Origin of the sequence: Streptomyces sp. VNUA24 (assembly GCF_029167005.1) — a bacterium.
In the GTDB taxonomy this organism is placed as follows: domain Bacteria; phylum Actinomycetota; class Actinomycetes; order Streptomycetales; family Streptomycetaceae; genus Streptomyces; species Streptomyces scabiei.
The window spans coordinates 1,208,882-1,324,224 of sequence record NZ_CP119143.1 but is presented as its reverse complement, the minus strand read 5'-3'; the positions used below and the strand labels follow the sequence as shown (position 1 = coordinate 1,324,224).

The window sequence follows — 115,343 nt, the reverse complement described above, 5'->3', positions numbered from 1 at the left end:
CTTCACCGGCGGCATGACCGCGACCGAGCACCTGCTGAAACTCGGCCACCGACGGATCGCGATGATCGAGGGCCGGCACGACGCCGTCTGCAACACCGCCCGTCTGCACGGCTACCAGGCCGCGCTCACCGGCGCCGGCATCACCCCCGATCCCCGGCTCATCAAGCAGGGCGACTTCCGCTTCGAACCCGCGCACCGGGCCGCTCTGGAACTCTTCGCCCTCGACGACCCGCCGACCGCGGTCTTCGCCGGCAACGACCAGTCGGCGTTCGGCGTCATCGAGGCCGCCCGCCGGCACGGCTTGCGGGTGCCCGAGGACCTCAGCGTCGTCGGTTTCGACGACACCGGCGCGGCCAGCACCTCGGCCCCGCCCCTGACCACCGTCCGTCAGCCCTTCGTCGAGATCGGCCGCGCCGCGCTGCGCACCCTGCTCCGGCTCACCGCGGGAGAGCCCCTGGACAGCCACCGGGTGGAGCTGGCCACCCAGCTCGTCGTCCGCTCCTCCACCGCCCCGCCGCCCCCCTCTTCCTAGACAGCCGCCCCTGCGGCCACCGCCCACACCACCCCGAGGACATGCCATGACCACGCCTTGGGCCGATCCGGCCTGCCCCCGTGACGACAGGGTCGAGGCCCTGCTCGCCCAGATGACCCTGGAAGAGAAACTCGCCCAGCTCGGCAGCGCCTGGCCGGGTGTGGAACACGTCAGCGGCAACGTGGCCCCCATGCAGGACGTCTTCGCCCGCCACACCGAGTTCGAGCAGGCCAGCAAGGACGGACTGGGGCATCTCACCCGCCCGTTCGGCACCAAGCCGGTCGACCCGTCGACGGGGGCATCCCAACTGGCCGCTATTCAGCGTGAGTTGATGGACGCCACCCGGCTGGGCATCCCCGCCATCGCCCACGAGGAGTGCCTGACCGGGTTCACCGCGCACCACGCGACGGTCTTCCCCACCGCCCTCGCCTGGGCCGCCGCCTTCCACCCCGCACTCGTCGAACGCATGGCGGGCGCCATCGGCACGAGCATGCGCCGGGTCGGCGTCCACCAGGGGCTCTCACCGGTCCTGGACGTCGTCCGCGACTACCGCTGGGGCCGGGTCGAGGAGACCCTCGGCGAGGACCCGTACCTCGTCGCGGCCAACGGCACCGCCTATGTGCGCGGCCTGGAGAGCGCCGGGATCATCGCCACCCTCAAGCACTTCGCCGGCTACTCCGCCTCCAAGGGCGCCCGCAACCACGCACCCGTCTCCATGGGCCCGCGGGAACTCGCCGACGTGATCCTGCCCCCGTTCGAAGCGGCCCTGCGGGACGGCGGCGCCCGCTCGGTCATGAACTCCTACGCCGACGTGGACGGCGTACCGGCGGGCGCGGACGCCGGACTGCTCACCCGGCTCCTGCGCGACGAGTGGGGCTTCAAGGGGACGGTCGTCTCCGACTACTGGTCGGTCGCCTTCCTCCGCACGATGCACCGCATCGGCGAGACGTACGGCGAGGCCGGCGCCCGCGCCCTCGAAGCCGGCATCGACGTCGAACTCCCCGACACCCTCTGCTACGGCGAACCCCTCGCCGAACTCGTCCGCGAAGGCACCGTCCCGGAGGACCTGGTCGACCGCGCCGTGCGCCGCGTACTGCGTCAGAAGGTCGAACTGGGCCTCCTGGACGCCGACTTCGTCCCGGATGCCACCACCTCCACCTCCACCGAACCGGTCGACCTCGACCCACCCGAGCACCGGGCACTGGCCCGCGCGCTGGCCGAGCAGAGCGTCGTCCTGCTCGACAACCGCGCCGGCATCCTCCCCCTGGCCGCCGACACGGCCTCCCTCGCCCTCGTCGGCCCCTGCGCCGACGACCCGAACGCCTTCTTCGGCTGCTACTCCTTCCCCAACCACGTCCTGCCTCACCACCCCGGCCACGACAACGGCATCGAGGCCCGCTCCCTGCTGGACGCCCTGACCGCGGAGCTTCCCGAGACCCTGATCGCCTACGAACAGGGCTGCCCCGTCAAGGACACCGACCGCGACGGCATCGACGCGGCCGTGGCGGCCGCCCGGAACGCGGACGTCTGCGTGGCCGTCGTCGGCGACCGGGCGGGCCTCTTCGGCCTCGGCACCTCCGGCGAGGGCTGCGACGCCGAGAACCTCTCCCTGCCCGGCGTCCAGGGCGAGCTGGTCGAGGCACTGCTCGCCACCGGCACCCCTGTCGTCCTGCTCGTCGTCTCCGGACGCCCTTACGCCCTCGGCGCGTACACCGACCGGGCGGCCGCGGTCGTCCAGGCGTTCTTCCCCGGCGAGGAGGGCGGCCCCGCCCTGGCCGGCATCCTCGCCGGACGCGTCGTGCCGTCGGGCAAGCTGCCCGTCCAGGTCCCGCGCACCCCGGGCGGCCAGCCCGGCACCTACCTGCACGCGCCGCTGGGCGGCAACACCCAGGGGGTCAGCAACCTCGACCCCACACCCGCCTACCCGTTCGGCCACGGACTCTCGTACACGACCTTCACGTACGACGCTCTCGCCCTGAGCGCCGACACCGTCCCCACCGACGGAGAGGTCGACATCAGCTGCCTCGTCCGCAACACCGGCGACCGCCCCGGCACGGAGGTCGTCCAGCTCTACACCGCCGACCCGATCGCGCAACTGCCACGCCCGGTCACCCAGTTGACGGGATTCACCCGGGTCCGTCTCGACCCCGGCGAGCAGCGCAGGGTCACCTTCCGCCTCCACACCGACCGTCTCGCGTACACCGGCCCCGACCTGCACCGCATCGTCGAACCCGGCGACATCACCGTCATGCTCGGCGCCTCCAGCACCGACATCCGCCTCACCGGCACCCTCCGTCTCACCGGCCCGGTCCGCAGGGCAGGCCACGAACGGGTCCTGCACACGCCGGCCCACACCGACTGACCGGCGCCGCGCGGGGCCTCGGCGCCACCCCGCTCATGGCCGCCGCAAGTCGGCGGCGGCCCCGCGCAGCAGGCGGATCCGAGGAGAGCTGGAGCGACGGTTCGCGGGCGCAGGCACGCCCGCCTGCGGACCGCGTGCTCACTGAGATCGACCGGCTGTGCCCCCGAACCCCGAGGACGTAAGGGGCCACGGTCTCAAGTCCCTTAGGTTCCTGCTGGGTGCGCCCCTGTCGGACGGCCTCGCACGACGCAGGGCCGTCCGCACCGGTGGCGGGGCCGGATGGGCCCTGCGGCGCGGACGATGCCGCTCAAGGATCGGAAACGCGCCGACCCTGCATCGGCCCTACGGTCTCGGCAGGGTGCACCCGGTGGCGTTCAGGTCCAGCTGGTTGCCGGTCGTGAAGCAGGCCGGGATCTGGTAGGTCTGCTGGCCGTAGTTGATGCCCTTGTGAACGGCGACATTGCCCCTGGGGTCCACCTCGCAGGGGTTGTTCAACGTGCAGGAGGCGCCGTTCTCGTTGCCGGTGTTGTGGACGGCGACGACCTCACCGGTGGACTGGTCGATCACCGGCGAGCCGGAGGTTCCGCCGACGGTCTGGCAGGCGGAGGTGTAGCGGACCGAGTCCTTCCAGGCGGGCGTCGAAGTTGTCGTCGGAGACCAGGACGACGGTGCGACGGCCTTCGGGGAGGCGAGGGCCGAGGGTGATGCCTTCGATGTCGTCGACCCGGTGCAGTCCGGGCACGTCGGACAGGTCCGTCACCAGTGTCTTGCGGACCGGCCGGACGGGCCGCGCGGACGGGTCGGTGAGGGAGTCGCGACTGAGGATGTCGGTGGCGCCGCAGGTCGACCAGGTAGATCCGGGCCTTCCAGGTGTTGTCGGCGAAGAGGGATGCGCGCTCCAGGACCAGGAAGTGGTCGTGGCCGAGGGCCACGAGGTCGCTGATGCCATTGGTGTCGGCGCTGCCTGCCGGGGTGGCGGCGAACAGCGGCTACAGGGGGTAGGCGTACTGGGACCGTGGCTGTCCGGTGCGTGTGTCGTGGACGGTGATGCGGGTGAGCGCGCCGTGCTCGGGGGTGGGGTCGTCGCCGTCCTGGTAGAGGGGGTCCTCCAATGCGGAGACGATCCGCCGTCCGTCCGGGGTGAAGGTGACTCCTTCCAGGGTCTGGTTCTTGCGTGGCCCGAACTCCTGCGAGGTCGTGTGCAGTTGAGGAGGCACCGGGAGCTGTCCGGTGTAGGCACCGGTGGTGGTGGCGCGGCGGATCCAGGGGTCGCCCAGGAGAGTCGGGCCGTCTGACGCGACGATGCGTTCGCCCTCACTCGTCCAGACCAGGCTCCCCTCGGCAGGGGCTCTGCTCGGGCACCACGAGCACCGATCAGGACGTCACGATCAGTCGGTGTGTCAGGCGGACTCTTCCGTTCGGCTCCGGCGGGTGCTGTGCTCTGACTGCGTAGGTCGGCCGGGCAGGACGTCAAGGTTTTGGTGACGAGAGGTCGGCTTCCTTATCCGATGCCTTGCCTCTCCGGACTTTGCGCACTCGGATCGCCGGCACGGCAGTAAGGTGAAACGGTGGCCCCCTTACCGGAAGAGACGCCGCCGCTGTTCGGCGAAGACGACCGCGACACGGCAGTACAGCGCCTGCAGGAGGCGTACGCCGAAGGTCTCATCTCGCACGGGGAGTTGGACGAGCGCCTCCACCAGGTGCTGACCGCCGAGGCGCACAGCGAGGTCGTGTCGGCCCTGGCCTCACTCCCGGAGGGGAACCCGGGAACCACCTCAACGATCGCTGCTGCCGGCGGGCGGATCCAGCGACGAGGCGTATGGCGGGTTCCTCGTTTCCTCAGGGTCGAGTCCGCCTACGGAAGAGTGCGCCTGAACCTGGCCCGGGCGATCATCGAGCATCCGGTCGTCGACATTGAGCTGCAGCTTGGAACCGGTGGGGCCAGAATCACAGTGCCTCGCGACGCGGTGGTCGACGCCGAGGGCTTGCGCAACGGATGGAAAGACGTGCGGTACAAAGCCTCGCGGCGTTCCCACCCCGGCGGACCGAAGATTCGAATCTCCGGGACTATGGGATTCGGACGATTGAAGATCCGTCACGCCCGACGCTGAGGTTCCACCGGCACCAGGATCACATGACCAGCGCTTTGTCAGCGCCGACAGCCGGTCCGATGTAGCAGCATGAGCTCGCGGGTAGGTCAGGCAACGGTTCCGAGAGCCGAGAGTCACGGTGCGGGAAGCATCGGCTACCTCTCGGTGAGCCGCTGACAGGCCACACCGACGGGGAGGAGGCGGTGGCGACAGCGGTGGTGGACGGTCGGCCCGTCGCCGTCACCGGCAGCAACGACAGGACAGGACGTGGACCGTAAGGCCATCGGTCACGGCGAGGAGGGTGTGTGCCTCGCGAGCGGGGCCGAGGTGCTGTGGAATTCCTGGGTGTCCTGGCCATAACGGATGAGCCACGTGATGAGGTCATGGAGCTTGGTTGGCCGAGTCCCCCGGTGGCGAGGACATCACCCTGATCCTCAACCTCCTCTACGGCACCAAGCGGATGATCCACCTGGAGTCCGTCCTCATCTCGCTGTTCGGAGCCCTGCTGAGCATCGGCATCCAGGGATACCAGGATGATCGTCCCCTGGGGCGGCATCGCCGTGGCTCTCGTCGGCGCCGTACTCGCCGGCGTGGTGGCAGGACTGGGGTCCGCCCGCCGGGCGGCCCCGCTGAACGTCCTCACCGCCCTCACGGCGGACAGATGTGCCCGCGGTACGAGGAGCGGCACTGAGGCGGCGGTTGACGTGCGAGCCTGCGTGCCGCGAGGAGTGCGGGTGCGCGAGACCGCCGACGGTGATGCCGGCGGCGGTCGACACGGCACTCGCCACTCTGCGGGCGACGTCAGGCCGGGGCACCGAGCGGGGGGTGCTCCAGTACGCGGGGCCTGTACTCGACCAGCTGGGTGCGGCCGTCGAAGGTGCGGTGGTCGATCATCTCGAGGGCGACGTCCGGATAGCCGTCGTAGATACGTTCCTCGCCCGTGGCCCCGGTGATCACCGGGAACATCACGACCCGGAAGCGGTCGACGAGTCCGGCTCGCAGCAGGGACCGGCACAGGCTGAGGCTCCCGATCGTGCTGAGGAGCCCTGAGCCGTGCGACTTCATGGCGCGGACCGCCTCGACGGCGTCGTCACGGACGAGCCTGGAGTTGGCCCACGTCAGCGGCTCCTCGAGCGAGGAGGAGAACACCACCTTGGACGCTCGCGTGAGCTCGTCGACGGACGCCTCTTCCTCGGGCCTGAACTCGTCTTGGCCAGCGGGGACCTGACCCGCGGCGAAGCCTGACATCAGGCGGTAGGTGTTCGCTCCCATCAGGTACGTGGCCTCGGGCTGCTCGCCGAGCCATGCGAGGTACTCAGGGCCCTCTAGGCCCCAGAAGCCGGGCCACCCCTCTCCCGACGCGTAGCCGTCGAGGGAGGTGATGAAGTCGACGAGAAGCTCCGACATGGCGGTGTCCTTTCCTGGGGTGTCATGAGCTTGGACCGGCGGGGAGCCACAAACTCATCGGCCGCGCTGTGGAGCAACGGAATAGCCCACGACGATCACCGCCCCGGCGGCGAATCGTGACCGCGAACGTGGGGGAAGTCGCCGCAGCCGATCACGGCCGTCGGCCCGTCCCCGGAGTGCGAACTGCCGGGGACGGGATCACCGATGACACCGGCGTCCCGCTCCCTTGCCGGCGGAAGTCACCAAGCCTGTGCAGCACGTCCGGCGCGGGCGGTGCTCGCACGGGTCAGTGCCGGGCGAACTGCACCTGCGTCGGTTGGAGGACATTCGGCAGCACCGCGAGTCCGCCGACGGTCAGCTGCTCCCCGTAGATGTCGGTGATTCTGATCGACTTGCCACAGCCGGTGCCGTCGGCGGAGACGAAGTAGTTGAAGCTGGTGCGGGGCAGCTGCCGCCAGCCGCCCCCGGTGCCGACCTCCAGCCGCGCGACCGGGTTGCGATGACCGATCGCCTGGATGCCGCACCAGTAGACGCTGGAGCCGGTCTTGTACCGGATGGACATCGTGCCGACGGAGCTGGGGCTCACCAGGCTCCAGGTGACGGGGAGCCTGCCGACCTTGAGGTCGGCGAGTTTGGCGAAGGCCTGCTGACTGAGGTCGATCTGCCCGGGTGCGCAGGGCAGAGGACATTCGTTGGTGATCCGTACCGTGATCGACTTACCGTTGGCCGCGCGGACGAGAACGTACGCGCCGCAGGCCCGGGAGGTCTCGTAGTCGGTGGTGTTCATCGCCGCGATCATCATGTCCGGGCTCGGACCGAACAGACAGGCCCCGTCCCCGACACCGGCCTCGTAGGCGGTGGCGACGCCCTGATACGAGGTGTCGGGCCGGATCCGCCCTGCCGACGGGGGCGTGGTGGACGTGCGTGAGGTCTTCGGGGCGCCCTTGGACGAGTCCTTCGCCGCCTTGGGGGGTTTCTTGGTCTTGGGGCTGGTGGAGTCGCTAGGACTCGGGCTCGACGACGGGCTCGGCGTCGAGCTGGGAGATGCCGTGCCGGAGGTGCGGGCGGCTTTCGGTTGCGTGGTGACGAGGGGCGTGGCCGCGGCCGGCCCGGCATCGACCTTGTGGCCGGGGAGCAGCGCCGTGACCAGGTAGGCGAGAACGCTCGCGGCGGTCAGCGCCACCGTGGAGCCCAGGACGAGTCTGCGTCTGCGCCTGCGCTGCCGCGCGAGTTGCCTCGTTGTCATGATGACCTGTCCGTTCAGGATGGTGCCGATGGTGCACTCGTCAGTGCCCGCCCACGGCGAAAACGTTGCCGCCGACTTTGCGTGGCCCAGGGACGCCTGTCAGGTGCAGGACGGGCCTCCGGGCCTGAAGGCTGGGAGGCTCCCAAACTCGGCCGAGCAATTCCGGGGCAAGCAGCCGGCGTTTCTCAGGCCGACTCGCGGACGACCAGCGCGGTACGGAGGATGACGTGACGGTAGGCCACCGACGGCTCCTCCATGTCCTCCAGGAGCAGCCTGATCATGGCCCGGCCCATCTCCTCCAGCGGTTGACGCACCGGGGTGAGCTGCGGCTTCGTGCGCCGGGCCAGGGGGAAGTCGTCGAAGCCGATCACGGCGACGTCGTGTGGCACGCGCCGTCCCGCCGCGCGCAAGGCTTGCAGAGCCCCCGCGGCCGTGGTGTCCGACGCGGCGAGAACACCGTCGATGTCCGGGTGGCGTTCGAGCAGTTCGGTCATGGCGCGGCGTCCGCTGTCCTGCGAGAAATCACCTTCGGCCACCAGGGACTTCACGCTGTCGAGGCCGGCCAGTGCCAGAGCGTCCTGATAGCCGCGCAGTCGGCACCGGGCGGCGTCCATGTCCAGTGGCCCGGTGATGGTGGCGATGGTCCTGCGGCCGCGCGACACGAGGTGGGAGACGGCGCTGCGGGCACCGCCCAGGTTGTCCGCGTCGACGTGACTGACGTACTCGTCGCCCGAGCGGCGACCCAGCATCACGGTCGGCAACCGCGCCTCGGCGAGCATGTCCGGCAGCCGGTCCCCGGCGCGCACGGACAGCAGCAGAACTCCGTCGACGCGGCTGCCGCGGGCGTACTCCAAGAAGTGCTTCCGGTCCGTGTCCGAGCGGACCAGGGTCAGCATCAGCTGCATCCCGATGTCCGCCAGCGCGTCTCCCAGGGAGCGGACGACTTCTGAGAAGAAAGGCTCCGCGAACACTCTCCAGTCGGGTTCGGTCAGGACGAGAGCGACGGCATTGCTTCGCTGGCCGGCCAGCGAGCGGGCCGCGAGGTTGGGGACGTACCCAAGTTCCTCGATGGCTTGCTGTACGGCTCGGCGCGTCGATGCCTTCACGCCTGCCGCGTTGTTGATGACGCGGGATGCCGTGCCCCGCCCCACCCCGGCGTGCGCGGCCACCTCTTCCAGCCTCGGCGAGCCGGGGCGTCGCGTGCCCATGACCACCTCCCCCATGAAGTAGCCGATCCTACGGGCCGAAAGAACCGGGGCACACGCCCTGCGCGGGGAACCCGTGCAGTGTCGGCCAAGGGGATGTGGGGTGCGGGTTGTTGCGGAATGGATGCTTTGCGCTTTATTGCCGGATTCGGCGACAAGCTCCGGGAGGAGGGTGGTGGGGCCCTCCCTGTTCGGCATAGGCGGCGGTCGGGCGAGCCCCCGACGGAAACAGCCTCCTTCGGGCTACGCGATGGTGCAGGACGTCCCGTTGAGGCTGAAGGAGGCCCACTTGGTGAAGTTGCCGCTGCAACCGGAGAATGGTTCTCCGCGCGGTTCCACCATTTGATGCAGAACGCCTACCCGCCGCTGTCATGATCCGCTGACGCGACGACCCCCCCGGGGCCTCAGTCGATTCACGACTCAGGCCCCGGCGAGTCGAGTTGCTCCCGAGCGGGCATGCGGCGCTGCCGTCGCGTTCCCCGACTCCTGTGCCGGTCACCGGACAGCGTACGGTCGCCCTCGGCGTGGCTGCCCGGAGCCGGACGGACACCTCGCCGCCCCCGAGCAGCCCTTGCCCGGGCGTCACATGTGGACGACGGGTGCCGCGTCGGGATCCTGCTCCGGTACACCGCGGCGGTAGAGGATGACGCTGATGACCAGGCCGACGGCGAAGAAGACGGCCGACCACCAGTAGGCGGTGGAGTAGGCCTCCAGGCCCGCTTGGGCCTGCACGGCGGGGTCCCTGGGGTCCTTGCCGGTCAGGTAGTCGGTTGCGGCGCCGGTGGCGAGGGTGTTGAGCAGGGCGGTGCCGATCGAACCGCCGACCTGCATCATGGCGTTGACGGTGGCGGAGGCGACCCCGGAGTGCTCGGCGTCCACGCCTGTGACGGCCAGGCTCATGGCAGGGGGCATCACCAGGCCGAGGCCGAGGCCGGTCACGACCAGAGTCGGCAGGATGTCCATGCCGTACGAGCTGTGGAGGTCGAGGCTGGTCATCCAGACCATGCCGACGGCGGCCAGGCCCATGCCGAGCGGGACCACCGGCTTGGGGCCGATGCGGGGGAGCAGCACGCTGGTGGCGAGGGCGGAGGTGATCATGAGTGCCCCGGTCATGGGCAGGAAGGCCAGCCCGGTCTCGATGGGCGAGTACCCGAGGCTCTGCTGCAGGTAGTAGGTGAGGAAGAGGAAGACCCCGAACATGCCGGCTCCGCTGATCAGCACGGAGATGAAAGAGGCGCCGCGGTTGCGGTCGAGCAGCACGCGCAGGGGCAGCAGGGGGTGGGAGGACCTGGTCTGCCACACGGTGAACGCGGCGAGCAGGACGGCTCCGACGACCAGCCAGCCCCATGTCCGCGGCGAACTCCAGTCGTGGCTCTCGGCGTTGGCGAAGCCGTAGACCAGGCTGAACAGGCCGCCGCCTACGAGAACGGCGCCGGGGACGTCCAGGCTGGTGGTCTCGTCCCGGGTGCTGCGGCGCAGAAGGAGGGCACCTCCGAGGACCGCCGCACCGGCGAAGACAAGGTTGACGTAGAGCGTCCAGCGCCAGTCGAGGTGCTCGGTGAGCACACCGCCGAGCAGCAGGCCCACGGCACCGCCGGCGCCGGCGATGGCGCCGTAGACACCGAAGGCCCTGGCGCGTTCCTTGGGGTCGGTGAACGTCGTGGTCAGCAGAGACATCGCGGCCGGGGCGAGCAGGGCCCCGAACAGGCCCTGGCCGACGCGCGCGGCTACCAGCGTCTCGAAGCTGTTCGCGGCCCCGCCCAGGGCGGAGGCACCGGCGAAGCCGACCAGTCCGACCAGGAACGTGCTCTTGCGGCCGAACAGGTCGGCTATGCGTCCGCCGAGCAGCAGCAGGCTGCCGAAGGCGAGGGCGTAGGCGGTGACGACCCACTGCCGGTCGCCGTCGGAGAAGCCCAGGTCCTTCTGGGCCGAGGGCAGGGCGATGTTCACGATCGTCGAGTCCAGCACCACCATGAGCTGGGCCACGCCGATGACGGTGAGAATCCACCAGCGATGGCGCGGTGGTGTGCCGGAGGAAGGCAGCGGGGACACGTCGGCCGTGGCCGGTGCGCCGAGGGAGGTTCGAGACATGACGAGGTCTCCAGAGGAAGGGTGAGGGAGCAGGAAGGTGCGGTGATGCGATGCGGACGGCTGCTTCGTCGGAGCTCGTCACGTGGTGCGGTCGGTGATCGCGTGGCTGTCAGGCCGCGGGCGTACCCGAACGACGGACGCCCGCCCGACGCCGGGACGTGACGCCAAGGGCGAGAACGGCCGCGATCGGGTCCGTTCCGGGCTCGGGCGCGTCGGCGGTCTGGCGGCGCGCTGCCTGGGCCGAGGCGGGGGAGAAGGTCTGCCAGTGCCGGGCCCGACGGTTCAACGTGCTGATCAACGGCATGAGATCGGTTACGGCCGGGCCGTCGCTGATGCCCAGCCGATCGGCCGCGGGGCTTCCGAGGGACCGCCGGAGCACCCAGTGGATGAGATCGCGCAGCCGCTCCTCGGACAGGACCGTGCCCGATGCCTGCGCCGTCGCGTGGGCCTGCGCGCCGATCACGGCAGCCGTGGCGGTGCGTGACGTGTCGTCGGGGGAGGGCGCCACGGCGTCCAGTGTGTCCTGCAGGCGGCGGGCGCCGGCGTGGTCGGCGACGCCTTGGTACAGGCTCTCGTCCACCCCCAGGAGATGGGCGACGTACGCCCAGTACCGGTAGAGCCGGCGCTCCTCCTCGCCGGAGACGTCGATGCCGACGGCGGCCAGGGCCTGGTGGGCGACGAGGGTGAAGCCGAGCCAGGTGCGTGCCATGTCGAGCCGGCCGACCGGCATGCCCGGCATGCCCATGTGCCGGTCGGTGAGGGCTGTGGCCCGCAGGCGGGCATGGCGCAGCCGGGCTTCCACGGTGGCCACGTGCCCGGGCTGTCCGCGCAGCAGCCCACCCGGCCGGATGGCCTGCCGTGCCCACACCCCCGCCTCCACGAGCCGGCGCGGAACGGCCTGAGCCGGCCTGTCGGGTCGCAGCAGCAGCAGCCGCGCGGCGGCCGGGGAGGCGTAGGTGTGGACGAGCGCGCTGGTGATCGCGCACAGTCCGAACCACATGGGCGGGACCGACAGGCTCACGACATCGCCGCGGTGGAGCATCAGGGGGTCGGCCCAGGAAGGGGGTGTCTCCACCTGCTTCAGCAGTGCGGCAACGGCTTCCGAGGGCTGCTCGTCGAGACCTGCCAGCCCTTTCCTCAGTCCGGTGTCGAGCGCGTGCCGTGTCCTGGGGCCGCAGGCGTCCAGTTCGGCGATGACGGCGTCGGCGAGCGGATCCCCGGCGGTGAGCGGCGACTCCATGTGCTCCGCCTTCATGGAGGGCCAACGGCCCAGCGCCGGCGGAGCGCTCGCCTGTACGGAAGCTGTGTGGGGGGTGTGGTGCGCGGTCATGTGACTCTCATTTCCGAGAAGGCGCGACCCGGAGCGTCGGACGCACGCGGCTGTCCGAGCCGGCCGGGAAGGTGGGGAGGTCCGCCACAGACATTCTCTGACACCCGTCAGATTAGCTGTAATCTGACGGGTGTCAAGTAAGGTGTTCTCGTGGGAAGCCGCTTGGGGAGGAGAGCGAGGGCTCACCGCCGCACGATGCCCGTGAGGTGCGCGCTGCGCAGGTACGAACCAGTAGTCATGGAGGCAGTGATGGGAGGACGAACCGAATCCGTCAGGCGGCCTGGGCGCCCTGGTGCCGGCACTCCGGCGGTGCCCGGGCGGGAAAGCATCCTCCAGCGGGGCCTGGAAGCCTTCGCGGAGCTCGGCTACGACCGCGCCTCCGCACGTGAGCTGGCCCGCCGTCTGGGCGTCAGCCACAACTTCATCAACGACCGGTACGGGTCGAAGGCGGCCTTCTGGCGGGCGGTGATGGACCACGCGCTGGAGTCGCGACCGAAGGGCCCGCCGCAGCAGGATTCCGGGGTCGACGACGCTGATCGGCTGCGGCAGATCATCGCCGGCTTCTATCGTGCGGCGGCGGACACTCCGTTGATCGGACGCATCCTCGTCGACGAGTCGTCCCGGGACACCGAACGGCTGGACTACCTTTACGAGCGGCACATCGTTCCGACGCTGCAGCTCATGGCCCCCGGCATCGAGCGGCTCGTCGCCTCCGGGCGCATGGCGCCCGTTCCGATGGACGTCCTGTTCTTCGCCGTCGTTCCGCCCGTCTCGGGGATGGTGGACGGCCCGCTGGCGCGGCGCCTGGGCAGGCCCGGGCCCGCCTCGTCCCGGCAGTTGACGGGCACGGCGGAGGCGCTGGCGACGCTCGTGGTCAACGGGCTGCTCGCGACGGGTGTGCCAAGGGGCCGATGAGGTCGCGCCGCGAGGTGTTCGCCGCGGGATGTGCCGCCGACGAGGTGTCCGCGCCGACACTGCTCGGCAGTGGGCGGCGGCCCTCGAAGCTCGGCAGGGGGTCGGGCGTCGAAGGAGCCCTGTTCGCCCTGTTGGCGGTGGCCAAGGACTGCATGGCCCGGCACCTCGCCTACCCCGGGCTGGGCGCGGGGCGGGTCGCCGAGGCGATCGGTGTGTCCGCGCGGCACCTCGGCCGTATCTTCCGGCCGACCGGGGTGGGCCCTTCCCGGTACGTACTCGAACGGCGGCTCGGCACGGCCCGGCGGGCGCCGGCCGATCCGGGCTCCCGCCGTCTGGCGATCGCCGACCCGCCTCGACCGCCACTCACCTTCGACCTCATGTTGGTCGCTCGTCCAAGACGCTGGGCTACCATGCCTGTGAACAGGCGTTTCGATCTCACAGGGGAAAGCGGACTGCATGGCTCGCATGGCGGCGAAGGACCGACGGGAAGAGCTGATTGCGGCAGCGTTCCGGGTGATGGTCCGCGACGGAGTGACGAAAGCGACAACGCGCGCGATCGTCAACGAGGCGAAGATGCCGTTGGGTGTTTTCCACTACTGCTTCAGCTCCCGGGAAGAACTCCTGCAGGAGGTCCTCACCCGCTTCACCGCTCGGAGTGCCGACGCGGCGCGGAACGCCCTCCAGGAGGGTGGCGACCTCGGTGTGAGGATCTCCAAGAGCCTGGGCGCGTTCTGGGACGGTGTGGAACGCGGCCCGGGAGAGCACCAGGTGACCTACGAACTCACGCACTACGCCTTGCGGCAGGCCGGCTTCGAGGAACTGGCTCGTCGGCAGTACCAGAGTTACCTGGAGGTCCACCAAGGGCTCCTCGTGGAGGTCGCCGAGGCCGAGGGGATCCGTTGGACCGCTCCTGTACCGGTTCTTGCCCGCTACCTCAACGCGGTGCTGGACGGTCTCATCCTGTGCTGGCTGGTCGACCGCAAGGGCGAGGACAGTCGTGCAGTGCTGCGTCTGACCGGCGAGCATCTTCTGACCCTCGCCGAAAGCAAGTAACAGCCCCCGGCCCGGAGTTCTCGGTGGCAGCGCATTCCGGTCCGCGCTTCCGCCACGGTGGGAGAACGACGCGGTAGGCCGCGAGGTCGTACGGGCGCGCGAAGACTCCGCACGCGTCCGGGCGTCCTGCGCCGCCCAACCCGGCTGCGCCCGCAGGAGCGTCGCCTGCTCCGAGGGTTCGCATCTCAGCCACGAAGACTCCCACCGGAACGTTGACTTCGGTTCACCCGGAATGAGACGGTCACCCGTGCAAGTCAACCGTCCAGTACAAGCGTCCAACTTCTGGTTGCGGTGGTGCGAGCCCTGTCAGCCGGTCGCCCGAGGAGTGGCTGAATGAAAACGACGGCAGCGCTCGCCTTGAGCGGCCTCGGTGTTCCGGAATGCCTGCGCTGGCACGAAGGGGCTCTGTGGTTCTCCGATCTGGCGCACGGCACGGTGCATCGCTGGGACGGCAGCGGGGCGCCGGAGACGGTCCTGAGGGTGCCGGGCCGGGCCGGCGGAATCGGCTGGCTTCCCGACGGTCGCCTGTTGGTCGTGTCCATGGACGAGGGCCGGGTGTACCGGCGGGAAGCGGGCGGCGACCTGGTCGAGCACACCGACCTGCGCCACATCGTCGGTGGGCCGGTCAACGACATGCTGGTCGACCCGCAAGGGCGGGCGTACGTCGGCAACTTCGGTTTCGACTACCACGCCTTCACGCGCAAGCACCCGAACTCATCGCTCTACGCGCCGCCCGGCCCCCCGCGCACCCCGGTCGCCTGCCTCGCCCCGGACGGACGTGTGATCGGGTTGTCGGAGCCGTTGCTGTTTCCCAACGGCATGCTCCTGACGGCCGACGGCTCGGCTCTCGTGGTGGCCGAAACACTCGCCATGCGACTGACCCGCCTCCCCGTCACAGGCGACGGCACGCTCGAAGGCCCGCAGCCCTGGGCCGCTCTGATCTCACCTCTCCTGTGGCGCCTCCTGAACCATCCGGGCCTGCCCGGACGCATCACCCGAAGGATCTCCGCCCTCCTCGACCGTCCCGCCATAGCCAAGCACTCCGCGTCACCGGTCGCACCGGACGGCATCGCCTGGGACACCGACGGCGAGACGATCTGGGTGGCGAACGCCCTGCGGGGCGAATGCGTGCGCGTGGCGGAGGGCGGCCGGATCCTCGATCGAGTGGCGACCAGCCAGCAGACCCTCAGCTGCCTGGTGGCCGGCCATGACGGACGCACCCTCTTCGCCGCCACCGTCCCCACGGACGATCCCGTCCGCGCCGCGGCCCTGAGCGGCGGCCGTATCGAGATGGTGCGCCTGTGACGCACCTGATGACGGAGGCACGACGCCGGAACGACATGAACGAAGGAGCGTGTGGCCATGGGCCGGAGAACTGAGCAGGAGCAGATCATCCTGGTGACCGGCGCGGCCAACGGCATCGGCGCTGCCATCGCGGAACTCGCCGTCGCACGCGGGCATCGCGTGATGCTGACCGACGTCGACGAAGCGGCCGTCGTCAGCCGCGCCCGCGGCCTGGGTCCCAGAGCCGCCGCCTGCGCGCTGGACATCCGCAGTTCCGCGGAATGGACCAGAGCCTTCGAGGCGGCGGAAGCCGCCTTCGGGGGAGTCGACGTACTCGTCAACAACGCGGGCATCACCCACACCGGAGTGGCACGCAACCTCCGTCAGCAGCAGCACCGTGACATCGTCGAGGTGAACCTGCTCGGCACCATCACCGGGGTCTGTACGGCGCTGGAGCGGATGACCGCCCAGGGCCACGGTCACATCGTCAACGTCTGCAGCATGACCTCGTTCCTGCCCCTGCCCGGATACGCGACCTACTGCGCCTCGAAGTACGGTCTGCGGGCCTTCCACCACAGCGTCGCCATCGAAGAGCGCGACGGGCCGCTGGACTTCACCCTCGTCCATCCGCCGTCCACCCGGACCGCCATGCTCGAACAGGAGATGGCCGACCCGTCCTGTGCCATCGCCTTCGCGGAGAAGTCCTACGCACCGCAGCAGATCGCCCGGGCCGTCCTCGACGCCCTCGCCACCAAACCGGTCGAGGTCGTCTTCCCGCCCCTCGCAGGCCGCGTCCAGCGGATCGCCGGAGTCTTCCCCCGGCTCATGCGCCGGATCCTCCCCGTCGCCGAAGCCAGGGGGCTGCGGCAGCGCGAGCGGCTCACGTCCGAGCGGGGAGCCGGCCGATGAGCGCGATCGGCGCCCATCATGGAGAGGAGGCTCTGAGGGCTCGACGCCGATAGGTGAGCCCGGTATCGGCTACGGCGTTGCTGTTATGGTGCTGGCTGAGGAGGTGGGACGTTCCGTGGCAGAACCTGATCTTGCCAAAGCGGGTGCGGGATCGGCTCGGCGTTCTCCGGGGCGGCCACCCGTCCCGTTGGAGCGCATCGTCGCGACCGCACTGCAGATCGTGGACGAGGAGGGCTCCGACGCTCTCTCGATGCGGACATTGGCCCAGCGCCTGGGATCGGGCACGGCGACGCTGTACCGGCACTTCGACAACCGGGCAGCCCTGGTCGCCCATGTCGTGGACCGCATGTTCGGCGCCGTGGCGTTCCACGGCGACGAACTGTCCTCGCTGGGCTGGCAGCAGGCGCTGCGAACGGGTGCGCATGCCATGTTCGACGCCTTGGCCCGGCACCGGAACGCGGCTCGCCTGCTGGTCGAGCAGGTTCCGCTGGGGCCGAACGCCATGGCCCTGCGGGAGCGTTGTGTCGCGGTGTTGCTCGACAGCGGTTTCGCGCCGCGTACAGCCGCGTACGCGTACGCGACCCTGGCCCGCTATGTGCTCGGCTTCGCCATACAGGTCAACGGACATGGCGCCACCGGGCAACCCGGCGACACACAACTCGCGGCCGTGTTCCAGAGCATCGATCCGAAGCTGTTCCCGGCCACCGTGACCGTGGCCGCGGTGATGCCCGTCCCGATCGAGGAGGAGTTCTCCTTCGGCCTCGAACTCCTCCTCAACGGGCTTGCCCACCTGCGCGAGACCTGACCGAGCCACGAGCCCGACCCGATCCGCCGTGCGTGGCGCGACCAGTGCGGCGGTACGGGGCTCTCCGGTGCCACCGCTCCAGGGGGCTGTTCACGTCACCTTCTGTTGTCAGGCGGGGGAGGCCGTGGGTCGGACATGGCGCAGCAGGCGTTCGCCGGACTCGCGGAGTCGGTGTTTGAGGTCGTCGAGGCCGGTGGTGAGCAGGGCGTGATCGCGTTTGCGCCAGTTGCCGGCGACCATGACGGCCTCGATGTTGGCGATGTCGGCGTGCAGAGCCGTGGCGACGGGGTCGTGTGCCGGCCACAGGTTGAGTGCCCTGGCGTCGATGGCGACAAGGTCGGCCTGCATGCCCGCCTCGATACGGCCCACCCGGTCGGCGAGGCCCAGTGCCTTGGCCCCTTCGACCGTGGCCCAGGCCAGCGCCTGCCTGGCGGTGATCGAAGCGGTGCCGGCGTGCATGCCGGTCGCCTGCCGGTGCTGGGCGTGGTCCAAGGCGCGCTGATGGGCCAGGGCGATGCGGGCGGCGGTGAGGAGATTGCCGGGCACGGCCGTGTCGATGTCCGTACCGAGCGAGGGGGCCGCGCCTTGGCGTAGCAGGGCGCCGGTGAGGGGGGTGCCGTGTCCCTGGCCCAGTTCGTTCTCCGGGGTGGTGGTGAAGGTGACACCCGCCTCGACGAGTTTCTTGATCCAGTCGTCGGGCAGGTCGATCCCGTGTGCGACGTTGGTCAGGGGACTGAAGAGCCCGGCGTCGCGCACGGCCTCCCAGCCGGACGAGGGTTCTCCGCCGCTCTGGTGCATCGAGACGACGAGACCGCGTTCCGCGCCGGCTCGGAAATCGGCCACGGCGGTGTCGGGCGAGGAGTACTGCGGTCCTTGCAGTGCCATGCCCAGGGTGAGGAGGGCGTGATCGCGTACGGGTCCGTCGAGCAACCGGTCGATCTCGGCGAGGGGGTGGGGGACGTCCGGTGACCGGTAGGGCGTGCCGTGCAGGAAGACGGCCCGGATGCCGGCCTGGGCCAGGCCCTCGACAGCCGCGTCGGCGTGCTCGGGCGACAGCACGTTGTGACACCAGTCGCCGACAGAGGTCGTACCGCAGTTGATCTGGTTCAGTGCGCCGACGAGATTGCTGATGTGCATGTCGGCGGGGGCGAAGTGCCCGACGCACTCGCCGTGGAGGTGGGTGAGGTACTGCACCAGGGTCCAGTCGGCGCCTGCGGAGCGCAGTGCCGTCTGCCAGGTGTGCAGATGGGCGTTGACCAGGCCGGGGATGACGATGCGGCCGGAGAAGTCGACGACTTCGGCGTCGGGTGCCTCGACGCTCTCGCCGACGGCCGCGATGCGGTCGCCGTCGACGAGGATGTCGACATGCTCGGCGTCGGGTCGGTCCGGCACCATCGTGATGACCCGCGCTCCGCGCAGCAGTACGCGGCTCATGCGGCAGCCCTCCGGGCGAGGGCGAGGGCGAGGGCGAGGTGGCTCGGCTGAATCATGGTGCGACTCCTTGCCTACGGCGTCATGGCGCGTGCGGCGGATCGGGTGGTGGCGAGAAAGTCCGACGTGGCGATGTGCCCGATGTAGCCGTCGGGGCGGATCAGCAGCAGGGTGTCGCCGGTCAGCCCGTAGGCGCGCCGCAGGCTCTTCGCAGGGTCGCTGAAGCAGAGGCCGTCGGCGGCAGTCGGCCTCACGGCGAGTCGCTTGAGCGGGGCGCCCGCCGGGGGCCAGGCGATGTGTTCGAGGTCGCGGGCGGCGCGGGGGCCGTAGGCGAGAGCGGTGAAGTGCGGGCCACGGAAGGCGTCGAAGAGCCGGATCGCGGAGCCGTCGGCGCCGCGCAGCTCGGCGTCCGGGGCACGGTCGCCCACGCGCAGGGTCTCGGTGGCCGTGCCGTCGGCGGGGGCGAGCGGGCCGCCGTAGTAGGTCAGGGCGAGTTGCTGCTCGTCCTTGCCCCGCTTCATGCTCGACGGGTCGAGCTTGGCGATGCCTCCCCATTTCTGCGTGGACAGGCCCAGGACCCCGGCGGCGATCGGCTGCCGCTCGGCCTCGTAGGTGTCCAGCAGTGCGGGGTCCGCTCCGGCGAGGACCTGTCCGATCTTCCAGCCGAGGTTGTAACCGTCCTGCATGCCGGTGTTCAGGCCCTGGGCGCCGGCCGGGGTGTGGACGTGCGCGGCGTCGCCGGCGAGGAAGACCCGTCCGCGGCCGTAGCTCTCCGCCAGGCGGATGTTGGGCCGGAACACCGACGTCCAGTGGATGCCGTGCAGGTGGATGCGCCGGTCGCGGGTGTGGTCGTGGATCCGTCGGAGGATGTCGTGCTTCTCCGAGGGGGGTTCCTCGTCCGGCGTGAGGCGGATCATCCACTGGAACGTATCGCTGTCGGGCAGAGGACAGGCGCCGATGAACCTGCCGCCCAGGCCGGGCCACATGTGCCATCGGTCACGGGCCAGCCCTGTCACCGAAGCGTCGACGATGAGCATCCGGTCGCTCTCGTCCGTCGTCCCGACGAAACCGACACCGAGGTGCTTGCGCACCGCACTGGAACCACCGTCGGCGCCCACGACATAACGGGCGACGATCTCGTGCGTCCCGTCCACACCCGTCACCTTGGCGACCACGGTGTCCTCGTCCTGCGTCAGTTCGGTCAGTTCACGCCCGAACTCGACCTCGCACCCCAGCTCGCCGAGCCGGGCATGCAGGGCGCGGTCCGTGCGGAACTGAGGGATCAACCAGGTGTTCGGATAGGGAACATCCGGTGTCGCCTCCTTGTTCGGGAACATCTTCCACGGCACGGCGAGCGGTCCCGCATGGATCCCGAGTTTGGGGTAGACGCTGCCGCCTGCCAGCACGTCCTCCAAGGCACCGAGGTCTTCCAGGACTTCGAGACTGCGGGGCTGGACGCCCTTGGCACGGGAACCGTCGAAGGCATGGGGAGACCTGTCGATGATCCGTACGACGAGTCCTCGCCGTACGAGATCGATCGCGACGGCGGAGCCCGAAGGGCCCGCGCCGACGACCAGGACATCGATGACCTGCGCGTTGTTCACGAGTGGAGCCTTTCGCCGCGAGCGGCCACGAACGGGACGATCTGATCGGCGACGTCGCGGGGCCGTTCGAAGGGGGCCATGTGGCCGCATTCGGGAATGACGTGATGGCGCTCGGGCTTCAGCAACCGGCGTGCCGTGTCGAGGTGGGCCAGGGGCGTGACCTCGTCCTGATCGCCCCACAGCAGCAACGTCGGGATGCCCAGGGCACCCGTCTGCCGGAAGAGGTCGTCCCGGCCGGCGACCGGCAGATGCTGCAGCGTGTCGAAGACCGCGTACAGCGATCCTTCGAAGCGGAACGCGTCGAGGACCATCTCGGTGAGTTCCGCGCCCAGTTCGGGGTCGCGGACGTTGTGTCCGAGGTGCCCCTGGAGGATCTGACGGCCACGCCGCCGGGCGACGAAACCGGCCAGCAGGTCGCTGCGCAGCAGCCGGTGAGGGGATGTCAGCCGGGGTTTCGCGAGACCAGCAGGGCCGACGATGGTGAGGGTGGACACCGACGAGGGGTACCGGGCGGCGTAGGCCATGGCGACCAGCGCGCCCATGGACGTGCCGACGAGGTGCAGTGGCCGAGCTGCCAGATCGAGCCGTTGCGTCAGCTCGACCAGTTGCCGCGCGAACAGCGTCTCGTCGTAGCGCGCCCGTATCCGGTCCGAGTAGCCGCGGCCGTACGCGCTGCAGGTCAAGGTCCGCAGCCCGCGGACCTGAAGCTCGGTGGCGAGGCTGTCCCAGTAGAACAGCGGGACGGTCAGTCCGCCCGCCATCACGACCAGGTCGCCGTCCTCGGGGCCGGCCAGTTCGTAGTGGGTGACACCGTCGGACAGTTCGATGAAACCGCCGGACAGCTCCTGCCGTGCATCGGCGGTGAGCTGCCGGTCCTCGCCTGCTGCGACGAAGTACTTCATGGGAACGGGCCTCCTGGCCTCAGTGCGTGGGGGTGTCGGTGAGGGGAGCGAGGAACTTCGTGATCGCGTCGGCGACCCACTGCGGTTCCTCTTCCGGCAGCAGGTGCCCGCCGTGGGGATGGACCTGTTCCTGGGCGCCGGGGATGTCGCGGGCGAAGTGCTGGCCGTCGATGGCCGCGCTGCGCAGCGCGAGCGTGGGCACGGTGATGTGGGGGATCTGCGCGCTGCGGTCGGGCTGGTCGGTGTTGCAGAGGTCGACGAAGGCCGAGCGGTTGCCGGGCCGGTTCATGAGCTGATGGGCTCGGTTCACCATGGCGTCGTCCACGATCGCCGAACGGGGGCCGACGTTCGCGCGCAGATTGCGCTCGATGGCACCACGCGGCATCACACGGCGCAGTACGGGCCGCAACAGCGGGTTGCGGGTGAGGCGCATGCCCGCGGGCATCTCCTTCTCCGGATATCCGGTGGCATTGACCAGCACCAGACCGCTCAGTCGCTCCGGGTGATCCAGCGCCAGGTTCCAGGCGATGTTGCCGCCCAGCGAATTGCCGACCACCGCGTAGTGCTCCACCTCCAGCGCCGCCGCGAAGGCCGCCACCGTCGCGGCGTACGTGGGGATGCGGTAGTCGCGGTCCTTTCGAGGGCCGGTCAGGCCGAACGCCGGCAGGTCGGGGCGGATGACGTCGAAGGCTTCGGACAGCAGGGCCGCCGCACGGTCGAAGTGCTGCAGTGACGAACCGCTGCCGTGCAGCAGCACGAGAGCCGGACCGTGACCAGCGCGTTTGTAGTGGATGCGCAGACCGTCCACCGCGGCGAACCGGGAGTCGGGCTGCGGCTCAGACCAGGTACTCATAATGGATACACTGTTGCCGATAAGTGGTCGTGTCAAGTGCGAACCCCCGAGCGTCGAGGGCGAGCGGTCTTGTCCGGGGGAGTGGTGGGTCCGCTGTGCTGGTGAGCGTCACGGTGGTTGTTCGGAGGGGTCGCCACGCCGCGCCGGTCGGCGGCGAGGGCATGCAGAGGTCGGCGAGGAGCGCGTGCGTACCGGCTCCTCGCCGCCCCTTCCGTCACGGGGGATCAGTCGGCCGTCGGCGGTGCCTTCGGTGCGCGCAGCAGGGCGCCGATCGCGGCGGCGGCCACGACGACACTCACGGCGATCAGGGAAGCGGACAGGCCGTCCATGAACGCGCTCTTGACGCCATCGGCCATGGCCGCGCCCCGGGCGCCGAGCTGGTCGGCGACGTGGAGGCCGGCGGCCGCCGAGTGGCGTACGGATTCGGCGGCGTCGGCGGGGAGCCGGTCGACCGAGTCGGGGAGGGAGGAGCGGTAGCGGCTTCCGTAGATCGAGCCCATGAGCGCGATGCCGATCGCCGAACCGACCTCGCGGGTGGTGTCGTTCATGGCGGAAGCGACGCCCTGCTGCCCCCGGCCCAGGGAGCCGGTGATGGCCGCCGTGCCGACGGCGCCGCTCAAGCCGATGCCGAGGCCCGCCAGGACCAGACCGCCGAGGAAGGGCAGGTAGCCGGAGTCGACACCGAGGAAGGAGATGGCGTGGAGGCCGACGGCGAGCAGGAGCAAGCCGACCGACATGACTGCCTTCATACCGTAACGGTGGACCAGGTGCGGGGTGGCCGCGGATGTGGGCAGCACCGCCAGCGCGACCGGGACCAGTGCGACGGCGGCCTTCAACGGGCTGTAGTCCAGGATCAGTTGGAGGTACTGCAGGCCGACGAAGAAGAACCCGAAGACGGCCATGAACTGCACCAGGACGGTGACGGCGCCGGCCCGGAAGCCTCGGATGCCGAACAGGGCGGGGTCGAGCAGAGGGTGTTCGGTGCGCAGGCCGAGGTAGGCGTAGGCGGCGAAGGAGGCGGCCGTGACGACGAAGGCGCCGATCACCACAGGCTCGGTCCAGCCCCGCTCGTTACCCTCGATGATGGCGAAGACCAGGGTGCCGATGGCCACGGCGGTGGTGATCGCGCCGGCTACGTCAGGGCGGTGCGGGTGGCCGTCCTTGGTGTTGGGGGCCAGCAGGAGGGCGGCGAGCGCGGCGGCCACGGCGACGCCGGCGCCGGCGACGAAGATCGAGCGCCAGGAGAACCACTCCAGCAGGGCCCCGGCGGCGAGCATGCCGATGATCGCTCCGGCGGCCGCGAAGCCCGACCATGTGGCCACGCCCTTGGCGCGTCGCTCGGGCGGGAAGGCCGCGGTGATCGTCGACAGTGTTCCCGGCATGATCATCGCGGCGCCCAGGCCCATGACGGCACGCCAGGCGATGAGTGGGCTCGTGGAGTCCGCGAACGAGGCGGCGAGGGATGCGGCGCCGAAGACGACCGTGCCGACGACGAGTACGTTGCGGCGGCCCAGACGGTCGCCGATCGCGCCGAGCGGCAGGACGAGGGCGGCCAGTGCGACGGTGTAGGCGTCGGCGATCCAGGTCAGTGCCCCGTTGGAGGCCGACAGGTCGATGGCCAGTTCGGGAAGGGCGAGATTGAGGGCGGAGACGGACGCGACGACCAGGACGAGGGACAGGCACATCGCGAACAGCACGCCGCGGGTTCCGGCACGGCCGGTGGCGACGGGTGGCGCTGCGTCCGGGTGAGGGGTGGTGATCATGGAGCCTCAGTCGGTGCTGGGGGCGGCGAGGAGCTGACCGCAAGGGTATATTGATGAAAGTATCAACTCTGATCCCATCGCGGTCAAGTGGTGTGCGCGGGCAGTGCCAGGACGAAGGCCAGGGGTGGCGACGGTCGGCAGGCCGATGCGGGGCGGGGGGCGCGGTCAGGTGCTGGAGCGGGCCCGGATGCTCGCGTCGACCGGACGGCTTTCCGGCACGACTCCGCTCTGCCGAGCGAGAGTCGTAATGCCGTGGTTGCCTGGCAGGCCCGCTGGCTAGAGTCGCGTCGTGACTCAGGAGATCAGTTACGTCGTCGGCGACGCCACCGCACCCCAGGGCGAAGGCCCGAAGATCATCGCGCACGTCTGCAACGACGCGGGCGGCTGGGGCAAGGGCTTCGTGCTGCTGCTCGCCCGACGGTGGCCGCAGACCAGGACTGCGTACAAGACCTGGTACCGCGACCGGGACACCAGCGGCTTCGCGCTCGGCGCGGTGCAGTTCGTGCCCGCCGAGGCCGACCTCCTCGTCGCCAACATGATCGGCCAGCACGGCTACCGTCCCAGCAGCACCCCACCCGTCAGGTACGAGGCCATCGGTGCCGCGCTCGCCACCGTCGCCGACCGTGCGCTGCACCATCGGGCCTCGGTGCACATGCCTCGGATCGGTTGCGGACTCGCCGGCGGCCGGTGGGAACTGGTCGAGCCGCTCATCGTGGATGCGTTGACCCGGCGCGGGGTGCCCGTCACCGTCTACGACCTGGCCTGACGGCAGCCGGCAGTTCCTGACGCTCCCTGACCCGGCGCGGGGCCCCGGGCATCTGACAGCTCGCGACCCCCGCCGCCCACGTGCCGCCATCAAGGCCAGGTCGGTCGGCAGCTCGGCCCGGCTGTCGCCCGAGGCGCGGCCGCACGGCTCGCTCAGGTGACGATCCGGCACGGAAGACTGCTCAGCCCGTGCAGGGTGTTGTTCACGATGAACTCCGGCTTGCCGATCTCGAACCGGCGCACCCGTGCCAGTAGTGCTGTGAGCAGGGCGTGTGCCTCCAGCTTGGCCAGGTTCTGGCCGACGCAGGCGTGGATGCCGACGCCGAAGGTGAGGTGATCGGAAGGCTTCCGCGTGATGTCGAAGCGCTCCGGGTCGCCCCACTTGCGTTCGTCGCGGTTGGCGGAGGCTGTGCGGCCATGCCTGCGTCCGGCTGGAGCAGGGCGGCGTCGTCATCGTCATCGACCCCGGCAGTTACTCCGACCCGCACGCGCTCGAAACCGGGCCGGCGGCGGTGACACAGCACGATGCCCCGGGCGGGCCGGTGCGGGTGAGCCGGACCGCCTCCCCGCAAGGGGCGGGTCTGCGAGTCGCGGGAGCCGACCAGCCCCGCCCGCTCTCTTCCGTAAGGCATCCCGCTCGGTCGGTGGACCCGGCCTGCGTCCGAACCGGGTGCCTCGGGCGGACCCGTGAGCGAGTGATCCCGTCGCCGTGTGTGACGCTACAGCGGTGCCGTAGAGGGCAGAGATATGCCCGACACCGTCAGTCGGACAGCAGGTAGCGCACCGCCGTCTCCGTCAGATCGGCGATGAACGCGTCGTCCTGCACGGGTACGGGCCTGGCGAATCCCGGACCGTAGGCAACCCGGATGACCGACGCGGCGAAGACGGTGCTGAAGCAGGAGTGGACCGCGGTCTCGATGTCGGGGAGTGTGATCGCGTCCGCCGCGCGAAGGACCACCTTGGCGAATCCGCTCCCGAGCTCCTGGCTGTAGTGGGAACCCCGGCGGCGAACCTCGGGATGTGACGCCGAGGTCAGCACGACGGCCCGCAGGAACCGTTCATGGCGCAGGAACATGCCGACCGTTTCGGCCACTGCTGCGCGGACGAGTTCGGCCGCGTCCAGGTCTGCCCATCGGCTGTCGTCGGAGAAGACCCGCTGCTCCGCGCGCAGGCGCTGCATGGCGTGCTCGTAGACGGCGAGGAAGAGAGCGTCCTTGCTGGTCGTTCGGGCATAGATCGCCGGCGGCGCGACCTCGGCCCGCTCGCATACGGCGGCGATGGTGAACGCCTCGTATCCGCCGTCCTCCAGGAGCGACACACCGGCATCGAGCACCCGGTTCCACGCCTCGCGGCTGCGCCGCTGCTTGGGCGGTCGGATCTCCAGGTCGGCCGCCTGTGCTGCTCGGGCCTCGCCCATGACCTCAGCCTTTCGTTCCCCGGGTGCGTGCACGGGTCTTGACTGAATCGTAGTCCAGACTACAGTCTGCTGCTAACAGTAGTTCCCACTACTGTTTCTCCGGATGACGCGAGGTGCTCCATGCCCATGCCGAACAATTCCGGCGGCCGTGTCGCCGTCCTCGGCGCCGGTCCGGCCGGTATGGCCGCGGCCCTGTCCATAGCCCAGGCCGGTCACGAGGTCACCCTCTACGAGCGCTACCGCGAGGCGCGGCCGGCCGGCAACATCCTCAACCTGTGGCCGCCGCCGCTGAAGGCGCTGCGCGCGCTCGGAGTGGACACCGAAGACCTCGGCTCCCCCACGGATTCCGAGTTCCGTAACCTCCGTGGCCGCGTCCGCGTACGCGTCAAGCAGGACCCGGAGACCAAGCGCGCCTACGGCGGCGGGTTCATCGGCCTGCTGCGGCCCGAACTGTACGAGCGGATGCTCGCCGCCATCCCGCCGGGCACACTCCGGTTCAACCAGCACGTGACCCGGATCGAGCAGGACGAGCGGGCGGTCACTCTGCACTTCGCCGACGGCACCACAGCCGAGCACGACGTACTGGTCGGCGCCGACGGCATCGACTCGCTGGTACGGCGCACGCTGTGGGGGGACGCGCCCAAGCGCGAGCACCGGCTGCACATCTTCGGCGGATTCACCTTCACCGACGTCCCCGGCACCGAACCGAACATGTGCGTCCTGACGCACGGCAGGACGGTGCAGGGAAGCTGGACATCGATCCGGCACAAGGGCCGCGACGGCTTCCAGTGGTGGGTGCTCACCGCCACCGACCCCGACGCCCCGCCGCCGTCCGACCTCAAGGCCGCGGCCACCGCGCTGGCCGCGGAGTTCCCCGCGCCGCTGCCCGGGCTGATCGCCGGGACCGAGCCGGACAACGTCCAGCGCTGGGTGCTGCGCGACCGGCCCCGCCTGCCGCAGTGGTCCCAGGGACGGGCCACCCTCGTGGGCGACGCCGCGCACCCGACCTCGCCCTACGCCGCCTACGGTGCGGGCATGTCCATCGAGGACGGCTACTTCCTCGGCCGGGCCCTGCGCGGCGTCGACCTCACCGACCTCACCGCCGTACAGCGTGCGCTGCAAGGCTACGAGGACCCGCGCAAGCCCCACACCGCCCGCCAGGTCCAGCAGGCATGGATGCTCGGCAAGGTCTTCCACCACGTGCCGGCACCGCTGCGGCCGATACGTGACTTCGTCTTCGACCACACGCCGCTGCTGCAGAAGGTCGCGGGCGACACCAACCCCCGCGAGATCCAGAAACAACTGGCCCTCATCGAGGACTGATGTCGACCGGAAAGTACATGCTGATCGTCAGCCCCCCCGACCACCGGGATGATGAGGGGCGCCGAGGAGGCAGATGGTCCCCGACTACTCAAGTCCACCGAGACGGAGGGCTTCCTTGAGTTCCCTGAGCTTCTCGGTCGTCGCCGGGGTCCGCTCCTTCACCTGTCCAGCGAGTCGGAGGGCACCCTCGATCTCGTCGAGTTTCGCGTAGGGCAGGGCACCCGCCCGCTCGATCAGGTCGTCCCGGGACACGGTGGTCAGCCACGTGCAAGGGGTAAAGCCCGGAGCCGGGAACGCGAACCGCAGCACGCCTTCAAAGGGCAGTCCTTCCATGGCGCCCACCATCACTTCGACGCCGAGACCGCTGATGTCGACGCCCGCCGGAGCCACGACCTGCATCACCCGGAAACCGGACGTGTCGCCTTCCGACAGCAGTACGACCGGCCGCCGCTCGTCGAACTCGACCCACCAGACTTCGCCACGTTGCACATGTCCTCCCGACACCGGACCGCATGCGTATGCCGCGCTCCCCTGGCGCGCTGTCGCGACGGGTGCGGCCACGTTGATCATCGGTGCGTCAAAGGCAAACGATCACGCGGTGGCCGTAGGTCACAGCGTAGACCTTGTCCGCTGTCAGAAGGCGTTCGATGGCGGGCCGGACGACCGCAGAGTGGGCCGGGGAGGCACCCCGTACGGCAATGCGCAACCGCTGTGCAGGGCCACTTGGGATGTCGGAGCCGTCCACGACGACGTGCGCGAGTAGGTCGTCGAGGGACACGCCATCAGTCACGGCTGCTCGAAGATCGTCACCTCGCGGCAGTACAGAGCGAACGAGCGGGACGGGTCGTAGAAGCGGCCGCCTTCCGCCGAGGGCTCGCGCAGCGCCCGCTCGTACGCCGGGAAGTGGGTCAGGGCCTCGTCCGCGGAGTCGTAGTACAGGGCGGTGATCCCCTCGTACGCATGACGGTCCCGACCGCCGAAGTGGCGCAGGGCCTGCTCGGCCCCCGGTGCCCGCACGTGCTGGACGTGCGCGCGTACCGCCTTGGTGTGCGGCTCGTCCCGCGAGAGGGCGGTCGCGTGGGCGCCGAGCGACCGTTCGGTGAAGTGGTCCAGGCTCACACCCTCCGCCCTGCTCAGGAAGTGCAGCACCTTGACCCGTCCGTCGGACTCGGGCGGCGACGGCGACGGCGACGGCGGTGGCGGCGGTGTGACCGCCGCGGGCCTCGTCAGCAGGGCCACGGCCGAGGTCATGTCGTTGAAGTGTGCGCCGTCGGGGCCGATCACCTCGCGCGTGTACGGGTCGGACATCGTGGCGGCCAACGCGTCCTGGTCGTCGAACTGCAGCTCGGTGACGGCGTCCCGGCCGAACTCGGTCAGGTGGGCCGCATCGCCCTCGGTTCCGAAGGACGCGTCGAAGACGTGGTTCTGGACGTATCGCCGAACCCCGAGAGGCTTCGCGGCGGCCAGCGGGCCGTGCACATGGTGGAGGTGGTGCACGAACGCCCGGTGCGTCATGCCCGGCCTGCGGCGGACGGCGGCGATCAGGGTCAGCATCCTGTGGCTCCGTGGGGCGGGGTGCGATCGGCATCGCGGGATGTCCGCGATGCCGATCTCGTCGAGTGGGGTTTCCAGGTGGTCACGTCGGGGACGTGCCCCGAGGGCGGCGCCGGATCAGCCCGCGATCTGCTGGATCGGCGCGGGCGCGGCCCCCGCACGGCGGCGCCGTGCGGCGAGGCCGAGTGCGGCGCTCGCGACGGCCCCGGAGAGAGCCAGCACGCCCATGGATGCCGCGGTGGAGCCGACGGCCGAGGTCAGCGCGAGCACCACCAGCGGGCACAGGAACTGACCGAGGAAGAAGGACCCCGTCCACAGGCCGATGCCACGACCGCGGTCGGCGAACTCCAGCCTGGACATGGCGAGGGTGAGCAGGCTCGGCAGCATGATGCCGCCACCGAGGCAGTTGATCACGGCACCGATGGTCAGCACGAGGGGATTGGGAGCGAGCCAGACGACGGCGAAGCCGGCGGCGCACAGGCCGAAGGCGGTCGGCAGCCAGGCTTGCGGGGTGCGGCCGGTCCTGGTGAACACGACGGAGCCGACCACGATCGCGGCACTGGTGATGGCGGCGGCCAGTCCGATCATGCTGGTCTCGGTCACGCCCATGTCGTCCAGGAGGAACGCCATTTCCACCTGGAGGGTGTAGAACAGGACGGCGCCGAAGACCGTCAGCGCGCAGGTGCCGGCCAGCGGACGCCAGGGAAAGGGCCGCTTGACCAGGGGCTCCGAGACCGTGGGGGAGAGGGCCGGGGCGCGGTCGTCGGGTCGGGGCCGGGGCAGGAACGCCGCCATGGCGGGGGCGAGCAGCAGGCTCACGGCGTACGCCCAGAACGGTGCGCGCCAGCCGGCCGACCCCGCCGCGCCGCCCACGAGCAGGAAGGCCGTCGCGGAGATCGCGGCGCACATCGTCTGCATCGCGAGATAGCGGTCGCGTTGCCGGCCGGTGTAGTAGTCGCCGATCAGTGTGGTGCAGCACGTCATGATGGCGGCCTCGGTGACACCCACGAGGGCGCGGCTGGCGACGATGGCGCCGAGGGAGTCCAGCCAGAGGGGCGCGGTGCCGAACAACGCGTACACCACCGTCGCGACGATGAGCAGCCGCTTGCGGCCGAGCCGGTCGACGACGACGCCGGCGAACGGGGCCAGCAGCGCCAGCGACAGAGCGGGGATCGTCAGGGCCATGGGGACGAGTGCGTCGGCCCCCGGCACGTGGGCGAAGTGGTCGTGCATCTTCGGCAGGACCGGGGCGATGAGCACGGCGCCCAGGATGGGCAGACAGGCACCGGCCATCAGCAGCGTGAGGCGAAGCCGGTGGCCCGGGCCGGACACGACCTGCCCGGACGGTGCGTCCGCCACGGCGTCGGACGGCGGGCTGGGAAGCGGAGGCAGGGGTGCAGGCATGCGGGAACTCCACGTGGCGTGTCGGGAGGGTACGGGTGGTGCGCGGCCGTCACGGTCGGGCCGTCCGGCACCCGTGGAAGACGTCCGGAGCGCGCGGATGGCCGGCCGGCGCCTGCGCGCTGCCGGCAGGGGACGATGGTGCGGCTCCGGCGCCGGGTTGAGACGACTATGGGCCAGCGGGCAGGCCCTGCCTAGCCCTCGTCCGATCGGGATCGAAGATGTGGATCATCCAAGACCTGGATGCCGAGCACCTGTACCCGCCCGCTACCTCGATGACACCGCGGCAATGCGGCGGGGCTCCGACACGGCGAGCGCCGCTCCGACGCGCGCCGTGACCTCGCGCAGCCAGATGTGGGCCGCGTCGTGGGTGTGTACCGGATGCCACCACAGTGCCTCCTGGAGCGGAACCGCCGCGTAAGGGGGTTCCATGAGACGTACCGGTGCCACGCCGCTCAGCAGCTCGGCCAGGCGCTGTTGCACCAGCGCGATCCGACGGGTGCCCGCGACCAGAAAGGGCAGCGCCTGGAAGCTGTCGACAAAGATCTCCACGCGGGGATCGACGCCGAGCATGCTGAGCTGCCGGGCGGCCGGGGCGTCGTGGGCGCGCTGATAGACGACCCAGGGCAGCCGCGCGAGGTCGTCCATGGTGAGCTCGTCGCCGACCTCGTCGTTGCCCTCGGCGACCAGGAAGGCCCAGCGGTCGGTGAACAGGTCGACGGCGGGGAAGCCGCTGATGACACCGCGTGGCATCAGGAGTCCGTCGGCCGTGCTGAGCAGGGGCGCGGTGTCCTCCGTGACATCGCCGGGCGTGCGCTGGAAGCGCAGCCGCACCCCCGGGGCTTCGGCGTGCACGGTCCGGGCGAGTTCGGCGCCGAACACGGTGAGGGCGTAGTCGGAGGTGAGCAGGGTGAACTCGTACTCCTCGCTGCCGGGTGCGAAGTCGGCCCTGCTGCTGAAGACGCGTTCCAGCAGGTCGCACGCGGTCGTGGTGCGGTCCAGGAGAGCGCGGCCGAGGGCGGTCAGTTCGTACTGCTTGCCGACGCGGGAGAGGAGGTCGTCGTCGAAGTGGCGGCGCAGACGGGCCAGCGCCGCGCTCATCGCCGGCTGACTGAGCCCGACGCGCTGCCCGGCACGGGTGACGTTGCGTTCCTCCAGCAGGGCCCGCAGGGACAGGACGAGATTGAGATCGAGGCCGGAGAGGGACACGACGCCTCCAGAGCGTGGCTGCCGGACACCGCAGCATCTACGGGATGGATGATCAACATCTAAAGAATCTATTTCCCAGATTACGAGGTGGGCGCCACATTGTTTGCATCGCCATCTGGAGGACATCCCCGTGAAACCCGCAGCCGCTCCCCAGCCCTTCTCCGGACCCTTCGCCCTCGGCACCCTCTCCGCCCCTGACCGGTCCTCGTATCCCGGCCTGGTCGTGCCCGGAGACCGTGTGCTGGATCTGCGCGACGCCCTCGACGAACCAGCCCTGACGAATCGTCAGATATGCGAGCGCTGGGAGGAGTTGCTCCCGCGCCTGCGCGCCCTCGCGTCCGACGGGTCGGCCGCGTGGCAGCCGCTGCAGGGCCTGCGGGTGCACGCACCCGTCGAGCCGCGCCAGATCTTCCAGTCCGGCGCCAACTACCGCCAGCACGTCATCGACCTGGAGGTCGCCCACCGCGCCCCGGACGACCCGCGCACCGTCGAGGAGGCGCGGGCGGAGATCGCCGCGGTCATGGACCGGCGGGCCGCCGAGGACCTGCCGTATGTGTTCATCGGCCTGCCGAGCACGATCGCGGGCCCCTACGACGATGTCGTACTCCCCGACTGGGCCGAACAGCCCGACTGGGAGCTGGAGTTGGCGGCCGTCATCGGCAGGCCCGCCTACCGGCTGTCCGTCGAGGAAGCACGGGAAGCCGTCGCCGGATACACCATCGCCAACGACCTCACCGACCGTGCCACCGTGTTCCGCCGGGACATGAAGGCCATCGGCACGGACTGGCTGCGCTGCAAGAACGCGCCGGGTTTCACACCGCTCGGGCCGTGGATCGTGCCCGCCGAGTCGATCGCCGACCCCGGTGACCTGCGGGTCACCCTGAAGCTCAACGGCGACACCATGCAGGACGAATCCACCAAGGACATGCTCTTCGGTGTCGCGCGTCTGGTCTCGCACATCTCACAGACCTCCCGGCTCCTGCCGGGCGATCTGGTGCTCACCGGCAGCCCGGCCGGCAACGGCATCCACTGGGGACGGCTGCTGCGCGACGGCGACGTCATGGAGGGCTCCATCACCGGACTCGGCGCGCAGCGCACCCGCTGTGTGGCGCAGGTACCGGCATGAGTCCCGACCGGCGCGATCCCGAGGGCGCGATCGCCGAGGCGGCCAAGCGCTGCTCCAACTGGGGGCGTTGGGGAGAGGACGACGTCCTCGGCACCCTGAACTTCCTCGACGAGGCCAAGCGGCGCGAGGGTGCCGCACTGGTCCGCCGGGGCGTGAGCTTCTCGCTGTCGCAGTCGTTCGACATGAACGGGCCGCAGAAGGGCTGGCGCCGCCGCACCAACCCCGTCCACACCATGCTGGACACGGGCACCGACGCCGCCCTCGGCAACCAGGGCTTTCCGCACGGCATCGGCGGCGCCGACGACGTGATCGCCATGCCCCTGCAGTGCTCCACCCAGTGGGACGGGCTCGGGCACATCTTCGACCACGGCAGGGCGTGGAACGGACGGGACGCCGCGAAGACCGTCACCTCGGACGGCGATCTGGTCACCGGCATCGAGCACATGGCCCCGTACGTCGCCGGACGCGGCGTGCTGCTCGACGTCGGCCGGGTGATCGGCGACGATCACGGAGAACTCCCCGACGGACACGCGATCACCGAGGACCATCTGACCGCGACGGCCCGGGCGCACGGCGTGGCCGTCGGCCGCGGTGACATCGTCGTCGTACGGACCGGGCGGCTGGCGCGCGCCCGCCGCGAGGGCTGGGGCGACTACGCGGGCGGCGACTCACCCGGACTGTCGTTCACCACGGCCGGCTGGCTGCACACCAGCGAGATCGCCGCGATCGCCACCGACACCTGGGGCTTCGAGGTACGGCCGAACGAGTTCGACGACGCCTTCCAGCCGCTGCACCAGATCGCCATCCCCCACATCGGCCTGCTGATCGGTGAGATGTGGGACCCCGACACCCTCGCCGACGACTGCGCGGCCGACGGCGTGTACGAGTTCTGGCTCACCGCCGCACCCCTGCCCATCACCGGAGCCGTCGGCTCCCCCGTCAACCCGGTCGCCGTCAAATGACCAGCCCAACGAAGGAGTTGGCCATGGAGAACAAGGAAACGAAGAGAGTCCTGGTCATCGGAGGGGGCACCTCGGGCAACGTCCTGACCGTGCTGCTGCGCCGGGCCGGAATCGACGTCGACCTCGTCGAGATCAAGCCGGACTGGAACGTACGCGGCTCCGGCATCACCCTTCAGGGCAACGCCCTGCGCGTGCTGCGCGAGATCGGCGTCTGGGACGAGGTCCGCGAGCACGGCTTCGGTTACGACACCCTGGGCATGACGGCGCCCGACGGCACCGTGCTCCACGTGGGTGAGGTCGCCCGCACCGGCGGCGACGACCTCCCCGCCACCCTCGGCATGCAGCGCCCGGTGCTCCAGCGCATCCTCATCGACGCCGTCCGGGCCTCCGGCGCACACGTCCGCCTCGGCACCGGCACCGAGATCGTCACCCAGGACGACACCTCGGTGACCGCCCGCTTCAGCGACGGTACCGAGGGCCGCTACGACCTCGTCGTCGCCGCCGACGGCCTCAACTCCACGACCCGCGCCGCCATCGGCATCGACGACAAGCCCGAGCCGACCGGCATGGCCATCTGGCGCACCCCGGCGCCCCGCCCGGCCGGAGTACGACGCAGCGACCTCTCCTTCGGAGGCCCCTGTCTCATCGCCGGCTACACCCCCACCAGCGAGAACACGATCTACGCCATCCTGGTGGAGCGCTCCCGCGACCGTGCCACGATCCCGCCCGAGACCTACGCGCAGGAGATGCGCCGCCTCGCCGAGGGCTACGGCGGTGTCTGGGAGGAGATCCGCGAGTCGATCACCGACCCTGCGCAGGTCAACTACACTTGGTTCGACCGGCTGCTGGTGAAGGACTCCTGGCACCGCGGCCGGGTCGTCCTCGTCGGCGACGCCGCGCACTGCTGTCCGCCCACCATGGCGCTCGGCGCGGCCATGGCTCTGGAGGACGCCTGGGTGCTGGCCCAGCTGCTGACCGAGGGGTCCCCATGGGGCACCGACACGCTCACGCGCTACTACGAGCGGCGGATCGATCGCGTACGGATGGTCGTCGACGCGTCCGTGCAGATCGGGCAGTGGCAGCTCGACGGTGTCCGTGGTGACGTGCCCGGACTGACCGGCCCCATCATGGCCACCCTCAGGGAGCTGCCGTGACAGCCCACGGTCCCGACGCCGGCACCCGCTCCGCCCCGACCGTCGACGTCCACGCACACGTCCTGCTGCCCGAGGTCGAGGCCCTGGTGGCCGACCAGCCCGGCCTCTCCGAAGCCCGGGCACTGGACGCCCGCCGCAACGGACAGGCAGCCCTCACCGTCAACGGCCCGATGGTGCGCGAGCGCATCCCGCAGCTGACCGACGCCGCCGTACGCACCGCCGCGATGGACGCGCAGGGCGTGGACGTCCAGATGGTCAGCCCTTCCCCCTCGCACTACCACTACTGGGCGGACCAGGACACGGCCGAGAAGCTGTGCCTGCTCGCGAACGAGGCGACGGCCGCGCACTGCGCGCAGGCGCCCGGCCGGCTGCACGGCCTCGGGCTCGTCCCGCTGCAACACCCCGACCTGGCGGTGCGATCACTCGAACACGCCCTGGGAATCGGTCTGCTGGGCGTCGAGATGTCCTCGCACGCACCGGGCCGCGAACTGTCGGACCCGGCGTACGAACCCTTCTGGACGCGCGCCGAGGAGACGGGCGCGATCCTCTTCCTGCACCCCTTCGGCTGCACGCTCGACGAACGCCTCGACCAGTGGTACCTCTCCAACACCGTCGGGCAGCCCACGGAGAACGCGGTCGCCCTGTCCCACCTCATCTTCTCCGGCGTGCTCGACCGGCACCCGCGGCTGAAGCTGATCGCCGCCCACGGCGGCGGCTACCTGCCCACCCACATCGGCCGCTCCGACCACGCCTGGTCCGTCCGCCCCGACGCGCACGCCGGCTGCGCCCACCCGCCGAGCAGCTACCTCGGGCGGATCTGGTTCGACTCCCTGGTCCACGACCCGCGCACGCTACGGGAGTTGATCCACGTCGTCGGCGCCGACCGTGTCCTGCTCGGCTCCGACTTCCCCTTCGACATGGGCACCGAGGACCCGCTCGGCGCGCTGCGCGCCGCGGACCTCCCCGACACCGACTTCCACTCCGTCCGCGGCGGGAACGCCGCCGCTCTGCTCAACCTCGTGTGAGGAGCTTCCCCCATGAACAGCCGCCTGCTCACCCACCTCCGGCACGTCGACCTCGCCGTGCCCGACTACGACAAGCAACTCGACTTCTACGCCGGCGTCTGGGGCCTGACCAAGGTCGCCGAGGACTCCGGCATCGCCTTCCTCGCCGCCGAGGGCTCCCCGGAGCAGTACGTCGTCCGGCTGCGCAAGGCCGAGGAGAAGCGCCTCGACCTGGTGTCCTACGGTGCCGCGAGCGCCGTCGCCGTGGACACCCTCGCCGAACAACTGTCGGCGGGCGGTGTGCAGTTGATCTCCGAACCGGGCAAGGTCGACACTCCCGGCGGCGGCTACGGCTTCCGCTTCTTCGACATCGACGGGCGCACCATCGAGGTCTCGGCCGACGTCGAGGTACGGCAGCACCGCAAGATCGAGGAGAAGGAGTCCATCCCGGTCAAGCTGTCGCACGTCGTGCTCAACTCCCCGGACCTGGACAAGACCAGGGCGTGGTACGAGGAGCACCTCGGATTCCGGCTGTCCGACACGCTCGGCCATCCGCACATCGGCGACGTCATGCACTTCATGCGGATCAGCAACCAGCACCACTCCATGGCCATCGCCAGGGGACCGCACACCTCGCTGCACCACGTCTCCTTCGAGCTGCGCGGAATCGACGAGTACATGCGCGGCTCCGGCCGTGTCATCCGTTCCGGCGCCCGCAAGATCTGGGGGCCGGGCCGGCACATGGCGGGCGACAACACCTTCACCTACTTCCTCGACCCGCACGGCAACACCGTCGAGTACACGACGGAGCTGGAGCTGCTGGACGAGGACACCTGGCACCCGCACGTCTACGACTTCTCCGAGCCCGAGGTCACCGACCAGTGGGGCACCGCCAACCCCATGAACGAACTGGTCACCAAGGAATCCTTCAACGACGTCGACCGCGGAGTGTTCGTCGCCCCGCCGGTCTGATCGGCGCAGCCCCCCGGTCCCCGGGGGCGCGGTGGCCCTGTCAGGCCCTGACTCCCACGCCGCGCCCCCGGCCTTCGCACCCGCCCCCAACGCCGTCAGCCGACAGGAAACCACCATGCGTTTCGCCACGTACGAGCACCGCAACCGACGACACGTGGCCGTCGTGGAAGAGGACGGCACGCTCTTCCCTCTCCCCGGTGTCGGCTCCCTGACCGGCCTGCTGGCCCGGGGCGGCGGCCTGCCCGAGCTGCTGAAGGAGGGCAACGCCACACTGGACCTCCCGGCCGGCCCCCACGTCTCCGAGGTCCGGCTCCTGCCCCCGCTCCAGCCGCCCACCATCCGGGACTTCGTCACCTTCGAGGAGCACGTCGAGGGCGTACGACGGTCCGTGGACGGTGTCGGCGGGGTGCCCGAAGCCTGGTACGACGCCCCGACCTTCTACTTCACCAACCCCTACGCGCTGATCGGCGCCCACGACGACGTCCCCGTACCGCCCGGCAGCAGCGCCCTCGACTTCGAGCTGGAGGTCGCCGCCGTCATCGGCCGGGAAGGGCGGAACCTCAGCCCTCAGCAGGCACGCGACCACATCATCGGCTACACCGTCTTCAACGACTGGTCGGCCCGCGACCTGCAGTCCCGTGAGATGCAGGTCCGTCTCGGCCCGTGCAAGGGCAAGGACACCGCCGCCACCCTCGGCCCGTACCTGGTGACCGCCGACGAACTGGAGCCGTACCGCGACGCCGACGGATTCCTGCGCCTCGGGCTCACCGCCGCCGTCAACGGTGAGGTCGTCGGCAAGGACCTGCTGTCCAACATGAGCTGGACCTTCGAGGAGATGGCGGCCTACGCCTCCCGCGGCACCGTCGTCCGTCCCGGCGACATCCTCGGCTCGGGAACCTGCGGCAACGGCGGCTGCCTCGCCGAGCTGTGGGGCGTGCGGGGCGAGCAGTCACCGCCTCCCCTGAAGCCCGGCGACACGGTCACGCTCACGGTGGAGGGCATCGGTACCGTCTCCAACACCGTGGTCGCCGGAAGCGCCCCGGTGCCGCTGCCGACGGCCCGCCGCCGCACCCGGGAGCGCCCGTGAGCGCCCCGCACCCCACCAGACTGCACGGCAGGGTCGTCGTCGTCACCGGCGCCGCGCGCGGCCAGGGCGCCGCGGAGGCCGAGGCCCTGAGGCGCGAGGGAGCCCATGTCATCGCCACCGACGTGACCGAGGCTCCCGACTGCCGCCTCCTCGACGTCACCGACGGCGAGCAATGGGCCGATCTCGCAGCGGAACTGCACGCCACGTACGGCAGGGTGCACGGCCTGGTCAATAACGCGGGCATCACCTGGCGCGCTCGTCTCGGCGACGTCATGCCCGACGACCTCGCCCGCGTCCACGCCGTCAACGTCACCGGCCCGCTCCTGGGCATCCAGCACCTGACGCCGCTGATGCCGCCCGGGGCGTCCATCGTCAACGTGGGCTCGACCGCAGCGCTCACCGGTCATTACCCGGTCGCCTACACGACCAGTAAATGGGCGCTGCGCGGACTGTCGAGGACAGCCGCCACGGAGCTCGGCCCGCGCGGCATCCGCGTCAACACGGTCCACCCCGGTTTCATCGAGACCGAGATGACCGCTTCCGCGGCGCCCGTCTTCCGTGAAGCGAACATCCGGGAGACGCCCCTGGGCCGCACCGGCACGGTCGACGAGGTCACCCCGCTCGTCGTCTTCCTTCTGTCCGACGCGTCCTCGTTCATCACGGGCGCCGAGATCCCGGTCGACGGCGGCCTCACCGCACACGGCGGTGCCAAGTCCATCGCGGACGCCATGAGTTCGCCCGCGGCGCCGGACCTCCGCAAAGCAAAGACGGAAAGGGCTCCCTTCTCATGAACAAGGTGAGCGCGTCCGCCGCAGAGGCGGTCGCCGACATCTGTGACGGCGCGTCCCTGGCCGTCGGCGGCTTCGGCCTCAGCGGCATCCCCGAAACCGTGATCCGGGCCCTGCACGAGCTGGGCGCCACCGGTCTGGAGGTCGTCTCGAACAACTGCGGTGTGGACGACCGCGGCCTGGGAGTCCTGCTCGCCGCCGGCCGCATCGCCCGCGTGACGGGCAGCTACGTCGGCGAGAACAAGGAGTTCGCCCGCCGGTACCTGTCGGGTGAGCTGGAGGTGGAGCTGGTGCCGCAGGGCACGCTGGCCGAGCGGCTGCGCGCGGGCGGCGCGGGCATCCCCGCCTTCTACACCCCTGCCGGTGTCGGCACACAGGTGGCGGACGGCGGCCTGCCGTGGCGGTACGCGGCGGACGGCTCGGTCGCCGTGGCCTCTCCGCCCAAGGAGACCCGCGACTTCCGCGGCCGGCCGCACGTGCTGGAGCACGCCATCACCACCGACTTCGCCCTGGTCAGGGCCTGGCGCGGCGACCGGCACGGCAATCTGGTCTTCCGCAAGGCGTCCGCCAACTTCAACCCGCTCGCCGCGATGGCCGGCCGGATCACCGTCGCCGAGGTGGAGCAGCTCGTGGAACCGGGCGCGCTGGACCCGGGTGAGATCCATCTGCCGGGCGTCTTCGTCCAGCGGGTGGTGCCCCTCACCCCGGAGCAGGCCGCCGACAAGCAGATCGAGAAGAGGACCGTACGCGCATGAGCTGGACCCGCGAGCAGATGGCCGCCCGCGCCGCCGCCGAACTCACCGACGGTTCCTACGTCAACCTCGGAATCGGGCTGCCCACCCTCGTCCCCGGCCACCTCCCGCCCGGCGTGCACGTGGTGCTGCACTCCGAGAACGGCATCCTCGGCACGGGCCCCTACCCCCGCGAGGACGAGGTCGACCCCGACCTCGTCAACGCCGGGAAGGAGACCGTCACGGTGCTGCCCGGCGCGTCCTTCTTCGACTCGGCCCTGTCCTTCGGCATGATCCGCGGCGGCCACATCGACACCGCGGTGCTGGGCGCCATGCAGGTGTCGCAGCGCGGTGACCTGGCCAACTGGATGATCCCCGGCAAGATGGTCAAGGGCATGGGCGGCGCGATGGACCTGGTCCACGGCGCCCGCCGGGTGATCGTCCTGATGGAGCACACCGCCAAGGACGGCAGCCCGAAGCTCCTCACCGAGTGCACCCTGCCGCTGACCGGCCAGGCGTGTGTCCACCGTGTCATCACCGACCTGGGAGTCCTCGACGTCACCCCCGGGGGCTTCACGCTCGTCGAGACGGCCCCCGGCGTCGCCCTGGGGGAGCTTCGCGCGAAGACGGACGCACCTGTGCGGTCCGACGCCCTCCGCGCGGTCTGAGAGGTCAGCTCGCCGGTTATCGAGTGGGGCCGGCCTGTGCGGCGGTGTCGGGGAGGGGGCGCCGGGCGACCTCATGGGCGTCGTCGGGGGGTACGCCCAGCATGCGCAGGACCATCTCGGCGAGGTCGGTCGCGGCCTGGTCGCCGTCCAGGTCGGGGCGGGCGAATCTCAGCTCCGCCAGGGAGAGCAGGGTTCCGCCGAGTGCGGTCAGGGCGACCGCCGGGTCGACCGGGGTGAAGCGGCCGGAGGCCAGGCCGGCCTCGAGGTCGCGCAGGGCCCGGCGGGCCAGGCCGTTGTCCGAGTGGATGTGCCCGAGACCGCGGCGGCGCAGGACCTGCATGAGCTCCGGCTGGGAGTCGGCCATGCGGGCGCTGAGCCGGAAGCCGGACGCGACGAGTTCCGCGGGGTCGTCGATCCCGGTCAGGTGCTCGTCGAAGGTCTGGCCGAACTCTTCCATGGCGTCCACCACCGCCGCCTCGAACAGCTCCGTCTTGGAGTCGAAGTGGTTGTAGAAGGAGCCGAAGCCGACGTCCGCGCGTTCGGCGATCGCCTGGATGCTGGCGCTCGTGTCGCCGCTCTCGGCGAGTATCTGCCGGGCCGCGTGGATGAGCGCGCGACGGGTCTCGGCGCGACGTCGCTCGAACCGGTTGCTGGAGGGGGCTGGGCTGGGCATGCCCAGAGTCTATCCGCGTGATCGATGGCGACTGCATCTCTGATGGTTTCATCATTTACTTGAGGCGGACCCTTGACGACGGCACCGTCAAGATTGATGATTTCCTCATCATGAGGAGGCCGTCGGAGGGCGCCATGTCTGAAACCCGCACGCTCGGGGGCGATGTCGAGACCGCCCACCAGGACTTGCACAGCGAACACGGCGCCCTGCGCGGCGAGCGCCCGGGCCGTTCCCGGAACCCCGTGATCAAGGTGACGGACCTGGCGTGGCTGGAGTTCGAGAAGCCCGACCTGGACCGCGCCGAGGTCTTCGCGCGGGACTTCGGGTTCGGGATCGCCGCTCGCACGGCGGGGGAGCTGTGGCTGCGCGGCACCTTCGCCGGTCCGCCCTGCATGGTGATCCGGCGCGGCCGTGCGTCCCGTTTCGTCGGCCCGGTGTTCCGTGCGGCCGAGCGGGCCGACCTGGACCGGCTTGCGCGGGCGACGGGATCGGCCGTACGGGACGCGGATGTGCCCGGCGGCGGCAAGGTGGTCGGCCTGCTCGACCCGTCCGGCCTCCCGGTTCGGGTCGTGCACTGCGCCGAACAGCTCCCCGCACTGCCGGGACAGCAGCCGCTGCTCCTCAACTTCGGTACGGACCACCGTCGTGTCGATGCCGTGCAGCGTCCGCCGCGGGAACCGTCCAGGATCCAGCGGCTGGGTCATGTGGTGCTGGAGACGCGGGTGTTCGCGCGGGCCCTTCAGTGGTACCTGGACACGCTCGGGATGATCGTGTCGGACTTCCTGTTCCTGGACGGGCAGCGCGACCGGGGTCCGACGATGGCGTTCATGCGCTGCGATCTGGGCGGCGTGCCGGCCGACCACCACACGCTGGCGATGCACCTGGGACCGGGAACGGGTTACGTCCACTCCGCCTACCAGGTGAGTGACCTGGACTCGATCGCGGCGGGCGGCGAGTACCTCAAGGAGCGTGGCTACCGGCGTAGTTGGGGCATCGGCCGGCACATCCAGGGCAGCCAGCTCTTCGACTACTGGCGCGACCCCGACCACTTCATGCTGGAGCACTTCGCCGACGGCGACCTGTTCACCTGTGACGTCGAGCCGGGCTGGGCCCCCATGTCGGCCGGCGGCCTGGCCCAGTGGGGCCCGCCTGCCACCCGCGACTTCCTCGGCGCGAGCCCCTCCCCACAGCGGATCCGGGACGTCGTCGAGGCCCTGCGCGGTGACAACGAGATGGACCCCGCACGCCTGCTGGGCCTGCTCAGGGCCGCCACGCCCTGAGCCTCCACCCCCTCACGAAGGTACTGCCATGAGCACCAATGTCCTGCGCACCGCCGACGGCTGGTGGGTCCTTTGCGGCGACCGAGCCGTCCAGGTCGACACCAAGGCCCTGACCACCGCTGAACTGATCGCCGACCGTGACGCCGTACGGGAGGCGGCACGGTCGGCCGACGCGGGCACGCCCGTCGCCGACCTGGCCGTCCTCTCCCCGGTCACCACCCCCTGCCGGGTGGTGGCCCAGATGGTCAACTACCGCAGCCACGCCCGGGATTCGGGCTTCACCGGGGACATCCCGCCCGCCTTCTTCCGCAAGGCGTCCGGCTCGGTCAGCGGGCCGGTCGAGGCCGTCGTCCGCCCCTCCCATGTGAGGTTCCTGGACTACGAGATCGAACTCGGCCTCGTCATGGGGGCACCGCTGCCCGTCGGCACCGTGGTCGAGGAGCGGGACCTGCCGGCGTACGTCGCCGGGCTGGTGATCACGAACGACGTCAGCGCCCGAGAGATCCAGCTGACCAGGACGCAGTTCTACGAGAGCAAGTCCTACCCGACCTTCACGCCGACCGGGCCCCACCTGGCCCTGCTGGAACCGGAGGACTTCGTGCATCTCCTCGACCTGCGGCTGCGGCTCTGCGTCAACGGCGAGCCGCGCCAGGACCGCACCCTCGCCGACATGATCGTCCGCCCTGCGCAGGCCCTCACACTGCTGGCCCGCTTCCAGACCCTCGACCCCGGCGACCTGCTGCTCACCGGCACCCCCGGCGGCACGGCCCTCAAGGCTCCGCCCAAACCCGTCGAGAAGATCGGCGCACTGCTCCCGCCGGCCCTGAAGTGGAAGTCGTTCTTCAAGACGCAGGCCAGGAACCCGCGTTATCTGCACGCCGGTGATGTGATCACGGCGACGATCGCCACCCCGGACGGCCGGATCGACCTCGGCGTGCAGAGCACCCCCGTCGCCGACCCGCGACACGACCCGAAGTGAGCCGCACATGACCGCCGAACACAACGAGTGCGACCTGCCGGTGGTGATCATCGGCGCCGGGCCGGTGGGCGTGACCGCCGCGCTCCTTCTCGCCGGACGCGGGGTCCGTACCGTCGTTCTGGAACGCCACAGGGACGTCTACCCCCTCCCGCGTGCCGTCGCCACCGACGACGAGGTGTGCAGGATCCTCCAGGCGGCGGGCGTGGGGGAGGAGTTCACCGCGATCGCCCGCCCGGCGAACGGGCTGCGGCTGCTGGATGCCCGGCACCGGGTGATGGCCGAGTTCCGCCGTACCGAGGACGGCCACCACGGCTATCCCCAGACCAGCATGTTCGACCAGCCCGAACTGGAACGGCTGCTGCGCGCCGCCCTCGCCCGGCACCCGGAGTGCGAACTGCGCGGCGGTGTGGAGGTCACGGGTGTCGGCCCGGACACCGCGGGCCCGGTGCGGGTGACCTACCGCGACGGCGGCGGCGAGCGCGAGGTGTGGGCCGCGGCGGTGCTGGGCTGCGACGGCGCGGGCAGCCTCACCCGCGCGGCCGTCGGCGCCGTATGGGAGGACCTGCGCTTCGAGGAACGCTGGAGGGTCATCGACGTCCGGACCAAGGCCGATGTGCGCTGTTGGGAGGGCGTCGACCAGGTCTGCGATCCGCGCCGCCCGGCGACCTTCATGCGCGTCGGTGAGGACCGCTACCGCTGGGAGTTCCGGCTCGGGGACACCGAGGTGCCGGTGCGCGAGCTGATCGCCCCGTGGCTGCCACCGTCGTACGACGGGGACGTCGAGGTCGTCCGTGACACGCGGTACACGTTCCGGGCGCGGATCGCCGACCGGTGGCGCAGCGGCCGGGTCTTCCTCCTCGGCGACGCGGCCCACCTCACCCCGCCGTTCGTCGGGCAGGGCCTGTGCGCGGGACTGCGGGACGCCTACAACCTCACCTGGAAGCTCGCCCGCGTCCTGCGACAGGGCGGGGACGAAAGGCTGTTGGACACCTACGAGAGCGAGCGGAAGCCGCATGCCCGGCATGTGATCCGGCTGGCGGTCGCCATGGGCTGGGCCATGACCGGCGGCCAGGACGGTGCCGCCGCGGTGCGCCGCAGGCTCCTGGCCGCGGCCTGCCGCATACCCGGGCTCACCACCGTGGCGGGCCGCGATCTCAGCCCGCCCCTGACCGCCGGGCCCCTGGTGCGGCGCACGGACCGCCGGGGCCTCGTGGGCACCCACTGCCCGCAACCGTGGGTGAGCGTCGCAGGACGACGCGCCCGTCTCGACGAGCTGCTCGGTGATTCCTTCGCCGTCCTGACCGCCGCGGATCCCTGGCCCTCGCTGAGTGCGCTCACCCACGCCCTCGGCGCGCGGGCGATCACCGTGGCCGACGTCGGCGACGACGGCACCCTCGCCGCCTGGCTGCGCGCCGGCCGGGCGGACGCCGTACTCCTGCGACCCGACCGTGTCGTCCTGGACGTCGTTCCCGCCGGGGGCTCCGCCTTCACCGGCACCGCCGCCTGGGCACCCCTCCTGTACACCACCCGCAACCCCCACCCTCTCCGGCGGACCGCCGGCACAAGCCCGCTGAGGAGCGCCACACGATGACCGTGCCCAGCCCTTTCATGACGCCTGATCCGCAGGCCGTCGCGGACAGCACCATCATGGACTTCGCCCGTCACGCCGGGAGGGCCGGCTCCGACTACGCCGCCCTGCACCGGTGGTCGGTCACCGACCTGGAGGGCTTCTGGGGGATGGTGTGGGAGTACTTCGACATCGACGCGGACACTCCCCACGAGCGGGTCCTGGCCGAGGAGCGGATGCCCGGCGCCCGCTGGTTCCCCGGCGCCACCCTCAACTACGCCCACCACGCCCTGCGCAACCTCGCCGACGACGCCGTGGCGATCGTCGCCCTCGACGAGACCGGCTCCTGCTACGAGATGACCGCGAGCCGCCTGCGCGCCGAGGTCGCGTCCGTCGCCGCGACCCTGCGCGATCTGGGTGTCGGCCGGGGGGACCGCGTGGTGGGGTACCTGCCCAACACCCCGCACGCGATCGTCGCGTTCCTCGCCGCCGCGAGCCTGGGCGCGGTGTGGTCGGTGTGCGGACAGGACTACGCCCCCAAGGCCGCCGCCGACCGGTTCGCACAGCTCGAACCCACCGTGCTGATCGCCGCCGACGGCTACCTGTTCAACGGCACCACCCACGACCGCCGCGACGCCACCCTAGAACTGGCCGCACAGCTACCGACGTTGAAGGCGACCCTGCTGGTGGACCACGTGGGCCTGCCGTGGCCGTCGAAAGCGTACCCGTCGCTCGTCGTCCCCTGGGAGGACGCCTCGACCCGCTCCGAGGAACACATGTGCGTACCGGTGCCGTTCGACCATCCGCTGTGGGTGGTGTTCTCCTCCGGCACCACCGGCCTGCCCAAGGGCATCGTCCACGGGCACGGCGGTGTCCTGCTGGAGCATCTCAAGACCCTCGGCCTGCACTGCGACCTCGGCCCCGGCGAAAGGCTCCTGTGGTACACGAACACCCATTGGATGATGTGGAACCTGGTCGCCTCCACCCTCCTGACCGGCGCCACGACCTGCACCTACGACGGCAGCCCGGCACCCCTGGCCCAGCCCGACATCCTGTGGAAGCTGGCCGCCCGCCACCGGGTGACCGTCTTCGGCACCAGTCCCCAGTACCTGCTGGGCATGGCCAAGTTCGGCATCGACCCCTCGGTGCACGACCTGTCGTCGATCCGGGTGGTCGGCTGCACCGGATCCGCCCTGCCGGCCTCCGCCTACCCCTGGGTCCGCGAGCACGTCGGCGACCGCGTGCTGCTGGCCTCGGTCAGCGGCGGCACGGACATCGTCTCCGGCTTCGCGGGCAGCGCGCCCAACACCCCGGTGTGGGCGGGGGAGTTGTCCGCGCCGCACCTGGGAGTGGCGCTGGCCGCGTACGACAGCGAGGGCTTTCCGGTGGTGGGCGAGGTCGGTGAACTGGTGGTCACCCGCCCGATGCCGTCGATGCCGCTGTCCTTCTGGAACGACCCCGACGGCACCCGCTACCGCGACGCCTACTTCTCCTTCCATCCCGGCGTGTGGCGGCACGGCGACTGGATCACGGTCACCGCACACGGCTCGGTCATCGTCCACGGCCGCTCCGACAGCACGCTCAACCGCAACGGCGTCCGGCTCGGCAGCGCCGACATCCACGACGTCGTCGAACGCCTTCCGGAGATCGCCGAGGCCCTCGTCATCGGCGCGGAGGAACCCGACGGCAGCTACTGGATGCCGCTGTTCGTGGTGCCGGCCGCCGGAGCCGAACTGAACGACACTCTGCGCGACCGCATCCGTGAAGCCATCCGGAGCGGTGCCTCACCCCGTCACGTCCCCGACGAGATCCTCGAAGTGCCCGGGATCCCGCACACCCGCACCGGCAAGAAGCTGGAGGTCCCCGTGAAACGCCTCCTCCAGGGCGTCCCGGTCGAGCAGGCCGTCGACCTGGCCGCCGTGGACGCGCCCCACCTCATCGACCTCTACGCCCGCCTGGGCGCCGAGCACCGGGACCGATCGGCATGACCACCGCACGCATCACCCTCGCCGTCGCACTGTCACTGATCTTCTTCTCCTTCGGAACGGCGAAGATCGCCGCCGCTCCTTTCATGCGTCAGGCAGCCGCGCACCTGGGCCTGTCACTGACCCTCTACCGGGTGATCGGTGCACTGGAGATCGCCGGAGCCGCGGGTCTGCTGCTCGGCCCGGCCTCGGCTCCGCTCGGCGTGGCCGCCGCTGCCGGGCTCGCTCTGCTCATGACGGCGGCCGCCGTGGTCCACCTGCGCCACGGTGACCCGCCCGCGCGAGCCCTGCCCGCGGCCGTACTGGCCCTGACGGCGACGGCATACGCCGGGGCCGTCATCGCCGCCGGCTGACACCCCGGAGTGTGCAGGCGGTATCGAGCGGGGACCGGCGATGCCCGAGGCTCACGAGTCACCGTCGTCGCGGCGCTGCTGCGCTGACGCGACCCGTAGGTGCGCAACGGACGAGGAGCGAGGAGCGGGCAGCGAGCACCACCCACGCTGCGCTCCCGCCGACGCCCATGGACCTGCCCGCCCCGCCCCTCACGTGCACCGCCCTGCCTCCGCCCTTCACGTGCACCGCCCTGCCTCCGCTTTCTCACAGCTCCTTCAGGAGGGCTCCTCATGCCCATGCGTACAGAGATCCCCGTCTACCACCCCGATCTGTATGCGGCCTCGGCCATCCGCGACACCTATCCGCACTACGCCGCGCTGCGCGCACTCGGCCCCGTGGTCCACCTGAGCAAGCACCGCGTCTACGCCCTGCCGCGTTACGCCGAGTGCAGGCAAGTACTGCTGGACGACGACACCTTCATCTCCTCCGGTGGCGTCGCCCTCAACCCGGTCGCCAACCGTGTGGGCCAGGGCACCACGCTGTTCAGCGACGGCGAGGACCACGCTCGCCGCCGCTCTCTGCTCGGGCACCGCCTCACTCCCCGGGCGCTGCGCACGATGAAGGACACCGTCGACCGGCAGGCCGCCGCCATAGTCGAGGACGCCGTGGCCCGCCGGACGGTCGATGCCGTGGAGGTCGCCACGGCGCTGCCGATGTCCGTCGTCCCCGACCTGGTCGGCTGGCCCCGCGAAGGCCGTGAACACCTGCTGCGCTGGGCCGGCGCCACCTTCGACGCCCTGGGCCCGCTCAACTGCCAGGCGGCACGCACGCTTCCCGCGTCCCTCGGCATGCTGCGCTACGCGCGCGCCGTCGTGCGCGACCGGTCCGTACTGGACGGCAGCATGGGCCACGACCTGCTGCTCGCCGCCGACGAGGGCCGGATCATGCCCGCGGAGTGCGCCACCATGATGATCGACTACCTGGCGCCCTCCCTGGACACCACCATCAGCGCCATCTCAAGTGCCTTGTACCTGTTCGCCGTTCACCCCGAACAGTGGCGCCTGTTGAAGGCCGACCCGGACCTCGTCCCGAAAGCGGTCAACGAGGTCGTCCGCTACGAATCCCCGATCCGGGCCTTCTCCCGGACCGCCGCCCGTGACACGGAACTCGCCGGCATCGCCATCCCCAAGGGCTCCCGGCTGCTGGTCCTCTACGGTTCAGCCAACCGCGACCCGTTGGAGTGGGACGACCCGGACACCTTCGACATCCGCCGTGACGCCACCCGCCAGCTCGGCTTCGGGCGGGGCACCCACGGCTGCGCCGGACAGGGCCTGGCCCGTATGGAGACCTCCGCGATCCTGCGCGCCCTGGCCGACCGCGTCGACCGCATCGAGTTGACCGGCCCGCCCGAGTGGGCCCTGAACAACGTCATCCACCGCCTTGAGCGCCTCCCGCTCGAACTCATCCCCGCCTGAACCCGCCGCCCGCCCGTTCGAGGACAGCTGAGGACAGTCTCATGAAGATCTCCGTCGACCGTCCACGCTGCGAAGGCCACGGCCTGTGCGCCGACCAGGCCCCCGACGTCTTCAGCCTGGACGACGACGCCGAACTCGCCTACCGCTTCGAGAACACCGACGTCCCCGACGAGCACCGGCCCGCCGCCCGCGCGGCCGTCAACGCCTGCCCGGTCGCCGCCCTGCGAGTCCTGCCGTGAGCGCACCGCGCTCGGTGCTCGTCGTCGGCGAGTCCCTCGCCGGCACCACGGCCGCCCGCCACCTGCGCACCCTCGGCCACATCGGACCGCTCACCCTCATCGGTGCCGCGGAGCAGGGCGCGTACGGAACGTCGACGGCGGTCGCCTACGGACTGCGCAAGCCGGTCGCCGCACTGCGGGCCCTGGCCGCCACGTGGTTGCCACCGCCATCGGTTTGATGTGACCCCGTGGGGCCTTTCCCCTGGCCAGGCCGTAGGCGGTTCAGAGGTGCCTGGCCTCGTCCCGAGCGGGTGCAGGCCGCCGACCGGCGGGGTCTCGGTCCCTGGGCGGGGTCCTTGTGGAGGCCGCCCTGTCCGGCCCCCTGTCGGTCGGGGTGGGGCTGGGGCTTGAGCGGCCCGAACTCGTTGGTGCGGGAGCCGGCTTCGGGCTCGTCTTCGGTGATCGCGTTCGATCGGCCCGGACTGGGCTGCGGTGAGTATCCGTCACCGCCGCCGGGTGTCGAGGAGGAGGCCACTGCCGCTCTGGCCGGCGGGAGCGAGCGAGGCCCGCGACACCGTGCGAACCGCTCGGCCTACGGCGAGCGTGGAGGCGCAGCCATCGATCATCCAACACCGGCAGATATATTTCGTAGCTCGATATATGCTTGATGTATGACCAGACAGAATCCGCCTCTGACGGAACCGCAGTACTTCATCCTCGCCGCACTGATGGATGGCCCCCTGCACGGTTACGGCATCATCAAGGCGGCCGAGCGGGCCACCGAGGGGCGGTTGCGGATCGCTGTCGGCACGCTCTACGGCGCGCTGGAGCGGATGGAGCGGGCCGGGTGGGTGGCCGCCGGCCATGAGGAAATCGTGGACGGGCGGGCGCGGCGCTACTACCGGCTCACCGAGGACGGCAGCGAGGCGCTCGGCCGGGAGGCGCTGCGGATGCAGCAGGCGGCGGCTGTCGTCATCGGACGTTCGCGGGATGCCGGAGCAGCCCCGGCATGAACCGTCTCCTGCTCGCGGTCTATCCCGACTCCTACCGCTCCCGGCAGGGAGAGGAGGTACTGGCCTGCCTCGCCGAGGCCTACCCCGGCCGTTCCTGGCCCCCGCCACGGGAGATTGCCGCCCTCGCCCGGGCCGGAGTGCAGGCCCGTGCCCGTGCCGTCGTCGACGACACCACCCGCCCCTGGTGGCTGGACGGCATCCACCTGGCCGCCCTGGCCCTCGCCGCGCTGGCGCTGGTTCCGTACCTGCAGGACGTGTGGCACTGGGCCCTGCGCATCGACCCCGGCCGGCACGCCATCGCCTTCCCCTTCTCCGGCTGGTACCCGTGGGCGCAAGGTCCCGGCGGCCGGACACGGCTGCTGCCCTACGGGCTGCTCCCGTTGGGCTGCCTGATCGCTCTGCTGCGCGGCAGAGCGTGGATCGCGCTGCCGGCCGCGACAGCCATGATCTGGGCCGGCGCCACGTCCCACGGCCGCACCGTCTTCGGGGACGAGGGCAAGGCGGGCTTGAGCTACTACGGTCTGGGTGCCCCGCTGACGGCCCGTGACCTGGTGCTGTCGGGGGTTCTGTGCGCGGCGTGCGCCGTGCTGGCGCTCTGCCGTCCCGGCCGTCTGCGACGCCGCTCCTACCGCTGGCTGGTCCCTGTCGTGCTCGCCGTGTTCGTGGCCGGTGGCCTGCACATCATCTCCGTCAGTCCGACGTTCCAGCGCGGTCTGTTCGTCCTGGAAGTCGCCGCGCTGCTCGGCGCGTGGGCGGCGACGGCCGCCACCGGCGACCACCGCTGGCTGATCCCCGTCGCGGCGGTCGCGCTCGTCCGCACGCAGGCGATCGTCGACCGTCCGGACGCGTTCATGCAGTCCTTCCCGGACCTGGTCGTCCTCATCCTGCTGATCGCACCCCTGCCCGCCCTGGCGATCACCGCCCACCGCCGACAGCGGCAGGCACTTGCCGAATAGGAGCGGCCCCCCGATCGGCCCCCCGGTCGGCCCCCCCGGCCGGGCCGGCCGAGTCCGGCGGGCCCACGTCGTGCCGCAAGACATGCGCGAACCAACTCTCCCTCGACGGAAGAAACACAACGATGACCCAGCACGACTCTCCGACCCTGCCCGCGCACAGCCCCAGGGCCCCGAGGCAAGCCCCCGCAGCCCCCGACGCCCCTGACGGCCCCAGCAGGTCGGGTCCGTCACGGCCGTGGATACCGGCTCTGCTGTACACCCTGGGGTTCGTGACGCTCTACCTGCTGGCCATCTGCACCCCGTGGGGGCAGCGGGCCGAGAACGCCCTGTTCGGTCTCGGTGAACAGGGCGGCGAAGAAGCATGGATCTACCCCCTGTCCGGAGCGGTCTACGGCTCGACGCCCCTGCCGCCGATGGAACTGAGCGCCAAGCCCACCCTGATGGTGGGCCTGGCCGTCATCGCGATCCTCACCCTGCTGCGCCGGTGCTGGCGGCAGGGATGCGCGGCGCTCGGCGTCGTCATTCTCACGACCGGAGGCAAGGAGGTCCTCAAATCGACCCTGCCCCGCCCGGACCTGGTGGGCGCGCCCGAGAACCTCCTCGACCAGGGTTTCCCCAGCGGGCACACCGTCATCCCGGCCGCGCTGACTCTCGCCGCCGCCCTCGTGGCCTCCCCCCGTGTCCGCCCCTACGTCGTCACGGCCGGTGTGCTGTGGCTCGCCTGCATCGCCGCCGCCACCGCGACCATGGGCGGCCACCGGCCCAGCGAGGTGCTGGGGGCCACCCTGCTGGCCTGCGCCTGCTACGGCCTCGCCACCTGGCTGCTGCCACCGGCCACCACGCGGAGCCCTCGTGCGCTGCCCGTCATCACCCTGACGCTGGCCGCGGCCGTCGCCCTCGTCTCGGGCGCCCGGGACGACACGCTCACCAGGTCCTTGACCTCCGCGGCGACGGCCTTCATCTGTGCGGCCCTGGTCTGGTACGCCGCATCCGGGCGGCCCGCACGCCCGGCATTGTCAAGTGGCTGACCGTGCGTTGCCGCTTTCGCGGACACAAGGGAGGAACCCGGGTGGGATGTCGGAAGGCACACGATCGCCATGTGGACGCATTGGCAACATGACATGCGACGGATTGCTAACGACTAGTTGGGTTCGGCCAAGCATCCTTGCTCTGACTTGATCACTCACTTCGGAAGGGCTGGGCATGGCCAAGACAGGGTCCATGAGGGGTAGAAACTTGTTCCGAACGAAGGCGCTTCCGGTGATGACTGCTGTCGCTGCGGCCCTTCTCGTAGGAGTCAACGCGACCTCCGCCAGTGCCGGCACCGGACAGTTGTTCGCACTGAAGATCAACGACTTCCGGGACTGGGGCAACTTCGAGCAGGACCCGTACCAGGACATACCCGGTGACTCGATCAGGGCGTGCGACGGCTTTGCGGACGGCTGGGGCGTGACGGCTTACCTCGACTCCAATCACAACGGAGTCTTCGACCGTACCGCTACGACGAGCGGGCACCCTGCCGGCTACTGCAGCCCATGGGCTTCGGGCAATATCCCCGAAGATGCCACGGTGACCCTGAAGGTGTGCAACACCAAGTCCGGCTATGCGCCCAAGAACTGCAAGCAGGAGGACTACACCGCCTAGCCTCGATCCTTCGTGACGGTCTGCCGACTCCGTCGGCAGACCGTTTCGCGTTCCGTGGTGTCCGCACGAGGAACACGTGGAGCGCACCATCCGCCTCATCAGGGATTGGTACGAGGCGGACTCCGCTTCGCCGGTGTGACGACGCCTTCGCCGCCGCCGGGTCACCGGTTCTGGCTCAGTGGGTGGCTGACGGCCGGGGCGCCGACGAGTGAGGGGGCGTGGCTGCTGTGCCCGCCTCGCCCGAGGTGCGCCCCCTGCCTCACCGGGCTGATCTCGGCTGCCCGCACCCCGGATCTGCGGGGGGAGGTGACCATCCGGGGCCGCCCTGGACGACAGGACCCTTGCTTCAGCCCATGGCGCGCGGGGGCCCGACCGAGTCCCGCAGGACGAGTGACGTGCCGAGCACCTGATGCTGATCGGCCGGCGGGAACCTGTTGTCGCGCAGGCCGAGGGCGGTGGAGAGGGCGAGTCGCCCCAGTTCCTCGTACGGAACGCGCACAGAGGTCAGCTTCGGGCGGACGTCGGCGGCCAACTCACTGTCGTCGTAGCCCACCACCGAGACGTCGCCCGGCACATCCAGACCACTGTCGAGCAAGGCGTTGAGTGCGGCCGCCGCCAGCAGGTCGGTCTCGGCGAAGACGGCGGTGAACGCCGGGCCGTCGGCCGAGAGCCGGCGCATCCGCTCGTAGACCGTCGGCCGATTGAAGTCGACCCGCTCGATCATTTCTGCTGCCCGGCCACCGCCGAGCGTCGCGAGTGCACGCCGGTAGCCCGCGAGGCGCCCGGCGGTCGTCGTGTGGGCGGGGTCGCCGCCGAGGTACAGGATGCGCTTGTGGCCCTGCGACAGCAGGTGACCCGTGGCGGCGTACGCACCGCCCTCGTTGTCGTACTCGATCACCGTGGTCGGCACATCGGGGGCCAGCGGTGGCCTCCCGCACAGGACCAGTCGTGAGCCGGCCTGGTCGAGGCCGCGGGCGATCTCCACCATTCGCTCGCGGTACGCCTCGTCGTCCACGACACCGCCGATGAGGATGACGGCTCTGGCGGAGCGCTCGCGCATGGACTGCAGGACGGTGAGTTCGCGCTGCGGGTTGTGGTCGCTGAAGCCGACCATGCAGACGTAGCCGTGCCGTGCCGCCTCGCGCTCGGCACCCATGACCGCGTGGGCGAACGGCTGCCCCAGCACGCTCGCGAGAACAAATCCAACCTGGGGTGTCTCCATGCCGCGCAAGGCCCGGGCATGGGAATTGGCGACGTAGTTCAGCTCCTGGACCGCGCTCATCACGCGCTGGCGGGTGCCTCTAGCCACCGGATAGTTGCCCGCGAGGACGCGTGACACCGTGGTCGCCGATACCCCGGCCAGGGAGGCGACCTCCTTGAGCGTCGCGCGGGACATCTCCATTGCCAACCCGGGGCCCCTTTGGTGATCGTTCCCTACTGGTTCGCCGAGTCTAGTACGCGCGCCCCGGCTCGGACCCTTGAGCAGCCAACGATTTCTGCCAGGCTGGCAGTCCAGGAGGGTCTCGCTTCTTCGGTGGGAAGATCGGACGGATTGGCTGAATGCCCAGTTCGTAGCTCATGCTGACGCTCCCGCAGGCCGCGACCGCTCATCTGTAGGGACAGTAAAGAGTGGGTAAAGCCTTGTTCCCGGTCCTTAAGGTGATGGGTCGCGACGGTTAACGCTGTCTGTCAGACCCGGGCAAACGTTGTCCACTCTGCTCGGGTGGTCGAAGCCTGCCCGCCACCGGGGGCTCGCCCGTCCTGGTCCTCATCGACGTCATCCTCCAGTCCATCACCGGGCCCTCGAAGCGGTGGCTTCTTCGGTCGGCCGCCCTCCGGTGTCCGGGCGCGCGTCATGCCGCTCCGGATACAGGCGGTTCCGACTTCCGGAACACCGTCTCGATCACGAGAAAGGGACATGCGATGACGCATCCGCCCAGTGAGCCGCGACCCCGCAGTACCGCTTCCGGCCCCCTGCCCGACCGCGGGCCGAGCCGACGCCGCCTGCTGGGCGGTGCGGCCCTCGTGACGGCCGGCCTCCTGACCAGAGCCTGGCCGGCCGCAGCCGTCACCCAGCACCCGAGTGCCCTGCACACGGCGGGCGACCTCGCCCGGATGACCTCCGTCGTCAACGCCGGACTGCAGCCCTGGCGGGACGGCTGGTCGAAGCTGCTCGCCAACTCCCACGCCCAGTCGGGCTGGACCCCGAACCCGCAGACCACCGTCTACCGAGGCAGCGCATCGTCGGACAACTACGGAACCCTGTACCACGACATCGCCGCCGCCTACCAGAACGCCCTGCGCTGGAAGATCTCGCAGAACACGGCCTGCGGTCAGACCGCCGCGAACATCCTCAACGCGTGGGCACACACCCTCACCAAGATCGACGGCAGCGCCGACCGGTTCCTGGCCGCCGGAATCTACGGCTACCAGTTCGCCAACGCCGGCGAACTGATGCGAGGGCACTCCGCGTTCGACCTCACCGCGTTCAAGAACATGATGCGCGTGGTGTTCTACCCGCTGAACGACTCGTTCCTGGACAACCACAACGGGGCGTACATCACCAACTACTGGGCCGGCTGGGACCTGTGCAACATGGCCTCCGTCCTCGCCATCGGCATCCTCTGCGACGACGACACCCTGGTGACACGGGCCGTCGACTACTTCCACGACGGCGCGGGCAACGGGTCGCTGAACAACGCCGTCCCTTACGTGTACGACTCCCAGGGCCTGGCACAGTGGCAGGAGAGCGGCCGGGACCAAGGACACACCGCACTCGGGATCGGCCTCATGAGCACGGTCTGCGAGATGGCCTGGAACCAGGGGTACGACCTCTACGGAGCCGGCAACAACCGCTTCCTGAAGGCCTGCGAGTACGTCGCCAAGTACAACCTCGGCTACGACGTCCCGTTCACCGCCTTACACCGTCCACGTCGGAGCGCCCGGTGTCTGGGAGCGCTGGGACGAGTACGACACGATCGGCGCCGACGGTCGTGGCTCCGTCCGCCCGGTCTGGGAGTCGATCTACAGCCACTATGTGGGCCGCAGGGGGCTCTCGGCGCCCTACACCGCGCGGTACGCGTCCCAGAGCCGGGCCGAGGGCGGCGGAGGCGACTACGGCCCCAACAGCGGCGGCTACGACCATCATGGCTTCGGCACGCTCACCGCGATCCGCGACAAGGGAACGATCACGGCCGGCGTCTACACCTTCACCAACGAGTACAGCGGCAAGAACCTCGACAACGGCAGCACGTCGTCGGAGGGCGCCCGGACCATGCAGTGGACCGCGAACAGCGGCGCCGACTCCCAGCGCTGGCGCCTGACCGACGCGGGTAACGGCCATTGGACGGTGACCAGCCTGTACAGCGGCAAGTGTCTGGACAACGGCAACACCACCATCGAGGGTGGCAACGTTGTCCAGTGGACCGCGAACGGCGGCAACGCCCAGCAGTGGACGGTGTCCGACGCCGGCAACGGCTGCTACACCCTGGTCAGCCGGATGAGCGGCAAGGGCCTGGACAACGGCAGCGGCACGGCCGACGGCGCCGGTTGCGTCCAGTGGGCGGTGAACCGCGGCACGCCCCAGCGATGGCGGGCGGTGAAAGTGGGGTAGCTCGTGCGGCCGGGCCTGTCCGCCAGGGGGCGGCCGGGCCCGGCCCGCTCGTGCCGGGCAGACCGTCAGACGACGACTTCCCGCCTCACCTCTTCTCCCGCGGGCAGCGACACGTTCTCCCGCAGACCCGAAGCGCGGTGGACCAAGGTGACCGTCTGGGCGGTGGCCGACCGCAGAGCCACCGTCAGGCTCTCGGCACTCCACCGCAGTTCCTCGATGACGATCCCGCCGTGACAGCGGACACCGCGGAGCACACCGCGGGTCAGTGCGCCGGGCGGGGCGGGCAGCAGTTCGACGACGCCCGGCCTGGTGTACACCAGCATTTCCAGGAGCAGCCCGGGCAGGGCGTGGGCGGCGTCCGCGTTGTAGATGTCCAGGTCCGGGTTGTGGGAGGTCATCAGGGACCGGAAGACCATGTCGCGGTCGAGGATCTTGCGGAGATTGGCTTCGGCGAGCACGGCGTCCTTGAGCCGGGCCGCGGCGAAGGCCCGGTGCAGGCTGCCGTGCGCCGACAGGTTCTCGTCGCCGCGCAGCTCCAGGGCACGGTGCGCGGCCCGCGCCAGGCCGGGGGTGTCGTCCGGGGTGATCTCGTGCAGCGGCCAGACCGGGTAGAGGTGGCTGACGTGCCGGTGCTCCTCGCTGGGCTCCGCCCCCGGCCAGGCCCATTCGGCGAGCGCGCCGCGCTCGTCGACGAGATAGGGCGGAAGCCGGTCGAGGAGCGCGGCGAAGCGCGGGTCCCCGCTGACGGTCAGCGCGTGGCGGGCCGCGGCGATGTCCATCGTGGCGTTGACGGCGGCGAACGGCTCGTACGCCGAACGCGGCGCGTTCTCCGGGGAGAACGACGGGACGAACACCACCCGGCCGCTGTCGTCGGTCCGGGTCAGGAAGTCCTCGAAGAACTCGGCGGCCTCGGTCAGCCAGCCGGCCAGCTCCGGTGAGCGCTCGCCGGACACCGACTCGTGTTCGTGCAGCGGGTACAGCAGCCAGTCGGCGCCCGCCACCCACATCATCAGCGGCCAGTCGGTATCGAAGTGGAAGATGTGGCCGCTCTCCCCGTCCGTCCGGCTCGGCGCCAGCAGGCCGCGCGCCCCGTACACCGCACGGGCGTTGTCCCGCCAGTGGTCGATCTGGCCGCGGACGAGTGAGCGGTAGGCTTCGGTGACCTCCGGGAGCCCACCCAGGTTGGCGCCCGCCATCTGGAGGTTGATGTTGGCGTCCGTGGTGAAGTCGCCCGACCAGGCGGCGCCCCAGGCGCCCAGCCACAGGCCGGTCAGCCGCGGGGGCAGTACCCCGCTGGAGCTGAGCAGCAGATAGCGGCCGGAGTGGAACATCCGCTCCAGCAGAGCGGCTTGGCAGCCCTGGGCGATCAGTTCGTGCACCCGGCGCTCGCGGTCGGCGGGGTCGACGCCGAGGTCGAGCTCGGTACGGCGATAGGCGGGAGTGTGCAGGGCCGTGTGCCGGGCGAGCAGTTCGGCGTAGTCGGCCGTCAGCTCCGTGAGCGCCGACGCCAGGGCCGCCGTGTCCTTCCGCTCCGTCTCGTGCCGCCCCAGTTTGGACAGCAGCAGCACCTCATCGGCGTTCTGCACGTACACGGTGTCGCCCACGAACTCCACCGTGGCACCGGGCGCGTGCAGCAGGACCAGGCCCTCGAATCCGTATGCGCCCTGGCCCTCGGGGTACCGGCCGGCGATGTGGAGGAAGGTCCGGCCGTCCTCCTCGTACACGGTGCGCTCGTAGCCGACCTGAGGGGGGCGGCCCGGCAGTTTGCCGGTGAGCGAGACCATGAGGTCCTGGTCCTTCCCCGAGAACGCCTGGACGACCACCGCGTCGGCACGGGAGACGAAGCTGCGCCGCAGCCGGTCCCCGGTGTCGTCGCTCCAGCGCACGGTGATCTCGCCGGTGGTGAAGTCGGTCGTCCGCCGGTAGCCGCGGACCGGACCGTTCGCCCGACCGTCCACCTGCATCACGTATCCGGGGTGGAACGGCTGCGTCCAGAGGATCGGGTGTCCCTCGGCCGCCGACTTCTGCGCCTCGTACGGCCGTCCTTGGAGGATGAGATCGCGGATCTCCTCCATCCGTCCGGCCAGAGCGGGGGGCGGTAGGTCGCGGGTCCCGTTGGGCAGCACGAAGCGGTGGTGGTTGAAGACGACGCGCTCGGTATGCGGATCGCCGTGGACCATGATTCCGTACTCGCCGTTGCCGGAGAGGAACGCGTCCTCCCATCGGTCGGCGGGACGGTCGTCGTGGATGTGGTGGACGGTCATGGGTTCTTTCCCGTGCGGGTGCGGTGTGTTGCGGGTGCGGTGTGTCAGGAGTTCGAGTCGCCGGACAGCGGGGAGAAGACGAAGGACGCCTCGACGGGGGTGGCCGTCAGGGTGTACTCCGGCAGCACCCCCGGCCCGCAGGACGCCGAACCGAGGCCGTGCTGAGCGAGATCGAGCGTCAGGTGGACCGTCTCGCCGGGCACCAGGTCAGGCAGATGCCGAGCGACGTCGAGATCCTCGGTCGTCCAGCGACGCACGGTGAGCCCGAACAGCTCCTGCCCGCGCACCCGCAGCCCGGAGCGGTCGGGGCCGGTCAGCTCCGCCCACCGCACATCGGCCCGGTGGCCGTTCTCCTGCGGGAACACGTACGGCGTCTGCATCTCCTCCACCGTCCTGCTGAACCGGCCGACGCGGCCGGCCCGGCGGCTGTCCGGGTACGCCTCACCGGGGCCGAGACCGTACCAGCGGACGGCGCCGAGGTGTCGGGGCAGTTCCATGCGCACACCGATGCGGGGGAGCGGATGGGACCAGTCTCCGTGCGGGGACACCTTCAGGACGAGCCGTACGGCGTCCTCCTCCGCCCTCCAGCGGTACTCGGCGAAGAGAGCGCGGTCGTGTCCGGCGACACCGACCCGGGCGCGGACCAGCAGACCGTCGCCGTCGTCGGACACCTCGATCAGCCGGTGCCGCGTCCGGTGCAGCCCCATGGACCGCCACGCGCGCTCGACCGGTTCGTAGCCGCCGCGGTCGTTGTCCGTCGGCGCGCGCCACACGTCCAGGCGTGGCCCTCGGACGGCCAGGTCCCCGAGCTGGACCAGGTGCCCCTCGGCGTCGAACAGCGCGGGTCCGAGTGCGAAACCGGAGTCCCGCCACAGCACCGGACCCGGTCCGGCCGCCGCGAGGGCCGGTGCGGGCGGCCGGACCGGGAGCTGTCCCCAGGCGACCTCGTGACCCGGCTCCGCCCAGGGCTCGCCCTCGGCCAGCACGGCGCGCACGGTCAGCCAGGTCTCACCTGACGTGACAGGCAGATCCGGTACGGGCACGGTGACGGTCTCACCGGGACCCGTCGGGGGCACGGTGAGAACACCCTCGGCCTCGGTCTCTCCTTCACGTTCCAGGGCCCACGTGAAGGTGAGGTACGACAGATCGCGCCGTCCGTGCAGATTGGTGACCCGTAGCTCACCGGGGACCTCCCCCTCGATCCTGACCGGCTCGATCACCTTCTTGTACTCCACGAGACCGGGGGAGGGGGTGCGGTCGGGGAAGAGCAGGCCGTCGGTGACGAAGTTGCCGTCGTGCACGGGCTCGCCGTAGTCACCGCCGTACGCGTAGCCGTGCAGCGGGTGGGCGAGACCGTGGTCGATCCACTCCCACACGAAACCGCCCTGGCAGCGGGGGTACTTCTCGAACAGTGCCTGATACTCGCTCAGTCCGCCGGGGCCGTTGCCCATCGCGTGCGCGTACTCGCACAGGACGAAGGGCTGCCGGCGCCGGTGGCCGTCGGCCACCGGGTCGTCCAGCGGGGCCTCGGCGCGGCGTCCGATCAGCTCCACCTCCCCGGTGTCGGCGTACATGCGGCTGTAGACGTCGACGTAGTCGCTCGTCCAGTCGCCCTCGTAGTGGACGGGGCGGGACGGATCGCGGTCGTGCGTCCACTCGGCCATAGCGCGCAGGTTGTCGCCGGTACCGGACTCGTTGCCGAGCGACCACATGACCACGCTGGGGTGGTTCTTGTCCCGCTCGACCGTGCGGAGCATCCGGTCGAGGTACGCCTCGCGCCAACCCGGGTCGGCGCTGGGGTTGTTCCGCCAGGCCACACGTTCGAAGCCGTGGGTTTCCAGGTCGCACTCGTCGATCACCCACAGGCCGAGTTCGTCGCACAGGTCGAGGAAGGCCGGGTGGGGCGGATAGTGGCTGGTGCGCACGGCGTCGATGTTGTGCCGCTTCATCAGCAGCACGTCCTGACGCATCGTCTCGTACGGTACGGCCCGTCCGTGCTCCGGGTGGAACTCGTGCCGGTTGACGCCCCGGAACAGCACCCGGCGGCCGTTGACCTTCAGGATGCCGTCCTCGACCACCACGGTCCGGAACCCGATCCGTACCGTGGTGCGCTCGTCTCCGGCGATGAGCTCGCCGTCGTACAGCCGGGGCGTCTCCGCCGTCCACGGTTCCACGGGCCCGACGGAGTGCTCGGCTTCGGCGGGTACGTCGAACAGCCCCAGCTCCGGCACGGACAGCCGGGCCGGAACCCCGGTCTCGACGCTGAGCGTGCCGGTCCCGGTCAGGTGGTCGTACCCGGCGTGGACGAAGTGGTCGTCCAGCACGGGGCGCGGCAGGAGCGACACATCACGGAAGATGCCCGAGAGCCACCACATGTCCTGGTCCTCCAGGTAGCTCGCGGCGGACCACTGGTGCACCCGCACGGCGAGGACATTGGCTCCCGGCCGCAGGACGACATCGAACTCGACGGGTAGTCGGCTTCCCGTCGACCAGCCCAGTTCCTCACCGTTGAGCCACACCTTGAAGCACGAGTCCACCCCCTCGAACCGCAGCACGCCCTGCTCGAAGGGAGCCTCGAAGGTGCGTCGGTAGTCACCGGTGGGGTTCTCGTCCGGGACGTGGGGCGGATCGATGTCGAACGGGTAGGTGATGTTGGTGTACGCGGGTGCGCCGTGTCCCTGGAGCTGCCAATGGGAGGGCACGACGATCTGGGCCCACAGCGAGTCGTCGAAATCGGCCTTCGCGAAGTCGTGCTCCCGGGGCACACGGGGCGAGAGCCGAAAGCGCCATGATCCGTTGAGGTCGATCCGGGGGGTGCTGCCCCCGAGGGACGTCCGGGGCCGGCGCCTTCCGCTGCCGGGGAGACGGTTCTCCCAGTACGCCGTCGCGGGTGCGGGCGACTCACTCATGGGCTTCCTTCGGGAGGACAGTTAACGATTTCTATTACTCGTCGAGGGTAGGGGAGGAGGAGGTGAGGGGCAAGAGCCGCGTGTAGCTCAGTGGCCATCCCGGACTCTCGCCTTGCGCCAGCCGTTGATCAGAAGACTGAGGGGGAGTTGATGATAACGATTGCTGCCTGAATCGGTTGCCTGCGGCGGTGGAGTGCGCGCTCGGATCGGGGCTCGCTCAGCGAGGGATGTCGTGGGTGAGTTCGTGGCCTGCCGCCCACCGGGCCGCGAGCTTCGCGCGGAAATGGAATCCCAGCCTGTTCAGGATGTTCTTCACATGTCCTTCCAGCGTGCGCGGCGACAGTTGGAGCACCGAAGCGATCTGCCGATTGCCCTGGGCAACCCGGGCGGTGACCTCCTTCCCCCCCTGGACGTCAAGAGACTGGCCACGGGTGCCGGATTCTCGGTGGAGACATCGAGGTCCTGGCTGGGGCGGTTCGTCCCCCTTGGGATCAGGTTTCCGATGAGGCCCCAGGCCGTGACCGCACATCCGCACGAGCTTCGCCCGCAACTGCTCAACCACCGTGTCCATCTCGGACCAACGAGCCGTTCCCGGCAGGTCACGACCACCGACATGTCATGCGGGCACTCCCCGCAGGCTGGACCCATCTCCGTGGTAGATTCCCTCCATCGATCTAAGAATCTCTTAGATCGATGGAAGGCCGCCCGACGACCGGGCGTCCGCCCCCGGATTCCCTACGTCTCACCCGTCGCATCGCCAGCACAGGAGACAGGCCATGAACGACACCCCGTCCGCAGCATGCGGGCACGAGCACGTCAACGCGACGCCGTTCGGAGCGTTTCCGGCACCCCTGGTGGACACGAGCGGGCGAGAGGAGATCGCCCGCGGCGTCTTTGTCGTCCCCGACCGGGGCATGCTCCTGGTTCCCAATGTAGGGATCATCGTCGGCCAGCACTCCGCCCTGGTCGTCGACACCGGTCTGGGGCGCGCCAACGGCGAGCGGGTACTGAGCGCCGCCCGTGAGGTCGCGGGTGACCGCAGGCTCTACCTCACCGCGACCCACTTCCACGCCGAGCACGGGATGGGCGCACAGGCATTTGCCGGCAAGGCGACCATCATCTGCAATCGCAGCCAGCGGGACGAACTCCTCGCCGAGGGCGAGAGGCATCTCGGTTCCATCCGTGCCCTCGGCGGTGACTTCGCCGACCTGCTCGCCGACGTCGAGACCGTGCTGCCTCACCTTGTCTACGACACCGAACTCGACCTGGACCTGGGCGGCCGGGTCGTGCAGCTGCGCCACTTCGGCCCTGGGCACACCGCGGGCGACCAGATCGTCTTTCTGCCCGGCGAGCGGATCATGTTCGCTGGCGATCTGCTGGAGAACAGGCAGCATCCGGTGCTGGAGTCCGGTTCCGCGGGCAACGGCTCCGCCAAGTGGCTCGATCTGCTCGGTGCCTTGGAGCGGCTGGACCCGTCGATCGTCATCCCCGGCCACGGCAACGTCACCGACGTCTCCCTGATCTCCGACTACCGCACGTACCTCACCGACCTGCGGGACGGGGTCCAGGCTGCCCAGGAGGCCGGGACGTCGCTGGAGGAATACCTGCCGGTCCTTATGGACTCGATGGCGGCCGAACGTCCCGACTGGGCCAACAGCGGCTTCTCGGCTCTCACCATCGACGCGGTCCACACCGAACTCGCCGACGGCCCCGGCAAGCGCTGGGCCACGGGCCTGGAGGTGATCAGCCGGGAGCTCGGGCTGCCCGTCGGCCGGGTCTTCGCCACCCTGCGCGAACACGTCGGCGAACTCGTCGCCCGCCAGGTCGTCCGGTCAACCGGCGACGCCTGGAGCGACGGCGTCCTCACCCACCGTGACCGCAGCCTGATCAGCATTGCCGCTCTCGCCGCCGCCGGCACCGCACCGGACGGCCTGCGCCCGCACATCCGCCTCGCCGTCGCCAACGGCACCACCCAGGAGGAACTGGAAGGCATGGCAAGCCTGCTTGCCGTCTACAGCGGAGCCCCCGTGGGCGCCGTGGCCGCCCGCACCATCCGACAGGAGATCAGCACACCCACATCCGTGATCTGACAGGGCTCCGCGCAACCTCCTCCGCGAATCGGCAACGCTCTGGCCCTCGCGGGCCTGGTAGCACCCTGCACCGGGCGGAACAACTCCCGCTGGGTCTACTGCAGGGGCGGGCCGAGCCGCTGCCGCCAGTGCTCCGTCACTTCCCTGCGGTCGGCAGTCCGTCCGAGTGACGGACAGGCGATCGGACCGCGGCGTTCCGGGCAAGCAGCGTGACCACTTCCCTCGCTCGGTCGGCCATCTCGCTCGGGGTGGCCCCCGCCGCCAGGCACGCGTCGGAACTGAGCCGGGCAAAACCCTGGGCCACGGCGACACAGGCGAGCGCCAGCTCGTGGGCTCCGTCTGCTCCAGCGGCCTGGCGCGCGACCTCGCGGACGAGGTCGACCGTGCGTTCGACCTCGGCGGCGAGTACGGGGTCGGTGGCCGGACCCAGCCCGCAGTGGCACATCACGGCGAACACAGCCGGGTGCTCGCGGGCGAACCGTGTCTGCACAGCGGCGAGCCCGCCGAGCCACTCGGCCGGGTCGAGATCGGTGATACGGCGCATCTCGCCGCCGATCTCGCGGTAGCCCTCAACCGCGACGTCAGCGAGCAGCGCCTCCCCGTCGCGGTAGTGCTGGTACGGTGCTCCGCTGCTGACACCCACCCGCCTGGCCGCCTTCGAGAGGGAGAAACCCGCCACCCCGGACTCCTGGACGATCTCGATCGCAGCAGCACGCAGAGCAGCAGGCAGGCCGCCGTGGTGATAGCTGGCACGAACCGTCTCCGCCCGAGTGGTCATGACAGACATGATAGGTGTGCGCCACGGAAGCCCGAGCGTCACACAGAGCCAGCTACCGGACAGCGCGATAGACGATGCAGTGATGGGCAACAGCGAGCGCGCTCCAGCGACGGCCATCACTCGCGGCCCACCATCCTGTGGGTACCCTCCGATGCTTGCGTGACCGCTTCAGGAACGAACCTCAACAACCAAGAGACGGGAAACACCCGGAACAGGTCCGTCACACCGGGGGAGTGACGACGATGCGGACCGGGTTGCCCTCGCGTCGGTCGAGACGCCGGACCCCGTCGTGGATGTCCGTCAGCGCGACGGTGCCGGTGACCGATCCGGAGACGTCGAGCCGCCCCAGGGTGACCAGCTTGATCAGTTCCTCCAGATGACGCAGCCTTCCGCCCAGCTGACCCTGGATGCTCTGCATCCGAGTCTGGAACGGGATCGGATCACTCAGCACGATCGGTTCCGGGGTCAGTCCGACGAGAACGGCGCGGCCGCCGTACCCCAGCGAGGCGACCGCCTGGACGCGTACGGCGTTCAGTCCGACGAACTCCGCGGCCACCTCGAGCCCGCGTCCCCCGGTGAGCTCCAGGACACGCTCGGAGAAGCCGTCCTCGGCGGGATCGAGCGCCACGTCCGCGCCCAGCTTCAGCGCCCGTTCCCGAGTGGCGGGGTCGATGTCGACCGCGATGATCGGTGCCGCGCCCATCATCCGGGCGATCTGGACGGCGTGGGTGCCCAGTCCTCCGAGCCCCCAGATGCCGATGCCCTCGGACGGGCGCAGTGCCGCGGTATCCAGCAGGGCCGCGTAGGGCGTGGTGACCGCGTCGGCGAGGATGGCTGCCTGCTCGAACGGAAGGCCGTCGGGGATCGCGGCCAACTGGTCGGAGTCGACGACCACGTACTCCGCCCAGGCGCCGTCGTAGTGCAACCCCATGACCTGGGGTTCGAGGCAGGAGTCCGGTCCCGTTCCGCGCTCGCACGCCCGGCACGCTCCGCAGTACCGGCCCGCGGTGAGCGCCACCCGGGTACCCGCCTTCCACCGGTCCGGAACACGGTCTCCCACCGCTGCGACGGTGCCGGCGGCCTCGTGCCCGGGTGTCACGTCGGGGACCATGGGCGGCAGCATGCCCTGGATCAGGTGCACGTCGGACATGCAGATGCCACACGCCTCCACCTTGACCAGAACCTCCCCTTCCCCCGGCTCAGGGATGCCGACCTCCGCGAGTTCGAATCGTCCGGTCCCGGAGTGAAAGCGGGCCGCGGTCATGGTGGACATGTCGTCTCCTGTCGTACGTACGGACCTACGTCCGGCTTGGTGGTTGGTTGAGGGTGGCAGGCGTCAGACGTGTACGTGCCTGTCGCCCGCCGGGTCGGTCCGGGCCGGCGGGAACACTCGCCGGCCGGCCCGGACCCTGTCCTACGGGCTCAGACGCCCTCGGGCTGCCGCAGGGAATCCAGTTCACGCCGGACCATCTCCTCGTGGGCCTGCTCGTCCTCCCGGGCCCGGCGTGGACTCCACCGGCCGGCCATCAGGAACACGAAGGGCAGGAACACCAGTTGCCCGGCGGCGCAGACCCACCACCAGGTCTGCCACTGGCCCGGGCTCTCCTGGGCGGCCCGCGCCACCGCCTTGCCGTCCGCCCTGAGCGTGGCGAGCTGCTCCGGGGTGAAGGCGGTCGACGACTTCCGCAGGTCCGCGCCGTACTTCTGCGCGGCCGTCAGGCTGGCCTGGACGGACGGATCGCCGAGATCGGTCAGGAGTCTCAGTGCCTGGCTCCGGGAGACACCCAGGCTCTGTTGGATCTGCTGGGCCGCCTTCGATCCGGCGGTCCGGTCGGCGGGGTCGGCCTTCAGCGCGGCCAGCGTGGCGGGATCGACCGCCTGGGCGGCGGCCTGACCCGAGGTGACGGTCTCGGCAACGCCCCGGGCCTCGCCCTGGCTCGCTCCCTCGATGACGGCCACCGTCGACAACGCCTTGGCCAGCACGGCCGGTTCCGGGGTCGGCCGGGCCGCGAGAGCCTTGGCCGTCGCCGGGTCGAGTCCGGTCAGGATGCTGAACGACAGCGGGTCCTCGGCCTGCATCGCCTGGATCGGCGGAGCCTTGTCCACCAGAGTCGACGTGGCCGGGACGGCGAGGGTGAAGACGGCGAGCGCCACGGTCACCACGATGCGGACGGTCCAGGCGTAGATGGCCAGGCCGGTCGCCGTGGCGGCCGGATTGTGCTTCTCCACGGTCTCGGTGAAGCTCGCCATCCACGGCGCGTAGGTCATGGCGGCACCGCACGAGCTGAGCACGAAGTAGCCCGCGAGCGTGTAGTAGCTCTGGTGCTCGGTGGCCGACAGCGCGAAGAGCGCCGCGCCGACCAGGCCGATCACCGTGCCCACGATCATGAACGGTTTGCGCACCCGGAGGCGGTCCGAGAGCAGGCCGATCACCACGAGGGTGAGCGCGTTGGCGATCCAGTACCAGTTGGCGAGCGCGTTCGCTCTCGCTTCGGAGTACCCGTAGACCGTCGCGAAGTAGACGACGGTGAAGCCGACCAGGGTGTAGTACAGCAGGAGGTAGGTGCTGATCGCGAAGGCGGACCCGACGACGTCGAGGCGCAGCATCTGACGCCAGTGGCCCTTGAGTGCCTTCTCGGTGTCGAGGCCCGCGGCCCGCGCCTCGATCAGTGCCCGGTCGCGCATGTTGACCATCAGCTGGTCGCGCAGCGCGGGCGACAGCTCGCGCAGGCCGATGAGCGTGATGACGAAGACGACCAGACCGGCGATCCCGCAGACGTGGAACTGGAACCGCCAGTCGGGGTGGTCGTCCAGCGTGAAGCTGGACACCTCCGTCACCAGCAGGCTGCCCAGCACCGGCCCCAGGGCCCAGAATCCCATGGCCGTCGCGCGGCCCACCTGGGGCGAGAAGTCGCGTATCAGCGCGGGAGTGGCGACGAGCACGATGCCCTCGACGACGCTCAGCAGGGCGAACAGGACGGCGTATCCGGTTCCGCTGGTCACGTTGGGAAGGCCGACCAGAATGATGAGACCGGTGATCAGCAGGCCGCCGACGACGAGGTTCGCGCGGCCCCAGCGGTCCGCGAGTCCGGCGAAGACCGACGCGCAGGCCCCGACCGCCGCCCCGATGACCTGGACGAACACGAAGGCCCTGAACGAGAAGCCGAAGTCGCGGATGATCTGGGTGGCGACCGCGCCCTGCACATAGAACTCGTAGTAGAGGATCACCGTCGCGAGGACGGTGATGCCGAGGTAGACGGAGCGCGGGCCCGTCTCGGGGTAGTGGTTCAGCTGACGGTGCCAGAGGCGGCTCAGTCCCGTCGGCGGCAGGGCGGAGTGGCCGCCGGGGCGGGCTGGGGCTGAGGTCGTCGTCACGGGTCGTTCCCTTCGGCGGTGCGGTGCGGGGCGGGGCGGGGTGGTGCGGTTCGGGATGGTGCGGTGCGGCTCAGTCGGTGACGGGCAGGAGATGACCGGTCAGGAACGCGCACTGATCGGCCACGGCTGATTCGAAGGCGTCGTCGAAGTAGATGCCGAAGTGATCGACGGGGTAGGTCCTCACCTCGGCCCGCCGGGCCTCGGCGGCCGCCCGCCGTGCGTCCTCCGGCGGAGTCACCTGGTCCTTCTCGCAGATCGCGAACAGGACGGGGCAGTCGACCTTCGCGGCCTCGCGTCCCGGCCGGTATCTGCCGGTGCTGAAGGCGAGCCGGGCCGCCACCCCGTTGAGGTAGCCGTCGGGTGCCATGCGGCGCAGGGCGGGCAGTGCCTCCGGGGTCGTCATCAGGGCGACGGACCCGGGCTCACCGGCTCCCCGGACGAGTACCGGTCCCCGCCGCAGGACGCCGGTCGCGAGGTCGGCGACCGCCAGGGCGTTGATGCCGAACGCGGCCTTGAGGGGTGTTGCCCGGACGACTGTCCGTCCGTCGATGAAGGGGCACTGCGCGACCACGGCCGCCACACGCGGGTCTCGCGCCGCGGCGACGAGCACGTGGCCCCCCGCGAAGGAGGTGCCCCACAGGGCGACACGGTCCGGATCGACCCAGTCGACCGATCGCGCCGATGCGGTCGCGGTGGCCCAGTCGTCGAGCTGGCGTTCGATGTTCACCAGCTGTCGCGGTTGCCCGCCGCTTGCGCCCAAGTGGCGGTAGTCGAACACGAGGACACCCAGCCCTGCGGCCTGGAAGCGTTCGGCGAACGCTTCCAGACGCATCTCACGCACCGCCCCGATGCCGTGGGCCATGACCACGAGGGGGTGCCGGCCCTCGCCGGCCGGTCGGTACAGCCACGCCGCCAGGAAGGTGTCGCCACAGGGGATTTCGATGTCGGTACGGCTGTTCATGGATGCTCCTCCAGGGCTGCCGTCCGCCTTGACACGGTGGTGCCACGGCGCGGGTCATGACCGATCGGCCGACCCGTCTGCCGGGACCGCGCACCGAACCGGCAGAGCCGCGTATCGGACTTGCAGACGGCGTGTAAAAACCGTGCGGCAAAGGTAGGAACGGTGCCGGGTTGCTGCATGTCTCCCCGTGCAATCGCCTTGGCCATTTGCGCAGCGCCGCGTACCGGGGGTGATCCCAGAGGTTCGGCGGAGCCGTCCGGGGCCGGAGTCGGCCTGTATGCGGGAAGACCGGGTGGCTGGTGTGAAGCGGGAGAATCCAAGACGGATGGCGACACAGGAGATGTGCGGTGCGGGTGCTTCCGAAAAGGCCGGACGAGCGTGGTGGCAGGCGACTGGACGCCCTGAATCTTCGAGAGGGAAAGTGATGAGCGACAGGAGTCTGACCCAAACCGAGGCCGAGGGGCGGGCGAGCCTGCTGACGGTCGAGCGGTATGACGTTGCCGTGGACCTTTCGGATCTGCTGACCGGCTCGCGGGTCCGTTGTGAGTCGACGATCACCTTTACGTGTCACCGGCCCGGGGCCGAGACCTTTGTCGATTGTGCGGCGATGGTGGAGAGCGCCACGCTCAACGGGGTCGTGTTGCGGTCGGCTGTTGAGGGCCGGATCGCGCTGACCGGTCTTGCCGAGCGCAACGTCCTCGCGGTGGTTTCGGTGACGGAGTGCTCGGCCGACGGCCGGGGCGTGCACAAGGCGGTCGATCCCGCCGACGGCGAGACGTATGTCTTCACCGACTTCAGCCCCGACTACGCCCGGTACGTGGTGGCCTGCTTCGATCAGCCGGATCTCAAGGCACCGTGGGCGTTCACCGTGACCGCTCCTGCCGGCTGGCGGGTGCTGAGCAACAGCGGTGACCCGCGGATCGAGGACCTCGGCTCCGTGCGACGCTGGACCTTCCCGCCGACGCCGCCGCTGGCGGCGTACAACACTGTGATCAATGCGGGCCCGTACTACGAGTTGAGGCGTCGCGGAGCTGGTCATGATCTCGGGCTCTTCTGCCGGCAGTCGCTGGCTTCGGTCCTGGACCGGGACGCCGACGAGCTGTTCACCCTGACCACCCAGGGGCTCGAGTTCTTCGCCGGCAAGTTCGGCATGCCCTTTCCGCAGCACAAGTACGACCAGGTCTTCACGCCCGAGTTCCCTGGCGCACTGGAGAACTTCGGCTGCGTCACCTGGATGGACTGGTTCCTGCGCAGGAGCACGCCGACCAGGGCGGAGTGGGACGTCTTCTCGCGGTACCTGTTGCACGAGCTCGCGCATATGTGGTTCGGCAACATCGTCACGATGTGACGGCGGCCATGACAAGCTCCCCATAGGCGGTCATTTACCGCCCCACTGATGGCCACGGGATTCCCCACGTACGGCCAGATATCTCCCCGCTCGCATTGGACGCATCCCGCTCAGCGAGGCTCGGGCGGGTGAAGAACAGCAGGGAGATCATGGAGATCCTTGAGGCGTACGACCTCACGGGCAGTTACCGCGCTGCGGCCGAACTGACCGGCGTCGACCACCACACGGTGGCCCGCTATGTGAAGATGCGGGCCGCCGGCCAGCACCCGGACCAGCGCCGTCACCGGGCCCGCGCGATCGACGACTATCTGCCGAAGATCGAGGAACTGGTGGTCCGCTCGCACGGCAAGATCCGCGCGGACGTGGTGCACAAGAGGATCGTCGCGATGGGCTTCACCGGCGGGGAACGCACCACCCGCCGCACCGTTGCCGAGGCGAAAGCCCAGTTCAGGGCTGGTCGGCGGCGGGTCTATCGACCGTGGGTGACCGAGCCGGGGCTGTGGATTCAGTACGACTTCGGCGACGGACCGACCATCGCCGGCCGCAAGACCATTTTGTGGTGCGCCTGGCTGGCCTGGTCCCGCTTCCGCATCGTGATCCCGATCTGGGACAAGACGCTGCCGACGGTCACCTCGTGTCTGGACGCGACGTTCCGCCGGATCGGCGGGGTGCCGGCCTACGTCCTGACGGACAACGAGAAGACGGTCACCACCGACCACGTTGCCGGGATCGCCGTCCGCAACCCGGAGATCGTCGAGGTCGCCCGGCACTACGGCACGACCATACGCACCTGCCTGCCCGCGGACCCAGAGACGAAGGGCGGTTCCGAGGCGACGGTCCGGATCGCGAAGGCCGACCTGGTGCCGAAGGACGTCAACCTGCGCGACCACTACAAGACCTTCGGCGAGCTGGAGGCGGCCTGCCGCGCGTTCTGCGACGAGGTCAACTCCCGCACCCACCGGGCGACTCGGCGCAAGCCCATCGAGCGGCTCGCCGAGGAACGACAGCGGCTGCACCCACTGCCGAGGAGGCCGTTCACCGCCGCGTTCGGCACCACCCGGCGGGTGAACTGGGAGTCCACTATCTCGGTCGAAGGGGTCCGCTACTCGGTTCCGCACGAACTGATCGACAACCGGGTCTGGGCCCGGTTCCACGGCGACGAGCTGATCGTCACCGCGGTCGGCGAGGACGGCTCGGCCCTCGAGGCCGCCCGCCACCGCCGCGGGCAGCCGGGCACCCCGGTCCTGGACGACGCCCACTACCCGCCGCGGGAGAACAAGGACAACGACCGCACCCCGAAGGCCACTTCGGCTGAGGAGGCTGCCTTCCTCCAGCTCGGTCCCGGGGCCGCGTCCTGGCTGGTTGAAGCCGGGGCCAGCGGGGTCCGCCGCATCAAGGCGAAGATGGCCGAGGCCGTCGCCCTGTCCAAGCTCTACTCGGTGGCCGAGGTCGACCGAGCCCTGGGCACCGCCGCGGTCACCGGCCGGTTCGCGGACAAGGACCTGCTGTCCATCGTCGACTACCAGGCCACCCGCGAGCACACCGAACCCGTCCGCCGCAGCGAGGAACACTCCCTGCAGCCTGGCACCTCCGCCTGGTCCTCTTTCGGCCTGCCCGCCCAGCCCGCCTCCGACGTCTCCGAGCACGACGAAAGCGATCCCGCCTGATGGCCACCCCACTTCGCACCGTTCCCGGCACCAACGGCGACCCGCTCGCCGAGGCCATCGAGCTGACCCGGCGGCTCAAACTCCCGCACCTGCGTCGGGTATTGGCCGACCTGATCCCCACCGCCAAGGCCCAACGCTGGGACCCGGCCGAGGTCGTCCGCGTCCTGCTGGCCGAGGAGGCCGCCGGCCGCGACCGGGCCAACCTCCACACCCGCCGCAAGCGGGCCGGCTTCCCCACCGGCAAGACCTTCGGCGACTGGGACGAGACCAAGTCCGCCATCCCCCGCCCCACCCAGGACGCCCTCAAGTCCCTGGAATGGATCGGCCGGCGGGAGAACTTCTGCATCTGCGGGCCCTCCGGCACCGGCAAGAGCCACTTCACCGAGGCCCTCGGCCAGACCGCCATCGAGGCCGGGCTGACCGTCTCCTGGTTCACCATCGAGGACCTCGGAGCCCTGGTCCGTCGGCACCGCGCGGACGACTCGATCGCCCGAGCCCTCGCGAAGATCATCCGCTCGGACCTGATCATCGTCGACGACATCGGCCTCCTGCCGGTCTCGCCGGACGCTGCCGAAGGCTTCTACCGCCTGGTCGATGCCGCCTACGAACGCCGGTCGGTCGCCGTCAGCAGCAACCTTCACCCCTCCGGATTCGACGAGATCATGCCCAAGACCCTGGCCACCGCGACGGTCGACCGGCTCATGCACCACGCTCACATCGTCGTCACTCAGGGTGACAGTTACCGGCTCACCCAGGCCACCAGCGGACAGGGGGTGAAGCCCTTCAGCTGACCCGACCGACCCGAGGGCGGGGAATTATCTGGCCGCCACCGGGGACATCTCGATGGCCGCCAGCGGGGCGAACTTCTGGCCGCCTACGGGGAGAACGAAATGGCCGTTGACAACGATGCGCTGGTGGGACGACCTGTGGCTGAACGAGGCGTTCGCGGAGTTCGCGAGCAACTGGGCCGCGGTGAGCGTGACGTCGTACACCGATGCCTGGACAGCACATCTGGCCGGCGAGAAGCTCAAAGCTTATTTCATGGATCAGGGACCCACGACGCACCCGATCCGCCAGCAGGTCCGCGACGTCTCCGAGGCCGCAGCGACGTTCGACGCCATCACCTACCCCAAGGGCGCTTCCGTGCTGCGGCAGTTGATGACGTACGTCGGCGAGGCACGGTTCTCCGCGGGTCTGACCAGCTACTTCGCCACGCATGCCTGGGGCAGCACCACGCTGGAGGACCTGATCGACGCGGTCGCCGATGCCGGCGGACGTGACCTGGACCAGTGGCGTGCGGGATGGCTGGAAACAGCGGGCACCGACCGGCTGACTCTTGACCGCGACGGAGATGGGTTCACCCTGGTCGCCCAGGGTCCGGGGGGCCGGCCGCGCCCGCATGTGCTTGCCGTCGGCGCTTACGAGGGTTCCGGGGATCATCTTGAGCGGATGGCACTCGTCGAGGTCGAGGTAGCGGGCGAACGGACTCGGCTCGACCTGCCGGCGGGAGCCGACCTGTATCTGGTCAACGACGAAGACCTGACCTTCGCCTCGACGAGACCTGACGCCACGACCAGAGACGCGTTCTTCCGCAACGCCGCCCGCCTGCCCACCGCGACCGCGCGAGGTGTCGCCGTCACCACGGCCTGGGACATGCTGATCAACGGCGAGGCGACAGCCGCCGAAGCCGTGCAGTGCCTGACGGGAGTGCTGACTGTCGAGACGTCCGCGTCGGTGATCGAGCCACGGAAGTCACGGTGAGCTGTACCGGCACGGTGGCGTCGCCGATGTCGTCGGTGAGCGGGATGGCCAGCGTGGCGAACGGGTCGTCAGGACTGCCTGATGTCCGCTCCTCGCACATGCCGTCCACGCACAGCCGGATCCACGCGGCATCCCGAGTGCCGAAGTCGGCGGGCCGCCACACGGCGGCGACCTGTGAGTCCGCGTCGGCCTCGGTGCACGTGGTCTCCTGGCCCAGGAACGAGCATCCGGTCAGGGCAAGCGCCACCAGAGGTGTGAGAAGGGTGTGGCGCATGTCAGTACCTCGCTATGGTGCCGGGAAGGCGCTGTTGGCCCGCCCGAGTCGTTGCCGGGCAGGGCGATACCGGATGGCTGTCGCCGGGGCAGCCAGCGGACCTGTTCGTCCGCGTGGACAGGGCACGTCGGCATTCATGCCCCTTGCGATTCCCGCACCAGGGGCATGACGCACGTCACGACGTGGCCGAGAGGTGCCCGCCTAGAAAAAGCTCTCGTACCCCTGCCGGCCGATGGCGACCTTCACCCGCGCTCCGAAGGCTCCCTTGCCGTCGCCGTTGTTGTGCCAGAGAGTGCCCACGCTGTCCCGGGAGACCAGGTCGGCTTTCCCGTCCCCGCTGATGAGCCTTTGTCCTTGCCGGAGCCCATCGCGCGGAACCGCACGACGCGTCCGCCCTCGGCGTCGGTCGACAAGGTGTAGGAGGTGTCCGACTGAGCGAGCCCACTGGGCTGCTGAGTGCCGGCGAACTCGGTCACCTGCCGGGTCCGGCGCGTCGTGTAGTCGGTCCAGCTCCAGCCGGTGGAACCTTCGGGTTCGACAGCACACCTGTGTCACCGAAGCCGATGAACACCGGGTTGCGCGTGCCTGTACGGTCTGCGGCGGGAAGCACGATCTCACCCGCCCCGACGGTCCGGTCGCCCCCGACGGCCATCGCCGTCCCTGTCGGCACCGCGGGGCCGGAGCGCCCGCGGCAAGGGCCACGCTCAGTGCCAGGGCCGCGCCCCCTCTGCCGAACAGACGGCGTCGCACGACCTTGCTGACCTCCACGGAACCCCCGTCCCTCACCCTGCCGGCCGCGACCCCGAGAGCCCCGACAGCCGTGAATGAAATGTGCATGCCCTAAGTGGGCGACGGGAGCCTATCAGCGCACACCAGTGAGGTTGTTCGGGAATACCGGGGCAGCGGGAAGGTCCGCACGACTCAGCCGCACGGGACTCTCGTCTCAGCCCACTCGGCGTCGACCATGCACTTCCGGTGATCGAAATGCGGCTGAAGCCTCGACGAGGTATTCGCGAAGGTACCCATGGGTGCATACTCGGGGTATGGCTGATACCACCGTAAAGGTCGACTCTCAGACCAGGGACCGGTTCGCTGCGGTCGCCGCAGCCCGCGGACAGAGCGTGCGGGCCTACCTGGCAGAGCTGGCCATAGAGGAAGAGAACCAGATCGCCCTGAGCAAGGCGACGGCCACGTTCCGCGACATCATCGCCCGGCCTGGTCTGGCCGAGGCGTTCGACACTGCCTTTCCCGACGACGCACCGGCCCGGCCGACGGGGCAGGCGGCCTGACCCTTGGAACTGCATATCGACATCCGGTGGCTCCTTGACCGACAGGAAGAACTGCTCGGCAAGGAACTCGGAGTCCGGGACTACTCAGGCCTGGTGGCCGCTGTCGCCCGGCACCGGGTGAACACACCCCAACTGGAGGCGGGCGAGCCCGACGCCTGCTGGCGAGCCGCCGCCCTGTTGGAGCAGCTCGTCCTGCTGCGCCCGCTGCCGGCCCGCAACGTGTACTTCGCGTACGGCGTGGCGGTGGCGTACCTCCGGGCCTCGGGGGAGGACGTCGACGACTCCTTCGAGCCGTGGCGAGACCTGATCGCCGATACTCGCGCGCTGCGGCTCACCGTCTACGACATCGCCGACCGGCTGCGTTCCTGGCGCAGCACCGGATGATCAGCGCCCCATGGGCTCAGCCGATACGGCTAAAACCGGGCCCAGTGCTGAGGTGTTGCGACCGGCAGGCTGGGCGCAGTGTCAGCTCGTGGGCACGCCGTGCGGTGGACGGCACGGAGCAAGCCCGGCGAGTCAGCCACAGCAGATTGTCCGCGATGGCCGACGAAAGGCGCGAATGTGGACGGGAGGTACAAAGCCGCCGTGGACAGAAGATCATGTCATCAACGCCTTCTGCCGCAACCAACCACAACAAGTGCCGTGTGCCGCGTCATCGGCAGCCGCGAACGCTGAGCCAGCGAAAACCGTCGTCCCGCACCCGTGCCTCCACGACCACGATCATCCATGGGTGGTGCGTTGATCACTTGAGGGTGCCATGGTTTCTTGAAGGCCGAGTGGGGCCTGCTCCAGCGCCATGATCGTTCTCGCCGACGACCACGGTTCCGCTGATCCCCGAGGCCGCGATCGTGCCGCTGCGGCCGTGATCTCAGTCAGGGCCGGACCAGTCGAAGGTGATGGTCTTACTGGACTTGCCGGAGCGGTTCCAGGCGAAGCCGAAGCCGTCGGCCCGGTCGGTGGTGGCGCGGCCCCAGGTGGCGAGTTGGCCGGGGCCGGTCTCGCAGCCGGGGAGACCGGTCGACTGGACCCGGGCACCCTCCGGCGTGGTCGGGCCGGTCAGTGCCTCGGCGCGGGCTTCGAGGCGGCCCGGCACGCTGGCGCGCCAGGTGGCCAGGTCCTCGTCGATCTCCACCGTGATGGGAGCGAACTCCATGCCCCGCACTTCGAAGCCGGCCATCCCGACCAGCTGGGCGGGCCAGCTGCCGGCCTGGCCGCTGAAGATCATCTGCAGCGCCTGGCGCTGGCCGTCATCGGCCCGTTCGTCGAAGATGAGGGCCGCGTACGAGTCCGAGTGCTCGCCCCAGATGTTTCCGACGAAGGAGCCGAGCATCGCCATGTTCAGGCCGTCCAGGCGGACGTCGCCGTAGCTGCCCTCCCGGATGTGCCAGATCAGGATGCCCTCGCAGTCACCGGTGGTCGGCGGTTGGGCGAACGAACACGGGCACGGAACGTTGCACTTGCACACGTCGAACCAGTCACCCGCCACACGCCAGGCCGGCACTGTCGTTGCCGCCTGCGTCATCGTCCTCACTCCTCACACAGCCGCGGCCGCGGGCCCAGGGAGCGGAGCGTCGGACGAGTGTTCCGTGTTCGTCCCGCCGCGCCCGGCGGCCAGGATGGGTCGACCTACTCCTTCTTCCATGGTGCACCGCCACACGGCACGGCAGCCAGTGGTGACGGCGGGAGTGTCGCGGTGCCGGGATCCGTGCTGTGCTGGAAGGGTCCGACGGGAGTGCGTCATGCGTACGGTTCAGCGCCCGATCACCAATGACCATCCGCTGCGGCCGGGCGTGCTGCTGCCGGCTCGGCAGCTCGCCCGCGCCTGGGCGCTCGTGGTCGTGATCGCCGTCCTTGCCTGGGTGCTCACCGTCGGGCAGGCCCTGGACATGGGCGTCGAGCCCGGCACGATGGGGATGGCGCTGCCCCTGTTCCTGGCGTTGTGGCTGGCGATGATGGCCGCGATGATGCTGCCCTCCGTCGCACCCGTCGCCGTGACCTGGGCCAGAGGGATCGCCCGGCAGTCCAGCGGGGCCGCCCGGGCGCTTCGCACCACCGAGTTCATCGTCGGCTACCTGGTCGCGTGGACGGCGGTCGGCCTGCTCGCCTACGGCGGGCTCGCGCTCACCGGCGCCCTGGTCGACCGGGACCCGGACGCGGGGAGGTGGATCGGCGCGGCGGCTTTCGCCCTGGCCGGCCTGTACCAGCTGGGTCCGCTCAAGAACATCTGCCTGCGCCACTGCCGCAGTCCGATGGCCCAGCTGATGCACTACGCCTCGTACCGGCCGCGGCTGCGCGACCTGCGGGTGGGGCTGCATCACGGTGCGTACTGCGTCGGCTGCTGCTGGGCGCTGATGGTGGTGCTGATCCCGTTGGGCGTGATGAACATCGCGGCGATGGCGGGGCTGGCGGCGCTGATCTTCCTGGAGAAGCTCTGGTACCGGGGACCGCAGCTTGCTCGGGTGGCCGGCGTAGCGTTCCTGGTGCTGGCCGTGCTGGCGCCTTTCCAGGACTGGCTGCTGCCCGGCCTGCAGCCGTCGATGACGCCGATGTGACCGACCGGCCCACCTGGCACGTCGTACGGCGCGCGCCGTAGAGGCCCGCGCCGGAGACGTCGCCACCCAGGGAACAGTCGCCTGTCGACCACCATCGGATCAGGTGCGGGGGTGGGTCGCGTACATCCGGACGGTGACCGTGACGCCGGCGGCGGCGGTGAGGGCGGTGCCGGCCCGGGGCGCGGTGGTGAGGCAGAGGTTCCGGCGAGGGGGTGCGACGGTGAAGCCACCGTCGCCACCGGCGGAAAACGTTCCCAGCCGAACCGAGACCCGGCCGATGCGCCGGTACTCGCCGAGCGACTCGGTGGCCAGGTCCGCGTAGCCGTCGCCGTTGATGTCCCCGGTGACGGCGCGGGTCAGGTGGAGCCTGTGGAGGTCGGTGGTGGAGCGGCCCTGCCCAGGGCCCTGCTTGCTGCCGTGGACGACATGCGTTCCGCCGGTGTTCCCCGTCAGCAGATCCGCGCGCTTGTCGCCGTTGAAATCGACGGCGACAAGCGGCTCCCCGCCGGAGGAGGTGTCCTCAGCCCTGATGCCGGGGACGGGCGCCGCCTCGCTGAGGCCCTTCTCCGTGCCGCGGTAGTACGAGCTGCCGTCGACCTCCGGCATGTCGTCGTCTTCGAAGCGGGCGTCCTCCTCGTCGTACTGCGCCTTCGTCACGAGATCGTCGTGGCCGTCGCCGTCGAAATCGCCGATCGCGGTGTATACCACGGGCACCCAGCCCTCGGGCTGAACCGCTCCGGGTCTGATGGAGGCTCAGGACTGTCCCGAGTTGGGGGGAGTCGAGTTGCTTGGTTTCAGGCTACTGGCGGGTTGCGGAGTTCATACTCCACCGGGCTGAGCATGCCCAGCGCGGAGTGTCTGCGCTGGCGATTGTGGAAGATTTCCAGGTACTCGAAGAGCGCGGTGGACAGCTCCAGCCGGGTCCGCCACCGTCTGCGGTTGAGCCGTTCGACCCGGACCCGGGCCCAGAAGGATTCCATCATCGCGTTGTCCACGCAGTCCCCGATGGAGCCCATCAAGGGCAGCAGGCCGGATGCCCTCGCGTGTCGGGGAATGCCCAGGACCCGAACTGCACTCCGTGATCGGAGTGGGTGATGGTGCCGCCCGGCCGTGGGGAGCGGTTGCCGATGGCCATGGCCAGGGCGTTGGTGGTCAGCGCCGCTGCGGGTGAGGCGTCGATCGACCAGCCCACCACCCGTCGCGAGAACGTGTCCAGGACGACCGCGCAGTCCACCTTGCCTTCAAAGGTGGGTGCTCGGTGATATCGGTGACCCAGAGCTGGTCCCGGGCGTGACGGGTGAAGTTCCGCTCCACCAGGTCGGCGGCCGAGGGCGTCACATGCTTGGTGCGGGGGCGTCGGTTGCCGGATGGACCGTGCAGGCCGGCGCGCTGCGTCAGCAGCCCCACGGTGCCGTGGCTGACATGAATGTGCAGGCCCAGACCGAGCTCGGCGTGCACTCGACGGGAGCCGTAGGTGCCGCGAGAGGCGGTGTGGATGCCCACGATGGCCTCGGTCAGCCAGGGGTGCTTGACCAGGCGGTTCGACGGCGGACGGTCCCGCCAGTCGTAGTAGCCGGACTCCGTGACGTGCAGCACTCGGCAGGCCAGTTGCACCGGCAGGTGTTCACGGGCCATCACGCGGATGGCTTCGAACTGAAATGGAGCTGGCCAAGGGGCCGGCCGCATATTGAGCTGCCCCGAGTTTCGTAGAGTCCGGTGATCTTGTTTCAGGCGGACTGCGGGACTCGTTCCTGGCGCTGCCAGAAGTCGCGTTCGTACTCGGCGGGTGGCACGTAGTCGAGCGCGGAGTGCAGGCGTTCTTCGTTGTACCAGGTGATCCACTGGAAGATCGCCCGTTCGACCTGGGCGGGGTCCTTCCAGGGGCCCTGCATCTCGATCAGCTCGGCCTTGAAAGTGCCGTTCAGTGCCTCGGCCATGGCATTGTCGTACGAGTCCGCGACGGAACCGACCGACGCGGAGGCGCCGATGTCCGCGAGCCGGTCGGTGTAGCGAATCGACACATATTGCGAGCCCCTGTCGCTGTGGTGAATGAGGCCGGAGTCCTTCTTGATGCGTCGGCGCCAGAGTGCCATCTCCAGGGCGTCCAGGGGCAGTTCGGTCCGCATGTGGTCGGCGATCTGCCAGCCGACGATCATCCGTGAGTACACGTCCAGGACGAACGCCACATATGCCCAGCCCGACCACGTGCGGACATACGTCATGTCCGCCACCCACAGCTGATCGGGCCGCGCCGCGGTGAAGTTGCGGTCCACCAGGTCCGGCGGTCGGGGCGCCGACGGCTCCGGGATCGTGGTGCGGCGCCGCCGGCCACGGATCACGCCCTCCAGGCCGCGTTCGGCCATGAGCCGCTCGACGGTGCAGCGGGCCACCTCAACACCCTTGCGCCGCAGGGCGCGGGTGATCCGACGGGCCCCATACGTGCCGCCGGACTCGGCGTGGACCTGCTCGATCACCGGCACGAGCTGTTCGTCGCGGAGCCGGCGGGCCGACTTCGGCCGCTTCTTGCGGGCGAAGTATGTCGACGGCGACAGGTCCAGCACCCGGCAGACGGGATCGACCCCGAGACCGTTGTCACGCAGGTGGTCGATCACCTGCTCGGCCTCGTCCGGGGACGGCCGATCTCCTGGGCAAAAAACACCGAGGCGGCCTTGAGAATCTCGTTGGCCCGCCTCAACTCCGCCACTTCTTTGCGGAGTTGTCTGAGCTCGTCGTGCTCGGCGGTGGTCAGCCGGTCGTCGCGTTCGCCATGGTCGGCCTCTGCCTGGCGGACCCAGCCGCGCAGGGCCTCCTTGTGGATGCCGAGGTCCTTCGCGACGTGCGCGATCGGGCGGCCGGTGGCGCGGACCTCGCGGACCGCCCGCTCACGAAGTTCATCGGGGTACTTACGGGGTGCTGGCATGGTGCTGGTGGATCTCCTTCGCCAGGACCGTAACCCTGGCATCAGGGACTCCACAAATCTCAGTACAGCTCATATGGCTGGGAAGATCAGCAGTGGACGCTGGAACGCGTCAGAACGCTGATCGGCCGCCGGTTCAGGGTCAGTTGCTCGATCGCGGGAGTGTGGCGGCTCCTGCACCGCCACGGCTGGTCCTGGCAGAGCCCGGCCCGTCGCGCACTGGAACGTTACGAGCACGCGGTCGGGCTCTGGAAGAAGGACGTGTGGCCGCAGGTGGAAGGATCGCGGCGGCGCTCGATGCCTGGATCGTCTTCGAGGACGAGGCCGGGTTCGCGATGACGCCGCCACGAGCCCGCACGTGGGGCCGGCGCGGGGAGTGCGGGGAGACGGTCCCGGCGACGGATCTCGGTCGCCGCGATGTGCTGTTACCGGCCCGGCGAGAGGTCCCGGCTGATCTACCGGCCTCGCTTCCACTCGTTGCTCAAAGGAGCACGCAAGAGTTCTGCCTGGCAGGACTACCGAGACCTCCTGGTCCGCGCACACCTACAACTCGGCGCCCCGATCGTTGTCGTCTGGGACAATCTGAACACCCATCGTGCCGCCGGACTGCGCGCGTACGCCGCCGGCCACGACTGGCTCACGGTCATCCAACTTCCTTCCTGCAGTCCGGACTTGAATCCGGTGGAAGGCGTCTGGGCCCTGTGGCGACGAGGGCCGATGGCCAACACTGCATTCGCCGATCCCGACCACCTCACCCGCACCCTCCGACGAGACCTCGCCCACATCCAACCCCATCCCGAACTCATCGACGGCTGCCTCACCGAGACCGGACTGACCCCCATCCAGACCACCCGAAGCTAATCCGACAAGGTCAGTAACGGGACGGAGTCACTAGTTTGGCGGTCCCTTTGATGGGCTGTTCGGCCCAGATCGTCTTGCCGTCCAGGCCATAGCGACAACCCCAGCGCGTGGTGAGCTGGGCTACGAGAAACAGGCCGCGCCCACCCTCGTCGGTTGTCCGGGCATGCCGCAGGCGCGGCTGGGTGCTGCTTGCGTCGGTCACCTCGCAGATCAACACATCGTGGCGGATCAGACGAAGCCCCACCGATGCGTTCGCATAGCGGATGGCATTGGTCACCAGTTCGCTGACGACGAGTTCGGTGGTGAACGCGAGATCGTCAAGCCCCCAGACATTCAGCTGACGCATCGTCAACTTCCGTGCCTCGGCGACGACGGAAGGATCGGGTCGGAACTCCCAGTCGACGGTGGAATCGGCGGGGACTGCGTGGATTCGGGCCAACAACAAAGCCATGTCGTCGTGGCGCGCCCCGTCCGCGAGGTCCGCGAGGATTTCCCGGCCGACGGTGGCCAGGTCGCACGGGGAACGGCACGATGTGGCGAGAGAGTCCGTCAGGCGCCGTAGTCCGTCGTCGAGGTCTTGGCTGTCCCGCTCGATCACACCATCGGTATAGAGGGCAATGACGCTGTCCGGTTCAAGTTCGATTGTGGCGGTCTCGTAGGGGACGCCGCCGACGGAGAGCGGCGGCCCCGCAGAAATCTCGACGATCCTGGCCACACCATCGGGGCGAAGCACGATGGGTGGCGGATGACCTGCGCTGGCCATCACGCAGCGCCGGGTCACCGGGTCGTAGACCGCGAACAGGCAGGTGGCGCCGACGGCGTCCTGCTCGGCGGAGGGCGCTTCAGCCGCGAGCCGCTGGACCAGGTCCGCCATCCGGGCAAGAAGTTCGTCGGGTTCCAGTTCGAGATCCGCCAGGGTCCGGATCGCGGCTCGCAGGCGGCCCATGCCGGCGGTCGCGTGCATACCGTGGCCAACCACGTCGCCGACGACGAGGGCAAGCCTGAGGGACGGCAGGGCCAGTGCGTCGAACCAGTCGCCGCCGATCTCCGCCCCGTCTCCGGCGGGCAGGTAGGCGCCGGCCGTCTCGGCCGCGGGGGTGTCGGTGGTGGCGGGCGGAAGCAGGTGCTCCTGCAACACGACGGCCGCACGGTGCTCACGCGTGTAGCGGCGGGCGTTGTCGATGGCGAGAGCGGCTCGCGAGGCTACCTCGGTCAGTAGGTCGGCGTCTTCCTGAGTGAACGCGTCGGACCTGTTGATGCGCCAGACCGTGACATCCCCCAGCAGGAATCCGCGGGCCCACAGCGGCGCGAACATCACCGAGTGAAAGGACGGCGGGAGCAGGAACTCCGCAAGGGCCGGATCGTCCAACATGGCCATGAGGCCGGTGCGGTCCAGCACGGTCGTTCTGCCTTGTTGCAGATTGCGCAGCAAGGGGGAGTCCGGGACCGGAGGGATCGGATCGCCCGGAGCGATCTGGGCGCCGCTCCCTACGTCGGCGGGTGCGAGCGCGGCATGGAACATGTGGAGATTCCCTCCCCCCAGCCCTTTGGGAGGGTCATCGCCCTCAAGTACGCCTTGGGCCAGTTCGACGCCTGCGACGTCTCCGAGCGCCGGTGCGAGTACATCCGCCAGTTCCTGGGCCGTGTGCACGACGTTCAGCGAACCGCCGAACCGCAGGGCCGCCTCGTGCGAGAGCCGCAGACGCCTACGGGACAGCAACTGTTCGGTGTTATCTTCGAACATCACCGCCACCCCTGTGGGTCGTCCCCGTGGATCTTCCAGACGGAAAGCGGACAGCGACAGGCCCCACTGCCGTGTGGGGTCCGCCTTCAGACTCACCCACTGTTCGCCACGCAGTGTGGGGGTGCCGGTGTTCAGGACCTGGCGCAGCGTGGATTCGATCTCCTTCGCGGCCACAGGCGCAAGCACATCCTGTAGCCGGCTACCGAGCATCACTGATGGGCCTCCGAAGAGACCAGCTGTGCCGTTCGTATGCACGATGGCCAGGTCCGTGTCATGCAGAGCGATTCCGATGAGGCTCTGCGACGAGAGTGCCCGCAGAAGTGCGACACCCCTGCTCTGCACGGCCGAGCGGTGTACGGGCACAGCCAGGACCATGAGGTCGGTCGAACCGTCCAGGGCGGTGGTCCGGAATTCGACCTCGATGGCGGCACCGGAACGCTGCCGAAGGCGCACGCGTCCTGACGCCGGGACACCGGCACTGCCTTCGATGCGGGGCGCGTCGCGCTTCGGGTGGTCGGCCATCAGATCGCACACGGGGCGACCGCAGACCTCTTCAGTGGTGAGTCCGGTGAGTTCCTCCGCCGAGTCGGTCCACCGAAGAATCACGCCTACAGGGTCGAGTATGGCTACAGCGAGCCCGTCGAAAGCGTACGACCGCTCGTCGGCCCGGGGACTACGCATGGCTACCCATCCACTCCGGAAGGAAAGAGGGTGAAATGTGCTGTTATGAACATATTGCATGTGTGCGGGTGCCGCGTAGGTTCCTGATCTCGTGGTTCCGGTTGCCGATCCGTGGTTCACCGCATACGAGCGTCCCGGTGGCGCGTTCTTCGTCTCCCGGCTCACCTGTGCGCCAGTGCCTTCACAGTGGCCGCCCTCCACATCGGCGCGACACCCCGCTCGTTCTGAGTGCCGCGCTTGACAGCACAGCCATGGTCATCGATCCCATGGTCGCTGCCTACCGCGAAGGTCTCCCTCGGATCCACCGTGAGCGAGCCGACGCGCACAGTCGGTGCCTGCCGCTGGGAGGATTCGTGAGATTTTAGACAACTTGGTCCCGGAAAATGCCGGACAGTCGCCTTCCGCGCGGACCAGTGCCTGGTGGACCGTCGGCAGCGAGTGGATCTCTCGCCCAAGACCGGGCGAGACAGCGTGAACGCTGCACTCGCCCGTCCTGGATCGTGTTCGGCCAGAAGGGCTGCGGGTCTCCGCCCGCCGACGCCCGTGGTGGAGCCGCAGCGGGTCGTCTGTGGGGTGGCTGTCGCCTTCGAGAAGATTTTCCAGCGGCCGCAGCGGCAGCCGAGTCGAGGGAGACGGCTGGGCGTGGCGCGCTCGGTACCGTCGGTCCGGGGCCACACCGCGGTGGTGCGACGCGGACCGACGTCGGTCATGTCCCCAGATGAACGACGACGGCTTCTGCGACGGCGCGCATTCCCTCCGCTGTCGGATGGAACGGGGTCGTTCTCCCGAGGTGACGGAGCCGGTCGGGTAGCCCGGTCACCCATGGATCCGCGGATCCCAGCGCGTGCTCGCGGCTGAGCTCGTTCATCCGTACGAGTTCCGCACCGGACCGGGACGAGGCGTTCTCGAAGACCTCGGAGACCGTCACGCCCAGTCGCCGCAGTGCGTCGATGGCAGCCTCGTCGAACGGTGCCGCACAGCTGGGGCGGGTGGCGGGGCCGATGACGGCGAGATAGTCGACGAGGAGGATCCTGGCGTCAGGAGCCCGGTGGCGGACGGCCTCGACCACCCGGGAGAGGCCGACGGCCGCGCGCTCGACGTCTTCGGCCGTCGGGTTCGGTACCTGGGGTGTGGGCAGTACCGCTCGCAGTGGTCGTGTCCAGGGGGATTCCGACAGACGTCCGGCGATGCCGAGAGCGAACATGCTGCCGATGTAGTTGAGGTCGTTGCCTCCCACAGTGATCGTCACCAGATCCGCGTACGACGGCACCCCGTCGAGCTGTGGGGGGAACTCCCTGCGCATACGCCGTTGCGGACGGTCCAGGACAGTTTCGGTCGTCGCTCCGGACACCGTCAGATCGGTGAGTCCGGCGCCGAGCCGCTGGGCGACCAGATGGGGATAGTTGTGTGCGGAGCGGGCTGCCGCCCGGTTCTCGATCGGCTGGATACCGGGTCCTGCGGCGAACGAGCTGCCGAGCGCCGCGACATGCCGGAAGCGTGAGGTCATAGTTCCTCGTCTGTTGTGGGAATGTCCGTGGAGGCATGTGTGGTGCCGCAGGCACTCCACGAACACCTCGGATCGGTCGCACGGTCAGTTCGTCGACCAACGCGACCCCGGCCGCCGTGAGGAAGAGCAGGGGGCGGTCGCCGCCGACCGCCAGGACGAACGGGGCGATCAGCGGAGCGACCGAGGACGGCAGGGATCCGGCGATGCCGAAGATGCACACGTACTTGACGCCGTGCGTCTCCCTGTCGGGGATGACGGCGATGACCAGGGCGATGTCGACCGCGCCGAAGACGGCCGCGCCCAACAAGAGCGCCTGCGAGCCGATGAGGACCTGGGTGAAGAACGATGCGATTGCGACCGTGACGAAGCCGACTGCGAACGCCGCGGGCCGCAGTACACATGAAGATCTTCCGGCGTCTGAGCCGGTCGGACAGGACACCGCCGACGACGGCTCCCACGGAGGGTCATGAACAGCCCGATTCCGCCGGAGAGGGCAAGCAGACCGGTCACCTCGTCCGGGTCGTACCCGAGGTGGTCGGTGAGGAAGTGGAGCTGGTAGGTGGACAGGAACATCGGCCTGAGCTGGATCAGGAAGCGGCCGGCCCAGGTCCAGCCCGAGTCCGGCTGGCACCGCGGATCCAAGATGAGGCTGCGGAACATGGCGGCCACACCCTGGGCTTCCTCCGCCTCGCGTCGTACGGCGGGATCGGGCAGGAACACCACCACCGGGATCTGCGTCGCACAGGCGACCATCGCGGGCATCAGGAAGAGCAGCAGACCCGAATCCCTCAGGAGATCGGCTGGCTGGTAGCCGACGACTCCGGCGATCTGCGCGGTGAAACCGAGCGGCCCGGACACCTTTCCGCGCTGCTGTTCCGGCAGGAACGCCTGTAACGGTGTCATGATCGAGCTGAGCCCCAGGTGGCTGATCAGGGACCCGACGAGGACAACGGTCACGGAAGAACCCATGTCCTTCATTCGGCCCCAGCACCAGGACCGGCATACCACCCAGGAACCAACGCCGTCGCCGGCCCGGCCGGGACGTCGTCCGGTCGCTTCGCACTCCGACGATCAGACCGGCCACGATGCTCACCAGCGTCCCCAGACCCACCACCAGACCGAGGCTCCAGGGCTTGCCCAGCGGATCGATGCCCTCCAGCCGGATCGTCGGGGACACCAGCAGGGGAGTCATCACCGCCATGTACAGCCCCAGGTAGGCAACGACATAGAGGGCGATGAACCGGCGGCCGACCGGCGCGGGGCCGTGTGCTTCCTGCCCATTGCCGGGCGGGGCGTGAAGATCGGCTGAAGGGTGTGCCATGTCGGCGTCGGTCCGTTCGGGCTGGTGGACACACAGGTGGGGGCGGATGATCGGGCAGACTCCGGACCCGATGACGAAGCCTGCCCCATGCTGACCTACTGGTGGGTTCCGCCGTCGATGCGGATTTCGGTGCCGGTGAGGAAGGCGCCGTCGTCGGAGACGACCATGGCGACGACGCCGGCGACGGCGTCGGGTGAGCCGAAGCCCTCGCCGATGGCGGGGGTGAGTTTGCCCAGGAGGTTCCAGTCGGTGTCCTCGGGCATGAGGGAGAAGATGTTCTCGGTGATGCCGGAGGAGATGCTGCCGGGGTTGACGTTGACGGCGCGCAGTCCCTGTTTGCCGTATTCCTGGGCGATGCTGTGGGTGAAGGAGAGGATGCCGCCCTTGCTCGCGGAGTAGGCGGCCATCATCGGGTGGGCGAACTGGGCGGAGGTGGAGCTGAAGTTGACCACGACGCCTTTGCCGGTTTCCAGCAGGGCGGGCAGGGCGGCGCGGGTGACCAGGAACGTGCCGGTGAGGTTCACTGCGATGACCTGGTTCCACAGGTCGAGGGAGCAGGTGTGGGTGTGGGCCCCGCGTAGCATCCCGGCCACGTTGACCAGGGCGTCCAGCCCGCCCAGCGAGGCGACCGACCGCGCCACGCCCTCGTCGACGGCGGTTTTGTCGGAGACGTCCATCAGCGCTGTGACGAGTCGGTCACCGGTGCCGGCCTTGCCTGAGAGGGCTGCCGTTTCCGCCAGCGCCTCGTCGGCGACGTCGACGGCGACCACGTGGGCGCCTTCGGACAGAAGCCTCAGCGCTGTCGCCCGGCCTATGCCCGAGGCTGCCCCGGTGACCAGAATGCGTCGGTCGGTCAGCCGTTCCATATGAGTTCTTCCTGTTCTCCGCTGTCTGTTGAACCCGTGTGCGAGCACGATCCCGATGCGGTCGGCGGTGAGTGCGACAGCATCGGTGGTCCGGGGCGAATTGGCATGGTGTGACGACGTCCGGTGAGGTGACGGGCGAGGTCCGGGAGGGCACACCGGACAGCACGTCGGCATTTCGAAGATCTGCAGGAGCAGCGCGACGCGGACCGCGGTGTCGAGACCGACGCCGTTGCCCGTGGTGGAGTGATGGCTGTGGGGGTCAGTCGCCTTCGATGGGTGAGGGCAGGGCCGCGCCCTGATCCACCTGAGGGGCGCACATCCGGTTGAAGGCCGTGACCAGCGCGGTCATGTCCACGCTCGGATCCAGCAGCCACTGCAACTGGATGCCGTCGGAAACCGCGAGCAGCAATCGTGCCATGAGCGCGGAGTCGACGTCCCCACGGACCCGTTCCTGCTGTTGGCCATGGTCCAGGCCGTCCTGAATCCGGGCACTCAGATCCGTGTAACGCCGCTTGAAGAACGCGTGGGCAGGATGAGCCGGATCCGAGGCCGCGGCTGACAGGGTCACGAACAGGTCGACCAGGCCCGGTTGCTGGGCGTTGTGATCGACGGTGCGGGCAACCGCCTCGCCCGGCGACATCACATCGATGGTCGCTTCGGTGTCCAGGGCATCCCGCTCGGCCAGCACGGCCAGCAGCAACTCCTCCCGGGAGTCGAAGTAGTGCAGCACGCCCGCCTGGGACATACCGACGCGGTCGGCGATCTCCTTGAGCGACGAGCCTCGCTCGCCCTGCTCGCTGTAGACCTCCAGCGCCGCGCGCAGAATCTGCTTGCGGCGTTCCAAACCCTTGCGATAGGGCCCTCTGGGCTTGCGTGGCGTGCTCACGGTCCGACCGTACTTCACTCAGGGGTGTGTGGGAGCGCCGGGGCACGGCTGTGATCACGACGCGCGGGGGACGGCCGCGGTCAGTCGGATGTCGGTGGCCGAACGTCCGACGCGCAGACGGTGCGGGCCGGTACGCGATGTCCAGCCGTCCGCGCCCCAGACGGTGAGGGCCTCGTGCGGGACGGTGATCGTGGCGATCGCACCCGCACTCGCCTCAGCGTCTACCGCGGCGAATCCGATCAGACGCTGTGGCTCGTCGCCGACCGGGTCCAGGTACGCCTGCACGATCTCGCGGCCCGTACGTGACCCCGTGTTGCGGATCGTGACCCGGATCGTGAGCCCGCGCTCCATGGAACCGGTCACGACGAAGTCCTGATAGTCCCAGGTCGTGTACGACAGTCCGTGCCCGAAGGGGAAGAGGGGAGCGATGCCGGACGCGGCGTAGGCGCGGTAGCCGATCAGGTCGCCTTCCGCGTAGTCCAGTGTTCCGTCCTGCGGCCGGGTCGACAGGGCCGGCGCGTCGGTCTCGGCGGCGGGGAAGCAGGTGGGCAGTCGGCCGCCGGGCTCGGCACCGGTGAGGATGTCGGCGATGGCGTCCCCGCCCTCCTGGCCGGGGAACCAGGACCAGAGCAAGGCGGCGGGCCGGTCGGCCCAGGGGAGGAGAAAGGGGGAGCCGGCGTTGACGACCACGACCGTGCTCGGGTTGACGGCGCAGACTCGCTCCACCAGCTCGTCCTGCCGCCCGCGCAAGTCGAGGGTCGCGCGGTCCGCGCTCTCGGTGAGGGCATCGCTGCCGACCATCAGAATGACGGCGTCGGCCTCCGAGGCCGCGGCGACAGCGGCCTCCAGTTCCTCGGCGTCGGTGCCGCGAGGGGTGTCGTACCCGAGGCCCAGCAGGGTGACGGGATAGGGCAGTTGCCGCTGCGGCCGGAAGCGCACCTGGATCTCGGTCTCGCCCTTGACGGCAGCGAAGACGAAGGTGTGGGTGGGCGGGTGGAGCGCCAGTGAGACGATGTCCTCGTCGTCCTGGAGCTGTTCGTGTGTCTGAGGTTCCTGTCCCGGGACGTGGAGCGTGATGTGGCCGGGGCCGAGGACCGACAACCGGTGGACGCCTGATTCCCTCAGCGTGAGCCGCGTCCGTACGACCAGTTCCGCCGCCTCGTCGGCGAGAAGGATCGGGAACCAGTGGGCCGCCGGGGCCCTGCGCTCCTCGGAGAGCACCGTGCCGTCGGCCTTCCGGTGCTCCAAACGAACACCGGGTTCCCCGGTCACCGGGTCGGTGGCGGTGTCTTCGTCCAGCGGCGGAAGCGTCGTATGGGGGAAGACGCCCGGGTGGACGGTGATCTCGGCATCGTCCCCCAGTGCCCGGCGCAGTCCTTCGAGCGGTGTGACGATGTGCTCGGGGACGACATGGGCGCTCCCGCCCCCCTGCGCGGCGAAGCGGACGGCGTTGGGGCCTATGAGGGCCACCTTGCGCAGGGTGTCCGGACGCAGGGGCAGCATCCCGTCGTTGCGCAGCAGTACGGAACCGCGGACCGCGAGATCCCGTATCCGGGACCGCACGTCCCGGGGCACCTCCTCGGTTTCGGGTGCCTCCACGCCCTCCAGCGCCCCGACCCGGGCGGCCAGCCGCATGACGCGGCGGACCTTGTCGTCGAGCACGGCTTCGGGGATCCGGCCGTCCTCCACGGCGGCCAGCAGCGCGGGGCCCCACGGCCCGTCGGGGCCCGGCATCACCAGGTCGAGCCCGGCGAGAGCCGACGCCTCCGTGGACCTGGTGGCCTGCCAGTCGGAGACGACGACGCCGTCGAAGTCCCACTCCTCCTTCAAGAGGCCGTTGAGCAGTTCGTCGTTCTCGGTCATCGTCGTGCCGTTGACCGAGTTGTAGGCGGCCATCACCACCCAGGCGCCGGCCTCCTTCACGGCGGCCTCGAAAGGCGGCAGATATGTCTGGCGCAACGTCCGGTCGTCGATCCGGGCGTCGTAGGTTCGGCGTTCGGTCTCGGACTCGTTGCCCACGAAGTGCTTGACAGTGGCTGCCACGCCTGTGGACTGCAATCCCTTGACGAAGCCCACCGCGGTGCGGGCGGTGAGGGTCGGGTCCTCGGAGTAGCACTCGAAGTGCCGTCCCCCCAGGGGCGAGCGGTGCAGGTTGACCGTGGGGGTGAGCAGGACGTGAATGCCCATCTCCCTAGCCTTGAGCCCCATGAGCCGACCGGCCTCGTACGCGGTCTCCTCGTCCCAGGCGGCGGCGAGCGAGGTGGGGCTGGGAAAGAGGAGCGAGGGGGTCACGGCGTCGCCGAAGGCGGTGCCGCGCGGGCCCGCCGGCCCGTCGGACAGGGCGAGGGAAGCGAGGCCGGCGGCGACGACCGGTGTCAGGGTCCAGGTGCCGCCGCCGGTGAGCAGGGTCACCTTGTCCTTGAGGGACATGGCGCCGAGGCGCCGGGTGAGATCCGCTTCGTCGACCGTCTGCCGACGGGCCATGAGTCGTTCCTTTCGCAGCGTGTGGGGCCGGGGCTGCCGCAGGCGGGACGGTGATGGATCGGCAGCCCCGGGGTCTGTGCGCGGGGATCAGACCGCCGTCGTTGCCTTTCCGGTTTCGATGTCCTCCGCGGGCTTCAGCCGCGGGATCAGCGCGCAGGCCAGGAGTCCGAGCACGGCGAGACCCGCGCCGAAGAGCATGGCGTTCTTGTATCCGGCGTCGAGGTAGAAGCGGGTACCCTGCGCCACCATGCTCTTCTGGGAAAGGATCACGTAGACGAGCTGGGTGATCACCGTGGTGAAGACGCCCTGGATCATGGCGTGCAGTCCGTTGGCCGTGGCCTGCTCCTCGGGAGTGACGGCCTCGATGATCAGGACCGGCACCGAGGCCACGACGAGGCCCATGGCGATGGCGGTGAAGGTGCCCAGCAGCGCCAGCTGGACGTCGGTGTAGTGCCAGTTCCGCTGAAGCAGGAACCCGACCGCGGCGAACGCGGCGCCGAGGGCCAGCGGCAGCCGTGCGTCGACCTTGCGCAGCGCGACGCCGGTACCGAAGCCGATGAGCAGGATGAGGATGCTGGCGGGGATGCCGATGACCGCGTAGTGCGTGGCGGTCATGCCGAGGCCGTCGGAGACGCCGGGGATCTTGGGGAAGAGCACCAGCAGCTGCCCGATCACACCGGTGCCGTACATGGTTGCGGCGATGAGGGCCGTGGCCAGCATCATGGTCCACACCGACTTGCGCGCCATCATGCTCAGGTCGAACAGGGGGTGCGCCACCTTCAGGTCGGACACCACGTAGAGCACCACGGCGGCGACACCGCCGAGCATGAACGCCAGCGCGCCGGTGTCCGTCCAGCCCCACTCGCCGCCCTTGCCGATGCCGTAGGTGAGAAGGCCGGCACCGCCGCCGAGGAGGGCGCCGCCGAGCCAGTTCACCTTCGTACGCGCTGTGCGTTGCGGCGTCTCCGGTACGACGAACAGCAGGAGCAGCAGTCCGATGGCGGTGGCGATGGTCAGGGACCACATCACCCCGCGCCATCCGAAGCTGTCGATGACCCAGCCGGTGAGGAAAGGGCCGCCCAGGGCCACGAAGGCGATACCGCTGCCGATCATGCCGCTGGCCGCGCCCACGTGCTTGGGCGGGAAGAGCTCACGCACACTGGCGTAGGCGAGGGCGCCGATCGGGCCGTAGAAGCCTGCGATCCCCCGCCCGATGAGGAGCATCTCGTAGTTGGTGGCCAGTGCGGCGACGATGTCACCGGCGAGGCCGAGCACCGAAAGGACGATCATGACGTTGCGCTTGCCGTAGAAGTCGGCGAACTTCACGACGAACGGCATGATCACCGTAGCGACCAACGCGTTGACCAGGATGAACCAGGCGATCTCCGTGGTGCGGAAGTGCAGCGCGACGGAGGCTTGGGCGTTACCGCCGAGCAGGCCGGCCAGCGACAGCAACTGGGTGGGCCACATCAGCGCGAGGGCGATGAGGGCGAGACGTGCCCCCATTCCGGCTCTGGGGGCTTTGTCCGCCGATGCCTGTGTGGTCGAGGGTGGCGGCGAAGACGTGCTGGAAGAAGACACGGCGGTGTGGCCTCTCTTCGAGGTAGGGGTGAGCGGCGGTTGTGTGACCGATGACCTCGTCGTGGCGGTGGGGGAGGTTCGTACGGACGAACGACGCAGTCGAGGGATGTGGGCGACAGTGAAACTGTCTCCGAGAATTGGAACCTTTCAATCCCAGTGGCGGCCATGGTGGGAGTCACGCTCCGCTGTGTCAACCCGTCCGGACCAAGCCGTCGAATGCGAGGTGCGAACAGGGTGCACAGGCTGGAGCGGGCCTCCCGTGAGCCCCTGGACCTGCCCGATCCACAGTGAACGAGAAGTTCACATGACGGAAACCTAGCTACGTTCGGGATTCGTGGCTAGGGTTTCGGCCATAACATTTTTGAGTCGCCATCTGGATCTTCGATCGTTCCCGCAGTGCGAGCAATCTCCTGTATGTCATCGATGAATCGTTTCAAGGTCGACTCGTGAGTCAAGCGAGCACATGGTCGTGCCAGGTATGAGAGTGAGGACCACAGGTGAGTCAGGAAACCCTCGGCCGGACGGATGTGGTGGCCGATGTCCGTTTCGAGCATGTGCGCGATGCGCTCGGCCTCGGAACTGGTAGCCCGAGGCTGTCGTGGACCACGCTGACCCAGGGCCGGGACTGGACCCAGACGGCGTACGAGATCGAGCTGACCGTCCCCGGCAGCGACGGTCCGGCCGAAACGGCGCGGGTCGAGTCGGCCGACTCCGTCCTGGTGCCCTGGCCCTTCGGGCCGCTTCAGTCGCGCGACCGGGCCACTGTCCGCGTCCGCGTCACCGGCTCAGAGGGAGGGGTCTCGGCGTGGAGCGAGCCCGCGGTGGCCGAGGTCGGTCTGCTCACCCCGGGCGACTGGTCGGCCGTCTTCGTCACGCCGGACTGGGACGAGGACGCTCAGACGGACCAGCCCTCCCCGTTCCTGCGCCGCGAGTTCGACGTACGGGGGCCCTTGCGCCGGGCCCGGCTGTACGCGACCGCCCTAGGTGTGTACGAGGCGGAGATCAACGGCACCCAGGTCGGTGACCACGTGCTCGCCCCGGGCTGGACCGCGTACGACAAGCGCCTGCGCTACCAGGCCCACGACATCACCGAACTGCTGCGCCCCGGCCGCAACGCCCTCGGCGCGATCCTCTCCGACGGCTGGTTCCGCGGCCGTATCGGCTTCGACGGCAAGACCCGCGCCGTCTACGGCGACCGGCTCGCCCTCCTCGCCCAACTGGAGCTGGAGTACGAGGACGGGACGACCGAACGGATCACGACCGACGACTCCTGGCGGGCCGCCACCGGCCCGGTCGTCTCCTCCGGCCTCTATGACGGTGAGGCCTACGACGCCCGCCTGGAACGGTCGGGCTGGTCGGAGCCCGGCCACGACGAGTCCGGCTGGCGCGGGGTACGCGTGCTCGAACGCGACCTCGGCACCCTCGTGGCGCCCGACGGGCCGCCGGTGCGCCGCGTCGAGGAGATCGCCCCTGTCTCGGTGACCACCACCCCGTCCGGTAGGACACTCCTGGACTTCGGACAGAACCTGGTCGGTCGGCTGCGTCTGACCGTGTCCGGTGAAGCCGGCAGTGTCGTCACCCTGCGCCACGCGGAGGTTCTGGAGGACGGGGAACTGTGCACCAGGCCGCTGCGCACGGCCGCCGCGACCGACACCTACACCCTGCACGGGGAGGGTGCGGAGACCTTCGAACCCCGGTTCACCTTCCACGGATTCCGCTACGCCGAGATCACGGGACAGCCCGACGACTTCGACCCGACCGCGGTGCGCGCCGTGGTCCTGCACTCCGACCTGGAGCGCACGGGCTCGTTCGAGTGCTCCGACGATCTCGTCAACCGGTTGCACGAGAACGTGGTGTGGGGCATGCGGGGCAACTTCCTCGACGTCCCCACCGACTGCCCGCAGCGCGACGAGCGGCTCGGCTGGACCGGTGACATCCAGGTCTTCTCGCCCACCGCCTCCTACCTCTACGACAGCGCCGGCTTCCTGGGTTCCTGGCTGGCGGATCTCGCCGTCGAGCAGGGGGCCGACGGAGTGGTGCCGTTCGTGGTGCCCCGGGTGGGCGTGGCCGGTGCCGACACCCCGACCGCGGCCTGGGGGGACGCGGCCGTGTTCGTGCCCTGGGTGTTGCACGAGCGCTATGGCGACACGGGTGTCCTGGCCGCCCAGTACGGTTCGATGCGGGCCTGGGTGGAGCACGTGGCCTCGCTCGCCGGTGACAGCCGGTTGTGGGACAGCGGCTTCCAGTTCGGTGACTGGCTCGACCCCACGGCCCCCGCCGGGCGGCCGGACGGCGCCGCGACCCCGGGCGAGCTGGTCGCCACCGCCTACTTCGCCCGCTCCACCGAACTCCTCGCCCGCACCGCCGAGATCCTGGGCCACTCCGCGGACGCCGCGCGCTACGGTGCGCTGGCCCAGGAGGTGAGAACGGTCTTCCAGACGGAGTACGTCACAGGCGCGGGCCGCATGATGTCCGACGCGCCGACCGCGTACGCCCTGGCGATCTGCTTCGAACTGCTGGACTCCGAGGAGCAGCGCGCCCGTGCCGGCGAGCGACTCGCGAAGCTGGTCCGCGGCCACGGCCACAAGATCGCCACGGGCTTCGTCGGCACGCCGCTCATCTGCGACGCATTGACTCGCACAGGCCACGCCGACACCGCGTACCGTCTGCTTCTCCAGCGGGAGTGCCCGTCCTGGCTCTACCCCGTCACCATGGGCGCCACCACCATCTGGGAGCGCTGGGACAGCCTGTTGCCCGACGGCACCGTCAACCCGAGCGGGATGACTTCCTTCAACCACTACGCGTTGGGCGCCGTCGCCGACTGGCTGCATCGAACGGTCGCCGGGCTCGCCCCGGCAGCCCCCGGCTACCGCCGACTGCGGATCGAGCCCCGCCCGGGCGGCGGACTCACCCACGCGGGCGCGAAGCTGCGCACCCCGTACGGCGAGGCGGAGGTGTCCTGGACCCTGACCGGGACGGAACTGACGGTCGAGGCCCTGGTGCCGCCCAACACCACCGCCGAGGTGGTCCTGCCCGAGGGATCCGACACCGTCGAGGTCGGATCGGGCCGCCACAGCTGGACGGTTACCCTCACATCCGAGGTGGTCGAACTGCCCCCGCTGTCGGTGGACATGGACATCGATGCCCTGATGGACCGAGAGGAGGCAGCGCGCGCCTTCAAGGACCTGCTGATCTCCTACATCCCGGAGGCGGCCGAGTTCATCGAGGGTGGATCGGGGCCCGCCCCCGCCGGCACCACGGTCAGGACGATCGCGGGAATGGTGCCGAACACCGAGAAGTTCCTGGCCGACCTGGAGGAGAAGTTCGCGGAACTGGAGGGCCGGGCCTGACGGCCCGCTGCCCAGGGGTGTTTCGAAGGTTCCGCACCGCACAGGACCTTCGAAACACCCCTAGCGGGAGGCCGGCTTCCGGAGCAGGAGTGCGGAGACCGGCGTGGGCAGAACACGCAGCGTGCGGACCAGCGTCGCGGTGCGCCAGGGGAAGTACGCCTACGCCGGTTCCCTCTCCAGGGCCCGTACGACATGGCGTGCCGCTCGCTCTTGGCTTTTGGCTGATCTGGAAGGGCTTGGGCAGCCCGTCGCCACTGATCCTGTCGGTGGCGACGAAACCGGGGTGGATCGAGGTGAACCGGATATTCCGTGGCGCCAGCTCGACACGCGCCGCGTCGAGGAGCGTCCGCGCCGCGGCCTTCGCCGCCGAGTAGGGGCCTTGACGGGGGAAGGCCGATCAACCCCGCCAGTGAGTTGGTGTGCGCGATCAGGCCTCCGCCCCGCTGGTCACGCATCTGTCCGATCAGCGGGACGAGGTAGTTGACCAGCACGTCGTAGTTGAGTGCCATGATCCGTGATACGTCGGCCACGGAGACCCGGTCCAGCGACATGTCCGGGCCTTGACCCGCGTTGAGCAGTGCGACGTCGACGCCTCAGAACTCCGCGACGGCGGCCCTCACCACCGCGGCAGCAGCCTGCGGGTCGAGAGCGTCGGCGGGGACGGTCAGACAGGCGCCGTCCGCCGCCCGTACCGCCTCCGTCACCGCGGCCAGTTCGGCGGATCGCCGCGCCGTGAGGACGAACCGATTGCCTCGGCCGACGAGTCGGCGCGCCACTTCAGCGCCGATGCCCGACGAGGCGCCGACGATCAGCATGGTGCTGTCCGTGATCCTCGCCATGGTGTTCCCTTGTTCGCAGGGACGGCGGCCCCGGGGCGTGTCGGCCTCGTCCTCGCAGTGTTTCAGACCTGCCGGTCCGCGGCGGCGTCACCCCGACGAGAAGGTGGCCGGCGCAGGAGAGGCAGGAAGACATCCACCCGGGTGCCCTGGCCGGGGGTGCTGTCGAGACGGACCCGGCCGCCGTGCAGTTCCGTGACGGCGGCGACGATGGACAGGCCGAGCCCGCTGCCGCCGTCGGCCCGGCTACGGCCCTTGTCAGCACGGTAGAAGCGGTCGAATACGTGGGCGACGGCGTCCTCGGGGATGCCCGGCCCCTCGTCCTCGACCCGGAGCAACGCCCTGTCGCCGACCGTGCGCACCTCGACCCGGCAGGCGGTGCCGGTGCCGGTGTGCATACGGACGTTGCCGAGAAGGTTGGCCAACAGGCTGCGCAGTTGCGCCTCGTCGCCCAGGACGATCACCCCGGGGGCGATGCCAGGCCGCAACGGGCGGGTCGGTTCGACCGTGGCCGCGTCACGGCAGGAGTCGCGGGCGATCCGGCTGAGGTCGACCGGCTCCAGGTCCGTCTCGTCCTCCTCGTCGAAGCGGGCAAGGGCCAGCAGGGATTCGACGAGCCGCGTCATACGGTGGATCTCGGACAGCATGCGCTCCACGGCGTCGTCGACCGCAGCCGTGTCCGGCAGTGCGCCCCGCTGGTACAGCTCGGCGTAGCCTCGCAGGGACTGCAGCGGGGTGCGCAGTTCGTGCGAGGCGTCGGCCACGAACTGCCGCATGCGGTCCTCGGACCGTTCGCGCGCGACGAGGGCGGCCTGGATCTGGTCGAGCATCCGGTTCAGCGCCTCGGCGAGTCGGCCGACCTCGGTGTTCGGGGCAGTGGTGGCCACGGTGAGCCGGTGTCCGAACTCGCCGGCGGCGATCGCGTCGGCGGTGTCCGCGGCCCGCTCCAGAGACCGCAGTTCGCGGCGCACCACCGCCGTGCTGCCCACGGCCACACCGGTCAGTCCGGCCAGTTCGACGGTCACGATGACGGCCGGGTCCCCGCTGACGACCCAGGCGAACGCGGTGGCTGCCATCGCGTTCGCGCACAGGGCGGTGACGAGGGCGCCGAGCCTGGTCCGCAACGGCCACTGCCGTACACGGCTCAGCACTGCGGCTCCCGGATGCTGTAACCGACGCCGCGCTGGGTGTGGATCAGCGGTGGGCCGAGCGGGTCGAGTTTGCGACGCAGGTAGCTGACGTAGGTGGCGACCACGGTGTCGTCGCCGTTGAAGCCGTATGACCAGACATGCTCCAGGAGCTGGGCGCGCGGGACGACCCGTTCGCTGTGCAGCATCAGGTAGCGCAGCAGCCGGAACTCGGTCGGGGAGAGGTCCACACGGGTCCCGGCGCGCCGCACGGTGTACGTGGCCGCGTCCAGTTCCAGGTCGGCCACCCGCAGTACGGGGCCGTCCCTGTCGGTACGCCTGCTACGACGCAGCACGGCGCCGATCCGGGCGGCCACCTCGTCGAGACCGAACGGTTTGGTGATGTAGTCGTCACCGCCCGCGGAGAGAGCCCTGACCAGATCCTGCCGGGTGTCGCGGGCGGTGAGGAAGACCACGGCGTGCGGCAGACCGTCGGCCCGCAGCCGGCGCATCACCTCGAAGCCGTCCCCGTCCGGCAGCATGATGTCGAGCAGGATCAGCTCGGGCAACAGGTCCCGTGCCGCGGTCAGGGCCTCTTTCGCCGTGGCGGCCGTGTGGACCTCGTATCCGATGTACCGCAGGAAACGGCCGACGGTGTCCAGGATCGCCGGCTCGTCGTCCACCACCAGCAGTCGTCCGAGCGGCGGCCGCTGCGCGACGGCTCCGGTGGAGGCCAGGTCACTCATCTCGTTGCGTCTCCCCTCACCACGCCCTGTCCTGGTGTCGATTCGATCATGCCGGACCGTCGCCGTTCCGTTCCATGGGAGTTCTGTGTGAAGACCGGCTGCCGGAGGCCGTTTCCGCGGGACACAGGGTTCCGCGTTCCTAGCCTGGATCACACAGATCGCTTCTCCGTTCCTGGCCTTCGGGAGTTCTTGCGTGTCCACGCTCTTGTACCGCCTGGGCCGTTTCGCCTATCGGCGTAAATGGTCCGTCATCGGCGCCTGGTCCGTCCTGCTTCTCGTGGCGGTAGGCGCCGCACTCGGCTTGATGAAGCCGTTCGCTGCAGCCACCACCATTCCGGGAACCGAGGCCCAGCGCACACTCGACGTGGTGCGCGCGGAGTTCCCCTCGGACGAGGAACACACCACCGGGACGATGGTCTTCCGGGCACGGGACGGTGCGACCGTCAGCGCCGGAGACAGTGCCAAGGCCGTGCACCGGGCCGCCGGTGAGGCTGCCGGCGTGCCGGGCGTGACCGCGGTCGTCGCCCCGGACGCGCAGGCCGGAACGGTGTCGGCAGACGGCCGCACCGGTATCGCCCGGCTGACCTTCTCCGTCAAGAAGGGCGACGCCCTGCCCGCGGCCACCGAGCAGGGCGTCGAGAAGGCCGCAGCCGAGGCCCGGCATGCCGGGTTGGTCGTGGAACTGGGCGGTGACGCGTTCTCCCATGCCGAGGTCGAGGTGATGGGGCCCGGGGAGGCCGTGGGTGTACTGATCGCCCTGGGTGTGCTGGTGTTCGTCTTCCGCTCCCTTCGCGCCGCGATCATCCCGGTGGCCACCGCGCTCGTCGGCGTGGCCGTCGGCGTGCTGGGTCTGTTGTCCCTGACAAGCGTCGTCACCATGGACAGCACATCGGTCATCCTTGCCGTGATGCTCGGACTCGCCGTCGGCATCGACTACGCCCTCTTCATCGTCTCCCGCCACCAGACACAGGTCAGGGACGGTATGGATCCGGAGGAGTCGGCCGGGCTCGCGACCGGCACGGCGGGCGGCGCGGTGGTGTTCGCGGGTGCCACGGTCGTGATCGCGTTGGCCGCCCTTTCTGTGGTGAACATCCCCTTCCTCACGGTGATGGGGCTCGGCGCCGCCGGTACCGTGGTGGTGTCCGTACTGATCGCCGTCACCCTCCTCCCCGCCGTGCTGGGGCTGATGGGCGCGGGCATCGCCACCAGCCGGGTGCCGGTGCTGCGTCGTTCCACGGAGCGGGCCGCCCGTCGGACGGACCGTACGACCGCGGGCCTTCGCTGGGCCGCCCTGGTGGCGCGGCGCCGCTCGACCGTGCTCGTGCTCTCTCTCCTGGCCTTGGGAACCCTCGCAGTCCCGGCCGCCGACCTACGGCTCGGGCTCGGCGGCACTCAGGACCCCGACACCTCCGCCGCCCGCGCACAGAAGCTCGTCGACGACGGCTTCGGGCCCGGCTACAGCAGCACCCTGGTCGTCCTGGTCCAGGGCGGGAAAAAGACGACGGTGTCCACGGCCGAGGAACTCACCTCGATCGTGAAGAGTCTGCCCGGCGTGGCCGCCGTGTCGCCCGTGGTGCCGGCGGCGTCCGGCGACGCGGCCCTGATCAGCGTCACACCCTCCAGCGGTCCCGAGACGGACGCCACGAAGCGGCTCCTGGCCGGGATCCGACACGTCCGTGACGCCATCGAGGCCCGCACGGACACGGACATCAACGTCACCGGCACCACCGCGGTCAACATCGACGTGGCGGACAAGCTCTCCGCCGCCCTGCCCGTGTACTGCCTGCTGGTGATGGGCCTGGCGCTCGTGTTGCTGATCGTGGTCTTCCGCGCGATCGCCGTACCTGTCAAGGCGGCCCTGGGTTTTCTGCTGTCCCTGGGCGCCTCCCTGGGCGCTCTGGTGGCGGTGTTCCAGTGGGGCTGGCTGTCCGGCCTGCTCGGGATCAAGGACACGGGCCCGGTGCTGAGCTTCCTGCCGATGTTGCTCGTGGGGATCCTCTTCGGCCTGGCGATGGACTACGAAGTGTTCCTCGTCTCGCGGATGCGTGAGGAGTACGTGGCCGGGCGGTCGGCCACCGACGCCACGATCAGCGGTTTCGGGCACGGTGCGAAGGTCGTCACCGCTGCCGCCCTGATCATGATCGCCGTCTTCGGGTCCTTCGTCTTCGCCGATATGCAGGTCATCAAGGGGATGGGATTCGCCCTCGGTGTCGGTGTGCTGCTGGACGCGTTCGTCGTCCGGATGGCCTTGGTGCCGGCGGTGATGGCTGTCCTCGGCGACCGGGCGTGGTGGTTGCCGAGGTTCCTCAAGCGATCCCTGCCCGACGTGGACATCGAGGGGGAGCGGCTGACGCGCCGGATGGCCGGTACGACCTCGGTGCCGGGCCCGCGCCCGCAGCAGGAGGAAACCGAGCGGATCACCGCCCGCGCGGGCGGTCGAGGCGAGTAGGCGGCGCCCCGGGGTGTCGGTGGTCGGTGGCCCCGGCTTCCTGTGTCGGACATGGCCGGGTGGGCCCCGCCGACGGCCGCGACGTTCAGTCGGCCACGATGACCACTTCCAGGGTTCGCGGCCCGTGCACTCCTTCGACCCGGTCGAGTTCGATGTCGCTGGTCGCCGACGGGCCGGAGATCCACGTCAGCGGGCGGGCGGGATCGAGACGGGGCAGGGCCTGAGGCACGGATGCCACGACCTGGTCTGCCGCACGAACGACGCAGATGTGCAGGTCGGGGACGAGAGTCAGGGCACGGCGGCCCTGCCCGGGACCACAGTCCAGAACGATGGTCCCGGTCTCCGCGATGGCCAGGGCACAGCCGGTGACCACGGCGTCGATGGCGTCGAGCTCGTACGGGGACAACGAACCGTCGTCAGCAAGCTGTTCCGCGTCGGTGGTGGCCAGCCACGCGGACGGCAACCCCGGTGGGACTGCGACGCTGCCGACCCCGTGTCGGGCGAGCAGACGACCGATCAGGGCCGGGAGTTCGTCCTGAGAGGTGCGGTGGACCACGGCCCGGTAGTCGGTGAGGTTCTCGTGCAGGAGATCTAGGATCGTGGCGGGCACGTCCGGGGTGTGGCTGACGAGGTAGTCGCGGGAGATCCGGGGGACATCGGGCGCGCCGACGAGCGCGCTTCGTACGCGGGTGAGGATCCGGTCACGGGAGGTGGTCATGGGCGGTTCTTCCTCCACCAGTCGCGGAACGGTTCGGCGGGCATCTTCGGCAGGTCGCGACTCTCGGTCCACTGACGGGCGCCGGGGAACGGGAGCCGGTTGGGATGCAGCCCACGGGTCTTGGACGCGAGCCGTTCACCGGCTGCGAGCGCGGCCGGACGGTCGAGGACCCAGCCCGCCGCCTTGATCGCGGCCCTTTCCAGCCGGTGCCCGGCTCCACCCTGATCCGCGACCCGTTCCCGTAGATGTACCAGCACCTCGGGGATGTCGATGGCGACCGGGCACACCTCGTAGCAGGCGCCGCACAGCGAGGAGGCGTACGGCAGGGAGGCGTCGATCTCGCTTGCGGTGCCCCTCAGCTGGGGGCTGAGGATGGCGCCGATCGGGCCCGGGTAGACCGAGCCGTACGCGTGGCCGCCGGCCCGCTCGTACACCGGGCAGACGTTGAGGCAGGCCGAGCAGCGGATGCAGCGCAGGGCCTGGCGGCCGACCTCGTCGGCGAGGGTGTCGGTGCGGCCGTTGTCGACGAGGACGAGGTGGAAGGTCTGCGGGCCGTCCTCGTCGGTGGTGCCGGTCCAGGTGGAGGTGTAGGGGTTCATGCGCTCGGCGGTGGAGGAGCGGGGGAGGGTCTGCAGGAACACCTCCAGGTCCTGCCAGGTGGGCACGATCTTCTCGATGCCGACGACCGAGATCAGGGTCTCGGGGAGGGTGAGGCACATCCGGCCGTTGCCCTCGGACTCCACGACCACCATGGTGCCGGTCTCGGCGACCATGAAGTTGGCGCCGGAGATGCCGACCTCGGCACGCAGGAACTTCTCCCGCAGATGCAGCCGCGCGGCCTCCGCCAGCTCGGCGGGCGTGTCGGTGAGGCCCTCGGGGGCCGGGCGGCCCCACGCGGCCATCTCGCGCGCGAAGATGTCCCGGATCTCGCCCCGGTTGCGGTGGATCGCGGGGACGAGGATGTGCGAGGGCCGGTCCTTGCCCAGCTGGACGATGAGTTCGGCGAGATCGGTCTCGTAGGCGCGGATGCCCTCGGCCTCCAGCGCCTCGTTCAGCCCGATCTCCTGGGTGGCCATCGACTTGACCTTGACGACCTCGCTCTGGCCGGTCGCCTTCACGAGATACGTGACGATCCGGTTGGCCTCGTCCGCGTCGGCGGCCCAGTGGACCGTGCCGCCCGCCGCCGTGACCGACTCCTCCAACTGCACGAGATAGCGGTCGAGATGGCGGAGCGTGTGGTCCTTGATCTGCTTTCCGGCCTCGCGCAGCGCGGCCCAGTCGGAGACCTCCGCGACCGCGGCGGCGCGCTTGGCGCGGATGGTGTGCGTGGCGTGGCGCAGATTGCCGCGCAGCGTCGTGTCGTGGACGGCTTCGTGCGCGGCCTTCGGGAAGGACGGCATGCCGAGATACGTCCCGCTCATGCGAGGGGCTCCTCTTCCGTGCTCGCCAGGATCTCCGCGATGTGGACGGGCCGGACGGCCGTGCGCAGCCGGGTCATCGTGCCGCCGAGGTGCATGAGACACGAGTTGTCGGCCGCGCACAGCACCTCGGCGCCCGTCGACTCGGCGTTGCGCACCTTGTCCGCGCCCATGGCCGCCGAGACATCGGAGTTCTTCACGGCGAAGGTGCCGCCGAAGCCACAGCACTCGTCGGCCCCCGGAAGCTCCACCAACTCCAGCCCCTTCACGGCCCCGAGCAGCCTGCGGGGTCTGTCGCCCAATCCCAACATGCGCAGACCGTGGCAGGAGGGGTGGTAGGTCACCTTGTGCGGGTAGTACGCGCCGACGTCCGTCACGCCCAGGACGTCCACCAGGAACTCGGTCAGCTCGTAGGTACGGGGCACGAGCGACGCGGCGGCGTCGGAGAGGTCCTCGCCGCGTCCTTCGGCGCTGGCCCGGGCACCGATGCGCGGGTAGTTGTCCCGTACCATCGCGGCACAGGATCCCGACGGGGTGACCACGTGCTCGTAACCTTCGAAGGCACGGGCCATACGGCGGACCAGCGGCTCGGTCTCCCGGCGATAGCCGGTGTTGAACTGAGGCTGACCGCAGCAGGTCTGTGCGGCGGGGAAATCCACCTCCACGCCGAGACGTTCGAGCAGCTTGACCGTGGCGATGGCGGTGGACGGGTAGACGGCGTCGTTGACACAGGTGGCGAAGAGCGCGACGCGCATCACGAGTCCTTTCCGGTGGGCGAGATCCTGGCCTCGGCGGCGTCCCAGACAGCCCTGTCGCCCCGAGGGGCGTACCGCCGCAGATGCTGGGTGTCGGCGACGAGTCGACGCATCGCGGGCAGGTCGCCGACCAGGCCGGCGGCCCTGGCCTGCACGAGGATGTTACCCAGAGCGGTGGCCTCGGTCGGGCCGGCGATCACGGGAAGGCCGGTGGCGTCGGACGTCAGCTGGCACAGCAGGTCGTTGCGGGAGGCACCGCCCACGAGGTGGACATGGGTGATGTCACGGCCGGCCAGTTCGGCGGCCTGGCGGAGCGTGCGGCGATGGGCCAGCGCGAGGCTCTCCAGGATGCAGCGGACCACGGCCCCCTGAGTGCCGGGCACCGGTTGGCCGGTGCGACGGCATTGCTCCCGGATACGTTCGGGCATGTCGCCGGGCGGGAGGAAGTCGGGGGAGTCCGGATCGACGACCGCCGCGAACGGCTCGGCACGGGCCGCGTCGGCGAGCAGGCTGGGGATGTGCGAGGACAGGCCCTGCGCGGTCCAGGTGCGCCTGCACTCCTCCAACAGCCACATCCCCATGATGTTGCGCAGATAGCGGATGGTGCCGTCGACACCGCGCTCGTTGGTGAAGTTCGCGGCCCGGGAGGCCTCGGTCAGGACCGGGCTGTCCAGTTCGAGACCGGCCAACGACCAGGTGCCGCAGGAGATGTAGGCGAAGTGGGGCTCCGTGGCCGGCACGGCGACGACCGCGGACGCGGTGTCGTGCGAGGCGACCGTGGTGACGGGCGTGTCCGCCACCAGCCCGGTGTAGGCGGCGACATGCGGCAGGACGACCCCGGCCGGGTCGCCTGGCGCGCGCAACGCCGGTAGCAGCCGGGGATCGATGGAGAGGCGGTCGAGCACGTCCTTGGACCAGGTTCCGGTTCGTGCGTCGAAGAGCCCGGTGGTGGAGGCATTGGTCTCCTCGGCGCCGATCGATCCCGTCAACCAGTGGACCAAGAGGTCGGGCATGAGCAGCAGCGTGCGGGCCGAGGCGAGCCGGGCGCCTCCCGTTTCGGAGGCGAGTTGGAAGACGGTGTTGAACGGCAGATGCTGCAATCCGGTGATCTCGTACAGCTCCGTGGGCCCGATCTTGGACCAGACCTGGTCGGCGATCCCGTCGGTACGGCTGTCCCGGTAGTGGAAGGGGTGGCCGACCGGTGAACCGAAGGCGTCGAGGAGTCCGTAGTCCACGGCCCAGGTGTCCACGCCGACGGAGCTGACGTCGCCGGCGCGGGCCGCTTCGCGGAGCCCGTCGAGGATGCCCTGGAACAGGGCGAGGGCATCCCAGCGCAGCCCGTCGGGCAGCTGGACGGGGGTGTTGGCGAACCGGTGGGCCTCGGTCAGGTCGAGGTTGTCCGGTCCGACCCGGCCGAGGATGACTCGTCCGCTGGTCGCCCCGAGGTCGACGGCCGCGAATGCGGAGGGAAAGGCGGAGGACGGAGGGACGGTGCTCACGTGGTGTACCTCTGCGGGATGCGCGGTTAGCCGAGGGGAACGGGTGAGGCGGAGGCGCCTCGGGGGTGGGACGATGCCGGACGCCGGTCCGCGCGCCTGGGGCCACCGCACGGAAACGGCGGTGCCAGGCGCGCTCGTGGAGCGTCGACCGTCATCGGAGGAATGCGGCGGCCACGCCGGCGTCGACCGGGACGTGCAGACCGGTGGTGTGCGTCAGTTCCCCGCCCGTCAGTGCGAACACCGCGTTCGCCACGTGCTCGGGGAGCACCTCGCGCTTGAGGATGGTCCGCTGCGCGTAGAACTCGCCCAGCTTCTCCTCCTCGATCCCGTAGGTGGCCGCCCGCTGGGCGCCCCAGCCGGCCGCGAAGATCCCGGAACCGCGCACCACACCGTCGGGGTTGACCCCGTTGACGCGGATGCCGTGCTCGCCCAGCTCGGCGGCCAGCAGCCGTACCTGGTGGGCCTGGTCGGCCTTGGTGGCGGAGTACGCGATGTTGTTGGGACCGGCGAAGACGGCGTTCTTGGAGGCGATGTAGACGATGTCACCGCCCAGCCCCTGCGCGATCATCACCCGGGCCGCCTCACGCGACACCAGGAACGACCCGCGGGCCATGATGTCGTGCTGGAGGTCCCAGTCCTTCGCCGACGTCTCCAGCAGCGGCTTGGAGATCGAGATACCGGCGTTGTTGACGACGAGATCGACCCCGCCGTAGGCCAGCGCGGCGGTCTTGAACGCCTCGGCGATCTGCGTCTCGTCCGTCACGTCGACGGTCACCGCGACGGCCTTGTCCGCCCCGCCCAGCTCCTCGGCGACGGCGGCGGCGTTCCCGGCGTCGAGATCGGCGACGACGACACAGGCGCCCTCGGCGACCAGCCGGTGCGCGATGGCCTTGCCGATCCCGCTGCCCGCGCCGGTGACCAGCGCGATGCGGGTCGCCAGGGCCTTCGGCTTCGGCATCCGCTGGAGCTTGGCCTCCTCCAGCGCCCAGTACTCGATGCGGAACTTCTCCGACTCCTCGATCGGCGCGTACGTCGACACCGCCTCGGCGCCGCGCATCACGTTGATCGCGTTGACGTAGAACTCGCCGGCCACCCGCGCGGTCTGCTTGTCCTTGCCGAAGCTGAACATGCCCACGCCCGGGACCAGCACGATCGCCGGGTCGGCGCCGCGCATCGCGGGGGAGCCGGGCCCGGCGTGCCGCCGGTAGTAGGCGGCGTACTCCTCCCGGTACCCGGCGTGCAGCTCCTTGAGCCGGGCGATCGCGGAGTCCAGGTCGGCGGTGGGCGGCAGGTCGAGGACCAGCGGCCGGACCTTCGTCCGGAGGAAGTGGTCGGGGCAGGAGGTGCCCAGCGCGGCGAGCCGGGGGTGCTCCGCGCTCGCCAGGAAGTCGAGGACCACGTCGGAGTCGGTGAAGTGCCCGACCTGGGCCCGGTCCTGCGAGGCGATCGCCCGGACGTGCGGGGCGAGTGCGGCGGCCCGCTCCCGGCGCGCGGCGGCTTCGAGGGCCTGGTACCCCTCGACGACGGGCCCGAACGGCTCCGCCTTCCCCTTCTCCTCAAGGAACCGCTCGGCGGTCCGGATGATGTGCAGCGAGTTCTTCTCGCACTCCTCGGCACTCTCGCCCCAGGCGGTGATGCCGTGCCCGCCGAGGACACACCCGACGGCCTGCGGGTTCTCCCGCTTCACGGCCGCGATGTCCAGCCCCAGCTGGAACCCGGGACGCCGCCACGGCACCCACACCACGCTGTCCCCGAAACACTCCGCGGTCAGCTTCTCCCCGTCCACCGCACAGGCGAGCGCGATCCCGGAGTCGGGGTGCAGATGATCGACATGGGCGGCATCCACGAGCCCGTGCATCGCGGTGTCGATCGACGGGGCCGCGCCGCCCTTGCCGTGCAGGCAGTAGTCGAACGCGGCCACCATCTCGTCCTCGCGCTCCACCCCCGGATACACCTCGACCAGCGCCCGCATCCGGTCCAGCCGCAGCACGGCGAGCCCCGCCTCGGTGAGCGTCCCGAGGTCGCCCCCGGACCCCTTCACCCACATCAGCTCCACCTCACCCCCGGTCACGGGGTCGGTGTCGGTCCCCTTCGCCGACGCGTTCCCCCCGGCGTAGTTGGTGTTCCGCGGATCGGCACCGAGCCGACGAGAACGGGCGAGCAGGGCTGCGGCTTCGGGATGGGTTGCCATGTGCGATCAATCCTTACGGTGAGACGGGGTACGGGGTGGGCGGTGCGGGTGTGGGGCGCGGGGTCCAGCTCGGGGGTGGGGGTGCGTCGCCGGGTGCGGGTGAGTGGGGCGTCTCGCGCAGTTCCCCGCGCCCCTGAAAAGCAGGGGCTGCGCCCCGTGCTTTTCAGACCCGCCCCTGGTCGCCTTTCAGGCCCGCGGGGCCCGTGGTCTTTCAGGCCCGCAGGGGCCTGGTCTTTTAGGGGCGCGGGGAACTGCGCGACCAGCCACGAACCGGCCCGCAGCCCGCATCCGACGGAACTCGGCAGACGGAACTCGGCAGTCGGCGTCAGCCCACCGCGGCGGTCACGCCCCCCACCCCGCCTGCTCCCCGCCCACCCGCTCCTCGACGATCTTCGACGCCCACCCGGACCGGCGGTACGCCTGGAGCGGCTCGGGGTCCAGCCCCATCTCCTCGCGCACCTCGCGCAGCAGCGGCCGCACATCCGTGTTGTACGCGTCCATCACGACCGCGTTGGCCTCCAGCACGTCCCCGGCCCGCTGGGCGGCGCCCAGCGCGTCCCCGTCGACCAGCAGCGCCTTGGCGGTGGCCTCCTGCACGTTCATCACCGAGCGGATGATCGCCGGGATCTTCGCCTCGATGTTGTGGCACTGGTCGAGCATGAACGCGACCTCGGGGGTGAAGCCGCCGCCGCGCACGACCTCGTACATGATCCGGAACAGCTGGAACGGGTCCGCGGAGCCGACCATCAGGTCGTCGTCCGCGTAGAAGCGGGAGTTGAAGTCGAACGCGCCGAGTTTCCCCTCGCGCAGCAGCGTCGCCACGATGAACTCGATGTTGGTCCCCGGCGCGTGATGCCCGGTGTCGACCACGACCTGCGCCTTGGGCCCGAGCTTCAGACAGTGGGCGTAGGCGGTGCCCCAGTCCGGCACGTCCGTCGTGTAGAAGGCCGGCTCGAAGAACTTGTACTCCAGCAGCATCCGCTGGTCGTCCCCGAGCCGCCCGTACACCTCGGCGAGGGCCTCGGCCAGCCGGTCCTGACGTGCGCGGATGTCGTCCTGGCCGGGATAGTTCGTCCCGTCCGCGAACCACAGCTTCAGGTCCCGGGACCCGGTCGCGTCCATGATGTCGACGCACTCCAGCAAGTGGCCGACGGCCTTGCGGCGCACCGCCGCGTCCGGGTGGCAGACGCTGCCCAGCTTGTAGTCGTCGTCCTGGAAGGTGTTGGAGTTGATCGCGCCCAGCCGCACGCCACGCTCCTCGGCGTGCTTGGCGAGCGCCGCATAGTCCTCGACCCTGTCCCAGGGAATGTGCAGCGCGACCGTCGGAGCCACGCCGGTGAACTCGTGCACCTTCCCGGCGTCGTCCAGCTTCTCCCACGGATCACGCGGAACACCCTGCTGGGCGAACACCTTGAAGCGCGTCCCGGAGTTCCCGTACGCCCACGACGGCGTCTCGACGGCCTGGGTCTTGAGGGCGGCCTTCACTGCAGCGATGTCAGGCATGTCAACCTCGGGATACGGCACGGCCCCGGAACAGGGCGCGGCCTGAGTCTTGTTGAATCGATTCATTTTGGAGCTGGAAGCTAGCTTCCCCGGTGGTGTCCGTCAAGCGGCTCCGGCTGTCGACCGAAGCGGGGAGGTTCCACTGTGGCGGCGTGGCTCCAGCGGCCGGAGATCTGCGGCCGAGGCCCCTCCGGTCGGGGTGTCCGGGGTGGACCCCTGTGCCCCTTGGGGCAATGAAAACCTACTTGAGTTCGGGATTCAAGGTTAGGGTGCTCCTGTACGACGTCGCCGATGCGATGAGAATCCCCACCCGGGGCGCCGAGTAGGAGCCGATCGCCATGCCCAGTGCCACCTACGCCCTGATGAAGGGTTGGTTCCAGGAGTCCGCTGCCCAACGGGGACCCATGAATCTCGCGGCGGAGCGCGAGCAGGCTGCCGCCCTCGCGGACATGTACCGAGAGATTCCCAGCGTCGTCGTGGAGCCGGCCGGGGAGCTCAGGGCAGGCTCTTACCTGCTGACTCCGGCCGGAGCCCGTGACGACCTCGTCGTCCTCTTCATCCACGGCGGCGGGTTCCGCTCCGGGCTGGCCAGAGGGTCACGCGGGCTGGGAGCGCACCTCGCCCTGGCGACCAAGGCACGGGTGCTGCTGCCTGAGTACCGGCTGGCTCCGGAGGACCCCTACCCGGCGGGACTCGACGACTGCCTGGCCGCCTTCGACCACGCCGCTTCGCTGGCGCCCAGAATCGTGGTGGCGGGCGAGTCCGCAGGTGCGAACCTCGCGCTCGCGGTCATGCTGCGCCGCTTGTCGGAGAACCGCCCCGGCATTCTCGCGGGGGTGCTCTACGCCGGTGTGTTCGACCTGCGCACGGAACGGTTCTCCGAGGGCAGCTGGACCGACAACGCGGACACCGACCCGCTGTTGCCGGACGAGCTCGGCCAGGCCATGCACGACGACTACCTCGCCGGGCACCGTGCGGACGACCCTCTGGTCAGCCCCGTCGTCGCAGATCTGCGGGGCCTGCCGCCCCTGTTCCTTCAGGTCTCCGGTGCGGAGCGGCTCCTTGACGATTCACTGACGGTGGCCGACCGGGCGGCCCGCGCGGGTGTGGAGGTCGAGCTGGAGGTGTGGCCGAAGATGTTCCACGTCTGGCAGGCGGGGGTCGGCTTCCTGCCCGAGGCGACCGAGGCGGTGGCCCGGACCGCCGCGTTCGTGCGGCGCGTCGCCGACGGCCGTTTCGTCGACGGACCGGCGCTGCTGGGCGGGCCGGCGAGCCTCGAAGAGGTCTTGTAAGAGCCCCTCACCGATGGCGAGGTGGTGATACGTGCTGCCTCGGTCTGCCGCGCTCGGCTTCTCACCGGGGGCAACAGTGTCGTCGACCGCGGACCGGGCGCCGACGACACAGTGCCGGAAGACTGCTGGGCACCTGTCGACTTCGCGATCTGTCGAACGGCAGGGACGGCCGAGGCGCAGTGCTCAGGCGAACGGCAGGGACGGCCGGGGCGCAGTGCTCAGGCCCCCGTCGGATCCATGGCATTGCCGCAACCAGCCGGTGCCGGCCGCCAGGCACTTGCCGCCGCACGGATCCCGACGTACCCATGAGGTCCCGGGGCCCTGCGGTTCGTACCCGCCGGGCCTCGGCATCTGTAGGACCGGCGCCGACCCGCGCGCCTTCTGACCCTTTGCGTGTACGACGCGTCCACCGATTGGAGAACCTCGATGACCGACGCTGACGTCACACCCGAAACCGTGGAGGCCCGCGAGTTCGCGCACCTGTCGACCACCTCGACCTTCGCGGACATCGTGAACCATCCGGCGTTCGCGGGCTTCGGCGACTACATGGTGCCCTGGGAGTCCGGCGAGTACGCCGAGGTCACCCGCCCGCTCACCGTCGAGGCGCTGGCACCGCACCTGGGCGCCTGGGATCCCCGGACGATGGTCGACGGCCTCAACTTCCTCGTCGACCAGGTCAACCAGGGCCGTACCATTTTCCACGCCCTCTACGGTGAGAGCGAGATCGCCGCCGAACCGTCCAAGGCCACGGCAGGTATGTTCTTCGTCCCCGGAGCCCCGGGCAGCCCGCTCGCCTTCGTCGCCGCCGGTGGCGGATTCACCTCGGTCGCCTCGATCCAGGAGGCATTTCCGCACGCCAAGGCCCTGCACGCGCTCGGATACAACGTCGCGGTGCTCAAGTACCGCATCGGCAAGGAAGACCACGACGACGTCTCGGTGCCGCTGGCACGCGCCAACGAGGACATGGCCCGGGCCATGGGCCTGCTCGCCGAACACGCGGACTCGTGGGGCGTCAGCCTGGACGGCTACTCGGTCTGGGGCAGCTCGGCCGGCGGACGGCTCGTGTCGAGCTGGGGCACTGATGGCCCACTGGGCGCCCGCGCGCACGGGTTCCACGGTCCCGCCGCCGTCATCGCCGCCTATCCGGGCACTCCGTTCGGGCCGTACTCGGCGTCCTTTCCGCCGTACTTCGTCACCGTCGCCGCGGACGACGAGGTGATCTCGGTGCCCGAGGTCGACCGTCTTGTCGACGACCTGCGCGCCATCGGTGTCGCGGTGGACTACCACAGGACCGATTCCGGGGGACATGGATACGGTCTCGGCGTCGGTACGCCCGCCGACGGCTGGCTCGACGACGCGGTCGCGTTCTGGCGGTCGCACGCCACCGCCGGCTGAGCCCGGGGCCAAGGGCTGTGCCGGCGAGGGAGCGGCTCCGGGCCGCGCGAACGACCTCGCCCGGCCGCGTGCGGTCCGCACGCGGCCGGGCTGAGGGTGGAAGTGGTCAGCGTGCCGCCCCGACCTTCGCGCGGATGACGGGGATTGTCCCGGCCGCCGTACGTGGCAGGCCCTTGAGGACGAGCACGAGGGCTGTCGTCACGAGCACGCCCACGGCCACGGCCGCCAGGAAGAGCAACGGCCCGCCGAGGTGCCCTGCGGCGAAGACGCCGCCGTAGGGCATCGTCAGGGTGCTGCCGAAGGTCATCGTCAGGGCTCCGGCGGCGGCGCCGCCCACCATGGAGGCCGGGATCACCCGCAACGGGTCGGCCAGCGCGAACGGGATGGCCCCCTCCGGGACGAAGGCGGCCCCGAACAGCCAGGCGCCCTTTCCGTAGGTCCGCTCGGCCGGTGTGAACAGGGAGCCCCGCACCAGGGTGGCCAGGGACAGGGCCAGTGGCGGGACCATGGCGGACGCCACCACCGTCGCCATGAGGGTGAAGTTGAGGCTGTTCGGCGCTGTCTCGATGCCTGCGACGGCGAAGGCGATGGCCGTTTTGCTGAGGGTTCCGCTGAGGTCGAAGGTGACCATCAGGCCGAGCACCATGCCGCACACGGCGGAGCTTCCCCAGGTCAGTGGCGGCAGTTCGTGGTTCAGCCACTGCGCGAGAGAGGCGATCTGCGGTCCGGCCACCACATAGACCGCCGCCGTGGTGACCACTGTGGAGAGGAACGGGAAGACCACCATGGAGGCGGCGTTCCGTAGTGAGGAGGGCACGGTGATCCGCTGGAGAAGCAGGGTGACCGCGCCCGCTGTCACACCGGCGGCCAGACCGCCGAGATAGCCGGACTGGAAGTTCATGGCGACCATGCCGCCGATGACACCGGGGGTCAGCGCCGGCAGTCCGGCCATGCCGTAGGCGACGTACCCGGCGACGAGCGGTGCGAAGAGGGCCAGTGCGCTGACGCCGGTCTGCAGCAGCAGCGCGGCCCAGGTGTCGGGGTCCGTCCACGAGCCGTCGTTCAGGAGCGTGGACATCGTCGTGGTGATGTCGGGGCCGCCGATGGCGAAGGCGAGGACGGTCAGCAGCCCGCCGATGGCGGCCAGGGGCGCCACATAGGGCGTGCTGGCGGCGAGCCATCCACCGATCCGGATGCCGACATGTCCGCTGTGACCGGAACCGTGGTCCGTGCGGGCGCTCGATGGGGTGGTGGCTCGGCGGCCGGAGGGTTTCATGGTGAGACTCCAGGTGCGTGGGGGCAGCGCCTTGCGGGCGGCTGCCGTGTCATGGCCGGCAGGAGGTTCGACGGAGTGATGACGCTTCGCGTCGGCGACCGGCTGGGGAGCGACCGGAAAGATGCGGGGCCGCTCGGCGACAGGGACGGTGTCCGCAGGGAGGGTGACCCGGGCCCGGTCGTGACCGGGCCCGGGTCAGAGGCCGTCCTTCATGGGCTTGCTGTCCTGCGGACAGGGACGAGAGGCTGAAGCGATGATGCCGCGCGGTGGCCCGCGGTGATCCGGGGCCACCCCGTGGCCGACACGCAGGCTCAGCTGTCTCCGTACACCATGTCGGCGTTCATCGACCGAAGGATCGTGGCCGCCCTGATGTTGATCATGCGGTCGGCGCCGTTGTAGTTCCACGCGGCACCGTGGTGAATGCCCGCGATGATGGCATCTCCCCAGGCACCCTGCTCGTAGACGGGCGCGCCCGAGTCACCGGGCTTGGTGAAGTTTCCGTTGCAGTAGCAGGGGTTGTTGGTCCCTCCACGGTCCATGAGGAAGGCGTCGTTCTGGTCGACACAGTGCCAGCTGCCGAACCACATGTAGCAGAAGCCGTAAGTGGAGTACGAGATCGGGTGACCACAGTGGTTGAAGGTGGTCTGCCCGCTCACACAGAGCTTGCGGCCCCAGTACATCCAGTCGGTGTAGTTGCTGACCCAGGCGTTGGATTCGCTCGCGGCATAACCCCCGGTGTAGATGCGCCCGGTGTAGTTATTGCCCGCGATTGCCTCGGCGTCGATCCACTGGTGAATTCGCGTGACACGACCGAGCGAATTTCCGGTCGGGGTCCTGACCTCTGTGTTCCAGTCGAAACAGTGCGACGCGGTGATCATTTGCTTCTGGCCGTCCACCTTGTGCTTGACGGTGAAGCCGGCCGTGCAAGTCATTCCACCGCCGTTGATCGAACCTCCGCCCCAGAAGGGTGAGTAGTCGTTGAACCGGTTGTTGTTCGGCGTGAAGCGGCCGGGCATCGTCTCGACCGCGTCCGGGAACCGTGACTGCAAGGAACTCGCCGCAGACTTGGGAGCCTCAAGGTTGACGACTACCTTGTCCTTCTCGCCGTCGTAGGTGTAGCCGACGCCGTACTTGCGCGCATCCTTGTGCCACTTGGCCTCCTTGAGGGTCTTGAAGACGCCGGAGACCTCGTTCCTGGTGAGCTTGCTGACTTTGATCCTGACCTTCAAGCCGGCGGGGATCTCTGCCTTGACCTGTGCCTTCTCGGCGGCAGATGTCCCGGAGGGCAGCACCAGCAGAGGGCTGGACGTGCCGGCCTCACCGAAGACGCCGAGTGCGGAGTGCGCGGTGGCGACCCTGTCGAGCTGCTGCAGCTGCGTCTGGCTCGGTGCCTTCTGCGGGACTTCCGGGGAGGCTGCCGCCGTGGCGTCGGCCGTCATCGGAAACGCGAATGCGGTGACGCTTGCGAGAGTCACTCCGATGAGGCGCTTCATTCTTGTGCTTCTTCTCACTTTTCCCCTTTTCGTACGTGTGGAGAACCAGGGATCCGTCACTTTTCTCCCGAAGGGGAAGAGGCTTTCGGTGAGCCGTCTCGTATCGGGAGATTTCCGACCCTCACCCCAGGGGGTGGCCGGATCGGGGGAATTTTCATGCGCATTTGTTCCCTGCTCAGATGAGATGCGGGAGCGCTCCCATGAAGCGCTGCGGGCGGTCGGGGCGTCCGGATCCTTGCCCGGGTCGCGCCATCGGGCACTGTTCACCGTGCGGCCGTGCGGCCGGCCGCGCATGCGTGAGGCGGCGGGTTCGTCCGCGGCTCCCGGTGCGACATCGGATCGCGATCGCCAGGGTGTTGGTGGCGTTCGCGGGTCGGTCCGTGCTTCTTCAGGGGCGCGCCCCGCGCGACGAACCGCCACCGAGGGCGGTGACGCCTCGTCAGCGCTCGCGCGGTGGGTGGCGGACCGGAGGCGGCCTTGGCGCGCCTCCGGGCTCCGCCTGTGCGTTTCATGTGAGGAGCATCGCCGCAGGGTTCCCGTGACTCAATGGGTACTTCCCCCGTCGGGCGGGATGGGTAGTTCCACCCTGCTGCTCCTACGGGAGGGACCCCCGGCTCTCCACCCACCAGGCCGCTATCTGGGCGCGGGAGCTGACGCCGAGCTTGGCCCTGATGTTCTCGATGTGGCGGTCCGCGGTGCGCGGCGACAGACTGAGCATCGTCGCTATCTTCCGGTTGGTCATGCCCTTGGCCACCAGCGCGGCCACTTCCTGTTCCCGGCAGGTCAACGAGTTCGTGGCCGTGGCCGCGGTTCCTTGCCCGGTGTCGGTTCCCGGGTCCAGAGCGAGGGCGATGGCCTGAGCCGGACTGTCGTGCCTGGCGCCTTCCGCCACGGCCTTGTCGTATCCGGTCTCGCCCAGTGCGGAGAGGACTGTCTCCCGGCAGTGAGCGCGATGCTGGCCCAGGGTGGAGACGGGGCAGGCGCCGATCTCCCGGGACAGGGCGTACACGGAGCCCAGCAGCTGAGCCGCCCGCTCGTGATGGCCGCGAGACGCCGTGATCCAGGTGAACACCTCCAGTGCCGCCGCGGTCCCGGCGTAGTCGTTGAAGCCTCGGAGGGTCTCCAGCGCGGCCCGGGTCAACGACAGGCCTTCTTCCGTGTCACCGTCCGCCCACAGCGCGTAACCCAGCGCCCACAGTGCGTAGGATCCGAAGAGCCGTTCGCCGTGGGCCTTCGCGACCTCCACCGCACGCCTGCTGGTGTCCGCCGAACGCGGGTCTCCGAGGTGGGCCTGGGTGATGGCCACCTGGAACTGCCAGAACAGCATCTCGGGCCCCTCGCCGGCCGCCCGGTGGGCGGCCAGGGCCTCCTCGTAGAGGGGTACGGCCTCCTCCATCCGGCCCCGGAACGCCGCCGACGCACCGCGGAAGCCGTGCACATACGGCAGGACGGAGGGATCGTTGAGCCGTTCACCGAGCTCTTCGGCTTCGTCCAGCCACT

Annotated in this window: 93 protein-coding genes and 7 pseudogenes (2 of these 100 running past the window's edge); 49 read left to right on the top strand and 51 right to left on the bottom strand. The window is 69.9% G+C overall.

Annotated elements, in window-relative coordinates; translation table 11 throughout:
• On the top strand, window positions 1-532 hold the 3' portion of the coding sequence (locus PYR72_RS05295) for a LacI family DNA-binding transcriptional regulator (protein ID WP_275454139.1). 500 nt of this gene lie to the left of the window's left edge; the window shows 532 of its 1,032 coding nt (coding positions 501-1,032); its start codon lies beyond the left edge, outside the window; the stop codon is at window positions 530-532.
• Between the two features lie 46 nt (window positions 533-578).
• Window positions 579-2,894, top strand: coding sequence for a glycoside hydrolase family 3 N-terminal domain-containing protein (locus PYR72_RS05290; RefSeq protein ID WP_275454138.1), 2,316 nt, complete (start codon window positions 579-581; stop codon window positions 2,892-2,894).
• A 342-nt stretch (window positions 2,895-3,236) separates the two neighbouring features.
• Here the strand turns inward: PYR72_RS05290 and PYR72_RS05285 are convergent.
• The 3 genes and pseudogenes from PYR72_RS05285 to PYR72_RS42925 form a co-directional block, all read right to left on the bottom strand.
• Window positions 3,237-3,524: pseudogene (locus tag PYR72_RS05285) on the bottom strand (serine protease); the annotation flags it as partial.
• Window positions 3,439-3,843: an esterase-like activity of phytase family protein gene (locus PYR72_RS42930; RefSeq protein WP_343245514.1), complete on the bottom strand. Its 405-nt coding sequence runs from the start codon at window positions 3,841-3,843 to the stop codon at window positions 3,439-3,441. The pseudogene PYR72_RS05285 and the gene PYR72_RS42930, both read right to left, overlap by 86 nt.
• Window positions 3,797-4,198 (bottom strand): annotated as a pseudogene (locus tag PYR72_RS42925) (esterase-like activity of phytase family protein); the annotation flags it as partial. The pseudogene PYR72_RS42925 and the gene PYR72_RS42930, both read right to left, overlap by 47 nt.
• 264 nt (window positions 4,199-4,462) lie before the next feature.
• Here PYR72_RS42925 and PYR72_RS05275 point away from each other — a divergent pair.
• A complete protein-coding gene (locus PYR72_RS05275; RefSeq protein ID WP_275454137.1) occupies window positions 4,463-5,005 on the top strand; it encodes a DUF1707 domain-containing protein in 543 nt (180 codons plus the stop codon).
• Between the two features lie 373 nt (window positions 5,006-5,378).
• Complete coding sequence (locus PYR72_RS05270; RefSeq protein ID WP_275454136.1) at window positions 5,379-5,675, top strand: hypothetical protein; 297 nt, start codon at window positions 5,379-5,381, stop codon at window positions 5,673-5,675.
• A gap of 110 nt (window positions 5,676-5,785) precedes the next feature.
• Here PYR72_RS05270 and PYR72_RS05265 read toward each other — a convergent pair whose 3' ends face one another.
• From PYR72_RS05265 to PYR72_RS05245, 5 genes are all read right to left on the bottom strand, one after another.
• Window positions 5,786-6,391, bottom strand: coding sequence for a dihydrofolate reductase family protein (locus PYR72_RS05265; protein ID WP_275454135.1), 606 nt, complete (start codon window positions 6,389-6,391; stop codon window positions 5,786-5,788).
• 286 nt (window positions 6,392-6,677) lie between these two features.
• Complete coding sequence (locus PYR72_RS05260; RefSeq protein ID WP_275454134.1) at window positions 6,678-7,637, bottom strand: expansin EXLX1 family cellulose-binding protein; 960 nt, start codon at window positions 7,635-7,637, stop codon at window positions 6,678-6,680.
• A gap of 185 nt (window positions 7,638-7,822) precedes the next feature.
• On the bottom strand, window positions 7,823-8,845 hold the full coding sequence (locus tag PYR72_RS05255; protein WP_275454133.1) for a LacI family DNA-binding transcriptional regulator: 1,023 nt from the start codon (window positions 8,843-8,845) through the stop codon (window positions 7,823-7,825).
• A 579-nt stretch (window positions 8,846-9,424) separates the two neighbouring features.
• A complete protein-coding gene (locus PYR72_RS05250; RefSeq protein WP_275454132.1) occupies window positions 9,425-10,933 on the bottom strand; it encodes an MFS transporter in 1,509 nt (502 codons plus the stop codon).
• A gap of 109 nt (window positions 10,934-11,042) precedes the next feature.
• Window positions 11,043-12,263, bottom strand: a complete 1,221-nt coding sequence (locus tag PYR72_RS05245) for an oxygenase MpaB family protein (protein ID WP_275454131.1) — start codon at window positions 12,261-12,263, stop codon at window positions 11,043-11,045.
• 309 nt (window positions 12,264-12,572) lie between these two features.
• Here PYR72_RS05245 and PYR72_RS05240 point away from each other — a divergent pair, with 309 nt between their 5' ends.
• From PYR72_RS05240 to PYR72_RS05220, 5 genes are all read left to right on the top strand, one after another.
• Complete coding sequence (locus tag PYR72_RS05240) at window positions 12,573-13,178, top strand: TetR/AcrR family transcriptional regulator (protein WP_275454130.1); 606 nt, start codon at window positions 12,573-12,575, stop codon at window positions 13,176-13,178.
• 456 nt (window positions 13,179-13,634) lie between these two features.
• Window positions 13,635-14,231, top strand: a complete 597-nt coding sequence (locus tag PYR72_RS05235) for a TetR family transcriptional regulator (RefSeq protein ID WP_343245513.1) — start codon at window positions 13,635-13,637, stop codon at window positions 14,229-14,231.
• Window positions 14,232-14,564: 333 nt separating this feature from the next.
• Window positions 14,565-15,536: an SMP-30/gluconolactonase/LRE family protein gene (locus PYR72_RS05230; protein ID WP_275454129.1), complete on the top strand. Its 972-nt coding sequence runs from the start codon at window positions 14,565-14,567 to the stop codon at window positions 15,534-15,536.
• 57 nt (window positions 15,537-15,593) lie between these two features.
• A complete protein-coding gene (locus tag PYR72_RS05225; protein WP_275454128.1) occupies window positions 15,594-16,424 on the top strand; it encodes an SDR family NAD(P)-dependent oxidoreductase in 831 nt (276 codons plus the stop codon).
• A gap of 187 nt (window positions 16,425-16,611) precedes the next feature.
• A complete protein-coding gene (locus PYR72_RS05220) occupies window positions 16,612-17,229 on the top strand; it encodes a TetR/AcrR family transcriptional regulator C-terminal domain-containing protein (protein WP_275454127.1) in 618 nt (205 codons plus the stop codon).
• A gap of 108 nt (window positions 17,230-17,337) precedes the next feature.
• Here the strand turns inward: PYR72_RS05220 and PYR72_RS05215 are convergent, their stop codons facing one another.
• The 5 genes from PYR72_RS05215 to PYR72_RS05195 all read right to left on the bottom strand — a co-directional run bounded on the left by PYR72_RS05215 (window position 17,338) and on the right by PYR72_RS05195 (window position 23,782).
• Window positions 17,338-18,663: an amidohydrolase family protein gene (locus PYR72_RS05215; RefSeq protein ID WP_275454126.1), complete on the bottom strand. Its 1,326-nt coding sequence runs from the start codon at window positions 18,661-18,663 to the stop codon at window positions 17,338-17,340.
• Between the two features lie 71 nt (window positions 18,664-18,734).
• Window positions 18,735-20,264 carry an FAD-dependent oxidoreductase gene (locus PYR72_RS05210; protein WP_275454125.1) on the bottom strand — a complete coding sequence of 510 codons (1,530 nt, stop codon included), beginning with the start codon at window positions 20,262-20,264 and terminating at the stop codon, window positions 18,735-18,737.
• Entirely contained in the window at window positions 20,261-21,166 is a 906-nt protein-coding gene (locus PYR72_RS05205) for an alpha/beta fold hydrolase (RefSeq protein WP_275454124.1), read from the bottom strand. Before PYR72_RS05205 ends, PYR72_RS05210 begins: the two co-directional genes overlap by 4 nt.
• A gap of 19 nt (window positions 21,167-21,185) precedes the next feature.
• Window positions 21,186-22,019, bottom strand: a complete 834-nt coding sequence (locus tag PYR72_RS05200; protein WP_275454123.1) for an alpha/beta hydrolase — start codon at window positions 22,017-22,019, stop codon at window positions 21,186-21,188.
• 224 nt (window positions 22,020-22,243) lie between these two features.
• A complete protein-coding gene (locus tag PYR72_RS05195; protein ID WP_275454122.1) occupies window positions 22,244-23,782 on the bottom strand; it encodes an MFS transporter in 1,539 nt (512 codons plus the stop codon).
• A gap of 289 nt (window positions 23,783-24,071) precedes the next feature.
• Here PYR72_RS05195 and PYR72_RS05190 point away from each other — a divergent pair, with 289 nt between their 5' ends.
• Window positions 24,072-24,548, top strand: coding sequence for a macro domain-containing protein (locus tag PYR72_RS05190; RefSeq protein ID WP_275454121.1), 477 nt, complete (start codon window positions 24,072-24,074; stop codon window positions 24,546-24,548).
• A 251-nt stretch (window positions 24,549-24,799) separates the two neighbouring features.
• Here the strand turns inward: PYR72_RS05190 and PYR72_RS05185 are convergent.
• Together PYR72_RS05185 and PYR72_RS05180 are read right to left on the bottom strand one after the other, a co-directional pair.
• Window positions 24,800-24,937 (bottom strand): annotated as a pseudogene (locus PYR72_RS05185) (cytochrome P450); the annotation flags it as partial.
• A gap of 370 nt (window positions 24,938-25,307) precedes the next feature.
• A complete protein-coding gene (locus PYR72_RS05180) occupies window positions 25,308-25,964 on the bottom strand; it encodes a TetR/AcrR family transcriptional regulator (protein ID WP_275454120.1) in 657 nt (218 codons plus the stop codon).
• 126 nt (window positions 25,965-26,090) lie between these two features.
• On the opposite strand from PYR72_RS05180, the gene PYR72_RS05175 reads away from it, so the two are divergent.
• The gene (locus PYR72_RS05175) at window positions 26,091-27,287 is read left to right on the top strand and encodes an NAD(P)/FAD-dependent oxidoreductase (protein ID WP_275454119.1); all 1,197 of its coding nucleotides are present in this window, start codon (window positions 26,091-26,093) and stop codon (window positions 27,285-27,287) included.
• An 84-nt stretch (window positions 27,288-27,371) separates the two neighbouring features.
• On the opposite strand, the gene PYR72_RS05170 is transcribed toward PYR72_RS05175, so the two are convergent.
• The 4 genes from PYR72_RS05170 to PYR72_RS05155 form a co-directional block, all read right to left on the bottom strand.
• Window positions 27,372-27,776: a type II toxin-antitoxin system PemK/MazF family toxin gene (locus tag PYR72_RS05170; protein WP_275460331.1), complete on the bottom strand. Its 405-nt coding sequence runs from the start codon at window positions 27,774-27,776 to the stop codon at window positions 27,372-27,374.
• Between the two features lie 297 nt (window positions 27,777-28,073).
• Window positions 28,074-28,841, bottom strand: coding sequence for an EthD domain-containing protein (locus PYR72_RS05165; RefSeq protein ID WP_275454118.1), 768 nt, complete (start codon window positions 28,839-28,841; stop codon window positions 28,074-28,076).
• 117 nt (window positions 28,842-28,958) lie between these two features.
• Window positions 28,959-30,245 (bottom strand): MFS transporter, encoded by a 1,287-nt coding sequence (locus PYR72_RS05160; protein ID WP_275454117.1) that lies wholly within the window; start codon window positions 30,243-30,245, stop codon window positions 28,959-28,961.
• Window positions 30,246-30,509: 264 nt separating this feature from the next.
• On the bottom strand, window positions 30,510-31,451 hold the full coding sequence (locus PYR72_RS05155; protein WP_275454116.1) for a LysR family transcriptional regulator: 942 nt from the start codon (window positions 31,449-31,451) through the stop codon (window positions 30,510-30,512).
• 130 nt (window positions 31,452-31,581) lie between these two features.
• Here PYR72_RS05155 and PYR72_RS05150 point away from each other — a divergent pair, with 130 nt between their 5' ends.
• The 9 genes from PYR72_RS05150 to PYR72_RS05110 all read left to right on the top strand — a co-directional run bounded on the left by PYR72_RS05150 (window position 31,582) and on the right by PYR72_RS05110 (window position 39,943).
• On the top strand, window positions 31,582-32,577 hold the full coding sequence (locus PYR72_RS05150; protein ID WP_275454115.1) for a fumarylacetoacetate hydrolase family protein: 996 nt from the start codon (window positions 31,582-31,584) through the stop codon (window positions 32,575-32,577).
• Entirely contained in the window at window positions 32,574-33,539 is a 966-nt protein-coding gene (locus PYR72_RS05145) for a cyclase family protein (protein WP_275454114.1), read from the top strand. The genes PYR72_RS05150 and PYR72_RS05145 overlap by 4 nt, the downstream gene beginning before the upstream one ends.
• A 23-nt stretch (window positions 33,540-33,562) precedes the next feature.
• Window positions 33,563-34,693, top strand: coding sequence for an FAD-dependent oxidoreductase (locus PYR72_RS05140; protein ID WP_275454113.1), 1,131 nt, complete (start codon window positions 33,563-33,565; stop codon window positions 34,691-34,693).
• Window positions 34,690-35,718 carry an amidohydrolase family protein gene (locus PYR72_RS05135; protein ID WP_275454112.1) on the top strand — a complete coding sequence of 343 codons (1,029 nt, stop codon included), beginning with the start codon at window positions 34,690-34,692 and terminating at the stop codon, window positions 35,716-35,718. Before PYR72_RS05140 ends, PYR72_RS05135 begins: the two co-directional genes overlap by 4 nt.
• 12 nt (window positions 35,719-35,730) lie before the next feature.
• Window positions 35,731-36,669 carry a VOC family protein gene (locus tag PYR72_RS05130; protein WP_275454111.1) on the top strand — a complete coding sequence of 313 codons (939 nt, stop codon included), beginning with the start codon at window positions 35,731-35,733 and terminating at the stop codon, window positions 36,667-36,669.
• A gap of 115 nt (window positions 36,670-36,784) precedes the next feature.
• Window positions 36,785-37,756, top strand: coding sequence for a fumarylacetoacetate hydrolase family protein (locus PYR72_RS05125; protein ID WP_275454110.1), 972 nt, complete (start codon window positions 36,785-36,787; stop codon window positions 37,754-37,756).
• Window positions 37,753-38,547, top strand: coding sequence for an SDR family oxidoreductase (locus PYR72_RS05120; RefSeq protein WP_275454109.1), 795 nt, complete (start codon window positions 37,753-37,755; stop codon window positions 38,545-38,547). Before PYR72_RS05125 ends, PYR72_RS05120 begins: the two co-directional genes overlap by 4 nt.
• Entirely contained in the window at window positions 38,544-39,299 is a 756-nt protein-coding gene (locus PYR72_RS05115; protein WP_275454108.1) for a CoA transferase subunit A, read from the top strand. Before PYR72_RS05120 ends, PYR72_RS05115 begins: the two co-directional genes overlap by 4 nt.
• A complete protein-coding gene (locus PYR72_RS05110) occupies window positions 39,296-39,943 on the top strand; it encodes a CoA transferase subunit B (RefSeq protein ID WP_275454107.1) in 648 nt (215 codons plus the stop codon). The genes PYR72_RS05115 and PYR72_RS05110 overlap by 4 nt, the downstream gene beginning before the upstream one ends.
• Before the next feature lie 16 nt (window positions 39,944-39,959).
• Here PYR72_RS05110 and PYR72_RS05105 read toward each other — a convergent pair whose 3' ends face one another.
• Window positions 39,960-40,616: a TetR/AcrR family transcriptional regulator gene (locus tag PYR72_RS05105; RefSeq protein ID WP_275454106.1), complete on the bottom strand. Its 657-nt coding sequence runs from the start codon at window positions 40,614-40,616 to the stop codon at window positions 39,960-39,962.
• 134 nt (window positions 40,617-40,750) lie between these two features.
• Here PYR72_RS05105 and PYR72_RS05100 point away from each other — a divergent pair, with 134 nt between their 5' ends.
• The 12 genes from PYR72_RS05100 to PYR72_RS05045 all read left to right on the top strand — a co-directional run bounded on the left by PYR72_RS05100 (window position 40,751) and on the right by PYR72_RS05045 (window position 52,066).
• Window positions 40,751-41,896, top strand: a complete 1,146-nt coding sequence (locus PYR72_RS05100; RefSeq protein WP_275454105.1) for a VOC family protein — start codon at window positions 40,751-40,753, stop codon at window positions 41,894-41,896.
• 28 nt (window positions 41,897-41,924) lie between these two features.
• The gene (locus PYR72_RS05095) at window positions 41,925-42,875 is read left to right on the top strand and encodes a fumarylacetoacetate hydrolase family protein (RefSeq protein WP_275454104.1); all 951 of its coding nucleotides are present in this window, start codon (window positions 41,925-41,927) and stop codon (window positions 42,873-42,875) included.
• Between the two features lie 7 nt (window positions 42,876-42,882).
• Window positions 42,883-44,466 carry a bifunctional 3-(3-hydroxy-phenyl)propionate/3-hydroxycinnamic acid hydroxylase gene (locus tag PYR72_RS05090; RefSeq protein WP_275454103.1) on the top strand — a complete coding sequence of 528 codons (1,584 nt, stop codon included), beginning with the start codon at window positions 42,883-42,885 and terminating at the stop codon, window positions 44,464-44,466.
• Window positions 44,463-46,430, top strand: coding sequence for an acetoacetate--CoA ligase (locus PYR72_RS05085; RefSeq protein WP_275454102.1), 1,968 nt, complete (start codon window positions 44,463-44,465; stop codon window positions 46,428-46,430). Before PYR72_RS05090 ends, PYR72_RS05085 begins: the two co-directional genes overlap by 4 nt.
• The gene (locus PYR72_RS05080) at window positions 46,427-46,780 is read left to right on the top strand and encodes a DoxX family protein (RefSeq protein WP_275454101.1); all 354 of its coding nucleotides are present in this window, start codon (window positions 46,427-46,429) and stop codon (window positions 46,778-46,780) included. The genes PYR72_RS05085 and PYR72_RS05080 overlap by 4 nt, the downstream gene beginning before the upstream one ends.
• A 270-nt stretch (window positions 46,781-47,050) precedes the next feature.
• The gene (locus tag PYR72_RS05075) at window positions 47,051-48,235 is read left to right on the top strand and encodes a cytochrome P450 (protein WP_275454100.1); all 1,185 of its coding nucleotides are present in this window, start codon (window positions 47,051-47,053) and stop codon (window positions 48,233-48,235) included.
• A gap of 41 nt (window positions 48,236-48,276) precedes the next feature.
• Window positions 48,277-48,474 carry a ferredoxin gene (locus PYR72_RS05070; protein ID WP_275454099.1) on the top strand — a complete coding sequence of 66 codons (198 nt, stop codon included), beginning with the start codon at window positions 48,277-48,279 and terminating at the stop codon, window positions 48,472-48,474.
• Entirely contained in the window at window positions 48,471-48,692 is a 222-nt protein-coding gene (locus tag PYR72_RS05065) for a hypothetical protein (protein WP_275454098.1), read from the top strand. Before PYR72_RS05070 ends, PYR72_RS05065 begins: the two co-directional genes overlap by 4 nt.
• A 432-nt stretch (window positions 48,693-49,124) precedes the next feature.
• A complete protein-coding gene (locus PYR72_RS05060) occupies window positions 49,125-49,466 on the top strand; it encodes a helix-turn-helix transcriptional regulator (RefSeq protein WP_275454097.1) in 342 nt (113 codons plus the stop codon).
• The gene (locus PYR72_RS05055; protein WP_275454096.1) at window positions 49,463-50,422 is read left to right on the top strand and encodes a hypothetical protein; all 960 of its coding nucleotides are present in this window, start codon (window positions 49,463-49,465) and stop codon (window positions 50,420-50,422) included. The genes PYR72_RS05060 and PYR72_RS05055 overlap by 4 nt, the downstream gene beginning before the upstream one ends.
• 122 nt (window positions 50,423-50,544) lie before the next feature.
• A complete protein-coding gene (locus tag PYR72_RS05050; protein ID WP_275454095.1) occupies window positions 50,545-51,450 on the top strand; it encodes a phosphatase PAP2 family protein in 906 nt (301 codons plus the stop codon).
• Window positions 51,451-51,685: 235 nt separating this feature from the next.
• Window positions 51,686-52,066, top strand: coding sequence for a hypothetical protein (locus tag PYR72_RS05045; protein ID WP_275454094.1), 381 nt, complete (start codon window positions 51,686-51,688; stop codon window positions 52,064-52,066).
• A 346-nt stretch (window positions 52,067-52,412) separates the two neighbouring features.
• Here PYR72_RS05045 and PYR72_RS05040 read toward each other — a convergent pair whose 3' ends face one another.
• Complete coding sequence (locus PYR72_RS05040; RefSeq protein WP_275454093.1) at window positions 52,413-53,468, bottom strand: LacI family DNA-binding transcriptional regulator; 1,056 nt, start codon at window positions 53,466-53,468, stop codon at window positions 52,413-52,415.
• Between the two features lie 521 nt (window positions 53,469-53,989).
• On the opposite strand from PYR72_RS05040, the pseudogene PYR72_RS05035 reads away from it, so the two are divergent.
• Together PYR72_RS05035 and PYR72_RS05030 are read left to right on the top strand one after the other, a co-directional pair.
• Window positions 53,990-54,895, top strand: a pseudogene (locus tag PYR72_RS05035) (cell wall anchor protein); the annotation flags it as partial.
• A 208-nt stretch (window positions 54,896-55,103) separates the two neighbouring features.
• Entirely contained in the window at window positions 55,104-55,679 is a 576-nt protein-coding gene (locus PYR72_RS05030; protein WP_275454092.1) for an RICIN domain-containing protein, read from the top strand.
• Between the two features lie 65 nt (window positions 55,680-55,744).
• On the opposite strand, the gene PYR72_RS05025 is transcribed toward PYR72_RS05030, so the two are convergent.
• Both PYR72_RS05025 and PYR72_RS05020 read right to left on the bottom strand, forming a co-directional pair.
• Window positions 55,745-57,943: a glycoside hydrolase N-terminal domain-containing protein gene (locus tag PYR72_RS05025; RefSeq protein ID WP_275454091.1), complete on the bottom strand. Its 2,199-nt coding sequence runs from the start codon at window positions 57,941-57,943 to the stop codon at window positions 55,745-55,747.
• Window positions 57,944-57,987: 44 nt separating this feature from the next.
• Complete coding sequence (locus PYR72_RS05020) at window positions 57,988-60,852, bottom strand: glycoside hydrolase family 2 TIM barrel-domain containing protein (RefSeq protein ID WP_275454090.1); 2,865 nt, start codon at window positions 60,850-60,852, stop codon at window positions 57,988-57,990.
• 776 nt (window positions 60,853-61,628) lie between these two features.
• Here PYR72_RS05020 and PYR72_RS05015 point away from each other — a divergent pair.
• Window positions 61,629-62,942: an MBL fold metallo-hydrolase gene (locus PYR72_RS05015; RefSeq protein WP_275454089.1), complete on the top strand. Its 1,314-nt coding sequence runs from the start codon at window positions 61,629-61,631 to the stop codon at window positions 62,940-62,942.
• Window positions 62,943-63,078: 136 nt separating this feature from the next.
• Here PYR72_RS05015 and PYR72_RS05010 read toward each other — a convergent pair whose 3' ends face one another.
• From PYR72_RS05010 to PYR72_RS04995, 4 genes are all read right to left on the bottom strand, one after another.
• Window positions 63,079-63,720: a TetR/AcrR family transcriptional regulator gene (locus tag PYR72_RS05010; RefSeq protein WP_275454088.1), complete on the bottom strand. Its 642-nt coding sequence runs from the start codon at window positions 63,718-63,720 to the stop codon at window positions 63,079-63,081.
• 220 nt (window positions 63,721-63,940) lie between these two features.
• On the bottom strand, window positions 63,941-64,993 hold the full coding sequence (locus tag PYR72_RS05005) for a zinc-binding dehydrogenase (protein WP_275454087.1): 1,053 nt from the start codon (window positions 64,991-64,993) through the stop codon (window positions 63,941-63,943).
• A gap of 149 nt (window positions 64,994-65,142) precedes the next feature.
• Complete coding sequence (locus PYR72_RS05000) at window positions 65,143-67,095, bottom strand: MFS transporter (RefSeq protein ID WP_275454086.1); 1,953 nt, start codon at window positions 67,093-67,095, stop codon at window positions 65,143-65,145.
• 70 nt (window positions 67,096-67,165) lie between these two features.
• The gene (locus PYR72_RS04995) at window positions 67,166-68,056 is read right to left on the bottom strand and encodes an alpha/beta fold hydrolase (protein ID WP_275454085.1); all 891 of its coding nucleotides are present in this window, start codon (window positions 68,054-68,056) and stop codon (window positions 67,166-67,168) included.
• Window positions 68,057-68,480: 424 nt separating this feature from the next.
• Here PYR72_RS04995 and PYR72_RS04990 point away from each other — a divergent pair, with 424 nt between their 5' ends.
• From PYR72_RS04990 to PYR72_RS04965, 6 genes are all read left to right on the top strand, one after another.
• A complete protein-coding gene (locus tag PYR72_RS04990; protein WP_275454084.1) occupies window positions 68,481-69,404 on the top strand; it encodes a M1 family aminopeptidase in 924 nt (307 codons plus the stop codon).
• Window positions 69,405-69,532: 128 nt separating this feature from the next.
• Complete coding sequence (gene istA, locus PYR72_RS04985; RefSeq protein WP_275454083.1) at window positions 69,533-71,071, top strand: IS21 family transposase; 1,539 nt, start codon at window positions 69,533-69,535, stop codon at window positions 71,069-71,071.
• Window positions 71,071-71,862, top strand: a complete 792-nt coding sequence (gene istB / locus PYR72_RS04980; protein WP_137311230.1) for an IS21-like element helper ATPase IstB — start codon at window positions 71,071-71,073, stop codon at window positions 71,860-71,862. The genes istA and istB overlap by 1 nt, the downstream gene beginning before the upstream one ends.
• Before the next feature lie 52 nt (window positions 71,863-71,914).
• Window positions 71,915-72,832 carry a M1 family aminopeptidase gene (locus PYR72_RS04975; RefSeq protein ID WP_275454082.1) on the top strand — a complete coding sequence of 306 codons (918 nt, stop codon included), beginning with the start codon at window positions 71,915-71,917 and terminating at the stop codon, window positions 72,830-72,832.
• 1,317 nt (window positions 72,833-74,149) lie between these two features.
• Window positions 74,150-74,395: an antitoxin MazE7 gene (locus PYR72_RS04970; protein WP_275454081.1), complete on the top strand. Its 246-nt coding sequence runs from the start codon at window positions 74,150-74,152 to the stop codon at window positions 74,393-74,395.
• Between the two features lie 3 nt (window positions 74,396-74,398).
• A complete protein-coding gene (locus PYR72_RS04965; RefSeq protein WP_275454080.1) occupies window positions 74,399-74,779 on the top strand; it encodes a toxin Doc in 381 nt (126 codons plus the stop codon).
• Between the two features lie 484 nt (window positions 74,780-75,263).
• On the opposite strand, the gene PYR72_RS04960 is transcribed toward PYR72_RS04965, so the two are convergent.
• Window positions 75,264-75,917 carry a DUF1326 domain-containing protein gene (locus PYR72_RS04960; protein ID WP_275454079.1) on the bottom strand — a complete coding sequence of 218 codons (654 nt, stop codon included), beginning with the start codon at window positions 75,915-75,917 and terminating at the stop codon, window positions 75,264-75,266.
• A gap of 217 nt (window positions 75,918-76,134) precedes the next feature.
• Here PYR72_RS04960 and PYR72_RS04955 point away from each other — a divergent pair, with 217 nt between their 5' ends.
• Entirely contained in the window at window positions 76,135-76,947 is an 813-nt protein-coding gene (locus PYR72_RS04955) for a DUF2182 domain-containing protein (protein WP_275454078.1), read from the top strand.
• Window positions 76,948-77,046: 99 nt separating this feature from the next.
• Here PYR72_RS04955 and PYR72_RS04950 read toward each other — a convergent pair whose 3' ends face one another.
• The 4 genes from PYR72_RS04950 to PYR72_RS04935 all read right to left on the bottom strand — a co-directional run bounded on the left by PYR72_RS04950 (window position 77,047) and on the right by PYR72_RS04935 (window position 79,867).
• Window positions 77,047-77,661, bottom strand: a complete 615-nt coding sequence (locus PYR72_RS04950; protein WP_275454077.1) for a VCBS repeat-containing protein — start codon at window positions 77,659-77,661, stop codon at window positions 77,047-77,049.
• A gap of 80 nt (window positions 77,662-77,741) precedes the next feature.
• Window positions 77,742-77,963 (bottom strand): integrase core domain-containing protein, encoded by a 222-nt coding sequence (locus tag PYR72_RS04945; RefSeq protein ID WP_275454076.1) that lies wholly within the window; start codon window positions 77,961-77,963, stop codon window positions 77,742-77,744.
• Window positions 77,964-78,099: 136 nt separating this feature from the next.
• A complete protein-coding gene (locus PYR72_RS04940; protein ID WP_275454075.1) occupies window positions 78,100-78,582 on the bottom strand; it encodes an IS3 family transposase in 483 nt (160 codons plus the stop codon).
• Window positions 78,583-78,674: 92 nt separating this feature from the next.
• Window positions 78,675-79,867 (bottom strand): IS3 family transposase gene (locus PYR72_RS04935; protein ID WP_275454074.1). Its coding sequence is split into 2 segments (ribosomal slippage): window positions 78,675-79,603 and window positions 79,603-79,867, totalling 1,194 coding nucleotides; the frame shifts between segments, so codons are not numbered across the junction.
• Between the two features lie 69 nt (window positions 79,868-79,936).
• Here PYR72_RS04935 and PYR72_RS04930 point away from each other — a divergent pair.
• Window positions 79,937-80,203 (top strand): annotated as a pseudogene (locus tag PYR72_RS04930) (winged helix-turn-helix domain-containing protein); the annotation flags it as partial.
• A pseudogene (locus PYR72_RS04925) lies at window positions 80,200-80,725 on the top strand (transposase). The pseudogenes PYR72_RS04930 and PYR72_RS04925, both read left to right, overlap by 4 nt.
• Window positions 80,726-80,735: 10 nt before the next feature.
• Here the strand turns inward: PYR72_RS04925 and PYR72_RS04920 are convergent.
• Window positions 80,736-83,150, bottom strand: a complete 2,415-nt coding sequence (locus PYR72_RS04920) for a SpoIIE family protein phosphatase (protein ID WP_275454073.1) — start codon at window positions 83,148-83,150, stop codon at window positions 80,736-80,738.
• A 706-nt stretch (window positions 83,151-83,856) separates the two neighbouring features.
• Entirely contained in the window at window positions 83,857-84,657 is an 801-nt protein-coding gene (locus PYR72_RS04915) for an SGNH/GDSL hydrolase family protein (RefSeq protein ID WP_275454072.1), read from the bottom strand.
• Window positions 84,658-85,056: 399 nt separating this feature from the next.
• On the opposite strand from PYR72_RS04915, the gene PYR72_RS04910 reads away from it, so the two are divergent.
• Complete coding sequence (locus PYR72_RS04910) at window positions 85,057-85,551, top strand: hypothetical protein (protein WP_275454071.1); 495 nt, start codon at window positions 85,057-85,059, stop codon at window positions 85,549-85,551.
• Window positions 85,552-86,073: 522 nt separating this feature from the next.
• On the opposite strand, the gene PYR72_RS04905 is transcribed toward PYR72_RS04910, so the two are convergent.
• From PYR72_RS04905 to PYR72_RS04890, 4 genes are all read right to left on the bottom strand, one after another.
• Entirely contained in the window at window positions 86,074-86,844 is a 771-nt protein-coding gene (locus tag PYR72_RS04905; protein WP_275454070.1) for an SDR family oxidoreductase, read from the bottom strand.
• 259 nt (window positions 86,845-87,103) lie between these two features.
• Window positions 87,104-87,730: a TetR/AcrR family transcriptional regulator gene (locus PYR72_RS04900; RefSeq protein WP_275454069.1), complete on the bottom strand. Its 627-nt coding sequence runs from the start codon at window positions 87,728-87,730 to the stop codon at window positions 87,104-87,106.
• Window positions 87,731-87,784: 54 nt separating this feature from the next.
• A complete protein-coding gene (locus PYR72_RS04895; RefSeq protein WP_275454068.1) occupies window positions 87,785-90,214 on the bottom strand; it encodes a glycoside hydrolase family 3 C-terminal domain-containing protein in 2,430 nt (809 codons plus the stop codon).
• 87 nt (window positions 90,215-90,301) lie between these two features.
• The gene (locus PYR72_RS04890) at window positions 90,302-91,720 is read right to left on the bottom strand and encodes an MFS transporter (protein ID WP_275454067.1); all 1,419 of its coding nucleotides are present in this window, start codon (window positions 91,718-91,720) and stop codon (window positions 90,302-90,304) included.
• Between the two features lie 572 nt (window positions 91,721-92,292).
• Between PYR72_RS04890 and PYR72_RS04885 the strand changes: the two genes are divergently transcribed.
• Complete coding sequence (locus PYR72_RS04885) at window positions 92,293-95,145, top strand: alpha-L-rhamnosidase (protein ID WP_275454066.1); 2,853 nt, start codon at window positions 92,293-92,295, stop codon at window positions 95,143-95,145.
• Here PYR72_RS04885 and PYR72_RS04880 read toward each other — a convergent pair.
• The 4 genes and pseudogenes from PYR72_RS04880 to PYR72_RS04865 form a co-directional block, all read right to left on the bottom strand.
• Window positions 95,057-95,476, bottom strand: a pseudogene (locus PYR72_RS04880) (hypothetical protein); the annotation flags it as partial. The gene PYR72_RS04885 and the pseudogene PYR72_RS04880 overlap by 89 nt on opposite strands.
• A 262-nt stretch (window positions 95,477-95,738) precedes the next feature.
• A complete protein-coding gene (locus tag PYR72_RS04875; RefSeq protein WP_275454065.1) occupies window positions 95,739-95,984 on the bottom strand; it encodes an SDR family NAD(P)-dependent oxidoreductase in 246 nt (81 codons plus the stop codon).
• Between the two features lie 62 nt (window positions 95,985-96,046).
• Window positions 96,047-97,132: a HAMP domain-containing sensor histidine kinase gene (locus PYR72_RS04870; protein WP_275454064.1), complete on the bottom strand. Its 1,086-nt coding sequence runs from the start codon at window positions 97,130-97,132 to the stop codon at window positions 96,047-96,049.
• Window positions 97,126-97,854: a response regulator transcription factor gene (locus PYR72_RS04865; RefSeq protein WP_275454063.1), complete on the bottom strand. Its 729-nt coding sequence runs from the start codon at window positions 97,852-97,854 to the stop codon at window positions 97,126-97,128. Before PYR72_RS04865 ends, PYR72_RS04870 begins: the two co-directional genes overlap by 7 nt.
• A gap of 193 nt (window positions 97,855-98,047) precedes the next feature.
• Here PYR72_RS04865 and PYR72_RS04860 point away from each other — a divergent pair, with 193 nt between their 5' ends.
• A complete protein-coding gene (locus tag PYR72_RS04860) occupies window positions 98,048-100,303 on the top strand; it encodes an MMPL family transporter (protein WP_275454062.1) in 2,256 nt (751 codons plus the stop codon).
• 85 nt (window positions 100,304-100,388) lie between these two features.
• Here PYR72_RS04860 and PYR72_RS04855 read toward each other — a convergent pair whose 3' ends face one another.
• From PYR72_RS04855 to rhaI, 6 genes are all read right to left on the bottom strand, one after another.
• The gene (locus tag PYR72_RS04855) at window positions 100,389-101,021 is read right to left on the bottom strand and encodes a lactate utilization protein C (RefSeq protein ID WP_275454061.1); all 633 of its coding nucleotides are present in this window, start codon (window positions 101,019-101,021) and stop codon (window positions 100,389-100,391) included.
• Window positions 101,018-102,442: a LutB/LldF family L-lactate oxidation iron-sulfur protein gene (locus PYR72_RS04850; protein WP_275454060.1), complete on the bottom strand. Its 1,425-nt coding sequence runs from the start codon at window positions 102,440-102,442 to the stop codon at window positions 101,018-101,020. The genes PYR72_RS04855 and PYR72_RS04850 overlap by 4 nt, the downstream gene beginning before the upstream one ends.
• Window positions 102,439-103,194: a (Fe-S)-binding protein gene (locus tag PYR72_RS04845; protein WP_275454059.1), complete on the bottom strand. Its 756-nt coding sequence runs from the start codon at window positions 103,192-103,194 to the stop codon at window positions 102,439-102,441. The genes PYR72_RS04850 and PYR72_RS04845 overlap by 4 nt, the downstream gene beginning before the upstream one ends.
• Entirely contained in the window at window positions 103,194-104,693 is a 1,500-nt protein-coding gene (locus tag PYR72_RS04840; RefSeq protein ID WP_275454058.1) for a rhamnulokinase family protein, read from the bottom strand. Before PYR72_RS04840 ends, PYR72_RS04845 begins: the two co-directional genes overlap by 1 nt.
• 151 nt (window positions 104,694-104,844) lie before the next feature.
• Entirely contained in the window at window positions 104,845-106,884 is a 2,040-nt protein-coding gene (locus tag PYR72_RS04835) for a bifunctional aldolase/short-chain dehydrogenase (RefSeq protein ID WP_275454057.1), read from the bottom strand.
• Between the two features lie 342 nt (window positions 106,885-107,226).
• Window positions 107,227-108,387, bottom strand: a complete 1,161-nt coding sequence (gene rhaI, locus PYR72_RS04830) for an L-rhamnose isomerase (RefSeq protein WP_275454056.1) — start codon at window positions 108,385-108,387, stop codon at window positions 107,227-107,229.
• A 338-nt stretch (window positions 108,388-108,725) separates the two neighbouring features.
• Between rhaI and PYR72_RS04825 the strand changes: the two genes are divergently transcribed.
• Both PYR72_RS04825 and PYR72_RS04820 read left to right on the top strand, forming a co-directional pair.
• A complete protein-coding gene (locus tag PYR72_RS04825) occupies window positions 108,726-109,679 on the top strand; it encodes an alpha/beta hydrolase (protein WP_275454055.1) in 954 nt (317 codons plus the stop codon).
• Window positions 109,680-110,105: 426 nt separating this feature from the next.
• Window positions 110,106-111,074: a hypothetical protein gene (locus PYR72_RS04820; protein WP_275454054.1), complete on the top strand. Its 969-nt coding sequence runs from the start codon at window positions 110,106-110,108 to the stop codon at window positions 111,072-111,074.
• 106 nt (window positions 111,075-111,180) lie between these two features.
• On the opposite strand, the gene PYR72_RS04815 is transcribed toward PYR72_RS04820, so the two are convergent.
• The 3 genes from PYR72_RS04815 to PYR72_RS04805 all read right to left on the bottom strand — a co-directional run.
• Window positions 111,181-112,350, bottom strand: coding sequence for a PTS fructose transporter subunit IIC (locus tag PYR72_RS04815; protein WP_275454053.1), 1,170 nt, complete (start codon window positions 112,348-112,350; stop codon window positions 111,181-111,183).
• A 311-nt stretch (window positions 112,351-112,661) separates the two neighbouring features.
• Window positions 112,662-113,843 carry a hypothetical protein gene (locus PYR72_RS04810; RefSeq protein WP_275454052.1) on the bottom strand — a complete coding sequence of 394 codons (1,182 nt, stop codon included), beginning with the start codon at window positions 113,841-113,843 and terminating at the stop codon, window positions 112,662-112,664.
• A gap of 595 nt (window positions 113,844-114,438) precedes the next feature.
• Window positions 114,439-115,343 carry the 3' end of a LuxR C-terminal-related transcriptional regulator gene (locus PYR72_RS04805; RefSeq protein ID WP_275454051.1) on the bottom strand. 1,480 nt of this gene lie beyond the right edge of the window, so only the last 905 of its 2,385 coding nucleotides appear in the window; the start codon falls outside the window, past its right edge — the gene reads right to left on this strand; it ends in the stop codon at window positions 114,439-114,441.

Excerpts from the sequence above, each read along its gene's own strand:
- PYR72_RS05290 (WP_275454138.1), top strand. The coding sequence starts at position 579 with ATGACCACGCCTTGGGCCGATCCGGCCTGCCCCCGTGACGACAGGGTC.
- PYR72_RS42930 (WP_343245514.1), bottom strand. The coding sequence starts at position 3,843 with ATGGCATCAGCGACCTCGTGGCCCTCGGCCACGACCACTTCCTGGTCC.
- PYR72_RS05265 (WP_275454135.1), bottom strand. The coding sequence starts at position 6,391 with ATGTCGGAGCTTCTCGTCGACTTCATCACCTCCCTCGACGGCTACGCG.
- PYR72_RS05260 (WP_275454134.1), bottom strand. The coding sequence starts at position 7,637 with ATGACAACGAGGCAACTCGCGCGGCAGCGCAGGCGCAGACGCAGACTC.
- PYR72_RS05255 (WP_275454133.1), bottom strand. The coding sequence starts at position 8,845 with ATGGGCACGCGACGCCCCGGCTCGCCGAGGCTGGAAGAGGTGGCCGCG.
- PYR72_RS05250 (WP_275454132.1), bottom strand. The coding sequence starts at position 10,933 with ATGTCTCGAACCTCCCTCGGCGCACCGGCCACGGCCGACGTGTCCCCG.
- PYR72_RS05245 (WP_275454131.1), bottom strand. The coding sequence starts at position 12,263 with ATGACCGCGCACCACACCCCCCACACAGCTTCCGTACAGGCGAGCGCT.
- PYR72_RS05235 (WP_343245513.1), top strand. The coding sequence starts at position 13,635 with ATGGCTCGCATGGCGGCGAAGGACCGACGGGAAGAGCTGATTGCGGCA.
- PYR72_RS05230 (WP_275454129.1), top strand. The coding sequence starts at position 14,565 with ATGAAAACGACGGCAGCGCTCGCCTTGAGCGGCCTCGGTGTTCCGGAA.
- PYR72_RS05225 (WP_275454128.1), top strand. The coding sequence starts at position 15,594 with ATGGGCCGGAGAACTGAGCAGGAGCAGATCATCCTGGTGACCGGCGCG.
- PYR72_RS05215 (WP_275454126.1), bottom strand. The coding sequence starts at position 18,663 with ATGAGCCGCGTACTGCTGCGCGGAGCGCGGGTCATCACGATGGTGCCG.
- PYR72_RS05205 (WP_275454124.1), bottom strand. The coding sequence starts at position 21,166 with ATGAAGTACTTCGTCGCAGCAGGCGAGGACCGGCAGCTCACCGCCGAT.
- PYR72_RS05200 (WP_275454123.1), bottom strand. The coding sequence starts at position 22,019 with ATGAGTACCTGGTCTGAGCCGCAGCCCGACTCCCGGTTCGCCGCGGTG.
- PYR72_RS05195 (WP_275454122.1), bottom strand. The coding sequence starts at position 23,782 with ATGATCACCACCCCTCACCCGGACGCAGCGCCACCCGTCGCCACCGGC.
- PYR72_RS05180 (WP_275454120.1), bottom strand. The coding sequence starts at position 25,964 with ATGGGCGAGGCCCGAGCAGCACAGGCGGCCGACCTGGAGATCCGACCG.
- PYR72_RS05175 (WP_275454119.1), top strand. The coding sequence starts at position 26,091 with ATGCCGAACAATTCCGGCGGCCGTGTCGCCGTCCTCGGCGCCGGTCCG.
- PYR72_RS05165 (WP_275454118.1), bottom strand. The coding sequence starts at position 28,841 with ATGCTGACCCTGATCGCCGCCGTCCGCCGCAGGCCGGGCATGACGCAC.
- PYR72_RS05160 (WP_275454117.1), bottom strand. The coding sequence starts at position 30,245 with ATGCCTGCACCCCTGCCTCCGCTTCCCAGCCCGCCGTCCGACGCCGTG.
- PYR72_RS05145 (WP_275454114.1), top strand. The coding sequence starts at position 32,574 with ATGAGTCCCGACCGGCGCGATCCCGAGGGCGCGATCGCCGAGGCGGCC.
- PYR72_RS05140 (WP_275454113.1), top strand. The coding sequence starts at position 33,563 with ATGGAGAACAAGGAAACGAAGAGAGTCCTGGTCATCGGAGGGGGCACC.
- PYR72_RS05130 (WP_275454111.1), top strand. The coding sequence starts at position 35,731 with ATGAACAGCCGCCTGCTCACCCACCTCCGGCACGTCGACCTCGCCGTG.
- PYR72_RS05125 (WP_275454110.1), top strand. The coding sequence starts at position 36,785 with ATGCGTTTCGCCACGTACGAGCACCGCAACCGACGACACGTGGCCGTC.
- PYR72_RS05115 (WP_275454108.1), top strand. The coding sequence starts at position 38,544 with ATGAACAAGGTGAGCGCGTCCGCCGCAGAGGCGGTCGCCGACATCTGT.
- PYR72_RS05110 (WP_275454107.1), top strand. The coding sequence starts at position 39,296 with ATGAGCTGGACCCGCGAGCAGATGGCCGCCCGCGCCGCCGCCGAACTC.
- PYR72_RS05105 (WP_275454106.1), bottom strand. The coding sequence starts at position 40,616 with ATGCCCAGCCCAGCCCCCTCCAGCAACCGGTTCGAGCGACGTCGCGCC.
- PYR72_RS05100 (WP_275454105.1), top strand. The coding sequence starts at position 40,751 with ATGTCTGAAACCCGCACGCTCGGGGGCGATGTCGAGACCGCCCACCAG.
- PYR72_RS05095 (WP_275454104.1), top strand. The coding sequence starts at position 41,925 with ATGAGCACCAATGTCCTGCGCACCGCCGACGGCTGGTGGGTCCTTTGC.
- PYR72_RS05090 (WP_275454103.1), top strand. The coding sequence starts at position 42,883 with ATGACCGCCGAACACAACGAGTGCGACCTGCCGGTGGTGATCATCGGC.
- PYR72_RS05085 (WP_275454102.1), top strand. The coding sequence starts at position 44,463 with ATGACCGTGCCCAGCCCTTTCATGACGCCTGATCCGCAGGCCGTCGCG.
- PYR72_RS05080 (WP_275454101.1), top strand. The coding sequence starts at position 46,427 with ATGACCACCGCACGCATCACCCTCGCCGTCGCACTGTCACTGATCTTC.
- PYR72_RS05075 (WP_275454100.1), top strand. The coding sequence starts at position 47,051 with ATGCCCATGCGTACAGAGATCCCCGTCTACCACCCCGATCTGTATGCG.
- PYR72_RS05070 (WP_275454099.1), top strand. The coding sequence starts at position 48,277 with ATGAAGATCTCCGTCGACCGTCCACGCTGCGAAGGCCACGGCCTGTGC.
- PYR72_RS05060 (WP_275454097.1), top strand. The coding sequence starts at position 49,125 with ATGACCAGACAGAATCCGCCTCTGACGGAACCGCAGTACTTCATCCTC.
- PYR72_RS05055 (WP_275454096.1), top strand. The coding sequence starts at position 49,463 with ATGAACCGTCTCCTGCTCGCGGTCTATCCCGACTCCTACCGCTCCCGG.
- PYR72_RS05050 (WP_275454095.1), top strand. The coding sequence starts at position 50,545 with ATGACCCAGCACGACTCTCCGACCCTGCCCGCGCACAGCCCCAGGGCC.
- PYR72_RS05045 (WP_275454094.1), top strand. The coding sequence starts at position 51,686 with ATGACTGCTGTCGCTGCGGCCCTTCTCGTAGGAGTCAACGCGACCTCC.
- PYR72_RS05040 (WP_275454093.1), bottom strand. The coding sequence starts at position 53,468 with ATGGAGATGTCCCGCGCGACGCTCAAGGAGGTCGCCTCCCTGGCCGGG.
- PYR72_RS05025 (WP_275454091.1), bottom strand. The coding sequence starts at position 57,943 with ATGACCGTCCACCACATCCACGACGACCGTCCCGCCGACCGATGGGAG.
- PYR72_RS05020 (WP_275454090.1), bottom strand. The coding sequence starts at position 60,852 with ATGAGTGAGTCGCCCGCACCCGCGACGGCGTACTGGGAGAACCGTCTC.
- PYR72_RS05015 (WP_275454089.1), top strand. The coding sequence starts at position 61,629 with ATGAACGACACCCCGTCCGCAGCATGCGGGCACGAGCACGTCAACGCG.
- PYR72_RS05010 (WP_275454088.1), bottom strand. The coding sequence starts at position 63,720 with ATGACCACTCGGGCGGAGACGGTTCGTGCCAGCTATCACCACGGCGGC.
- PYR72_RS05005 (WP_275454087.1), bottom strand. The coding sequence starts at position 64,993 with ATGTCCACCATGACCGCGGCCCGCTTTCACTCCGGGACCGGACGATTC.
- PYR72_RS04995 (WP_275454085.1), bottom strand. The coding sequence starts at position 68,056 with ATGAACAGCCGTACCGACATCGAAATCCCCTGTGGCGACACCTTCCTG.
- PYR72_RS04990 (WP_275454084.1), top strand. The coding sequence starts at position 68,481 with ATGAGCGACAGGAGTCTGACCCAAACCGAGGCCGAGGGGCGGGCGAGC.
- istB (WP_137311230.1), top strand. The coding sequence starts at position 71,071 with ATGGCCACCCCACTTCGCACCGTTCCCGGCACCAACGGCGACCCGCTC.
- PYR72_RS04975 (WP_275454082.1), top strand. The coding sequence starts at position 71,915 with ATGGCCGCCAGCGGGGCGAACTTCTGGCCGCCTACGGGGAGAACGAAA.
- PYR72_RS04970 (WP_275454081.1), top strand. The coding sequence starts at position 74,150 with ATGGCTGATACCACCGTAAAGGTCGACTCTCAGACCAGGGACCGGTTC.
- PYR72_RS04960 (WP_275454079.1), bottom strand. The coding sequence starts at position 75,917 with ATGACGCAGGCGGCAACGACAGTGCCGGCCTGGCGTGTGGCGGGTGAC.
- PYR72_RS04955 (WP_275454078.1), top strand. The coding sequence starts at position 76,135 with ATGCGTACGGTTCAGCGCCCGATCACCAATGACCATCCGCTGCGGCCG.
- PYR72_RS04945 (WP_275454076.1), bottom strand. The coding sequence starts at position 77,963 with ATGGGCTCCATCGGGGACTGCGTGGACAACGCGATGATGGAATCCTTC.
- PYR72_RS04940 (WP_275454075.1), bottom strand. The coding sequence starts at position 78,582 with ATGGCCCGTGAACACCTGCCGGTGCAACTGGCCTGCCGAGTGCTGCAC.
- PYR72_RS04920 (WP_275454073.1), bottom strand. The coding sequence starts at position 83,150 with ATGCGTAGTCCCCGGGCCGACGAGCGGTCGTACGCTTTCGACGGGCTC.
- PYR72_RS04915 (WP_275454072.1), bottom strand. The coding sequence starts at position 84,657 with ATGACCTCACGCTTCCGGCATGTCGCGGCGCTCGGCAGCTCGTTCGCC.
- PYR72_RS04910 (WP_275454071.1), top strand. The coding sequence starts at position 85,057 with ATGAAGATCTTCCGGCGTCTGAGCCGGTCGGACAGGACACCGCCGACG.
- PYR72_RS04905 (WP_275454070.1), bottom strand. The coding sequence starts at position 86,844 with ATGGAACGGCTGACCGACCGACGCATTCTGGTCACCGGGGCAGCCTCG.
- PYR72_RS04895 (WP_275454068.1), bottom strand. The coding sequence starts at position 90,214 with ATGGCCCGTCGGCAGACGGTCGACGAAGCGGATCTCACCCGGCGCCTC.
- PYR72_RS04890 (WP_275454067.1), bottom strand. The coding sequence starts at position 91,720 with ATGGGGGCACGTCTCGCCCTCATCGCCCTCGCGCTGATGTGGCCCACC.
- PYR72_RS04875 (WP_275454065.1), bottom strand. The coding sequence starts at position 95,984 with ATGGCGAGGATCACGGACAGCACCATGCTGATCGTCGGCGCCTCGTCG.
- PYR72_RS04865 (WP_275454063.1), bottom strand. The coding sequence starts at position 97,854 with ATGAGTGACCTGGCCTCCACCGGAGCCGTCGCGCAGCGGCCGCCGCTC.
- PYR72_RS04855 (WP_275454061.1), bottom strand. The coding sequence starts at position 101,021 with ATGACCACCTCCCGTGACCGGATCCTCACCCGCGTACGAAGCGCGCTC.
- PYR72_RS04850 (WP_275454060.1), bottom strand. The coding sequence starts at position 102,442 with ATGAGCGGGACGTATCTCGGCATGCCGTCCTTCCCGAAGGCCGCGCAC.
- PYR72_RS04845 (WP_275454059.1), bottom strand. The coding sequence starts at position 103,194 with ATGCGCGTCGCGCTCTTCGCCACCTGTGTCAACGACGCCGTCTACCCG.
- PYR72_RS04835 (WP_275454057.1), bottom strand. The coding sequence starts at position 106,884 with ATGGCAACCCATCCCGAAGCCGCAGCCCTGCTCGCCCGTTCTCGTCGG.
- rhaI (WP_275454056.1), bottom strand. The coding sequence starts at position 108,387 with ATGCCTGACATCGCTGCAGTGAAGGCCGCCCTCAAGACCCAGGCCGTC.
- PYR72_RS04825 (WP_275454055.1), top strand. The coding sequence starts at position 108,726 with ATGCCCAGTGCCACCTACGCCCTGATGAAGGGTTGGTTCCAGGAGTCC.
- PYR72_RS04820 (WP_275454054.1), top strand. The coding sequence starts at position 110,106 with ATGACCGACGCTGACGTCACACCCGAAACCGTGGAGGCCCGCGAGTTC.
- PYR72_RS04815 (WP_275454053.1), bottom strand. The coding sequence starts at position 112,350 with ATGAAACCCTCCGGCCGCCGAGCCACCACCCCATCGAGCGCCCGCACG.
- PYR72_RS04810 (WP_275454052.1), bottom strand. The coding sequence starts at position 113,843 with ATGAAGCGCCTCATCGGAGTGACTCTCGCAAGCGTCACCGCATTCGCG.